The 115,343-nt window shown below is 31.3% G+C and carries 116 protein-coding genes and 1 other RNA gene (2 of these 117 cut by a window edge); 46 read left to right on the top strand and 71 right to left on the bottom strand.

Annotated elements, in window-relative coordinates; translation table 11 throughout:
* The 11 genes from Q1B05_RS11855 to Q1B05_RS11905 form a co-directional block, all read right to left on the bottom strand.
* A protein-coding gene (locus tag Q1B05_RS11855) for a DUF1566 domain-containing protein (protein WP_299780918.1) crosses the window boundary here: on the bottom strand, positions 1-66 show its start. It extends 1,239 nt beyond the left edge of the window; only the first 66 of its 1,305 coding nucleotides appear in the window; it begins with the start codon at positions 64-66; its stop codon lies beyond the left edge, outside the window.
* Between the two features lie 29 nt (positions 67-95).
* Positions 96-1,292, bottom strand: a complete 1,197-nt coding sequence (locus Q1B05_RS11860; protein ID WP_299780920.1) for a DUF1566 domain-containing protein — start codon at positions 1,290-1,292, stop codon at positions 96-98.
* A gap of 36 nt (positions 1,293-1,328) precedes the next feature.
* Positions 1,329-2,549: an ABC transporter permease gene (locus Q1B05_RS11865; protein ID WP_299780921.1), complete on the bottom strand. Its 1,221-nt coding sequence runs from the start codon at positions 2,547-2,549 to the stop codon at positions 1,329-1,331.
* Positions 2,550-2,551: 2 nt separating this feature from the next.
* Positions 2,552-3,298 carry an ABC transporter ATP-binding protein gene (locus tag Q1B05_RS11870; protein ID WP_299780923.1) on the bottom strand — a complete coding sequence of 249 codons (747 nt, stop codon included), beginning with the start codon at positions 3,296-3,298 and terminating at the stop codon, positions 2,552-2,554.
* Between the two features lie 2 nt (positions 3,299-3,300).
* Positions 3,301-4,545, bottom strand: coding sequence for an efflux RND transporter periplasmic adaptor subunit (locus Q1B05_RS11875; protein ID WP_299780925.1), 1,245 nt, complete (start codon positions 4,543-4,545; stop codon positions 3,301-3,303).
* Positions 4,546-4,551: 6 nt separating this feature from the next.
* A complete protein-coding gene (locus Q1B05_RS11880) occupies positions 4,552-5,883 on the bottom strand; it encodes a TolC family protein (protein WP_299780927.1) in 1,332 nt (443 codons plus the stop codon).
* A 227-nt stretch (positions 5,884-6,110) separates the two neighbouring features.
* Complete coding sequence (locus Q1B05_RS11885) at positions 6,111-6,404, bottom strand: putative quinol monooxygenase (protein ID WP_299780929.1); 294 nt, start codon at positions 6,402-6,404, stop codon at positions 6,111-6,113.
* Positions 6,405-6,619: 215 nt separating this feature from the next.
* Positions 6,620-8,116 carry a BCCT family transporter gene (locus Q1B05_RS11890; RefSeq protein WP_299780931.1) on the bottom strand — a complete coding sequence of 499 codons (1,497 nt, stop codon included), beginning with the start codon at positions 8,114-8,116 and terminating at the stop codon, positions 6,620-6,622.
* Between the two features lie 176 nt (positions 8,117-8,292).
* Positions 8,293-8,739 carry a KTSC domain-containing protein gene (locus Q1B05_RS11895; protein WP_299780933.1) on the bottom strand — a complete coding sequence of 149 codons (447 nt, stop codon included), beginning with the start codon at positions 8,737-8,739 and terminating at the stop codon, positions 8,293-8,295.
* A gap of 119 nt (positions 8,740-8,858) precedes the next feature.
* Positions 8,859-10,172, bottom strand: a complete 1,314-nt coding sequence (locus Q1B05_RS11900; protein WP_299780935.1) for a DEAD/DEAH box helicase — start codon at positions 10,170-10,172, stop codon at positions 8,859-8,861.
* Positions 10,173-10,177: 5 nt separating this feature from the next.
* On the bottom strand, positions 10,178-11,518 hold the full coding sequence (locus Q1B05_RS11905) for a DEAD/DEAH box helicase (RefSeq protein ID WP_299780937.1): 1,341 nt from the start codon (positions 11,516-11,518) through the stop codon (positions 10,178-10,180).
* 489 nt (positions 11,519-12,007) lie between these two features.
* Between Q1B05_RS11905 and Q1B05_RS11910 the strand changes: the two genes are divergently transcribed.
* The gene (locus Q1B05_RS11910) at positions 12,008-13,060 is read left to right on the top strand and encodes a histidine kinase (protein ID WP_299780940.1); all 1,053 of its coding nucleotides are present in this window, start codon (positions 12,008-12,010) and stop codon (positions 13,058-13,060) included.
* A complete protein-coding gene (locus Q1B05_RS11915) occupies positions 13,053-13,730 on the top strand; it encodes a LytTR family DNA-binding domain-containing protein (protein WP_299780942.1) in 678 nt (225 codons plus the stop codon). Before Q1B05_RS11910 ends, Q1B05_RS11915 begins: the two co-directional genes overlap by 8 nt.
* A 19-nt stretch (positions 13,731-13,749) precedes the next feature.
* Here the strand turns inward: Q1B05_RS11915 and Q1B05_RS11920 are convergent, their stop codons facing one another.
* Positions 13,750-14,679 (bottom strand): EamA family transporter, encoded by a 930-nt coding sequence (locus Q1B05_RS11920; protein ID WP_299780944.1) that lies wholly within the window; start codon positions 14,677-14,679, stop codon positions 13,750-13,752.
* 236 nt (positions 14,680-14,915) lie between these two features.
* Between Q1B05_RS11920 and Q1B05_RS11925 the strand changes: the two genes are divergently transcribed.
* From Q1B05_RS11925 to Q1B05_RS11955, 7 genes are all read left to right on the top strand, one after another.
* Positions 14,916-16,007: a HAMP domain-containing sensor histidine kinase gene (locus tag Q1B05_RS11925; protein WP_299780946.1), complete on the top strand. Its 1,092-nt coding sequence runs from the start codon at positions 14,916-14,918 to the stop codon at positions 16,005-16,007.
* 2 nt (positions 16,008-16,009) lie between these two features.
* Positions 16,010-17,338: a sigma-54 dependent transcriptional regulator gene (locus Q1B05_RS11930; RefSeq protein ID WP_299780947.1), complete on the top strand. Its 1,329-nt coding sequence runs from the start codon at positions 16,010-16,012 to the stop codon at positions 17,336-17,338.
* Between the two features lie 193 nt (positions 17,339-17,531).
* The gene (locus tag Q1B05_RS11935; protein WP_299780948.1) at positions 17,532-17,702 is read left to right on the top strand and encodes a hypothetical protein; all 171 of its coding nucleotides are present in this window, start codon (positions 17,532-17,534) and stop codon (positions 17,700-17,702) included.
* A 22-nt stretch (positions 17,703-17,724) separates the two neighbouring features.
* Positions 17,725-19,020, top strand: a complete 1,296-nt coding sequence (locus Q1B05_RS11940) for a Glu/Leu/Phe/Val dehydrogenase (protein ID WP_299780950.1) — start codon at positions 17,725-17,727, stop codon at positions 19,018-19,020.
* Between the two features lie 13 nt (positions 19,021-19,033).
* Complete coding sequence (locus tag Q1B05_RS11945; RefSeq protein WP_299780952.1) at positions 19,034-19,450, top strand: GreA/GreB family elongation factor; 417 nt, start codon at positions 19,034-19,036, stop codon at positions 19,448-19,450.
* A 5-nt stretch (positions 19,451-19,455) separates the two neighbouring features.
* The gene (locus tag Q1B05_RS11950; protein ID WP_299780954.1) at positions 19,456-19,806 is read left to right on the top strand and encodes a hypothetical protein; all 351 of its coding nucleotides are present in this window, start codon (positions 19,456-19,458) and stop codon (positions 19,804-19,806) included.
* 11 nt (positions 19,807-19,817) lie between these two features.
* On the top strand, positions 19,818-20,225 hold the full coding sequence (locus Q1B05_RS11955) for a hypothetical protein (protein ID WP_299780955.1): 408 nt from the start codon (positions 19,818-19,820) through the stop codon (positions 20,223-20,225).
* Positions 20,226-20,241: 16 nt separating this feature from the next.
* On the opposite strand, the gene Q1B05_RS11960 is transcribed toward Q1B05_RS11955, so the two are convergent.
* From Q1B05_RS11960 to Q1B05_RS11990, 7 genes are all read right to left on the bottom strand, one after another.
* Positions 20,242-21,144 carry a DMT family transporter gene (locus tag Q1B05_RS11960; RefSeq protein ID WP_299780957.1) on the bottom strand — a complete coding sequence of 301 codons (903 nt, stop codon included), beginning with the start codon at positions 21,142-21,144 and terminating at the stop codon, positions 20,242-20,244.
* 96 nt (positions 21,145-21,240) lie between these two features.
* Entirely contained in the window at positions 21,241-22,341 is a 1,101-nt protein-coding gene (locus tag Q1B05_RS11965) for an MBL fold metallo-hydrolase (protein WP_299780959.1), read from the bottom strand.
* 80 nt (positions 22,342-22,421) lie between these two features.
* Positions 22,422-22,994: a TetR/AcrR family transcriptional regulator gene (locus Q1B05_RS11970; RefSeq protein ID WP_299780961.1), complete on the bottom strand. Its 573-nt coding sequence runs from the start codon at positions 22,992-22,994 to the stop codon at positions 22,422-22,424.
* A 97-nt stretch (positions 22,995-23,091) separates the two neighbouring features.
* Positions 23,092-23,709 carry a fumarylacetoacetate hydrolase family protein gene (locus Q1B05_RS11975; RefSeq protein ID WP_299780963.1) on the bottom strand — a complete coding sequence of 206 codons (618 nt, stop codon included), beginning with the start codon at positions 23,707-23,709 and terminating at the stop codon, positions 23,092-23,094.
* A gap of 33 nt (positions 23,710-23,742) precedes the next feature.
* The gene (locus Q1B05_RS11980; RefSeq protein ID WP_299780965.1) at positions 23,743-25,008 is read right to left on the bottom strand and encodes a DUF2130 domain-containing protein; all 1,266 of its coding nucleotides are present in this window, start codon (positions 25,006-25,008) and stop codon (positions 23,743-23,745) included.
* A gap of 220 nt (positions 25,009-25,228) precedes the next feature.
* Positions 25,229-26,080, bottom strand: a complete 852-nt coding sequence (locus Q1B05_RS11985; protein ID WP_299780967.1) for a universal stress protein — start codon at positions 26,078-26,080, stop codon at positions 25,229-25,231.
* A 173-nt stretch (positions 26,081-26,253) separates the two neighbouring features.
* Positions 26,254-27,105 (bottom strand): universal stress protein, encoded by an 852-nt coding sequence (locus Q1B05_RS11990; RefSeq protein ID WP_299780969.1) that lies wholly within the window; start codon positions 27,103-27,105, stop codon positions 26,254-26,256.
* 164 nt (positions 27,106-27,269) lie between these two features.
* Between Q1B05_RS11990 and Q1B05_RS11995 the strand changes: the two genes are divergently transcribed.
* From Q1B05_RS11995 to nhaA, 5 genes are all read left to right on the top strand, one after another.
* Entirely contained in the window at positions 27,270-27,968 is a 699-nt protein-coding gene (locus Q1B05_RS11995; protein ID WP_299780971.1) for a response regulator transcription factor, read from the top strand.
* A complete protein-coding gene (locus Q1B05_RS12000; RefSeq protein WP_299780973.1) occupies positions 27,958-29,346 on the top strand; it encodes a HAMP domain-containing sensor histidine kinase in 1,389 nt (462 codons plus the stop codon). The genes Q1B05_RS11995 and Q1B05_RS12000 overlap by 11 nt, the downstream gene beginning before the upstream one ends.
* Positions 29,347-29,502: 156 nt before the next feature.
* On the top strand, positions 29,503-30,003 hold the full coding sequence (locus Q1B05_RS12005) for a hypothetical protein (RefSeq protein WP_299780975.1): 501 nt from the start codon (positions 29,503-29,505) through the stop codon (positions 30,001-30,003).
* 30 nt (positions 30,004-30,033) lie between these two features.
* Entirely contained in the window at positions 30,034-31,713 is a 1,680-nt protein-coding gene (locus tag Q1B05_RS12010; RefSeq protein WP_299780977.1) for a SulP family inorganic anion transporter, read from the top strand.
* 92 nt (positions 31,714-31,805) lie between these two features.
* A complete protein-coding gene (nhaA, locus tag Q1B05_RS12015) occupies positions 31,806-33,143 on the top strand; it encodes a Na+/H+ antiporter NhaA (protein ID WP_299780979.1) in 1,338 nt (445 codons plus the stop codon).
* 84 nt (positions 33,144-33,227) lie between these two features.
* On the opposite strand, the gene Q1B05_RS12020 is transcribed toward nhaA, so the two are convergent.
* The 8 genes from Q1B05_RS12020 to Q1B05_RS12055 all read right to left on the bottom strand — a co-directional run bounded on the left by Q1B05_RS12020 (position 33,228) and on the right by Q1B05_RS12055 (position 40,287).
* Positions 33,228-34,268: an agmatine/peptidylarginine deiminase gene (locus tag Q1B05_RS12020; RefSeq protein WP_299780981.1), complete on the bottom strand. Its 1,041-nt coding sequence runs from the start codon at positions 34,266-34,268 to the stop codon at positions 33,228-33,230.
* Between the two features lie 2 nt (positions 34,269-34,270).
* Positions 34,271-35,158: a carbon-nitrogen hydrolase gene (locus Q1B05_RS12025; protein WP_299780983.1), complete on the bottom strand. Its 888-nt coding sequence runs from the start codon at positions 35,156-35,158 to the stop codon at positions 34,271-34,273.
* Between the two features lie 58 nt (positions 35,159-35,216).
* Positions 35,217-36,281, bottom strand: a complete 1,065-nt coding sequence (gene arsB, locus Q1B05_RS12030; protein WP_299780985.1) for an ACR3 family arsenite efflux transporter — start codon at positions 36,279-36,281, stop codon at positions 35,217-35,219.
* 2 nt (positions 36,282-36,283) lie between these two features.
* Positions 36,284-36,892 carry a protein-tyrosine-phosphatase gene (locus tag Q1B05_RS12035; RefSeq protein WP_299780987.1) on the bottom strand — a complete coding sequence of 203 codons (609 nt, stop codon included), beginning with the start codon at positions 36,890-36,892 and terminating at the stop codon, positions 36,284-36,286.
* A 10-nt stretch (positions 36,893-36,902) separates the two neighbouring features.
* Positions 36,903-37,376 (bottom strand): DUF6428 family protein, encoded by a 474-nt coding sequence (locus tag Q1B05_RS12040; RefSeq protein ID WP_299780989.1) that lies wholly within the window; start codon positions 37,374-37,376, stop codon positions 36,903-36,905.
* A 49-nt stretch (positions 37,377-37,425) separates the two neighbouring features.
* Entirely contained in the window at positions 37,426-37,761 is a 336-nt protein-coding gene (locus Q1B05_RS12045; RefSeq protein ID WP_299780990.1) for a metalloregulator ArsR/SmtB family transcription factor, read from the bottom strand.
* A 104-nt stretch (positions 37,762-37,865) separates the two neighbouring features.
* A complete protein-coding gene (locus tag Q1B05_RS12050; RefSeq protein ID WP_299780992.1) occupies positions 37,866-39,413 on the bottom strand; it encodes an SDR family oxidoreductase in 1,548 nt (515 codons plus the stop codon).
* Positions 39,414-39,570: 157 nt separating this feature from the next.
* Positions 39,571-40,287 carry a 3-ketoacyl-ACP reductase gene (locus tag Q1B05_RS12055; RefSeq protein ID WP_299780994.1) on the bottom strand — a complete coding sequence of 239 codons (717 nt, stop codon included), beginning with the start codon at positions 40,285-40,287 and terminating at the stop codon, positions 39,571-39,573.
* Positions 40,288-40,591: 304 nt separating this feature from the next.
* Here Q1B05_RS12055 and Q1B05_RS12060 point away from each other — a divergent pair, with 304 nt between their 5' ends.
* The 3 genes from Q1B05_RS12060 to Q1B05_RS12070 all read left to right on the top strand — a co-directional run bounded on the left by Q1B05_RS12060 (position 40,592) and on the right by Q1B05_RS12070 (position 43,104).
* Positions 40,592-41,425, top strand: coding sequence for a flagellar motor protein MotB (locus tag Q1B05_RS12060; protein ID WP_299780996.1), 834 nt, complete (start codon positions 40,592-40,594; stop codon positions 41,423-41,425).
* A 146-nt stretch (positions 41,426-41,571) separates the two neighbouring features.
* Positions 41,572-41,862, top strand: coding sequence for a DUF3817 domain-containing protein (locus Q1B05_RS12065; RefSeq protein WP_299780997.1), 291 nt, complete (start codon positions 41,572-41,574; stop codon positions 41,860-41,862).
* The gene (locus tag Q1B05_RS12070) at positions 41,863-43,104 is read left to right on the top strand and encodes a mechanosensitive ion channel domain-containing protein (RefSeq protein WP_299780999.1); all 1,242 of its coding nucleotides are present in this window, start codon (positions 41,863-41,865) and stop codon (positions 43,102-43,104) included.
* A 71-nt stretch (positions 43,105-43,175) separates the two neighbouring features.
* On the opposite strand, the gene Q1B05_RS12075 is transcribed toward Q1B05_RS12070, so the two are convergent.
* The 3 genes from Q1B05_RS12075 to Q1B05_RS12085 all read right to left on the bottom strand — a co-directional run bounded on the left by Q1B05_RS12075 (position 43,176) and on the right by Q1B05_RS12085 (position 44,854).
* Positions 43,176-43,850 (bottom strand): OmpA family protein, encoded by a 675-nt coding sequence (locus Q1B05_RS12075; RefSeq protein WP_299781001.1) that lies wholly within the window; start codon positions 43,848-43,850, stop codon positions 43,176-43,178.
* A gap of 12 nt (positions 43,851-43,862) precedes the next feature.
* Positions 43,863-44,366 (bottom strand): lipocalin family protein, encoded by a 504-nt coding sequence (locus Q1B05_RS12080; protein WP_299781002.1) that lies wholly within the window; start codon positions 44,364-44,366, stop codon positions 43,863-43,865.
* Between the two features lie 95 nt (positions 44,367-44,461).
* On the bottom strand, positions 44,462-44,854 hold the full coding sequence (locus Q1B05_RS12085; RefSeq protein WP_299781003.1) for a hotdog domain-containing protein: 393 nt from the start codon (positions 44,852-44,854) through the stop codon (positions 44,462-44,464).
* 119 nt (positions 44,855-44,973) lie between these two features.
* Between Q1B05_RS12085 and Q1B05_RS12090 the strand changes: the two genes are divergently transcribed.
* The gene (locus tag Q1B05_RS12090; RefSeq protein WP_299781004.1) at positions 44,974-45,387 is read left to right on the top strand and encodes a glyoxalase; all 414 of its coding nucleotides are present in this window, start codon (positions 44,974-44,976) and stop codon (positions 45,385-45,387) included.
* A 19-nt stretch (positions 45,388-45,406) separates the two neighbouring features.
* Here Q1B05_RS12090 and Q1B05_RS12095 read toward each other — a convergent pair whose 3' ends face one another.
* The 4 genes from Q1B05_RS12095 to Q1B05_RS12110 all read right to left on the bottom strand — a co-directional run bounded on the left by Q1B05_RS12095 (position 45,407) and on the right by Q1B05_RS12110 (position 48,246).
* A complete protein-coding gene (locus Q1B05_RS12095) occupies positions 45,407-46,075 on the bottom strand; it encodes a DUF2461 domain-containing protein (RefSeq protein ID WP_299781005.1) in 669 nt (222 codons plus the stop codon).
* A 78-nt stretch (positions 46,076-46,153) separates the two neighbouring features.
* Positions 46,154-46,693 carry a hypothetical protein gene (locus Q1B05_RS12100; protein WP_299781007.1) on the bottom strand — a complete coding sequence of 180 codons (540 nt, stop codon included), beginning with the start codon at positions 46,691-46,693 and terminating at the stop codon, positions 46,154-46,156.
* A gap of 55 nt (positions 46,694-46,748) precedes the next feature.
* Positions 46,749-47,249, bottom strand: a complete 501-nt coding sequence (locus Q1B05_RS12105) for a DNA starvation/stationary phase protection protein (protein ID WP_299781009.1) — start codon at positions 47,247-47,249, stop codon at positions 46,749-46,751.
* 208 nt (positions 47,250-47,457) lie between these two features.
* Positions 47,458-48,246: a tRNA pseudouridine(38-40) synthase TruA gene (locus Q1B05_RS12110; RefSeq protein ID WP_299781011.1), complete on the bottom strand. Its 789-nt coding sequence runs from the start codon at positions 48,244-48,246 to the stop codon at positions 47,458-47,460.
* Positions 48,247-48,350: 104 nt separating this feature from the next.
* Between Q1B05_RS12110 and Q1B05_RS12115 the strand changes: the two genes are divergently transcribed.
* Entirely contained in the window at positions 48,351-48,764 is a 414-nt protein-coding gene (locus Q1B05_RS12115; RefSeq protein ID WP_299781013.1) for a hypothetical protein, read from the top strand.
* Between the two features lie 67 nt (positions 48,765-48,831).
* On the opposite strand, the gene hisIE is transcribed toward Q1B05_RS12115, so the two are convergent.
* The 19 genes from hisIE to Q1B05_RS12210 form a co-directional block, all read right to left on the bottom strand.
* A complete protein-coding gene (gene hisIE, locus Q1B05_RS12120; protein ID WP_299781015.1) occupies positions 48,832-49,431 on the bottom strand; it encodes a bifunctional phosphoribosyl-AMP cyclohydrolase/phosphoribosyl-ATP diphosphatase HisIE in 600 nt (199 codons plus the stop codon).
* Positions 49,432-49,456: 25 nt separating this feature from the next.
* Positions 49,457-50,212: an imidazole glycerol phosphate synthase subunit HisF gene (hisF, locus tag Q1B05_RS12125; protein ID WP_299781017.1), complete on the bottom strand. Its 756-nt coding sequence runs from the start codon at positions 50,210-50,212 to the stop codon at positions 49,457-49,459.
* 6 nt (positions 50,213-50,218) lie between these two features.
* Positions 50,219-50,947 (bottom strand): 1-(5-phosphoribosyl)-5-[(5-phosphoribosylamino)methylideneamino]imidazole-4-carboxamide isomerase, encoded by a 729-nt coding sequence (gene hisA / locus Q1B05_RS12130; protein ID WP_299781019.1) that lies wholly within the window; start codon positions 50,945-50,947, stop codon positions 50,219-50,221.
* 17 nt (positions 50,948-50,964) lie between these two features.
* On the bottom strand, positions 50,965-51,552 hold the full coding sequence (gene hisH / locus Q1B05_RS12135; RefSeq protein ID WP_299781020.1) for an imidazole glycerol phosphate synthase subunit HisH: 588 nt from the start codon (positions 51,550-51,552) through the stop codon (positions 50,965-50,967).
* Positions 51,553-51,578: 26 nt separating this feature from the next.
* The gene (hisB, locus tag Q1B05_RS12140) at positions 51,579-52,715 is read right to left on the bottom strand and encodes a bifunctional histidinol-phosphatase/imidazoleglycerol-phosphate dehydratase HisB (RefSeq protein ID WP_299781022.1); all 1,137 of its coding nucleotides are present in this window, start codon (positions 52,713-52,715) and stop codon (positions 51,579-51,581) included.
* On the bottom strand, positions 52,712-53,752 hold the full coding sequence (gene hisC / locus Q1B05_RS12145; RefSeq protein WP_299781024.1) for a histidinol-phosphate transaminase: 1,041 nt from the start codon (positions 53,750-53,752) through the stop codon (positions 52,712-52,714). The genes hisB and hisC overlap by 4 nt, the downstream gene beginning before the upstream one ends.
* The gene (hisD, locus tag Q1B05_RS12150; RefSeq protein WP_299781026.1) at positions 53,752-55,041 is read right to left on the bottom strand and encodes a histidinol dehydrogenase; all 1,290 of its coding nucleotides are present in this window, start codon (positions 55,039-55,041) and stop codon (positions 53,752-53,754) included. The genes hisC and hisD overlap by 1 nt, the downstream gene beginning before the upstream one ends.
* 16 nt (positions 55,042-55,057) lie before the next feature.
* Positions 55,058-55,915: an ATP phosphoribosyltransferase gene (hisG, locus tag Q1B05_RS12155; RefSeq protein ID WP_299781028.1), complete on the bottom strand. Its 858-nt coding sequence runs from the start codon at positions 55,913-55,915 to the stop codon at positions 55,058-55,060.
* A 249-nt stretch (positions 55,916-56,164) separates the two neighbouring features.
* On the bottom strand, positions 56,165-56,980 hold the full coding sequence (locus tag Q1B05_RS12160) for a prohibitin family protein (protein ID WP_299781030.1): 816 nt from the start codon (positions 56,978-56,980) through the stop codon (positions 56,165-56,167).
* Positions 56,981-56,990: 10 nt separating this feature from the next.
* Complete coding sequence (locus Q1B05_RS12165; RefSeq protein WP_299781032.1) at positions 56,991-59,018, bottom strand: VWA domain-containing protein; 2,028 nt, start codon at positions 59,016-59,018, stop codon at positions 56,991-56,993.
* Positions 59,019-59,021: 3 nt separating this feature from the next.
* Positions 59,022-59,768, bottom strand: a complete 747-nt coding sequence (fabG, locus tag Q1B05_RS12170) for a 3-oxoacyl-[acyl-carrier-protein] reductase (RefSeq protein ID WP_299781034.1) — start codon at positions 59,766-59,768, stop codon at positions 59,022-59,024.
* A gap of 115 nt (positions 59,769-59,883) precedes the next feature.
* Complete coding sequence (locus Q1B05_RS12175; RefSeq protein ID WP_299781036.1) at positions 59,884-62,868, bottom strand: pitrilysin family protein; 2,985 nt, start codon at positions 62,866-62,868, stop codon at positions 59,884-59,886.
* A 108-nt stretch (positions 62,869-62,976) separates the two neighbouring features.
* Entirely contained in the window at positions 62,977-63,858 is an 882-nt protein-coding gene (gene sucD / locus Q1B05_RS12180) for a succinate--CoA ligase subunit alpha (RefSeq protein ID WP_299781038.1), read from the bottom strand.
* Between the two features lie 115 nt (positions 63,859-63,973).
* Positions 63,974-64,912 (bottom strand): UDP-3-O-(3-hydroxymyristoyl)glucosamine N-acyltransferase, encoded by a 939-nt coding sequence (locus tag Q1B05_RS12185; RefSeq protein ID WP_299781040.1) that lies wholly within the window; start codon positions 64,910-64,912, stop codon positions 63,974-63,976.
* Between the two features lie 4 nt (positions 64,913-64,916).
* Positions 64,917-65,483, bottom strand: coding sequence for an elongation factor P (gene efp / locus Q1B05_RS12190; protein ID WP_299781041.1), 567 nt, complete (start codon positions 65,481-65,483; stop codon positions 64,917-64,919).
* A gap of 9 nt (positions 65,484-65,492) precedes the next feature.
* Entirely contained in the window at positions 65,493-66,278 is a 786-nt protein-coding gene (gene lpxA, locus Q1B05_RS12195) for an acyl-ACP--UDP-N-acetylglucosamine O-acyltransferase (RefSeq protein WP_299781042.1), read from the bottom strand.
* A 9-nt stretch (positions 66,279-66,287) separates the two neighbouring features.
* Positions 66,288-67,694 (bottom strand): bifunctional UDP-3-O-[3-hydroxymyristoyl] N-acetylglucosamine deacetylase/3-hydroxyacyl-ACP dehydratase, encoded by a 1,407-nt coding sequence (locus tag Q1B05_RS12200; RefSeq protein ID WP_299781044.1) that lies wholly within the window; start codon positions 67,692-67,694, stop codon positions 66,288-66,290.
* On the bottom strand, positions 67,694-68,707 hold the full coding sequence (gene lpxD, locus Q1B05_RS12205) for a UDP-3-O-(3-hydroxymyristoyl)glucosamine N-acyltransferase (RefSeq protein ID WP_299781046.1): 1,014 nt from the start codon (positions 68,705-68,707) through the stop codon (positions 67,694-67,696). Before lpxD ends, Q1B05_RS12200 begins: the two co-directional genes overlap by 1 nt.
* Positions 68,708-68,731: 24 nt before the next feature.
* Complete coding sequence (locus Q1B05_RS12210) at positions 68,732-69,952, bottom strand: HD domain-containing protein (protein ID WP_299781047.1); 1,221 nt, start codon at positions 69,950-69,952, stop codon at positions 68,732-68,734.
* A 76-nt stretch (positions 69,953-70,028) separates the two neighbouring features.
* Here Q1B05_RS12210 and Q1B05_RS12215 point away from each other — a divergent pair, with 76 nt between their 5' ends.
* From Q1B05_RS12215 to Q1B05_RS12240, 6 genes are all read left to right on the top strand, one after another.
* Positions 70,029-71,585 (top strand): bifunctional response regulator/alkaline phosphatase family protein, encoded by a 1,557-nt coding sequence (locus tag Q1B05_RS12215; RefSeq protein WP_299781048.1) that lies wholly within the window; start codon positions 70,029-70,031, stop codon positions 71,583-71,585.
* A gap of 68 nt (positions 71,586-71,653) precedes the next feature.
* Positions 71,654-72,073 (top strand): tRNA (adenosine(37)-N6)-threonylcarbamoyltransferase complex ATPase subunit type 1 TsaE, encoded by a 420-nt coding sequence (tsaE, locus tag Q1B05_RS12220; RefSeq protein ID WP_299781050.1) that lies wholly within the window; start codon positions 71,654-71,656, stop codon positions 72,071-72,073.
* Positions 72,074-72,254: 181 nt separating this feature from the next.
* Positions 72,255-72,398, top strand: coding sequence for a hypothetical protein (locus Q1B05_RS12225; protein ID WP_299781052.1), 144 nt, complete (start codon positions 72,255-72,257; stop codon positions 72,396-72,398).
* On the top strand, positions 72,391-72,882 hold the full coding sequence (locus Q1B05_RS12230; protein WP_299781054.1) for a hypothetical protein: 492 nt from the start codon (positions 72,391-72,393) through the stop codon (positions 72,880-72,882). Before Q1B05_RS12225 ends, Q1B05_RS12230 begins: the two co-directional genes overlap by 8 nt.
* A 63-nt stretch (positions 72,883-72,945) precedes the next feature.
* Entirely contained in the window at positions 72,946-74,145 is a 1,200-nt protein-coding gene (locus tag Q1B05_RS12235) for an alanine dehydrogenase (protein WP_299781056.1), read from the top strand.
* Entirely contained in the window at positions 74,146-74,520 is a 375-nt protein-coding gene (locus Q1B05_RS12240) for a hypothetical protein (RefSeq protein ID WP_299781058.1), read from the top strand.
* 58 nt (positions 74,521-74,578) lie between these two features.
* Here Q1B05_RS12240 and Q1B05_RS12245 read toward each other — a convergent pair whose 3' ends face one another.
* Positions 74,579-75,754: a proline dehydrogenase family protein gene (locus Q1B05_RS12245; RefSeq protein WP_299781059.1), complete on the bottom strand. Its 1,176-nt coding sequence runs from the start codon at positions 75,752-75,754 to the stop codon at positions 74,579-74,581.
* 95 nt (positions 75,755-75,849) lie between these two features.
* Here Q1B05_RS12245 and aroB point away from each other — a divergent pair, with 95 nt between their 5' ends.
* A complete protein-coding gene (gene aroB, locus Q1B05_RS12250; protein ID WP_299781061.1) occupies positions 75,850-76,923 on the top strand; it encodes a 3-dehydroquinate synthase in 1,074 nt (357 codons plus the stop codon).
* 79 nt (positions 76,924-77,002) lie between these two features.
* Positions 77,003-77,326 carry a hypothetical protein gene (locus tag Q1B05_RS12255; protein WP_299781063.1) on the top strand — a complete coding sequence of 108 codons (324 nt, stop codon included), beginning with the start codon at positions 77,003-77,005 and terminating at the stop codon, positions 77,324-77,326.
* 60 nt (positions 77,327-77,386) lie between these two features.
* Here Q1B05_RS12255 and Q1B05_RS12260 read toward each other — a convergent pair whose 3' ends face one another.
* Both Q1B05_RS12260 and Q1B05_RS12265 read right to left on the bottom strand, forming a co-directional pair.
* Complete coding sequence (locus Q1B05_RS12260; protein ID WP_103191616.1) at positions 77,387-77,866, bottom strand: winged helix-turn-helix transcriptional regulator; 480 nt, start codon at positions 77,864-77,866, stop codon at positions 77,387-77,389.
* 73 nt (positions 77,867-77,939) lie between these two features.
* Complete coding sequence (locus tag Q1B05_RS12265) at positions 77,940-79,094, bottom strand: M14 family zinc carboxypeptidase (RefSeq protein WP_299781067.1); 1,155 nt, start codon at positions 79,092-79,094, stop codon at positions 77,940-77,942.
* A 303-nt stretch (positions 79,095-79,397) separates the two neighbouring features.
* On the opposite strand from Q1B05_RS12265, the gene Q1B05_RS12270 reads away from it, so the two are divergent.
* Together Q1B05_RS12270 and Q1B05_RS12275 are read left to right on the top strand one after the other, a co-directional pair.
* Positions 79,398-79,817 carry a helix-turn-helix transcriptional regulator gene (locus Q1B05_RS12270; protein ID WP_299781069.1) on the top strand — a complete coding sequence of 140 codons (420 nt, stop codon included), beginning with the start codon at positions 79,398-79,400 and terminating at the stop codon, positions 79,815-79,817.
* Between the two features lie 31 nt (positions 79,818-79,848).
* A complete protein-coding gene (locus Q1B05_RS12275) occupies positions 79,849-80,220 on the top strand; it encodes a DNA topoisomerase IV (protein WP_299781071.1) in 372 nt (123 codons plus the stop codon).
* Positions 80,221-80,372: 152 nt separating this feature from the next.
* Here Q1B05_RS12275 and Q1B05_RS12280 read toward each other — a convergent pair whose 3' ends face one another.
* The 5 genes from Q1B05_RS12280 to Q1B05_RS12300 form a co-directional block, all read right to left on the bottom strand.
* Positions 80,373-82,961 (bottom strand): DNA gyrase/topoisomerase IV subunit A, encoded by a 2,589-nt coding sequence (locus tag Q1B05_RS12280; RefSeq protein ID WP_299781073.1) that lies wholly within the window; start codon positions 82,959-82,961, stop codon positions 80,373-80,375.
* Positions 82,954-83,439 (bottom strand): hypothetical protein, encoded by a 486-nt coding sequence (locus Q1B05_RS12285; RefSeq protein WP_299781075.1) that lies wholly within the window; start codon positions 83,437-83,439, stop codon positions 82,954-82,956. The genes Q1B05_RS12280 and Q1B05_RS12285 overlap by 8 nt, the downstream gene beginning before the upstream one ends.
* Complete coding sequence (locus Q1B05_RS12290) at positions 83,426-85,294, bottom strand: DNA topoisomerase IV subunit B (protein ID WP_299781077.1); 1,869 nt, start codon at positions 85,292-85,294, stop codon at positions 83,426-83,428. The genes Q1B05_RS12285 and Q1B05_RS12290 overlap by 14 nt, the downstream gene beginning before the upstream one ends.
* Before the next feature lie 127 nt (positions 85,295-85,421).
* Complete coding sequence (gene ychF / locus Q1B05_RS12295) at positions 85,422-86,516, bottom strand: redox-regulated ATPase YchF (protein ID WP_299781079.1); 1,095 nt, start codon at positions 86,514-86,516, stop codon at positions 85,422-85,424.
* Between the two features lie 315 nt (positions 86,517-86,831).
* On the bottom strand, positions 86,832-87,185 hold the full coding sequence (locus Q1B05_RS12300; RefSeq protein ID WP_299781081.1) for a 4Fe-4S dicluster domain-containing protein: 354 nt from the start codon (positions 87,183-87,185) through the stop codon (positions 86,832-86,834).
* Between the two features lie 68 nt (positions 87,186-87,253).
* Here Q1B05_RS12300 and Q1B05_RS12305 point away from each other — a divergent pair, with 68 nt between their 5' ends.
* The 3 genes from Q1B05_RS12305 to Q1B05_RS12315 all read left to right on the top strand — a co-directional run bounded on the left by Q1B05_RS12305 (position 87,254) and on the right by Q1B05_RS12315 (position 90,456).
* Entirely contained in the window at positions 87,254-88,312 is a 1,059-nt protein-coding gene (locus Q1B05_RS12305; RefSeq protein WP_299781082.1) for an acyl-CoA reductase, read from the top strand.
* 78 nt (positions 88,313-88,390) lie between these two features.
* Entirely contained in the window at positions 88,391-89,455 is a 1,065-nt protein-coding gene (gene serC / locus Q1B05_RS12310; protein WP_299781084.1) for a 3-phosphoserine/phosphohydroxythreonine transaminase, read from the top strand.
* Positions 89,456-89,505: 50 nt separating this feature from the next.
* Complete coding sequence (locus tag Q1B05_RS12315) at positions 89,506-90,456, top strand: D-2-hydroxyacid dehydrogenase (protein ID WP_299781086.1); 951 nt, start codon at positions 89,506-89,508, stop codon at positions 90,454-90,456.
* Positions 90,457-90,619: 163 nt separating this feature from the next.
* Here the strand turns inward: Q1B05_RS12315 and Q1B05_RS12320 are convergent, their stop codons facing one another.
* Positions 90,620-92,050 carry an ATP-binding domain-containing protein gene (locus tag Q1B05_RS12320; RefSeq protein ID WP_299781088.1) on the bottom strand — a complete coding sequence of 477 codons (1,431 nt, stop codon included), beginning with the start codon at positions 92,048-92,050 and terminating at the stop codon, positions 90,620-90,622.
* Positions 92,051-92,178: 128 nt separating this feature from the next.
* Between Q1B05_RS12320 and Q1B05_RS12325 the strand changes: the two genes are divergently transcribed.
* The 4 genes from Q1B05_RS12325 (at position 92,179) to Q1B05_RS12340 (ending at position 95,030) form a co-directional block, all read left to right on the top strand.
* Positions 92,179-92,925, top strand: coding sequence for a hypothetical protein (locus tag Q1B05_RS12325; RefSeq protein WP_299781089.1), 747 nt, complete (start codon positions 92,179-92,181; stop codon positions 92,923-92,925).
* Positions 92,909-93,730 carry a DUF3822 family protein gene (locus Q1B05_RS12330; protein WP_299781090.1) on the top strand — a complete coding sequence of 274 codons (822 nt, stop codon included), beginning with the start codon at positions 92,909-92,911 and terminating at the stop codon, positions 93,728-93,730. Before Q1B05_RS12325 ends, Q1B05_RS12330 begins: the two co-directional genes overlap by 17 nt.
* Positions 93,730-94,287 carry an RsmD family RNA methyltransferase gene (locus tag Q1B05_RS12335; RefSeq protein WP_299781092.1) on the top strand — a complete coding sequence of 186 codons (558 nt, stop codon included), beginning with the start codon at positions 93,730-93,732 and terminating at the stop codon, positions 94,285-94,287. Before Q1B05_RS12330 ends, Q1B05_RS12335 begins: the two co-directional genes overlap by 1 nt.
* 221 nt (positions 94,288-94,508) lie before the next feature.
* Positions 94,509-95,030, top strand: coding sequence for a hypothetical protein (locus Q1B05_RS12340; protein WP_299781094.1), 522 nt, complete (start codon positions 94,509-94,511; stop codon positions 95,028-95,030).
* A gap of 86 nt (positions 95,031-95,116) precedes the next feature.
* On the opposite strand, the gene rnpB is transcribed toward Q1B05_RS12340, so the two are convergent.
* Positions 95,117-95,433: RNase P RNA component class A (gene rnpB, locus Q1B05_RS12345), an RNA gene on the bottom strand.
* A gap of 147 nt (positions 95,434-95,580) precedes the next feature.
* Here rnpB and Q1B05_RS12350 point away from each other — a divergent pair.
* From Q1B05_RS12350 to Q1B05_RS12360, 3 genes are read left to right on the top strand one after another with little or no spacing between them, the layout of a single operon-like run.
* Entirely contained in the window at positions 95,581-97,326 is a 1,746-nt protein-coding gene (locus tag Q1B05_RS12350; protein WP_299781096.1) for a DNA polymerase III subunit gamma/tau, read from the top strand.
* Positions 97,319-97,906, top strand: coding sequence for a hypothetical protein (locus tag Q1B05_RS12355; RefSeq protein WP_299781098.1), 588 nt, complete (start codon positions 97,319-97,321; stop codon positions 97,904-97,906). Before Q1B05_RS12350 ends, Q1B05_RS12355 begins: the two co-directional genes overlap by 8 nt.
* 5 nt (positions 97,907-97,911) lie before the next feature.
* Positions 97,912-98,493 carry a tRNA-(ms[2]io[6]A)-hydroxylase gene (locus tag Q1B05_RS12360; RefSeq protein ID WP_299781100.1) on the top strand — a complete coding sequence of 194 codons (582 nt, stop codon included), beginning with the start codon at positions 97,912-97,914 and terminating at the stop codon, positions 98,491-98,493.
* Positions 98,494-98,546: 53 nt separating this feature from the next.
* Here the strand turns inward: Q1B05_RS12360 and Q1B05_RS12365 are convergent, their stop codons facing one another.
* Positions 98,547-99,695 carry a cysteine desulfurase family protein gene (locus Q1B05_RS12365; RefSeq protein WP_299781102.1) on the bottom strand — a complete coding sequence of 383 codons (1,149 nt, stop codon included), beginning with the start codon at positions 99,693-99,695 and terminating at the stop codon, positions 98,547-98,549.
* 87 nt (positions 99,696-99,782) lie between these two features.
* Here Q1B05_RS12365 and Q1B05_RS12370 point away from each other — a divergent pair, with 87 nt between their 5' ends.
* Complete coding sequence (locus Q1B05_RS12370; RefSeq protein ID WP_299781104.1) at positions 99,783-100,703, top strand: hypothetical protein; 921 nt, start codon at positions 99,783-99,785, stop codon at positions 100,701-100,703.
* Here the strand turns inward: Q1B05_RS12370 and bcp are convergent.
* The gene (bcp, locus tag Q1B05_RS12375; RefSeq protein ID WP_299781106.1) at positions 100,700-101,152 is read right to left on the bottom strand and encodes a thioredoxin-dependent thiol peroxidase; all 453 of its coding nucleotides are present in this window, start codon (positions 101,150-101,152) and stop codon (positions 100,700-100,702) included. The two genes, Q1B05_RS12370 and bcp, sit on opposite strands and share 4 nt — an antisense overlap.
* A 29-nt stretch (positions 101,153-101,181) precedes the next feature.
* On the opposite strand from bcp, the gene nth reads away from it, so the two are divergent.
* A complete protein-coding gene (nth, locus tag Q1B05_RS12380) occupies positions 101,182-101,841 on the top strand; it encodes an endonuclease III (protein WP_299781108.1) in 660 nt (219 codons plus the stop codon).
* A gap of 214 nt (positions 101,842-102,055) precedes the next feature.
* On the opposite strand, the gene Q1B05_RS12385 is transcribed toward nth, so the two are convergent.
* On the bottom strand, positions 102,056-102,640 hold the full coding sequence (locus Q1B05_RS12385) for a sigma-70 family RNA polymerase sigma factor (RefSeq protein WP_299781110.1): 585 nt from the start codon (positions 102,638-102,640) through the stop codon (positions 102,056-102,058).
* A 237-nt stretch (positions 102,641-102,877) separates the two neighbouring features.
* Here Q1B05_RS12385 and uvrA point away from each other — a divergent pair, with 237 nt between their 5' ends.
* A complete protein-coding gene (gene uvrA / locus Q1B05_RS12390) occupies positions 102,878-105,661 on the top strand; it encodes an excinuclease ABC subunit UvrA (protein WP_299781112.1) in 2,784 nt (927 codons plus the stop codon).
* Positions 105,662-105,669: 8 nt separating this feature from the next.
* Here uvrA and Q1B05_RS12395 read toward each other — a convergent pair whose 3' ends face one another.
* On the bottom strand, positions 105,670-106,641 hold the full coding sequence (locus Q1B05_RS12395; RefSeq protein WP_299781114.1) for a DUF3667 domain-containing protein: 972 nt from the start codon (positions 106,639-106,641) through the stop codon (positions 105,670-105,672).
* A gap of 89 nt (positions 106,642-106,730) precedes the next feature.
* On the opposite strand from Q1B05_RS12395, the gene Q1B05_RS12400 reads away from it, so the two are divergent.
* Together Q1B05_RS12400 and Q1B05_RS12405 are read left to right on the top strand one after the other, a co-directional pair.
* The gene (locus Q1B05_RS12400) at positions 106,731-107,303 is read left to right on the top strand and encodes an NUDIX domain-containing protein (protein WP_299781116.1); all 573 of its coding nucleotides are present in this window, start codon (positions 106,731-106,733) and stop codon (positions 107,301-107,303) included.
* 162 nt (positions 107,304-107,465) lie between these two features.
* Entirely contained in the window at positions 107,466-108,524 is a 1,059-nt protein-coding gene (locus Q1B05_RS12405) for a hypothetical protein (RefSeq protein ID WP_299781118.1), read from the top strand.
* A gap of 52 nt (positions 108,525-108,576) precedes the next feature.
* On the opposite strand, the gene Q1B05_RS12410 is transcribed toward Q1B05_RS12405, so the two are convergent.
* The 4 genes from Q1B05_RS12410 to Q1B05_RS12425 are packed head-to-tail and all read right to left on the bottom strand — an operon-like array spanning position 108,577 to position 114,065.
* Complete coding sequence (locus Q1B05_RS12410) at positions 108,577-110,034, bottom strand: polysaccharide biosynthesis C-terminal domain-containing protein (RefSeq protein WP_299781120.1); 1,458 nt, start codon at positions 110,032-110,034, stop codon at positions 108,577-108,579.
* The gene (locus Q1B05_RS12415; protein WP_299781122.1) at positions 110,034-111,311 is read right to left on the bottom strand and encodes a glycosyltransferase; all 1,278 of its coding nucleotides are present in this window, start codon (positions 111,309-111,311) and stop codon (positions 110,034-110,036) included. The genes Q1B05_RS12410 and Q1B05_RS12415 overlap by 1 nt, the downstream gene beginning before the upstream one ends.
* A gap of 25 nt (positions 111,312-111,336) precedes the next feature.
* Positions 111,337-113,757: a YfhO family protein gene (locus Q1B05_RS12420; protein WP_299781123.1), complete on the bottom strand. Its 2,421-nt coding sequence runs from the start codon at positions 113,755-113,757 to the stop codon at positions 111,337-111,339.
* A 29-nt stretch (positions 113,758-113,786) separates the two neighbouring features.
* Positions 113,787-114,065, bottom strand: a complete 279-nt coding sequence (locus Q1B05_RS12425) for a DUF4834 family protein (RefSeq protein WP_299781125.1) — start codon at positions 114,063-114,065, stop codon at positions 113,787-113,789.
* A gap of 113 nt (positions 114,066-114,178) precedes the next feature.
* Here Q1B05_RS12425 and Q1B05_RS12430 point away from each other — a divergent pair, with 113 nt between their 5' ends.
* A complete protein-coding gene (locus Q1B05_RS12430; RefSeq protein WP_299781127.1) occupies positions 114,179-115,189 on the top strand; it encodes a transporter in 1,011 nt (336 codons plus the stop codon).
* Positions 115,190-115,248: 59 nt separating this feature from the next.
* Positions 115,249-115,343, top strand: partial view of a GTP cyclohydrolase gene (locus Q1B05_RS12435; protein ID WP_299781129.1) — the beginning only. The gene runs 1,024 nt beyond the window's last position; only the first 95 of its 1,119 coding nucleotides appear in the window; its start codon is at positions 115,249-115,251; the stop codon falls past the right edge of the window.

Consider the following 115,343-nt stretch of genomic DNA (forward strand, 5'->3'; position numbering starts at 1 on the left):
TACTAAGCTACACAGTAACACGATAAAAAACACCTTTGAAATTGTATTGTATTTAAATGTTTTCATAATTTAAAATTTATGTATTAACGTTAATTCTATTCAACATTTCTAACTAATCTTACATAATTATTAATTCTAATAGCATCTGCAGCATTTACAGATTCTAATAAATAATCTTCACTCTTTCCTGATTTTGGATCTGAACGCTGTGCTCCTGCACCATGCCAATCATAATAGGTTGTGGCAGTACTATTATCTTTGCTATAGGCTTTTCCAAACGCAATATAACAAGCAGTGTATTTAAAATCTCCTTGGGTAGTACTGGTCCAAAACCAACTGTCTTTATTTGTGCATATAAACACACTTTCATCTATAGCAGGAATTGTTTTTTTATTGTAATCTACTATACTTTGCAACTCTTTGGTATTTGGTAATCTCCAATCTGAATATCCTGCTAGCGTACTATTTTTAGCATAGTTTAGTGCCTCTTTCCAATTATACGTTTGTCCATCATCAGCTTGTTGCCACATTAACCCTGTAGCTTTATCGGTTACTGTTCCATCATTATTTGCTTCAAAATCATTACCACCATATACCTTTTCTTTTCCGCGTACAGCCCTAATATAATTTCCAGGATTTCTTACACCGCTTTCTCCATTATAATACAAACCCGTTTCGTATGCTTTTATATGTCCGTCTGCAAAATTAAATCCGAAAGCCCCTTCTATTCCTATATTTTGAATTGGACCTTTCACATATTTAGTACTTGACCAATATTGTCCGGCATAAGGCATTCTTTCATCATATTCAAAATCGAAATAATTGGTATCTATATATGGTTTAGACAGTGATAAATCTTTCGGATTAAGTTCGCCATTTGAATTAAGAAGTGAATACAATTCTTTGATAGTAGGCAACCTCCAGTCTGTATAACCTCCTATTTCCAATTCGTCTACATATGTAAATGCATCGTAAAAATTATGACGCTTATTATCTGGTGTTTTCTGCCACATTAACCCTGTATTTAAATCGGTAACCGTACCATCTTTATTATCTTTATAAGCAGAAGCGATACCTGTATATTGTGCATCTTGACCATAATAATCCTGATACTTTTCAGGTTTAGAAATGACTTTACCATCGTTATCATAAAACACATCTTGCCCTGTATCTGTTAGCACAAAATGAATATCATCATTTACTATGGTATTATTTTGCTTTTTTGAAGTTTCACACCCCATAAAGACTAATAAAACACCGAAAATCCAGATTATAATTATGCTTGTTTTCATAAGATTATAATTTTCAATAAAAATTCACATAAAACTTTACTCGTAACGTAGGGCTGTAATCGGATCTAGAGCTGCTGCTTTTCTTGCTGGATACCAACCGAAAAATATACCTGTTACCGCACAAACTGCAAACGAAATAATGATGGAATACAGTGCTACACTAGTAGGCCAATGCAAAAACTTTTCTATAAATACCGTAGCACTAAGTCCTAAAAGAACTCCTAATACACCTCCTGTAATACTTATTAAAATAGCTTCAATTAAAAACTGCATTAATATGTCTGAGCCTTTACCACCAACGGCCATTCGTAATCCAATTTCTTTAGTACGTTCTTTTACCGATACATACATAATATTCATAATTCCAATACCTCCAATTAACAACGAGATACTCGCGACTGCCACTAAAAGTATAGTTAGCATTTCGCTAGTTGAACTAAAGGTTGAAATAAGTTCTTCCATAGAACGTACTGTAAAATCATCATCTTCATCATCTGCTAATTTGTGTTGTTCTCTCATAATAGCAGTAATTTGTGTTACTGCCTCTGGAGCATCTTCTTCACTTATAGCAGATGCCATGATTTGATGTAAAAAAGTTATGGCTAAAATACGCTTCTGTACGGTTGTATACGGTGCTATAACGACATCATCCTGATCTTGACCAAAAGTATTTTCCCCCTTTTCTTCTAACACACCAATAACTTTAAACGGAATATTATTAAAACGTATCATTTGTCCTACAGGTTCTTCTCCGTCAGGAAACACATTATCTACAACAGTTTGACCAATTAATACGACTTTAGAAGCCGATTTAACTTCGGCTTCGGTAAACATACTTCCGCTTTGTAAGCCTAAAACCTTAATATCTAAATATTCTGGATTTACACCATAAATGGTGGATGGCCAGTTGTTTGCTCCACTAATAACTTGACCACTACCATTTACCACAGGTGTTATATAACTTAACATGGTTGTTTGTTCTTTAATTGCTAAGTAATCGTCAAACTTTAAGCTTTCCATTGTACTTGCATCTTGTCTTACCCCACCACGCACATCTGCTCCAGGTCTAATAGTAACCATATTAGATCCCATACTAGATATAGTTTCTCTTATGCTCTCTTTAGACCCCTCACCAATAGCTAACATGGCAATAACCGAAGCTACACCAATAATTATCCCTAACATAGTTAATAAGGTTCGTACTTTATTAAGTACAATAGCCTTATAAGCGATTTTTAATAAGTTTAATAATCTCATAATTAATGATCTTCTTTAGGTAATTTTGCTAATTCTGCTGCTGCAGATAAAATGGTATCATTCATCTCGTCTTTTATAACATGACCATCTTTTAAAACAATGGTTCTGCTACTAAACATAGCGATATCGGGTTCGTGAGTCACGAAGGTTATTGTAATACCTTGCGTTTTATTTAGTTCCTGAAATAATGACATAATCTCGTAAGATGTACGTGTATCTAAATTTCCGGTAGCTTCATCGGCAAGAATCATCACCGGGTTATTTACAAGTGCTCTTGCAATAGCTACACGTTGTTGCTGACCTCCTGAGAGCTGAGATGGTGTATGATGTATTCTATCTGCCAAACCAACCATTTCTAAAGCATTTAGAGCCCGTTTTCTACGTTCTTCTGTAGAGACCTTACTGTTATATAATAATGGAAGTTCTACATTTTCTATTGCTGATGTTCGTGCCAATAAATTATACGATTGAAAAATAAATCCTATTTTTTCATTTCTAATTGTAGCCAACTCATTTTTACTTAAGTCTTTTACAGATACTCCATCTATTTCATACACACCTGATGTGGGTTGATCTAAACATCCTAAGATATTTAACATGGTACTTTTACCAGACCCACTAGATCCCATTATAGTCACAAACTGACCTTCTTCTATGGTAAACGAAATGCCTTTTAAAGCATGAACAGTTTCAGTTCCCATAGTGAACTCACGCTTTAAATCTTGAATTTTTATAATTTTTTTAGACATGATTATTTCTTTTTAGATCCTGGTGGTTTTGGCATAAACGGACTCTCTGAGGAACTACCTGCTTCAGGTAATTCTGCATTATTTTCAGCTTTTAAACTGTAAACTAATTGATCGCCTTCGTTAATTCCTTCTAAAATTTGAACATTTACACCATCGCTGGCACCTAACTTAATTGCTTTTGGAGATATCATTCCATTATCTTGTAATACCCAAACCTCTGCGGTACTATCATCTTCATCGTCTACAGACCTTGGCTTTGCTCCTTCTTCTTCATCTTCTGGATGCACCATTACAATTTGATGTTGTGAATCGTAAGCTTCCATAATTGGAGGAGATGGTTTAAAGTTTATTGCTTTTGCTTCTAGAGTTAACACATCTTTTAATTCCAAAGTATATATAGAAATTGTTGTTGTAAGTCCTGGTTTTAACTTAAGATCTGGATTATCGGCTTTAATAATTACAGTGTAAGTAATCACATTAGACGATTCTGTATAATCTAAACGGACTTGAGTTATGGTACCTTCAAATATTTTTCCAACATACGCATCTACTGTAAACGTTACACGTTGTCCTTCTGTAACATTTCCTATATCAGCCTCATCAACATCTGCTTCAACTTGCATTTCTTTTAAATCCTGTGCAATAGTGAATAAGGTTGGCGTACTATAACTTGAAGCTACAGTTTGACCTTCGTCTATTTCTCTAGATAATACAACACCATCTATAGGTGAATAAATATTAGCATAACCTAAATTAGTTTTTGCAGATTGTAAGTCTGATAAACGCTGAATTACTGTTCCTTTTGCTGTTTCGTAATTATAAGTGGCATCATCAAAATCTGATTTACTAATCACTTTATTATCAAACAATGTTTTTTGTCTGTTATAAATGGTTTGCATATAATTTCTCTGACTAACCGCATTATCGTAAGACGCCTGTGCTTGCGTTAAAGCTGCTTTCAAGTTTGTTTTATCTAACTCGGCAATAAGCTGACCTTCTTTTACAACACTATTATAATCTACATATATTTTTTCTACAACTCCAGAAACTTGCGTTCCTACATCTACCTGATTAATAGGCTCTATTGTTCCGGTGGCAGTAACCAAAGTGGTTACATCTCCTTTTTTAGCTGTAACTGTTTTAGCTTCTATTAGTACCGTTTTATCACTACTAATAAAACTATAAGCGACTATGGCAACTACCACAGCAACAATGCTAATTATTATGATTTTCTTTTTCGTTTTCATGTTGTTTTATAGTTTAATGTCGTTTCCTTGATAAAATTGAAGTAATTGGTGATATAAAATGTTTAAGTATTTAGCTTGAATATAATTTTGCTGTGCTGCCGTAAATGTGTTTTGATTGATAATTAAATCTGTTGTACTTAGCGCTCCCAACTCATATTTAATTTTTGCTAAATTATAAGACTGTAATGCAGCTTCTTGAGAGGCTTTGGCTGCAATAATTTGTTCTTGAGCCGATAGTGCGTTTTGGTAAGCTGTTTCTACTTTTTTATAAATGTCTTTCTCTGTAGATTGCTTCTCTATTTCGGACTTTTCAATATTAATTTCGGCAGTTTTTACAGCTGCTTTAGTTTCATTTCTATTGAAAATTGGTATAGATAAACTTAACCCAATGCTTTGATTAAAGTTAACATCTAACTGTCTAGAAAAATTAATATCAGAAATACTAGTATATCCAGACCCTAAGGTTCCTACTAACGATAACGTTGGTAAATATGCCCCTTTTGCAACATCTAAATCTTTTTCTTTAATAGCAATATCTAAATCGCTTGCACTTACCTCTGGTAATACTTTTAACGCTTTATAATAGATACTCATTTTATCCATTTCTAGATTAACCAATTCCATATTATCGTCTATAACCTCAACTTCCAAAGTGTCTTCTGGTCTTAATTCTAATAATTGTTTAAGCGTAATAATGTATTGTTGATAATTATTTTTTGCTGTAATTACATTGTATTTATTTGTAGCTGCCTGCGATTGTGCTTCTGTATAATCGTTTAAAGCAATTGATCCCGCATCTAAACGTGCTTTAGACCGTGCAACTTCTGTTAGTGATGCTTTTAAATTACTTTCTGCAATAGCAATACCTTCTTTAGAATACAACAGTTGCAAGTAATTTTCTAGTATGCTAATAATTATATTATTTTTGGCTTCTTCTACCAAAAACGAACTCTGATCTATAAGTAATTTGTTCTGTTTAATTTGATTAGATATCTGACCTCCTTGATATAAAGTCATCGAACTGGTCACCCCTATATTTGATGAATAAATCTGATCGGTTACATAATCGCTTGTAATAGGATCGATTGAATTACCGTTAGAAAAATTTTGAGATGCACTACCAAATAGGTTTGGTAATCTAGAAGATTTAGCCTTGTCGTAAGCAACTTCAGAAATATTTTTATTTAAATCTGCATCTTTAACAGTGATGTTATTTTCTATAGCATAATCGATACAATCTTCCAAAGACCATATTTTAGGTTTGCTAATAGTATCGTTTGTTTGTGCAGATGCTATTACCACACTAAAAAAGCATAATAAGTGTAAAACTATTTTCATTATTTTGAATGTGTTATTAATTTACACTCCAAAATTGATGTTTATCTCTTATGATATAGAATATAATAGAAGTTTGCCGTTTTTCACTATACGAAAACGGCTATTTTAATGATGATTTTTTTTAGAAATGAATGAAATCAAAAAAAGCTCTAGATAAACTAGAGCTTTGATATATAAAATTATAAAGATGATTTTTTTCTTATTTTTTATAAATTCACTTTTATAATTTAAGAAAGCATCGTCATTTTATTCACTGTAAACACATCAAGTTTACCGTCTGTGGCTTCTGTAAACGCTTTAAAATGAACGGTGTTTAAATGAGAATTAAGCGCCTCTTCATCGTCCCAATTCTCATAGACCACAAAACTATTTAAATCTGTATTATCTTGGAGTAAATTGTAATTAATACACCCTTTATCGTGTATTGAAGCATCTACTAGTTTTAAAAGTTCTGTTTTTACACATTCAGTATGTTCAGTTTTCGCGACTATTTTAGCGACTATTGTTAATTGATTTTTCATGATATATGTTTTATGATTTCAAAGATATTGTCGAAAATTCTTTCAAATTATTGAATAAATAAAGCTAAACGTGTATAAACAAATATGTTATACATGTAGCTTAATTAGAGTAGTCGACAATCTTAATATTTAGGAATAAATTTACGAGTAATTTCAGTAAAACGGTTCATTTCTCTAGTAATTTAGATACAAATCACGCTTTGTTTTCTATAAGATTAAACCGATTTCTTCAGTCTTATTACCTCCTTTAAGAAGATTACAATCATGATAAGAATAAAAAATGCAAATGGTAAAGATGTGATAATAAGTAATTTTGATACCGTTCCTAATACATCAATATCGGGTTTTACATTCCCTAAAAGCACTAATGCAATGGTGGCTAATACTATAAAAACAGACCAGATTACTCGATGTTTTTTATTGGGATCTTTAGACCCATTATCGGTAAACATACTCAGTACAAAAACCGCTGAATCTACAGAGGTAACTAAAAAACTAATTAGTAATAAGATGGTTGTAAGATTCAGAACAGATGCAAATGGGTAATGCTGAAAGAACACAAAAATGGATGAGAATACATTGCCAAATTCATTAGAATAGGCATCCATACCTTCAATAATCTGAAAGGCCGATGTGCCAAATACCGAAAACCAAAAGAAAGTCCCTAGAGACGGAATAATTAAGACACCCAATAATAATTGGCGCAAGGTACGTCCTTTAGATATTCGAGCAATAAAAATGCCTGTAAAAGGTGCCCAGGCCAACCAAAATGCCCAATAGTAAAAGGTCCAATCTGTTAAAAAAGCAATTCCAGGATTATAATCGCCTAAAGCCAAACTCATAGGAATAAAATCTATAATATAGTGAAACGTACTTTCTACAAATGCATTAAGAATGGCGAACATATCGCTTGTTATAAATACAAAAAGTAGAATACATAACGTGATTATAATGTTTAATTTAGAAAATAATTTGATGCCTTTATTTACACCTTGCCATGCAGAATAGCAAGCAATGCACGAAATTGCAATGCATAGAAATATTATTGTTTTTAACCCTAATTCTGTATTAAATACATGATTTAATCCGCCTTTAATCTGAGTGGTACCTAAACCAATTGCAGCTACGAGTCCGAAAACGGTTGTGATAATAGTAATCACATCCACAGATTTCCTAACGATCTTACTTTCTATTTCATCTTCTACTGTGGCGCTAATACGCACATGTTTACGTTTTACATATAGTGCATATCCAACAACCATAGCAAAGAGTGCATAAAAAGCCCAAGCTGTTAAGCCCCATTGGTAAAAGGTATACTCTAGCGCTAAATTTTCTGCTGACAAATCTGATGAATATGGCGGATGCTGTTGCATAAACACAGGCTCTTGAACGGCACGCAATAAAATACCAGATCCCATTCCTGCACTATACAACATGGCTATCCATGCCCAAAGAGAATGTTCGGGTTTTGCCTCCATCGCTCCTAATTTTATAGTTCCTAGAGGAGAAACGGCCACTGCTAATAATAAAAGCACACATCCGAAACCTAGATATAAATAAAAATATCCGAAATAATTTCTAACCCATAAAGAAGCCTCCTCTATAGCGTTATAACTCGATTCTGTTGCAAAAAACACAATTAACGTACAGATAAATATTATACTAATCGACAGTGTTAAAATGGCATGTTTTTGTAAAGACTTAAATATCAAACTTGATTATTTTTTAATTAAAAGTAGGCAATTGTTTTAATATCCAAAATTTAAATCAATTTACTCTAAATTATAGTACAAGGTGTTTGCGTATGTAAATACCATAAAAAAAACACGAACCCCAGTTAAGATTCGTGTTTTTTTATTTAATTTATTATGTGCTTAAAACAGACTTATTATGCCGTTTCAACAATACGTTTAGATTTTCTATAAATATATTTAGGAAAAATGTTACGTTTTGCAAAACGACTCACTTTATCACTATTAATCATTTTAATATAAACTGGCTTTGTAACACCAAAGTATTCGTAAGTAGAACCATCTTGAAACGTAATTTCTAACACTAAATTATTCCACTGAAAATCTGTAACTCCAGAATTAATAGTTTCAGTATACACTTCTAAGTTAGCTGCTTTTGTTTCAGGAGCAATACTTACAAGAAAATGATAACCATCTGTAATTTTACGAGTCTTTGCTTCTGCTTCTTCCACTAACGGATCTCCAGATTGAAATTTGTCTGGATGCCATTCCTTTGCAAGGTTACGATACTGCTTCTTTAAAGTCTTTAAATCTGCGTTCTTATCAACTTCAAAAAGTTTTCTGTATTCCGTTATGCGTTTCATATTCAATTATTTTTTGAAGCGGCAAAAGTACATCTTAATATTTTAGTATACATCATCTTTTTAAAATAAAAAATAACTATAAATCAGTGTGTTACTAAATCATTACTTCTAAATTAAATCTACAATATATAAATACGTACTTTTTTCTTTTTAAGGCGTGAATTATTTAAGGTTGAAACCAAGTGGTCTGCCATACTTTTAGGTACAGCAACAAAGGCACAGTCTTGTTTAAGTTCTATAGCTCCTAACTGGTCTTTTTTTAATCCCCCTTGTTTAAAAAATAATCCTGCTATATCGCCTTTCGAAATTTTATCTTTTCGTCCGCCAGAAATAAATAATGTTTCCCAAAACTGAGGTTGAAATGGTACTTTTTTAGAAATATCTATAGGCTTATCTTTCGCTATAAATTCAGGTAATTGCTCGTTGTTCCATTTTAACACATAAGCTGTACCTTTTGCGTTTACGCGCGCAGTTCTTCCGTTTCTATGAGTAAACTCTTCAACAGCGTGTGGTAATTCGTAATGGATAATAAAATCTAATTCCGGGATATCTATACCACGAGCAGCTAAATCGGTTGCTAATAACACCTGACTTGTTCCGTTTCTAAACGTAATTAAAGCACGTTCTCTATCTTTTTGTTCCATACCACCAGAAAAACAAGAATGACTAATTCTTTTTTTCCGGAGTGCTTCACTTACATTTTCAATACTATCTCTTAAATTACAGAACACAATTCCCTGTTTAGGCCCGATATGCAACAGTAAATCGATAAGTGTTTGTTCTTTATCTTGTGTAGGAGACACTACGGTTTTAATAGATAATTTTGAAGCTACTTTTGCTTTTAAAAAGTCAAGAATCACAGGCTGATGTAACTTTACAAAATTAGGAATATTAACGCCCTGAGTTGCAGAAGTTAATACACGTTTGTTAATATTTGGCAACTGATTTAAAATACCACGCATTTCTTCTTCAAAACCTTGTTCTAAAGATTTATCGAATTCGTCTAAAATAAGATTCAAAATAGATTCTCTAGAAAAACGATTCGCACTAAAATGGTCTAAAATACGTCCTGGAGTTCCTATTAAAATAGCAGGTGTATGTTTAATTTCAATTTTATCTTTAGACATTGGGCGTCCTCCATATACGGCATTCACCTTAAATCCTGTTCCCATTTCGCGAATTACTTGTTCTATTTGTATAGCTAATTCTCGTGTTGGGACTACTATTAATGCCTGTATTTCATTTACTTCAGGATCTAACATTTTTATTATAGGTAATAAAAACGCTAAGGTTTTTCCTGTACCTGTTGGCGAAAGGATAACCGTATTTGTTGCATTTTCAATAGCTAAAAGCGCTTGTTCCTGCATAGGATTTAGCGCTTTGATATTTAGTTTATTTAAAATATCTTGTTGTTCTTTTAAAAAATTTGCCATTGAAATTATTTGTTTTTTTTCTTTTTAGAAGGTTCTTCTTTTGAAACAACTCCTGTATGTTCTGTGATATATTGTGCTAAAATTTTATCGATTAACTCGTCTTTAGTCAAGTGATGAAATGTGGTATGTATTTTATTTCTAAACGTTTCAGACACATTACGATTAGGCTTTGTTTTAAATATTTTGTTAGCCCAAATTAAAGCATTACTTTCCTCGATAGTCTGCGCATCTGCTTTCTTTAATTCAGAAAAAGATATGCCTAATTCATTCTCAAAATCTGCAATATCTTGTACTTCTTCTTCTTGTAAGATGGTTAATGATAATCCCTTTGCTCCTGCTCTAGCAGTTCTTCCGCTACGGTGTACATAAGTATCGTAAACATCTGGTAAATGGTAATTAATTACAAAGGCTACATCTTTAACATCAATTCCACGAGCAGCCAAATCTGTGGCTACTAAAAGATCGATATACCCTTCTCTAAATTGTCCCATTACACGGTCACGAATGCCTTGAGTTAAACTCCCATGAATAGCTCCTGAAGAGAATTTATTAATCGCTAAATTTTTAGCTAACTTGTTAACTGCTGCTTTAGTTTTACAGAAAATAATTCCGCGTTGTCCTTCTTTAGACTTTAAAAAATGAAGTAAAACTTCTAATTTTTCAATGGGTTCTACAACTATATATTGATGATCGATACCTTGATGACCAACCGTTTCCATATCTGCTTCTACTTGAACCACATGTTTAGACATATAATTCTGAATAAGCTGCTTTATGGTTCCTGGCATAGTCGCTGTAAATAATAATGTACGGCGTGTTTTGGGAATTTCCTTAATAATAAGATCTAAATCTTCTTTAAGCGCGCTCACCATTTCATCTGCTTCATCTAAAATAAAATAAGAAATGTGTTTAATATCAATCGCATTACGTTTCACTAAATCGACCAAACGTCCTGGCGTAGCAATAACAATTTGTGTAGCTGTTTTTAAACGTTCTATTTGAGGTTTTATAGGAATTCCTCCACACACTGAAGTAATTGAAATTTCTGGACTATGCACTGCCAAGGCAGTTAAATTAGCAAATATTTGTTGTCCTAATTCCCGTGTTGGCGCTAAGATTAATCCTTGAATATTAGAATTTTCTGTATTTATTAATTGTAATAAAGGCAGTCCGAAAGCAGCCGTTTTACCAGTTCCTGTTTTTGCTAAAGCAACAACATCTTTAGTGTCGTTTAAAATTAAAGGAATGGTTTTGGTTTGAATATCTGTAGGTACAGTAATATTTAAATCGGTTAAACTTTGAAGCAAAGCATCTTGGATTCCTAATTTAGAAAAGGATTTTGACATATTGTAATTTTCTGCAAAGATAACTACACTTTTCTCGGGAATGGTTGCAATTTTAATTTATTCGGTATTTCTACATTTTAATATTAATTATTAAAAGTTTTTAGAAGAATTAGATTTAAGTCATTATAGTATATAATACTAAAGGGCTCGTTTTATAATAAAACAAACCCTTTATAGCTAATAGTTGAATTATATATTTATGGGAGAACAAATACATATTTCAGTTTTGTTAATATTTTATACTAGAATTAACTACATCTGTAATCAATATTACATTACGAAGATCATTATATATTGTGTAGTATATGGTAGTATTCAACGATCACCCTTATCTTTTAAGTGAATTCTAGTATACTTTAAGTAAAGAGCTAATTTCATGTGTATAATCGTACCATTATTAGCCATCCATTCATTTTAAAATACTTTAATTTGTATTCAAAACCTGATTAACAAGTTACAATTGAAGTAAATAAAAGAGATTACACACTAATGAATAAATTAAAACGCTTTAGTTTTCAGATTGTATTATTACTTACCATATGGCTTATTTTATGGTCTGGGCAATTTTGGGCAACTCATTTTTTATTAGAAAATGCCTCAGCTTTTGTAGCGCAAATTATAGCGATGCTATTACTTATTTTTTTTGCTGCACCTAAATATTTATTCACTAAAAAATACATGATTTTTATAGGAGTTTCTATATTAATATTGGTACTGGTAACTTTAGCAGCATCTTATTTTACGCCTCAAAATGTACTACCAAGTCCACACCCAAGAGGTTTAGGTTTTGGCCCTGGACTATTAGAAGGCCCAGAAGGACCAGATCCTCGCAGACCAAATGCTCAATTTCTTACTCAAAATTTACTTATTGTTTTATCTTATATTTTATCAACTGTTATAGAGGTTGTGTATTACAATCAGAAAAATGAAGAAGCCTTAATAAAAAGTAAAGCACAAACCTTAAACACTGAGCTTAAATTATTAAAATCTCAAATTAATCCGCATTTCCTATTCAATGCTTTGAATAACATTTATGCCCTTTCGGGTATAGATACAGAAAAGACACAAAAGAGCATTAGTTACCTCTCGGATATGTTGCGTTATGTATTATACGAGTGTGAACAGCCAGAAGTTTCGCTTCAAAAGGAAATGGATTATATAGATAACTATATTAAATTATTTAGATTAAAAAGCAGTAAAATATACCCGATTACTACATATTTTAATGTGTCTTCTTCAAATATCATGTTATCTCCTATGCTTTTAATACCGTTTGTAGAAAATGCCTTTAAACATTCTAATATTGAAAAAATTAAAGATACATTTATAACCATTTATATTGAAACTGGTGCGCATTGCATTCTCTTTAAAATAGAAAATAGCATACCAGAAGCGCCTATTAATAAAGATGCTTTAGGCGGAATTGGTTTAGAAAATGTAAAAAAACGTTTGGCTATCTTATATCCTAATAGTCATGATTTAAAAATAACAACTGTAAATAATACATTTAGTGTGTCTTTAAAATTAGAAAAAAATGTATAAATGTTTAATTATTGATGACGAAGAATTGGCCAGAACTTTATTGGATGGCTATGTAAAAAAACTTGATTTTTTAGAATTATGTGGCAGTTTTGAAAGTCCTTTAGACGCCATGGTTACCCTAAAAAAAGAAACAATTGATGTAATCTTTCTGGACATACAAATGCCTGATTTAAAAGGAACCGATTTTGCAAAATTGATACCTGCACATACTAAAATTATTTTTACAACAGCATATTCAGATTATGCCATTCAAGGTTTTGAACTAGACGCACTAGATTATTTATTAAAACCAATCACTTTCGAGCGTTTTTTAAAAGCCGTGAATAAACTAAAGTCAGGTACAATACAATTACCAAAACCCAAGTCTGAATACATTACCGTTAAATCGGGTTACGATTTACATAAAATTAAATTAGAAGATATTATTTATATAGAAAGTGACAGCGAATATGTAGTGTTTCATCTTAATGGTAGAAAAATTATGAGCTACCAATCTTTAAAATCTCTTGAAAAAACCTTACCTACATCCCTATTCTTAAGAGTACATAGATCTTATATTGTTAACACACATAAAGTTACAGGGTTAAAAAGTCGTGATTTATTATTAAATGACATTATGATTCCTGTAAGTGATTCGTATTACGATACTGTAAAATCACAATTGTTTTAAATGATACGTTATATTAATATTAGTGTTTAATACTTTTTTTAAATCTTGAAAAGAGAACCATTTTCTTCTTTGAATTAATAAAATATACACCAGTTAATAAAACACCACCAGCAATTATAGATTGTAAACTCACATTTTCATCTAAAACATACCATCCTAATACTAAAGCTATCACCGGATTTACATAAGCAGAAGTTGCTACTTTTTCTGTAGATACTTCTTTTAAAAGAAAATTAAAAGCTGTAAAAGCGACTATACTTCCAAATAATACAAGCAAAACCATAGCCGTTTGTGCTCTTGTACTCCATTCTAACGGACTCGTCCAAGTTTCTCCTAAAGCTAAACTTCCTAACAATAAAATGGCGCCAGCAGTTAGCATTTGATACCCCGTTGTAACAAAAAAATGAGATGGCAAATTAGATTTAGACACAAAAATGCTTGCAAAACTTATCCCAATAACACAAGTAAATATAACGACTATTCCTATAGTACTTTCTCTTGTTAAACTTAAAGTGTCCTGACTAATTAGTAAATACATACCTACCATTCCGAAACCAACACCTAACAACGATTTAGGTTGTATTTTCTTACCTTGTAATATGCGCATTAAAAAAATAACGAATAGTGGTTGCGTGGCTACTATTAATGCTGCAAAACCGCTATCTACATATTTTAGTGCCCACACAAAAACACCATTTCCGTAAACTAGGAATAAAAAACCAGCAATAACACAATTTATAAATTGAGCTCTAGTAACTTGCATTGGAAGTTTTAAAGCTCTAGAAATAATCATAATTAAAGTTCCTGCACTTAAAAAACGAATAGCAGCTAATAAAAAAGGAGCAACTTCTGTAACTACTATTTTATTCATTAAATATGTAGATCCCCAAATAACATAAATGGCGAAAAAAGAAAGTATAATTAGTATGCCTTTTCGAGGTTTACTCATAAAATAAGACTTGGGTTAATGTGAAAATTAAGTAAACAATATTATGAATATAAAACTAAAAAGCAGTCTATTGTATCGTGAAAAAAATATTAAAAATATGAACACAAATTAACCTTTAAAAGAGCTATCTAGATAGCTTAAAAACAATTAAATTCACTAATAACAGACTATAAAAATTTCAAATACTTAAAATATAGGCGTGATTTTTGATTAATTTTATAGATTAATTAAATTTCATGAATACAACTGAACACGCCCTACAAGAACGCATTAAAGAATTAACTTGTTTATACGAGGTTTCTTCCATAATTGCAAATGCCAATTACGAACAAATTGATGATATTTTTTATGCCATTTCTTTTAGTTTAAAAAAAGCATTTCAGTATCCAGAACATACCGAAATTTGTATTCAGTATGATACAATATGTGTAGAAACAGGACAGACAAATTCTAATTCTCCAAAAATTACAGGACTTATAAAACTGTTTAATATTAAAAACGGGTGCATTATAGCAAGGTATTCGTCTGAAACTTTAATAGAAAATTCTTTTCTAGACGAAGAACAGCAGTTACTTAATAACGTAGCCTTAAAATTAGGAAACTTATTAGAGCGTTTTCAAATTATAAAAAATGAAGCCTCTTTAAAACGCCAAATGGAACGTAACGATCGTTTAAATATTTTAGGGGAAATTACCGCTGGAATTGCTCACGAATTAAACACGCCACTTGCCAATATTCTTGGTTTTGCAGAATTATTACAACCAAAAATAACAAATGCAGAAGAATCCAAAGATTTAAATAAAATTATTAATAGTGCAATGTATGCACGAGAAGTTGTAAAAAAACTCATGTTTTTTGCTTGTGAAATGCCTCAAGAAATGGTCACGGTAAACATTGTGCCTGTCATTAAAGATGCTTTAGGTTTATTGGAACCTAGTTTCAGAAAAAATCAAGTAAAATATATAGTAAAAATAGACAGTCAGGAAATTAATATTAAAGTCGATACAATTCAACTAACTCAGATTATTTTCAATTTAATAATAAATGCCATTTACTATTCTAAACCAAGCGATTTAGTCACGATTGAAGTGATTGAAACCAAACAAAACATGTGTTTAAAAATAACCGATCAAGGAGAAGGTGTTTCTAATGAAAACTTAGATAAAATTTTTCAACCCTTCTTTACAACTAAACCTGTTGGATGCGGTACTGGCTTAGGTTTAAGCGTAGTTCATGGTATAGTAGCAAGCCACAAAGGCACTATTTTTGTTGAAAACAATACACCTAAAGGAGCGTCATTTATTGTTAATTTACCAAAACATCATTAATCATGGGCCTATTAAAAGAAAACATATTACTTGTAGATGATGATATTCATATCTTAGAATTACTTCAGCGTCACTTACAAGCTTTACAATACCATACTTTTAAAGCTTTATCGGTAAAAGAGGCTGTTACCATTTTAAAAGACACTAAAATTGATGTGTTAATTACAGACTTAAATATGCCTGAAATTGATGGTTTCGAACTCTTAAAATTTACATCAGAGCATTACCCAAAAACAGGAAAACTAGTCATAACAGGCTTCCCTTCTATTCAAGATTCATTAACCGTAATAAAATCTGGAGTGGTTGAATATTTGACTAAACCATTTACTAAAAATGAATTAATTAATGCTTTAAATAAAACCTTAGCACAAAATAAATATCAGTCTTCAAACAATAAAAAAATCAACATTTTAACTGATGGAACCTATGGTGAAATTATAGGAAAATCTACCGGTATAAAACATGTTATTCAACTTATAGAACGAGTAAAAAACAATAAAGCAACTGTGTTTATTTCTGGCGAAAGTGGTACAGGAAAAGAACTTGTAGCGCGTTCTATTCATTACCAAGGTCAGTTTTCTAAAGGCCCTTTTATAGCTGTAAATTGTGGTGGTATACCAGAAAACCTTCTAGAAGCAGAACTCTTTGGTTATGTAAAAGGTGCCTTCACGGGAGCAGATACTAATAGAAACGGATTTTTTCAAGCGGCCAATGGTGGTACTATTTTTTTAGATGAAATAGGCAATGCTTCATTAGCTGTACAATCGCGATTACTTCGTGTGCTTCAGGAAAAAGAAGTAATAAAAGTAGGGGCTCAAAAGGCTGAAAAAATAGATTTAAGAATTATTACAGCAACTAATAGTAATCTTAAAGAGATGATAAAAAACAAATCATTCAGAGAAGATTTATATTATCGTTTAACCGTTGTTGAGATTGATGTGCCACCGCTAAGAAATAGACCGGAAGATATATCGCTTCTAGCAGATAAATTTTTATATAAATACGGACTAGAATATAAAGACAGAATTGCAAAAATGGATCCTGATGTTATTCCTATTTTAGAACGTTATAATTGGCCTGGTAATATTAGAGAGTTAGAAAACATATTGCAACGTGCAATTATATTAAGTGATAAAACGGTAACCGTAGAAGTGTTACCTGAATCTTTAAAATATAATATCTCTTTTTCTGAATCCCATTTTATTCCGCTTAAAGACATGGAAAAACAATATATTTTAAAAGTACTTCGTGCTTGTAATAACAATAAAACAAGAGCAGCAGAATTACTTCAAATTAATAGAAAAACGTTAAGAGAAAAGCTAAAAGATTAATAGTCTTGTTTTGGTTAAAAATTACTCGTACGGGTAATTTTGTACCAGTCACATAAAATTGTAGTCTTATTATTTTTACACAAAACCCCTTTAAAAACAAGTGTTTTAAAGGGGTTTCTTCTTTTTGTTCTAGCCTTAAAATGGTAATGGCATAACACTTGCCTTTACCTTATTACAAATAGAATTATACACTATGAAAAAAACAATATATAGTATCTGTACAGAATGTGTGCATTGTAATGCTTGTGTTTTAACCACACAAAAAGAAAAAGTGTCGTCGTGTAGTGAGTTCGAAAGTGCACTCTTCTTAGAGATGGCAAACAGACCAAAACAAAAAACTAAAACAACTGATCCATGTTATTAATTTCAGTTTTAAATATTTTAATATGATTACAAAAGATATACAATTACCAGTAAAAAAAAACGAGTCAGGTATGGTTGCAAACGTGATTGAACAGTTTAATAAAGCAGCCGACCACATCTATTTAAACCCGAATATTCGACGCATTCTAAATGTGACTAATAATGAAATCATCATCCATTTTCCTGTAAAAATGGATAATGGTGATGTAGAAATTATTACCGGATATCGTGTGCAACACAATAATGCATTAGGTCCATACAAAGGTGGGTTACGATATCATGAAACTGTAGATATTGATGCAGCAAAAGCTTTAGCCATGTGGATGACTTGGAAAACATCTTTGGCGGGCTTACCATATGGAGGAGCTAAAGGAGGAATAAAAATTAACCCAAAACTATATTCTCAATCAGAATTGGAACGTATTACACGTCGTTTTACATATGCATTAGGAGATAACATCGGACCAGAGCACGACATTCCTGCTCCCGATGTAAATACAAATGCACAAACAATGGCCTGGATTGCAGATACATATATGTCTACTAAAAGCCCTTCCGAGCGTTCAAGATACCAGCACGTAGTTACGGGAAAACCTGTAGGTTCTGGAGGTATTGAAGGCCGTGATCGTTCTACAGGATACGGGGTGTTTTTAACCATTAAATTATGGGCTGAAAAACAACAGGTATCACTTAAAGGTAAAACTTTTATTGTTCAAGGTTTTGGAAATGTAGGGTATTGGGCATCTTATTTTATGGAACAAGAAGGAGCCGTATTAATTGGTGTTCAAGATGCATTTGCAAGTATTTACAAATCAGAAGGCTTAAACGTTAAACAACTTCAAACACATGTTACAAATAATGAAGGAAGCGTTAATAATTTTGCAGATTCAATAGCAATTGCTAAGGAAGATTTCTTCGGAATAGACTGTGACATTATAATTCCTGCTGCCTTAGGAAATCAAATTACAGCAGACAATGCACATAAAATTAAAGCTAAACTTATTGCTGAAGGAGCAAACGGCCCTACAAATGTAGAAGGAGAACGAATACTATTAGAAAACGGCGTAGAAATTATTCCAGACATACTTTGTAATTCTGGTGGTGTAATAGGAAGTTATTTTGAATGGCTACAAAACAGAAACGGTGAACTTTGGCATATGGACGAAGTGATTCTTAAACTTGAAAAAGTACTTAAAGGATCTTTTAATAGAGTATATGATTATGCTCTAACAGAAGGCGTAGACACACGTACAGCAGCATTTTGTTTAGCAATTCAGCGAATCGAAAAAGCATATATACAACGTGGAATTTTTCCATAATAAAAAAATTAAAATGAAATACGGAAAATTAATTCTAGAAAAAAAAGAGTATGTGTTTTTAAAACGCATACTTAACCTTACGGGGTATTCTAAAGATATTGAAACAAAAAAATCATTACAAAAATTAAGTCATGAACTCCTAGAAGCAGATATTGTAGATCTGGAAGCTATGCCAAATGATGTTATTCGTTTTAACAGTATTGTTACGGTAGAGCAAGGTAATTGGCAGAAAACAATACAAATTGTTATTCCGCAAAATAAAGACTTTAAACAAAATAAAATTTCAATTCTTACACCAATGGGTTCTGCCCTATTTGGGTATGCCGAAGGTGATTATATTACTTGGGAATTTCCTAATGGGACTAAAGAATTAAAAATTGTAACCGTAGAACAAGAATACAACTATAGTGGTTTAGACATTGTAATTTAATGCTTATGAATGTATATTATTTAGACATCAACAGGAGTTATACGCAGCAACAAAGTGCTCGAGAGTTAGAATTTTGGATTATACATTTAAAAAATATTAAGAAAGAATTAGACCTTTTTTATTCTGAAATAAATCAGACTAAACATCTTTTAATAGAGAAGGCTATTTTATTACAAACTTCTAAAATCAATTCCATTTTAAAAGCAATTCAAAATTATAAAGAATTCAGAGATTGGATGCATAATGATAATTTACAAAATAGCATGGCTTTTATGTATGAACATAACAAACACAAAAACAAGTATTTACAACTAACAAAAGAATATAAAATATTTAGATCTAAACTTACACAATAATAACAAATTCAATGTTCCAATCTAATCCTATAAATACGCAAATGCATTATAAAGTAGATGAAAATAGACGCCTGTTTATAAAAAAAGACATTCAAGAAATTTCGCAATGGACAGACGACTTAGAATACAAAAACATAGAAATTAATGCGTTTAGTATGCTAAACAGACAACTTATAATGAGTGAAAAAATTCAACAATCAATTCAACAGTTTAGACGTCGTAATACACTTACTATGGGAGAATTGTGTAAATACGAACAACATTTACGTCAAGAATTAGAATTTGGAAAAAATGAATATGATATAAATCGCGCTAAGCTTCACGAAAAGAGACGCGTTGAATATATCTTACTCACAAAAGAATATCGTGCACTTAAAACAGATATTTATAATCAATTAACACAGTACAAACGTAAATAATTAAAATAACCTTAGACTAAGATTTAGCTTTTTCAAGTGCTAATTTCTTAGTCTTTTTTCCTTTATAAATAATATTTGCAATTAGTGAAGCAATGATTAATAAAATACCAAATAGCGACCAAAACGGATAAGATTCATTAAAGATTGTAATTCCTAAAATCATTGTAAAAATAACTTCAACATATTTAATAGGTGCAACTTGATTGGTTTGTGCATTCTGGAATGCTTTGGTCATTAATAACTGTCCAAAATACCCAAACACACCAAGTAATCCTAAAAATAACCATTGTAAACCTACTGGGGTTACCCAGTTATTAATAGTTAGTAATCCTCCAACTATTGTCGAAATAATCATAAAATAATTCACAACAACAACAGGATGTTCCGACTTACCTATTTTACTAATTATAATATATACTAATCCGCTAAATACAGCTGCAATAAGGATTAAAGTTAGTCCAAAGGTATCTAAATCAGAATCAAACCCTTTCAAAATAACAACACCTAAAAAAGCTAGAACAAAGAATATCCATTGTAACGGGAATATCTTTTCTTTTAAAATTAATACTGCAAAAATAGCAGCGAAAATAGGTGCTAAATATCTTAATGAAACGGCTGTACCAATAGGTAAATACTTAGTAGACATGAAAAATAAAGACATGGATGTTACACCAACAATACCTCTTAAAATCAGTAATTTATTATTTTTACCAACTAATGGAATCTTATTTTTTAATAAATATCCAAAAGTAAAAAACAACGATCCTAACGATCTAAAAAACACAATTTGAAAAGCCCCAATATTATCTAAATATTTTACAGCGCCGTTCATACATGCAAAAGCTAAAGTACTTAGCAGCATTAATTTTATGGAATCTTTTAATTGCATATTGCTAGATCGTTTAATTTCAGAATTCATTCAATTCTAAAAATTTGAAGTCGCAAAAATATACATTTATCAGAAGAATTATATCTTAAAGCTATACGATTTCGTTATACTAAATATTTATACAATTTATTTCCACCACTGCATAGATGTTTTACTTGTATTTTCAATAATTATAGGAGCTCCAATACGAGGAGTAACTAATTCTAAATGTTGTTTTTTAGCAGCTTGCACTAAACGTTCTACGGGTTCTGTCCATTCGTGCATGGCTAATTTAAAAGCACCCCAATGTATAGGCATCATCTGTTTTGCTTTAATATCTATTGCCGCTTGAACTGTTTCTTCTGGATACATATGTATTTCGTGCCATAAAGTATTGTACTGCCCACACTCAATCATAGCAAAATCAAATGGGCCATATTTTTCACCGATCTCTTTAAAATGAGATCCATAACCACTATCGCCACTAAAGAAAATATGGTCTTTTTCAGAATTTATAATCCAAGAACTCCACAATGTTTTTCCTTTATCACTTAAACCTCTACCTGAAAAATGTTGAGCCGGTGTGCACACAAATTTTAAATCCTGAAAAGCAATAGCTTCCCACCAATCTAATTCATGAATTATATCTTTAGAAACACCCCAAGATTCTAAATGTGCTCCCACACCTAAAGGCGTATAAAAAGCATTAACTTTTTCTTTAAGTTTTGTTATACTTCCATAATCTAAATGATCGTAATGATCATGAGAAATTATTACAGCATCTATAGTTGGTAAATCTTCAATAGTAATTGGTAAACGATCACTAAATCGTTTTGTTCCTAACATGGGATGCGGTGCAGGAACATCTCCAAACATGGGATCAATCAATATATTTTTTGAATTGATTTGAAGTAAAAAAGCAGAATGTCCAAACCAAAATAAGCGTGTTTTTCCCGTATAATTTTGTAAATCTGAAGGTATAATGATTTCTACCTGAATTGGATGACTTGGAGCAGTCCCTTTCGGAGCATTGAAATATTGCACAAGACTTTTACCAAAATCTTTCACTCCCATTTTCAGGTCTATATTTCCATTATTTATAAACTTACCATCTACATAATGCTTGGTTAGTGCAAACTTTTTTTCGCGTTCTGCGGTTTGTTTCCCACCAAATTCAGGACTCATATTTAAAAATAAAAAAGTTCCTAATACTAATATTAGTAAACCTAAACCTATTATAACAACCATTCTTTTAATTATTTTTTTAAACATATTTATTGCAACGTCAATTTTTAACCGAATTTTTATTCGATTATTTTTCAAATTTTTTAATTCTTTACAGCATCCCAAGCTAATAAGAACATGGTGTTTATATCTTCTTCTTGTAATTGTAACAGTTTAGAATCTATTAATTTTATGGTTTCTGTTAAGAATGCACCTAACAAAGCTGATAAAATAGTGTTATCTACATCTTTAATTAGCCCTTGTTGTTTTCCTTCATCTAATAAATCTAAAATAAAAGATGATTTTAAATGTCTTATATGTTCTGGAATCATATCAAAATAAGGCGATTGCTTTACTTGAGTAATAAAGCTCATTTCTTTTCGATTATTTATACCGAAATTGATATAAAACACCCAAATAGCTTTAAACTTTAACTTATACGGCAAATCTTGTTTTAATTGATTCTGACTAATATTGGTAATGTTTTTAAGCAAGTCTGTGGCAATCGAACTAATTAAATCGTCTTTACTTTTAAAATAGACATATAATGTTGAGGGAGAAATATCTACCTTTTTGGCAATATGTGCCATTTTTACACCAGCAAAACCTTTAGCATACACTATCGCTATAGTTTCATTAATGATGGCTTCTCGTTTTAATTCGTCTTTTAATTTCACATTACAAATGTATATAATTAATCGAATAAATATTCGTTTAACATAAAATAAAAAACTCGAGACGTGAATCCCGAGTTTAAATATAATGGTTAATGTATTATACCATTTTAAAATCTAATAACAATTCACCTTCTATAGAAGCTTGTAACTGATCGCCTTTATGTATCTGACCTGTACCGTAAGCTGGTGTTCCTGTAAAGATTAAGTCTCCTGGTTCTAAAGTAAAATACTTGGAAACGAATGCGATAATTTCTTCAAAAGTGTAAATAATTAAACTCGTATTTCCTTCTTGAACTGTTTCTCCATTAATTTTTAAATCGAAATTAATGTTTTTAAGATCAGAAAAATTAGAAACCGCTTTAACTGGAGATATTGGAGCTGCTCCATCAAAACCTTTAGCTAAATCCCAAGGACCTTTACCTTCTCTTACATCGTTTAAAACATCTTTAGCTGTATAGTCTATACCAACTGCAATTCCAGAAATATAAGATGCAGCATCTGCTTCTGCTATATTTTTACCCGTTTTTCCTATTTCTAAAACTAATTCTACTTCGTAAGCTAAATTTTCTGTAAACGAAGGATATTCTACGTCTTTATTATCTTTAGATAAACTTGATTCTGGTTTAGAGAAAATAAGTTGTTTACCGCTTTTTGCTGTGGTTTTTAAATCTTCAGCATTAAGAACATAATTTTTACCAATTGCTAGTATTTTCATGTGTTTGTATATTTAATATATATTTATTTTTTATTAATCTAATAAGTTATCCTGTTCATCGCCAGGAAGTTCTAATGCTTTAACCGATTGAATAGCGTTTCCAGCAATGCCTTTAATAGAGCCATACATATCGATGGTATTTGTTACTACTTTTTCTATTTGCTTTTCGCGTTGTTTCCAAATGCGTTGCATAGAACGTTTTTCACTATCTAAATCGGATTTCATTTGTGTAAAACCTTCAACAATGGCTTCTATTTGCATTCTAAAAGTAGTGCTAGTCAGGTAATCGTAAAGCAAATCCATTTTATCTCCCTTATTATCTTGAGCAACTATAGCACGGTTTAACTGAATAATAGATTCTCGGAGTACAGCACAAAGTCCTTTAAACTCTTCGTAATTACAAATCCATATTCCATCTCGTAATCCTAAACGGTCCATATCAGACGGCATTACTTCGGTAACTAACACACCTATATTTGCACCACGATCGCGAATATCTGCTTTAAATTTTTCTATCCAACTGGGTTGAAAATCTTTGGTTCGTTTACTTTCATAATATATAGAGCCACAATTCTGATCGGTTCTAGTGTGTACAATTTGAATGCAATCTCCGCCACGAGCACCTTTTTTTATTTCTTCAATAGTATCTAGTGGAAACTTAGCTGCCAACCACTCTTCTATTGCTAATTCTTGAGCCTCACCTTGCAATTGCATAGACCCTTGCTCCTGCTTACGCTTCATTTCTTCGGTCAGTTTCTTTTGGGCTTCAAGTTGCATTTGCATTTCTTTAAAACGCAATTCGTTTTTATCTTCTTCAGCTTTTCTTATTTTTTCCTTTTCGGTTAATAAGGTTTCACTTAGTTGTTTTTGAGCATCAGCTTCAGCTTGAGCTTTTAATTCACCTTTTTCACGTTTTAATTTTTCAATTTCAGCTTTAGAACGATTTAATTCTTTGACTTGTTCAGACTTTTCATTTAACTCGGTTTGTAAGGCTTTAAATTGTTCAGACTGTTCTTCGGTGATTTTATGTTTAACTCTTATTTCTATCTGACGTTTTTCCTCTTTTAAAGCAGATTCTAAACGATTTTGGAATAATTCGTTTTCTTTTTTCTTCTTCTCTTCAAAAGCAGCACGCTCTTTAGTTAATTGCTCTTGACTGGCATCGTATCGTTTTTTTTCTTGAGCTAATTGGGCTTGATACTTTTGTTTGATTTCATCTTCTAATTGATGCGATAATATATCTTGTACATCGATAGTCGTACCACAATTGGGACATTTAATTTGTGATTCTTGTTTCATATATACATTTATATTATGGAGTAGATTTGATTTATTTTATTCTAAAAATTGATATTTTATTGACTTAAAAAAACGTTTCAAATATAAATAAATTATAACGTTTTAATTGTAGAGACTCAATCTGTTTTTTTCAATTATCAGTATTTATTTCATCATTCGTATAAAAAAATCCCGACTCTATTGAAACCGGGATTATTAATCGATAACATAACAATATGACTTAAAAATTTTTAATACTCAAAATTAATAAAGGTACATTAGAATGGTTACTAATAGACTTACTGTACGATTTATTTAAAATACGCTTTAAAAAGTCTTGTTCCTTCGCAATAATACATAACATATCTAATTTTCGACTTTCTACAAAAGCATGAACTCCAGAAGATACACCAATATCTGTAAGCGTATAAAAATTTGATTTTATATCTTGTAAAACCTTTTTTAAACCATCTAAAACTTCGTTTTGTTCTGGTGTTAATTTATAGTTACGATCCATAATATGCAATACAGAAAGTGTAGAATTGTTATAATTAACTAAACGTAAGAGTGGTTTTAAACCTTCTTCTGTAAAATTAATATCGTAATCTGTAGACAACCCAATTTCTTTAATTTTTTTGAATGTTTTATTTTTAGGAACTGCAATTATTGGGCATTTTACAATACCTATTAATGAGGCTGTATTACTACCCAAAGTCATTTCTTTAAACATACTTGCTCCTTTGGTTCCCATGACAATACAATCTATATTGAGTTCTTTTTCGACATTAAGTACAGCCGTAGTAAACATTTCGTATTTAGAGACACATTGGTAAGTGTGATTCGGATTATGATAACTCTCGTTTAATTTATTCAAAACATCTTTTAACCCCGCATTACTATTTTCGACTTGTGCATGATAAATCGCCTCTCTTGCCTTAGCAGAAGTTATTCCTGTATATGGCCCAGAAGCAGGCTGATTATACACATTTAATATATAGAATGTACACGTCTCTTCCTTAAACAAATTCAAGGCGTATTCTATTGCATTCCAAGCATTTTTAGAGAAATCTGTTGGTAAAAGTATGTATTTCATAATAATGAATTTCTTAATTAAAGTTAGTCTATTTAGCTTATTTAAACAATGATTTTACTCACATTTTAATCGAACGAAATGTATAACTAAAAAAAGGTAGCAATTTTTATATTGCTACCTTTTGTATATTAATTCAGATCCGTTTTAAACGATACAACAAAACAACTTTGTTTTTAAAAATTTTTAATGTTTAAAATTAATAATGGTACGTTAGACTTATTACTAATAGACTTACTATACGATTGATTTAATACACGTTTTAAAAAGTCTTGCTCTCTAGCAATAACACACAATAAATCTAATTTTCGGCTTTGTACAAAGGCACGTACACCTGTAATTACTCCTATATCTGTAAGCGTAAAGTAATTTGCAGAATAGTCTTCTAAAACAGCTTTTAAAGCTTCAGATTTTTCTTCTTGAGTTTTAGTTAGTGTTTTAATACGATCCATAATATGAAATACGGAAATTAAAGAATCATTCATTTTAGCAATATCTAAAAGCGGACTTAATCCTTTTTCTGTGAAAGTAATATCATAATCTGTAGACATCCCTATTTCTTTAATCGACTTAAAATGAGCATGTCTAGGAATTGCTATAATTGGACAATTTACTACACCTATTAAACCAGAGGTATTACTACCTACAGTAATTTCCTTTATTTTTCCAGCACCTTTTGTACCCATAACAATACAATCGATACTAAAATCTGCTACCACTTTTTTTATGGCTGCAGGAAATGTTTTATAAATAGACAAACATTTATATTTATGATTTGCATTAGAATATGTACTCTTTATTTTATCTAAAACTTCTCGTAAACCTTGTTTACTATTCTCTACATGAGCATTATAAATAGATTCTTTAGCCATAGCTGAAGTAACCCCCATGTAAGAACCTGAATCGGGTTGATCAAAAGAATGTAGAATATAAAAATTACATGTTTCATCCTTAAAAAGCTGTAACGCATATTCTATCGCATTCCAAGCATTTTCAGAAAAATCTGTTGGTAAAAGTATATTTTTCATGATATAAAATTTCTTAATTAAAATTACGAATATTCGCACATATACACAATGATTTTACACATATATTAACGAACTATTTAAAAAAATAAATAGCAGAATATTGAATCTAATTTATTTTAAACATTTTTTAATATAACTTGCAATTCAAGCAGAATTTTTAATACATGATACAAAATATACTTATTGTTGAGGACGAATACAATGTTGCTACTTTTGTAAAAAAAGGACTAGAAGAAGCGGGCTATAATGCTTTTATAGCTTACGATAGCGAAACATGTATAGAACTTATATTACAAGAAGATATTGATCTCGTTTTGCTAGATGTTATTTTACCTGGAATGAATGGTTTCGAGATTGCTGCTAAAATAAAAAGTTTAGGCTATACCGCTACTCCAATTATATTTTTATCTGCTTTAGGAAGTACAGACAATATTGTAAAAGGTCTAGATACTGGTGCAGACGATTATTTAACAAAACCTTTTAAATTTAAAGAACTTTTAGCAAGAATTCGAGCTGTTGCACGCCGTAAAAACATGGATACCCCCAATACAAACTTACTTAAAATAGCCAATTTAGAGCTAAATAACGATACCAAAATCGTGAAACGTAATGGTATCGAAATTAAGTTAACATCCACGGAATTCCGATTATTAGAATACTTTTTGAAAAATAAAAACAAAGTCTTATCTCGCATCGATATTTTAGAACATGTTTGGGATATTAATTTTAACATGGGCACTAATGTTGTAGATGTATATGTTAATTATTTACGAAATAAAATTGATAAAAAATTTACACCTAAATTAATTCAAACCATTGTGGGAATGGGGTATATTTTGAAAGATTCTACTCATGAAAATTAAAAATAAAATCACCTTTATTTTCGTAATACTAGTTGCAAGTATGCAATTGGTTATTTTTTCTATCATTTACTTTTTTGCTGTAGAGTATAGGACTGATGAGTTTTTTGAAAAATTAAAAAAACGAACCTTAATCGCAGAGCAGTCTAATTTTGAAAAAGATGCTTTAAGTGTTGAAATTTATGAAGAACTAAGACGAAAGCATTTACAAATACTGCCTGACGAAAAGGAATTTATTTTCAATATTAGCACCCCTTTAAAAGACATCCGTTTAAAAACACAAATAAATATTCCTCAAAAATTTTATTCAGATTTAATTAATAAAAGTTATGCTGAAGCAAAAGCTGGAAAATCGTTTTTTTCTGGGCTCAAATACAAAGATCAGAATTCTAACTACTTAATTATTTTAACAGCCAACGACGACGACGGCATAAACGAGTTGTCTAACTTAAGAACACTCTTAATCTTTTTATTTCTACTTAATATAATTGTATTGCTTCTTCTAGGCCGATTTTTTGCCAAACGTGCTTTAGATCCGCTTACTAAAATTATTGAAAAAGTAAATAATATTCGAGTTACCAACCTACACGAACGCTTACAAACCACACAAAACAAAGACGAGCTTAGCCAATTAGCAAGTACATTTAATGGCATGCTAGACCGTTTAGAAACATCTTTCGATATACAAAGTAATTTTATAAACAATGCCTCTCACGAATTAAAAAACCCGTTAACAGCCATTTTAGGACAGACAGAAATCGCACTATTAAAAGAACGATCTCCACAAGAATATACTAAAGTCTTAGAAGGCGTAGAAACAGAAGCTTTACGGTTAGATGCATTAATTAATAGTCTTCTAAAATTTGCACAGACAGAGAACGATGAAAAAGGATTACTCATTACTCCTATTCGTTTAGATGAATTAATACTAGAAGTTAAAGGAAATATAGATTTAATAAATCCGGACAATAATATTGAAATCGATTTTAATGATTTCCCTGAAAATCCAGACTTATTGGTTATTGAAGGTAATTATGGATTAATAAATATAGCCTTGAATAACGTGCTAGATAATGCTTCTAAATTTTCAGACAACAAAAAAGTTATTGTAAAAATTGTTACCAATACATCAGCTATAAAAATAGTGGTTACAGACCAAGGTGTTGGTATTCCTACAGATGAAATTAAAAATATTTATCAACCATTTTATCGTGCAGCGAATGTTAGAAACGTAAAAGGTTACGGATTTGGCTTACCACTAACCTATAAAATAATGAAACTACATAGTGGTACCATAGAGGTGTTTTCTGAACATAAAGTAGGAACTATTGTAACTTTAATTTTTCCTAATAAGCATCAAAATTTTTCTATTTCAAGATAACAAAACACCCCAATTTAAACCTTTTCAAAAAAACCCCACTTAAAACACTTGTTTTCAATAAAATACATTCTATTAAAATTCTAATCTCATTCTAATCTCTTTCTTATACTGCTCTAATACTGTGGTGGTATGTTTGTTTTCAGAAATTTAGAATACATGAAAACAATCCTTATTCCAACTGATTTTAGCGAGAAATCATTACAGCTCATTAAAAATGCTGTATTACATTTTCCTGAAGAATCTATTCAAATTGTTCTAGCAACTGGATACCAAACGTCTATCCTTAATTGGAGTACAAAATCTAAATTAGTTTCAATCATAGCAGATAAAAAATTTTATAAACTATTATCAGATATAAAATTAGAACATGGAAGTAAAATTTCTAACGTCAACATCGATTTATATACAGGAAAAACCAATGAAGCATTTAAAGCTTTTTTAGAATCGAATAATATTGAAGACGCTATAATTCCGAAAAATAAATTAATACAGTTTCCTAATAATAAATGTTTCGATATCTGCGACTTAATTCATTCATTTTCTCCAAATGTATCAAGTGTAGATTATGAAAGTGATGAAAACTCTCCACCAAAACGATCTAAACTTTTCAGTTTAAAAAATCAATTCAGTTTAAAAAAATTAATAATCATAAATTAAAAATTAATAATCAAAAAGAAGAAATAGCATATGAAAAATTTAAGTACTAAATATTTAAAATCCGATTTAAAGGCCGGTTTAGTGGTCTTTTTAGTCGCTCTACCTTTGTGTTTAGGAATCGCTCTTGCTAGTGGCGCTCCTCTATTCGCTGGTATTATTTCTGGTATTATTGGAGGTATTGTAGTCGGAATCTTTAGCGGATCGAATTTAAGTGTCTCTGGACCTGCTGCAGGATTAACTGCTATTGTTTTAACAGCAATTGCTACTCTAGGATCTTGGGAAGCCTTTTTATTAGCCGGTTTAATTGCAGGTATTATCCAATTAATTTTAGGGTTCTTAAAAGCAGGTATTATCTCTAATTATTTACCTTCTAATGTTATTGAAGGAATGCTAGCTGCCATTGGTATTATAATTATCTTAACACAATTGCCTCATGCTGTTGGATTTGATGCTATTAACGAAGGGGATTACTTTCACATTAACAAAGAAGGGAAACACGACATGTTTTCAACATTAATAGATAGTATTAATTACATGCATTTAGGGGCCATAATTGTTGTTTTAGTGTCTTTAGGTATTATTGTAGCCTTTAATAAAGTTCCTGCATTAAAAAAAATAAAATCTATACCAAGCTCTTTAGTTGCTGTAATTGCTGGTGTTGCTATAAATGAAGCATTTATTGCTACAGGGTCTCCTTTAGCGATTACACCTGCGCATTTAGTAAGCTTGCCTGTTCCTGAATCTTTCGATGCTTTTAAATCTCAGTTTAGTCTTCCTGATTTTTCTCAAATTGGAAATATAGATGTGTGGATTGTTGCGTTAACTATTGCCGCGGTAGCAAGTATTGAAACATTATTATGTATTGAAGCTTCGGATAAATTAGATCCTTTAAAACGATACTCTAATACTAATACAGAATTAAAAGCTCAAGGTATTGGTAATATTATTAGTAGTATGATTGGAGGTTTACCAATGACATCTGTAATTGTAAGATCTTCTGCCAATGTAAACTCTGGTGGTCGCACTAAACTATCTGCAATTTCTCACGGTGTATTTTTACTTTTAGCCGTTGTAGCAATTCCAACTGTTTTAAACAAAATTCCATTAGCATCTTTAGCCGCTGTGCTTATTGCTGTAGGATTTAAATTAGCAAGTCCTAAAGTATTTATCCACATGTGGAATAACAGTAAAAAATTCCAATTTATTCCTTTCGTTGTAACGGTAATTGCAGTTGTATCTACAGACTTATTAAAAGGTGTAGGAATTGGTATGGCAGTTAGTATTTTCTTTATTTTAAGAGGAAATTTAAAACTAGCTTATTTCTTTAAAAGAGAAAATCATACTGAAGGAAAAACCATACAAATGGAGCTTGCTCAAGAGGTCTCTTTCTTAAATAAAGCCGCAATTAAGCAAACGTTTGCACACTTACCTAGCAATAGCCGCATCGTTGTAGATGCCTCAAACACAGTATATATAGATCACGACGTGCTACAACTGATAAAAGACTTTGTGAATTTTGGTTGTAAGGATAAAAATATTAATGTATATTTGATAGGATTTCGAAAAGAATATAAAATAGAAAATTCCACTAACCATGTCACTACAATTTTGTCAGATAATGATGATAAAGTAGCTTTACATGAAATTGAAGAAGGGTTTAAAATTCCTTCAAATATTTTAAAAGTTAAGGAGTTGACAAAAGCAGGATAATGTTTTAAAAACACGTAATATAAAAGTCTATAGCCATCAAGTTTTTGATAGCTGTAGACTTTTTTTATTTATACATATTTCAATAAGAACCTATGAGACAAAAGTTAAATCATTTATTAGTCAAACCAATTGCAAAATTCGTCCAAGTTGAAAGCTTTGGAGGAATACTTCTTTTTTCGGCTGCAGTTATAGCTCTTATATGGGCCAACTCACCGTTATCAAATTCTTATGCTGCACTCTGGCATTATGAAATTGGTTTCAGTTTTGGTGATTTCCACTTATCTCATCACCTTTTGCATTGGGTAAACGATGGTTTAATGGTAATTTTCTTTTTTGTAATAGGTTTAGAAATAAAACGAGAAATCTTATTAGGAGAGTTAAATAGTTTAAAAAAAGCCTCACTTCCTATTTTTGCAGCTTTAGGAGGTGTTTTTGTACCTATCGGAATTTTCTTAGCATTAAATGCTAATCCTGAGACTCATGCAGGCTGGGGAATACCAATGGCTACAGATATTGCATTCTCTTTAGCGATACTTCAATTACTAGGAAAGCGTGTGCCAATTGCCTTAAAAATATTCTTAACTGCATTTGCAATTGTAGACGATTTAGTTGCTGTATTAGCTATTGCATTATTTTATAGCAGTAATATTGATTGGAATGCTATTCTTTATTCTTTAATCCCTCTAGCGATTTTAGCATATCTAGGTTGGAAAGGTTATTATTACAAGTATGTTTATTTAGCATTAGGAATTGCAATTTGGTTCTTATTTTTAACATCTGGAATACACCCAACAATTGCAGGTATTTTAATAGCATTAACAGTGCCTATTAAACAAAAATCAGAAATGAACTTTAGCATGTCTAAAATAGAATCTATTGCAACATCTCTAATTAACAGACCTAAGAGTAATAGCCCAATACTTTCGCATGAAGAAATTAACTTAATTGGAAGCATTCAATCTTTATCTGGACGCGTACAGTCTCCATTACAACATTTAGAACATAAGTTCCATGGTTGGGTTGCTTATTTTATTATGCCCGTTTTTGCTCTATCAAACGCAGGTATTGTATTTAATGATGTAGCACATTTAGATTTTGCTTTATCTTCACATATTGCTGTAGCTTTAATTTTCGGTAAATGTATTGGTGTGGTATCATTTTCTTATTTAGCTGTTAAATTAGGAATAGCAGCCTTCCCTTCTAGCGCTAAATTTAAGCACATATTAGGTATTGGATTTTTAGCCGGTGTCGGATTTACAATGTCCATCTTTGTATCTAACTTAGCATTTAAGAATAGTTTGATGTACCAAGATGCTGCTAAAGTTGGTATTTTTATAGGATCGACAATAGCAGGTCTAGTTGGTTATTTTATATTAAAATCCATGAAACCTTCTGCTGAAGATGCCGAACAAGTTGAAGATGCACATTAAACGATTTGCATATTCATACATTCATAAAAAAAGCGACCTAATTTAATTAGGTCGCTTTTTTTATGAAAACTCATTTTAATAGATTTAAGACGGTATTTGCTGACTAAGACAATGCAAAGTACCAAATCCCCAAATAAGATCAATAGCACTCATGCCAATCACTTCTCTGTTAGGAAAACAGTCAGCTATAACATTTAAAGCAACATAATCGTTACTATCATTAAAAGTTGGTACTAATACGGTTTTGTTTAAAATTAAAAAGTTAGCATAACTTGCCGGTATTTGAAGTCCATCAAAAAATAAGGGTTTAGGCATAGGCAACGTCACTATTTTTGGCGACTTACCTGTTTCTAACTTAGATTCCTGTAAACGTTTTAAATTATCTTGTAAAGCCTTATAATTACTATCTTCAGGATTATCTTCTAAAACAGTGATTATTGTATCTTCATTCACAAAACGACATAAATCATCAATATGCCCATGTGTATCATCGCCTACAATACCATCTCCTAACCAGATCACATTAGTAACTCCTAAGTATTCTTTAAATACAGCCTCATAATCAGCTTTCGTGAAATTTTCATTTCGAACCTGAGTTGTGGGATGCAATAAACATTCTTCAGAAGTTAACAACGTTCCCTTTCCATTTGTATCTATAGCGCCACCTTCTAAAACAACGGGTTTCCCATTATGCATTACTTGCATTAAATCTGCTTTAATTGTTTCTGAAACAATCTTAGGCACACCACGATCTAACTTATAATTCGCATATTTAGCCCAACCATTAAAGTTAAAATTTAAGGCAACCCGCTTACCTTTATTTTTAACAATAATTGGTCCAGAATCACGCATCCAACTTCTATTTGTTCTATGAAGTATATAATTGATATGATTTAGATTAACATGGGCTAACTCAAGTTTTTCATTAACACTAATTTTTTGAGCTTCAGTCTTAACAACTAAGAACACCTTTTCTACTTGAGCTATCTTTTTTATAAACTCGACAAACGCCCATTGTATGGCTTGAAATTTTCCTGGCCAGTCCTTTCCATTATACGGAAAACATAATAACACCCCTTCTTGGTCTTCCCATTCTGCTGGAATTCTATATCCTAAAGATGCCATAATTAATCTATCGCACGTTTAGTAATATCTCCAAAAGCATCAATACGGCGATCTCTAAAAAATGGCCAATTTTGACGCACATTTTCCTGTAAATCTAAATCAACTTCAGCAATTAAAATTTCTTCTTTATCATGAGAAGCTTGTGCTAAAATTTCACCTTGAGGTCCTGCAATAAAAGATGATCCCCAAAACTGAATCCCGTCTGTATTTGGCAAATATTGTTCTAATCCTATACGGTTTGCTGCAGCAACAAACACACCATTAGCAACGGCATGACCTTTCATAACATTCATCCAAGCTCCATGTTGATTTTCTCCATATTTTTCCTGCTCTTGAGGATGCCAACCAATGGCTGTTGGGTAAAACAAAACTTCGGCGCCTTTTAAAGCTGTAAGACGCGCTGCTTCAGGATACCATTGATCCCAACAAATTAAAGTACCTACCTTTCCTTTTTTGGTTTGAATGGCTTGAAATCCTAAATCTCCAGGAGTAAAATAGAATTTTTCGTAAAAATGAGGATCGTCTGGAATATGCATTTTTCTATACAAACCTGCTTCTGTTCCATCAGTATCGATTATATAGGCACTATTATGATAAATACCTGCCATACGTTTCTCGAAAAATGGTACTATAATTACAACTCCTAATTCCTTTGCTAACTCACTAAACGCTATAAACGATGTACTGTATAAAGGTTCTGCTAAAGCGAAATTATCGACATCTTCACTTTGGCAAAAATAATGACTACTATATAGTTCTGGTAAAAGAATAACTTCGGCACCTTGATTGGCAGCATCTCTTACCCAACTTAAACACTTCTTTAAGTTGTTTTCAGCAACGTCGTTCAAGTTTAACTGAACGACGGCTATTTTATATTTTCTTAATGACATAACTCTTATAATTATGGGATAAATGTAACCTTTTTATAAAAGTGAAATTAAAAAAATATTATGACTTTAAATTAACTTTATTTGCTGTGCTGAAATATTTCTTTTTGAACCAAAAAGAGACTCTAACCAATAAAATTAAAGCAGGTACTTCTACCAGAGGCCCGATAACACCTGTAAACGCCTGACCAGAATTTAAACCGAATACCGCAATCGCAACGGCTATGGCTAATTCAAAATTATTCCCAGCTGCGGTAAATGCTATGGCTGCTGTTTTATCGTAAGTCGCTCCAGCTGCTTTACTTACAAAAAATCCGATAATAAACATGAGTGCAAAATAGATTAATAAAGGCACTGCAATAGTTACAACGTCCATAGGAATTTCAACAATAAGTTCTCCTTTTAATGAAAACATCACCACAATAGTGAATAATAATGCCACTAATGTAAGCGGAGAAATGGCTGGAATAAACTTAGTATTATACCACGTTTCTCCTTTTGCTTTCACTAAAATAAAACGGCTTAAAAATCCTAATACAAAAGGAATCCCTAAATAAATAGCAACACTTTCTGCTATGGTCGCAATAGATATATCGACTATCGCGCCTTCGAAACCAAAAAACGGTGGCAATACTGTTATAAAAATCCAAGCATAAAAACTATATCCAAACACTTGAAAAATGCTATTTAAAGCCACTAAACCTGCACCATACTCACTACTTCCTTCGGCTAAATCGTTCCAAACTAAAACCATAGCAATACATCTAGCCAACCCTATTAATATAAGTCCAACCATATATTCTGGATAATCTCTTAAAAATGTAATGGCTAAAAAAAACATTAAAAACGGACCAACAATCCAGTTTAAAACTAAAGAAATAGATAATACTTTTACATCTTTAAACACTTTTGGTAATAACGCATAATTAACCTTGGCTAAAGGCGGATACATCATTAAAATTAACCCGATAGCGATTGGAATATTTGTAGTTCCTTGACTATACGAATTTATAACATTTGGGATTTGTGGAAAGAAGTTCCCTAAACCTACTCCTATTAACATGGCAAGGAAAATCCACAATGTCAAATAATTATCTAATACACTTAATTTTTTCATAGCGCTCATAACTAATCTATTTTAGAAAACACATAAAACATTTCTTGTGCAATTTGTAAACTTCTTTCGTTGTATTTTTCTGCTTGTTGTGGTGTATTATCGAATGCTTTTGGATCGTCAAACGTAATTGGAATACGTTTTTCTGCTCCTGCAATAAACGGACAACCTTGATCTGCTTGAGAACATGTCATGATTGCTGCAAATTCAGATTCCGGATTAAATGCATCATCAAAACGCTTAGAAAACCCGATAATAGGTGCCTGATTACCATCAAACTTAACAGCATATACAGGATTATTTTCTTTAGATAATTTCTGAATATCGAACCCATTATGCACTAAGGTTTCTGCAACCATAGGAAACATAGCTGTGGCTTCTGTTCCGCCAGAATAACAATACACCTGTTTTATATTAAAATGATGTGCTGCTACTTGCGACCAAATTTGAGATAAATGACTACGTCTAGAGTTATGCGTACAAATAAAATTTAATCTAATTTCAGATTGTATTGTATACTTCTCTTGAATAAAATCTATTAATGGTTGTAAGGTTTCCTTACGCGCTTCGCTTATTTGTAAAAAATCGAAGCTTTGAATGTGGTTAGAAATTTTTGCGTTCATAATTTATAATTTAGCAACATCCAGAACCTGGAGTACATGTATTAACAGGTGTAGTGAGTTCTTTTAAGTTTTGTTTTGGTTTTTCTTGAGGAATTCCACAATTATCTTTGGCTAAACAATCTGTGAATTTTGATATTAATTGAAATGTACCATCAATAATATCTAGGTTATATTTCTGAATGGTTTCGCCTTGATATTCAACTTCTATTTCTAAATTATTATCTAAACCTAAAACACGTTCAGACAATTCTATAATCGATATTAATTTTTCTGGATGCAAACGGTGATCATAATCATTAGCTTCCCATAATTGAAAATTTGCTACAGATTCTTCTCTAACCGTTCCGCCACAGTCAATAAATTTTTTATCTACTTTACCAACCTCTGTGACATGAAAATGGCTTGGCACTAAACCACCGTTTGGTAATTGAAATGCGATTTGATTTAGTTTCCCTAAATGACTTTTAATTTCTAATAAGGTCATAATTAAAATATATTAATAGTAATATTACGATGAATGATTATAATTTTTTTTAACAACAATCTGAATTTGTACAAGGTAAACCCTGGTCGAAAAACAAATTAAACATAGATTGAATAGATTTCCATTTTTCTATATCTATACAATAGCATACACTTGTACCTTCTATAGTACCTTTAATAAAACCTGCATTTTTTAATTCTTTTAAATGCTGAGAGATTGTAGGTTGGGCTAATCCTATCTCATCAACTAAATCACCACAAATACAAGTATTAGACTTTATTAAATATTCTAAAATACTTATTCTAGCTGGATGCCCTAAAACTTTTGCAATCTTAGCCATCTCGTTTTGTTTATCTGAAAATATTTCTGATTTAGTAATTCCCATACTCTAATTATTTGTTCATTGCAATATTACGATTAAATATATATTGTACAAAAAAAAGATAGCTATTTAACTATCTTTTAATATTAGAATTTTATAATTTACGGCTACCAATCGATAGGCATATAATCTTTTAAAAACTTACCACACCAGTGTTTACCTGTATTTATACCATCTATTAAAGGATCCATAACACGAGCAGCTCCATCTACAATATCTAAAGGCGGCTGAAAATCGTGTTCTTCAACTTTACGTTTAGATAACTCTGCAGGGTCTTCATCTGTAACCCAACCTGTGTCTACTGCATTCATAAAAATACCATCTTTGGCTAAAGTTGCTGCAGCTGTATGCGTCATCATATTTAAAGCCGCTTTTGCCATATTGGTATGCGGATGACGATCTTCTTTATGAAAACGATGAAATTTACCCTCCATAGCCGAAACATTTATAATATGTTTCTGACCAGTATTTTCTTTCTGCATAATTGGAGACAAACGGTTACATAACACAAAAGGAGCAACGGCATTTACCAACTGCACTTCTACCATTTCTGTAGTTTCAATCTCACCCAATTTTAATCGCCAACTGTTAGTTTTACGTAAATCTACTTGTTGTAAATCTACATCTAATTCCCCTTCCGGAAATACTTCACTAGCTTGTAATGAATTATCGAAACTATAAGGAATCTGAGATAATTTAGCAGAAGCTCTTAATCCAATCCCCGGTTCTGGACCGTGCCAAGTGACAGGCATATTTTTATTATCTGAAGCCGTTTGTGTTAACGATTTCAATTCTGTAATACAATCTAAATGATCCTTTAATACACTTTGAGCAAATTTTGGCAATTGGTCTACTGGCAATTCCTCAGCCGCCATTAAGTGCTTATAAAAACCTGCAGGACGCCTTACGGTTTGCGCTGCATTATTAATTAGAATGTCTAATCTATCATATTTCTGTTCAATATAATTACAAAAAATCTCGACACTTGGTATGTGTCTTAAATCTAAACCATGTACATGCAGTCTGTGTCCCCATTCTGTAAAATCGCTTTCTTTAGAAAAGCGTAATGCTGAATCTGCAGGAAAACGTGTTGTTGCCACAACGGTTGCTCCTGCTCGCAATAACATTAATGTAATATGATATCCGATTTTTAAACGAGACCCAGTAACCACTGCCACTTGATTTTTTAAATCTGCGGTTTGAAAACGCTTGGCATAATTAAAATCACCACATTCCGTACACATAGTGTCGTAAAAGTGATGCAGTTTTGTATATACTTTTTTACAGACATAACAGTTTCTTGGCGATTCAAGTTCTAAATCTGTATCCTCTTTTTTAGTAAGGTCTATTAATTTAGGGGCCACAAAAACAGGGTTTTCACGTGCAGAACGTATTCCTGTTTCTTTTCGTGCATGTTTATCGCGCTCAATCATTTTACGCTTGGCTGCTTTTTTTGCATCCTTACGCCTTTTTTGAAATTCGTCTCTATTCGGACGTGTAATTTGTCCGGCCGCTTTCATTAAAGCAATACGTTTTTCTTCAGGAAGTTCGAACAATTGATTGGTATTGTCTACTAATTTTTCCAACATAGCAATACATACATCAAGTTGGTCTTGATTTAAATCTGTGTATTTATCTTCGGTATTTTCGTTCATGGTATTACACTTTGAGCGCGCAAATATAGTTTTAATTTTAGTTGAATACTGAATTTAAGAGGTACTAAATCTACTTTATTAACATAAAAAAGCACAGTTAATACAACTGTGCTCTTCCCTATTTATTTTTAATAATGAAATGTGTTTTTAAGAAATCTTATGGATTTGTAGACCAAATACTAGATTCTTTAATAAATACACGTCTGTTTAATTTAAGTTGAGAGACAACTAATTCTGCAAAATCTTCTGCTTGCATAACGCGTTCTGGATTCCCATCTGTTAATTTTAAATCGACTGCCATATCTGTTGCAATTGTACTTGGAGTAATTGCTGTAACACGAATATTGTGTTTTCTAACCTCTTTCATTAAAGATTCTGAGAGTCCTAATACTGCAAATTTAGATGTACTGTAAGCACTTGTCATGGCATTACCATTTAAACCAGCTGTAGATGATACATTAATAATGTCTCCAAATTTATTATCAATCATTTGTGGTAAAAATGCTCTAGTTACGTAATACATACCCATAACGTTTACCTTAATAATTTGTTCCCATTCATCTGCTTCTAATTCCATGAACGAACCAAATTTAGCGATACCAGCGTTATTAATTAAAATATCGATTTTTTCAAATTGACCAAAAATAGTTTTTGCTGCTGCGTTAACTTCATCTATAGAAGACACATCTGCGGTAACTGTTATCGCTTCAACCCCAAATTTTCTTACGTCTTCAGCAACCGCTTCAATACCTTTTGCTGTACGTGCTAATAAGGCAATGTTTACACCTTCTGCTGCTAACGCTAAAGCCATAGCCTTACCAAGACCTTTGCCAGCCCCTGTAATTAACGCATGTTGTCCTTTTAATGATTCCATATATGTATTTTAAATTCTTATTATTATTTAAGTCAAAAATAAACATAAAATCACTTTTTAAAAAGTATTTAACGTTGTGTTTGCGTTAAAAACTATAGTGAATACAGCCAAAAAGCCTCCAGATCTTTTATAGTTTTGAATATGCTAATTAAATAATACGGTGTTTTGTATAAATAATCATTTTTTTTTAAGTCTTATCCTACAAGAAATCAAATATTTAGACTTTAAATGTTAAAAAAGTGATTTTTAATATGAACTATAAGCCTATTTTTAGCGTAGATATAATAAATCAAAATAAACAATTATGAAAAGAATTTCAATCGGAGTATTCGCTTTATGTTTAATGGCCTCTTGTGTTTCTAAGAAAAAATATGTTGCATTAGAACAAGAAAATGGTGAAATTAAAAGTGAATTAACAAAAACTACAGTAGAAAAAGAAGAGTTAGAAGCTAAGTTCAGTGAAATTCAATCGCGAGTAGACACTTACAATTCAAAAATAAGCTCATTAACAGAAGAAAATGATGCAAAATTAGTTGCTGTTGGAGATGTTGCTGTGATTTCTAACGATACTAAAAAGAAAATGTTGTCTACATTAGAGCATGTAGATCCTGCTAAATTAAGTGAAGCAAAAACACTTAAAGATTCTATGAATCTTGCAGTATCTTACAACTTACAAAAATCTTTAGACACAAGCACTTTTAACGAAGATGACGATATTGCTATAGATATTAACGAAACTGTTGTTATGATTTCAATTTCAGACAAAATGCTTTTCAACACAGCTAGTTATAAAGTAAGTAACAAAGCAAATGATATTTTACAAAAATTAGCAGATGTTATTAATTCTGAACCAAGTATTGAAGTTATGGTTGAAGGTCATACAGATGCAAGAAGTATTAACACAGGTGCCATTAAAGACAACTGGGATTTAAGTGTTTTAAGAGCGACTTCTGTGGTTCGTAAATTACAAAATGATTATGCAGTTGCTCCTGAAAAAATGATTGCGGCAGGACGTAGTAGCTACCACCCAATTGCAGAAAACGATACTAAAGAAAATCGTTCTAAAAATAGAAGAACACGTATTGTTATTCTTCCAAATATTAATAAATTCTTTGCCTTAATGGATTCTAACGAATAATTAAGTAAACCTACATTTTATATAAAAAAGACTGCTCTAGGGCAGTCTTTTTTATTTTTAATTCTAACCTTCTATTACACCCGATTTGATTAAAAATATATAACTACCTATTTTTGCTTTAGTATATTTGTCGAAAATATTTTTTTATGAATTCATTATTAAAAACACTCCGTATTGTTGGCTTCTTAGAAGGAATCTCTTATATTCTTTTGTTAGGTATAGCAGTTCCTGTTAAATACTTATTGCACGACCCTCAATATGTAAAACTTTTAGGTATGCCACATGGAATATTATTTGTTACTTACGTTGTTTTAGCAATATTAGTTGGTACAGAATTAAAATGGAATAAAAAAACAATAGGATTTGTTTTACTTGCTTCTATAGTCCCTTTTGGAACATTTATTGCAGATAAGAAGTACTTTAAATTAGCATTATAAATGAAAAACTTTACTCATTATTTTTACGACTACTTTATACTATTAGACTTTACAGAAGCTTCTGCAAAGTATCTAAATATGCTCTCCCTTTTAGTGATTTTATTAGTCGTTATTTTTGTGTCTGATTTTATTGCTAGAAAAATATTATTACAAGCTTTTTCAACTTTTGCAGCCAAGTCTAAAACAAAATTTGATGATTTACTCGTTAACCATAACGTCCCTAGAAACGTTGCTCATGTTGTTCCTTTAGTTATAGCTTTAAAATGTATACCAATTGTATTTGCAGACTTTTCTGCTTTTGAAAGTGCTGTTGAATTACTTTTAAAATTATACTGCGTTGTTTTGGTACTTTGGATTATTAGAAGCATACTAAACACCTTAGAATCTTTTTTTAAAACACTTCCAAGACTTAGAGATAAACCCATAGATAGTTATATACAAGTACTTATGCTGTTTTTATGGTTAATTGGTATTGGTTTAATTTTTGTAATGCTTACAGGAATTGAAATCAAAACCTTTTTCACCACCTTAGGAGCTGCATCGGCTGTATTTTTATTAATCTTTAAAGACACCATTCTGGGTTTTGTTGCCAGTATACAAGTAGCCATTAACGATACTGTTAGAATTGGAGATTGGATTACCATGGAAAAATTTGGTGCCGATGGAGATGTTATTGAAATTAACTTAAACACACTTCAGGTACAGAATTTTGATATGACTATTACCAACATTCCAACCTATGCTTTAATTTCTGAATCTTTCAAAAACTGGAGAGGTATGAGTAATTCTGGCGGACGAAGAATAAAACGTGCTATTATTATAAAAGCAAAAAGTATTCATTATTTAACAGATGAAAAAATTGAAGAGCTAAAAAAAATTCAATTACTTTCAGAATATTTAACACAAAGACAAGAAGATATTACAGCCTACAATACTAATAATAACGTAGATAAATCTGTTTTAATTAATGGTCGAAACATGACTAATTTAGGAGTATTTAGAAAATATATTCAAAACTATATTGAAAATCACTCGGCTATAAATAAAGACATGACCATCATGACTAGACAACTTGCACCCACTCCACAGGGGCTTCCTTTAGAAATATATGCCTTTAGTAGCGATAAACGTTGGCAAAACTACGAATATATTATGTCTGATATATTTGACCATAGTATTGCTGCTGTTCCATATTTTGATTTAGAAATTTATGAGTTATCAAATTATATTCCCGAATCTTAATTTTAAGATATAGTATAAAAAAAGTCGAGCTTAATGCTCGACTTTTTTTATATCAAAATTTTAAGAATGTACTAATTTGCTTGCGCTTTAGCATCTTCAATCATATCTTCATTTGCAGATACTCCTATTTCTACACGACGATTTTTAGACCGTCCATCTTCAGTCGTATTATCAAATCTAGGTCTTGTTTCTCCATAAGCTGTAACTTCAAAACGATTTGCAGCTACACCTTTGTTTTGTAAATAAGTTACAACGGATTGTGCTCTTTTCTCTGACAATGTCATGTTATACGCATCGTTACCAGTGCTATCTGTATGTCCTTCAACTAACAAATTTGTATCTGGAAATTCTAAAAACACATCAGCAATAGCATCTAAATTTTCTTTTGCTTTTGTAGTTAAATCAGCTTTATTTGTTGCAAAAGTGACTCCACTCCTTTCGTCAAAGACAACTTGAATACCTTCACCTACACGCTTTACTTCTGCTCCTGGTAAAGCTTCTTCAATTTTATCTGCTTGCTTATCCATACTGTTACCAATAACTCCACCTGCGGCTCCACCTACAGCAGCACCTATAAGTGCTCCAGTAATATTTCCTCCGATAAGGCCACCAATTAACGCACCTCCAGCGACACCAACTCCTGCTCCTTTTTGAGTGTTATTTGCATTTTTAATAGCATCACAACTTACAAACGATAATGAAAATACTAATGCAATAGCGAGTAATATACTTGTTGATTTTTTCATATGTTATGTTTTTTATAATTCTATACTATCTGATGTTTTATTAAACGTCATGATTACATCAAAAGGATTACCCTGATATTCAGAAGGTACTTTAATAATCATCATGTTATCACTAATTTCTTGAATAGAAGCACGGTAACCTGATTTTACATTTTTAGCCTTAATATTGTCTCCAATATATTTAAACTGAAATTGCGTATATCCATCTGTAGATTCTAAAAATGACCAATGAATAGCCTGGGTATATGCTTCACAAACAGAGCTATTTACACTTGTAGAAAACTTACCCGATCCATTATTTGGTATAAATACCCATTCACCACCTTTAAAGCAAGAAGAATCTGCTAAATCAAATAAAAAGGCCTTGTATAAACCTTTATCTCCAATAAATTTAATGTTGGTAACTTCCCAAGTCCCTTTCAATAATTTTTTATTTGGTTGACTCGCTGTTGTCGACTTAGATCCTGAGCAAGAAAATGCTAGAATAACTAAAGTCATGTAAATTAATTTTTTCATTTGGTTATTTTGTTCGATTAATACAACTCTAAGTTAATAAGATTACTTCAATTTCCCTCTATTAATTAACATGTAACCTGTCGATTTTTAACATTCTACAATTCAGCTAAACGATCTTTAACAAATTCTATTTCTGTTTTACCATGAGGTTTAGATTTACCATCTTCTCCTAAATTTACCATGATAATATTGTCTACTCGGATAATGGTTTCCCTAGTCATTTTATTTCGTACTTCACATTTTAATGTTAGTGATGATTTTCCGAATTTCTCAACCGCAATACCAATTTCAACAATATCTCCTTGCTTAGCTGAACTCATAAAATTAATTTCAGACATGTACTTAGTTACCACTTTACTGTTTTCTAATTGAATAATAGAATACAAAGCTGCTTCCTCATCAATCCATGCTAAAAGTTTACCACCAAAGAGCGTACCATTGGCATTCAAATCTTCTGGTTTTACCCATTTTCTAGTGTGAAATCTCATAATTATTATTTTTGGTCAAAGATAAATCAATAATTGTTTATAACAAGGTTAACAAGTAATAGCGTTCACAAAAATATTGATGCAGATAATTAATAATTTTAGTGAAACTGTTTAATATTATGACAACAAGACACAACAATCTTAAAGCCATTCGTACATCTTCCTCCTTTGGAAAACTTAACGAAAACATGAGTAGAGACGAACGTTTTCAAAACGAAACATTACGCCCAATTATTAAACTTCAAAAAGATTTATTTGTAGAAGTGCTTAAAAATTACTTTAAAAAGCACAAAAATATGTTCTACGATTTAAGTATAGCTAAAAAAATAATCTACATTGAGAACAGCATTCAAAAAGACATTAAATTTAGAAATTCAATTAAAGGCATGGTCATTGGTCTATTTACTGTTGAAGAATATTTACAATACATTGAAAACTCTTCGGCTTTAAATAAACGTATGATGAATATTGTGAAAATTCAACTTATAGACAATATACAAGTTTTTGATATTCAATTAAATGAAGTAGTCTGATTAAAAATAAAAGTTTTTTTTATATGAGCGATTCGCCGTTAATATTTGTAGTTAACACATCGCTCATATAATTAAAATAAGGTCTAATAACCTTAAATGAATTATTAACTTCCTCTAAAAAATTTGGAGCAAGCACTTCTTTATCTGTGTATTTTTTAGTGAAAATAAATTGCTTTTTTCTAATAAGATCGATATCTGGATGACTTTTATCGAAGCCCTTAGGAGCCGTTTTAAGTTCTTCTCCCTCTATATCTCCCCAAGTAGATTTAAATTTAGTATCTGCTAAAATCTCCCTCATTTCATGTGCATCAACTTCAAATTCTTTTCTAATACGTAATAAATCTTCTTTATTCGGATCCCAAAACCCTGTCGCAATAAACGATTGATTGTTGGGTTGGATGTGCAAATAATATCCACCTCTTAATTGCGGTTTTACACGATGTATAGTTCCTCCAAAATGTGTTTTGTAAGGCACTTTATTTTTAGAAAACCTGACGTCTCTATAAATTCTAAACACTTTAACTGTATCTACTTCATCGTGCGTTTTTAATAGCGTAAAAAGCTCATTATATACCGCCTTCATTTCTGCTTCTACAGTTCTAAATTCAGTTTTATGATCTTGAAACCATACTCTATCATTATTTTTTTCTAGTGCATTTAAGAAGTCAAGTATGTTTTTAGAAATCATATAGATGTGTTTATTTGGGTATAAAGATATAAAAAGCCTCAGTAAACTGAGGCTTAAATGTGTTAAAACAACATGCTATTATTCTTCTAAAACATAGATTTTTGAAATTATCTCGTTCGTTTTTTTATCAAATTTTTGTACTACAAAATTTCCTTTTTCATCAAAAAAACCAATTTCTGTTCGTCCATTATCAGTCATCACAAATTGTGAATTATCGGCATCAGATTGTTTAACTATCATCGTTTTAGAATCCATCGGATCGGAAATTAAAAACCCTTCATCACTCATTTTAAATTGTTTAGATTCACCATCCAATTTATAAGTCATAGTGGTCTTATCTGAAGTAAATGGACTATTATTAGTAATTTTCACCTTTTCTGTAACCTTTGCGTCCGTAGTTAATCGACTCTGATTTAATTTATCTTTATCTGCTTCTACTAATTTAACGTCTTGTTCTACTCGCCTATTAATTTCGACTTTGCTTTCTTTAATTTCTTTCCCATTATTAATTTGGGTCGTTACTGTTTTAGTTTCATCTAGGACTTCCTTTGGTACAGTTTGAGCCTGTACCGAAGTAAATCCTAAAAGAAAAACTAATCCAAAATATATAAGTTTCATATTTTTTAATTTTTAATTATATTTTTAATATAAAGTCTGTAATTAACGTTTTAGATTATTCAATAATTGCACTATTTAAGTGTTCAGATGCTTTTTTAGACCAAGAGTCTAACATCCAACTCGCTTTTTCTAATTCTCGAATATAAGCACCTATTAAATCTATGGTACCTTCATCTGTTGCATTTTCTGCTTTATTAATTACAATCTTCATTTGATTTAAAAGCAATTTATGATCATTTAAAATCTCAGACACCATTTCTCTATCAGACAATAACGGAGATACTTCTTTTAATGCAGAAATATCTAAATAATCTGAAAATTTACTCATAGGGTGATAACGAAGGGTTAAAACTCGTTCTGCAATTTCATCAATCTTAGTTCTGGCATCTGTATATAACTCTTCAAATTTATTGTGTAAATCGAAAAAGTTTTCTCCTAGAATATTCCAGTGAAAATTTCTAAGTTTTTGATAATATATATGGTAATCTGCTAAAAGTGTATTTAATTCCACAACTACAGGAAGTAGTTTTTCGTCTTGTATATTTAAGTAATTCATAATTTTCGGTTTGTGGTTAAACATGGTATCTAAAGTACAAAAGACAACCTACACCTACTTATTTATTAACTGACTTTAACCCTATTAGCTCTATGTTAACTTAAATTATGTTAAGAATAAACTACAAATCTTAAAGAAATTAACAGTAAAATTAAATATGAAATTTCAGCTTTAAATATGTAGAGAAATTAAAAAATTATGAAGTTTTTTATGAGGTCGTATCAAACTCGACGGCGTTTAAAACTAAACCTGAAGCTGGGGCAATATAATCCATAACTTCTGTACTTTCTGGCTTTAAACTGTCTTGAATATACTCTAATGTGATTTCATGTTTGCCTAATTTAATTAGAGCCCCCATCATTAAACGGATCTGGTTTCGCATAAAACCTTTACCTTTTACACGTAGCATATAAGATTGATCTGGAAAGAAATTTGCAGTAAACAACGTATTATCTACAAGCTCGCAAGTATCTATAATACGATTAAAAATACCCGTTTCTGAAGGTTTATAGCAATAGGTTTTAAAATTATGAGCTCCTTCAAATAATTTTGCTCCTAACTTCATTTTTTCAATATCTAAGGGATCTAAAATAGTAGTCATAAATGGAGCACAAAATGGATGATATTTTTCGCCATAAGCAAAGACATACATATATTCCTTCATTTTAGATGCATTTATAACATTAAAATTTTTATCGACTTCTGTGATCGATAAGGCTCTTAAATCTTGAGGTAAATTGTAATTAAACAATTCTAAAAATGCTACTTCATCTTCGATTTTATCTTCTAAAAACAATTCAAAAGCACCTTTTTGGGCAGAAACCATGGCATCTGTTCTTCCAGACCCCAAGGTTTTAAACGGTTTACCATCCATGATATAGCGCATGGTTTTATCAATCATAAGATGTACCGTTTTTAACTTTGGTTGTTTTTGCCAACCGTGAAAACGATAACCTAAATACTGAATTTCGATAAGATAAAAATAACGTTTATTCAACTGAAAATGTTTTTATATAAAGGGACGCAAGTAACCGATTTTAATAGACTTCTCAAAAAAATCACTACTTTTAACCTAATTAAATTTACAAATTATATTGATTTATGAGTGATACAACTAAACTCCCTATTTGGTATTGGATTGTAACCGGGTTTTATTTACTCTGGAATGCTTTGGGAGTGCAACAGTATTTTATACAGGCTAATAACACAGAAGCTTTTAAATCGCAATACACCGAAGCCCAGTTACAAGAAATTGCACAAATGCCAACTTGGGTTATGCGTGCATATGCAGTGGCGGTAATATGTGGTTTTCTTGCCAGTATTTTATTAATGGTTCGTAAACGCTTTGCATACCCTATGGCACTTACTTCTTTAATTGCAGTAATTGCACAGATGAGCTACCTCTTTTATGTGGTAAAGCCCCCTAGTTTAATTATGCCAATTTTAGTCTTAGTCTTTGCCGTAGGATTATTGTTCTTTTCTAAGTATTCTAAAACGAAAAATTGGTTAATTTAAACCTAAACAAACTATAATTAAAAAGGAGAATTTAGTACGTTATATTCTCCTTTTTAATGTATGATTCCTATTTTTCTCTTCCTTTTAAAATTTCTACCACATCTTTAATTTCGAAACCTTTGGCTTCTAATAAAATTAGATAATGAAATAATAAATCGGCACTTTCATTTAAAAACAAATTATCGTCGTTATCTTTCGCTTCAATAACAACTTCTACAGCTTCCTCTCCAACTTTTTGTGCAATTTTATTGATTCCTTTAGCAAACAATGAAGAGACATAAGATTCTGTTGGAGCAAAATTTAAGCGTCTATCTTTAATTACATCTTGTAAATGGGAAATAAACCCATAAGATTCATCATTAGTTTCTCCCCAACAGGTATCTGTACCTTTATGGCATGTTGGTCCTTTTGGAAGCACAGAGACTAACAAGGTATCGTTATCACAATCCAATTTTATATCAACTAAATTTAAAACATTTCCGCTTTCTTCTCCTTTAGTCCATAAACGTTTTTTAGTTCTGCTATAAAAAGTAACTAACTTTGTTTCTTTCGTTTTTTCTAAAGCCTCAGCGTTCATATACCCTAGCATTAACACTTTTTTTGTTGAAGCGTCTTGAATAATTGCTGGAACTAATCCGTCGTTATTTTTATTGAAATCTATATTCATTACTATTATTTTGAAACGTAAAACTTTACAATCTTACGGCTATATTATTATTATTTAATTCTCCTTTTAATTCTGAAATTGGTATTTCTCCAAAATGAAAAACACTTGCTGCTAATGCCGCATCTGCTTTTCCTTCTTTAAAGGTGTCTACAAAATGTTGAATTGTTCCTGCTCCTCCTGAAGCTATTATTGGAATATTCAACATCTCTGACAATTTCGCTAATGCTTCATTTGCAAAACCATTTTTGGTTCCGTCGTGATTCATAGAGGTGAACAAAATTTCACCAGCTCCTAAATCTTCAACATGCTTTGCCCACTCAAATAAGTCTATTTCGGTTGGAATACTTCCTCCTGCCAAATGTACTTTCCATTGCCCATCTACTTCTTTAGCATCAATTGCTACTACAACACACTGGCTTCCGAATTTTTCTGATAATTCCTTAACCAATTCTGGACGTTTAACAGCTGAAGAGTTAATTGAAATTTTATCTGCCCCACATTGTAATAAAGCATCTACATGTTCTATTGAAGAAATTCCGCCACCCACAGTAAATGGTATATTAACTTGTTCTGCAACATGTAATACCATGTCTAGCGTTGTTCCTCTGCCTTCTAAAGTTGCAGAGATATCTAAAAACACTAACTCGTCTGCACCTTCTATAGCGTATTGTTTTGCTAATTCCACAGGATCTCCAGCGTCAATAAGGTCGACAAAATTGACACCTTTTACAGTTCTTCCGTTTTTAATATCCAAACAAGGGATAATTCGTTTTGTAAGCATATTAATTTATTGTGAGTTTACGACTAGTTTTTCTAAATCCTTTAAACTAATCTTGTTTTCGTAAATAGCTTTACCTATAATTACACCTTCGCAACCTAATTCCATTAATTTTGGTAACTCTTCTTTACAAGAAATCCCACCAGAAGCTATCAATTTTATATTTGGATTTTCAGAAATTATCTTTTTATATAAATCGAAAGAAGGACCTTCAAGCATACCATCTTTAGATATATCTGTACAAATAACGTACTGAATACCTTTACTCATGTAGCCTTTTATAAATGGAGTAACCTCTAAACTACTTTCTTCTAACCAACCGCTAATGGCAACTTTTTCGTTTTTAGCATCGGCACCCAAAATAATTTTCTGACTCCCGTATTTTTGAATCCAGCTCTCGAACATTGCACTATTTTTAACTGCAATACTTCCACCTGTAACTTGTTTGGCTCCAGAACTAAACGCGATATATAAATCTTCATTTGTCTTTAAACCACCTCCAAAATCAATCTTTAGATTAGTTTTAGATGTAATCTGTTCTAAGACTTTATAATTAACAATCTTACTTGCTTTAGCACCATCTAAATCTACAAGATGTAAATACTCTACACCTACATCTTCAAAACTCTTAGCAACCTCTAACGGATTCTCGTTATAAATTTTCTTGGTATCATAATCACCTTTAGTTAAACGTACACATTTTCCGTCTATAATATCTATGGCTGGTATAATTCTCATAATATATATTGATCAATTTATGATTCTAGATTTAAAAAATTTTCAAGTAATTTGGCACCTGCAATACTACTTTTTTCTGGGTGAAATTGTACACCGTAAAAGTTTTTATGTTGTAAAGCCGAAGCATATTTTCCATTATAATCGGTTTGCGCAATAGCTTCATTACAATTCTCTGCATAATAACTGTGCACTAAATACATGTATGAGTTCTCTGGAATATTTTTAAATAAATCTGACTTTAAATCTGTAATTGTATTCCATCCCATTTGTGGTACTTTTACCGTATTAGGAAAACGTTTCACATGGACTTGAAAAATGCCTAATCCTTCTGTATCTCCTTCTTCAGTAGTTTTACACAACAATTGCATGCCCAAACAAATCCCTAAAACAGGTTGAGTTAAGGTAGGAATTAATTTATCTAATTTACTATTTTTTAGCATTTTTAAAGCAGAACTTGCCTCTCCAACACCTGGAAAAATAATACGATCTGCTTTTTTAATTTCATCTGGATTATTAGACAAAATAGCATCGACTCCTAAACGTTTAAAAGCAAATTGAATACTCTTTATATTTCCTGCTCCGTAATCTATTATAACTACTCTCAATGGTTTTGTTTTTCTTAATTAATAGCTTACAACATGCCTTTCGTTGATGGCAAAATCATTTTTTCTACATCGCGTTTTACAGCCATTTTAATAGCCTTTGCAAATGCTTTAAATATCGCTTCTATTTTATGATGCTCATTAACGCCTTCTGCCTTAATGTTTAAATTACATTTTGCACCATCTGTAAACGATTTAAAAAAGTGATAAAACATTTCTGTTGGCATTTTACCTACCATTTCACGTTTAAAATCGGCTTTCCAGACTAACCAGTTTCTTCCTCCAAAATCGATTCCAGCCGACGCTAAACAATCGTCCATTGGTAAATAAAAACCGTAACGTTCTATTCCTAATTTATTTCCTAAAACAGTATTGAATAATTCACCTAAAGCAATCGCGGTATCTTCAATAGTGTGGTGTTCGTCTACTTCTAAATCGCCTGTTACTTTTAAGTTTAAATCTAACTGTCCGTGACGCGCAATTTGATCTAACATATGGTCGAAAAAAGCAATCCCAGTATCAATGTTACTTTTACCTGTACCGTCTAAATTTAGATTAATCTTAATTTTAGTTTCATTGGTATTACGCTCAATACTTCCTGTACGATCTTCTACTTTTAGATGTTTATAAATGGCTTCCCAATCATTCGTTTCTAAAGTAATAAAATCGTTCAGGGCTTCACGTTTTACCGTAATTTCATCAGTACCAAGATTTGTATTATCATTTATAAAAATACCTTTAGATCCTAAATTTTTAGCTAATTCAATATCTGTTAAACGGTCTCCTATCACATAAGAATTTTCTAAATCGTAAGCTTCAGAAAAATATTGAGTTAATAAACCTGTATTGGGTTTACGTGTTGGTGCATTGTCTTTTGCAAAGGTTCTATCAATAAATTGTTCCTTAAATTCTACACCTTCATTTTTAAAGGCTTCAAGAATAAAATTATGAACTGGCCAAAACGAATCTTCTGGATAAATAGCTGTTCCTAAACCATCTTGATTTGTAATCATAACGATTTCAAAATCTAATTCTTTGGCAATTTTACTTAAATATTGAAAGACTTTAGGATAAAATTCTAACTTCTCAAAGCTATCAATTTGTTCGTCGGCAGGTTCTCTAATTATCGTTCCATCACGATCTATAAATAATACTTTTTGTTTCATTGTAACTTGGTAAGTGCGGTGATTAGCGTTTTATTTTCTGAAGGAGTTCCCACGGTTAAGCGTAAACAATTTTCGCACAACGGTTGTGTTGTTCGATTACGAATTACAACACCTTCTTTAATTAATTGATTATAACGTGCTGTGGCGTCGTCTACTTTTACGAGAACGAAATTTGTATCTGACGGATAGATTTTTTTAATGTAAAGAATAGATTTCAAATCTGAAATTAATTTACTTCGTTCTATTAAAATTGAATCTATTTCGTCATTAACAATATCTGTTTGTTTTAATAATTCTACAGCTTTATTTTGTGTTAGTACATTAATGTTATATGGTGGTTTTATAGTGTTTAAAACTGAAATAATAGTTTCTGAAGCATAACAAATTCCCAATCTTAACCCTGCCATACCATAAGCTTTAGAGAGGGTTTGTGTAATAACTAAATTAGGAAATTCTTCTAAGCGTTCCAACCAACTATCTTGTTCAGAAAAATCAATATAAGCTTCATCTATAACAACAATACCTTCAAATTTCTTTAATAAGGTTTCAACTTCATGATTCTTAAAACTGTTTCCTGAAGGGTTATTTGGCGAACATAAAAACAAAATCTTACTATTAGCGTCTGCAACGTTTAAAATCTGATCGACTTCAGGCTGAAAAGACTCCGAAAGCATTACTTTTTTAATGGCTACAGCATTTAAATTCGCTAATACTTCATACATACCATATGTTGGTGGTAAGATTATAATGTTGTCTTGATTTGGTTCGCAAAAAGCACGAACTAATAAATCTAGCACTTCATCACTACCATTTCCTAATAAAATTTGAGATTTTGAAACGGCTTTAATTTCCGCCAAAATATCTTTTACAGCATTCTGATGTGGATCTGGATAACGATTTATTCCATTTTCAAAAGGATTCTCGTTAGCATCTAAAAATACCATATTACTAGTTTCTTCCTGAAATTCGTCTCGTGCAGACGAATACGCTTTTAATGCTTTTATGGAAGGTCTTAAAAGATCTTGTACCGTTGCCATTACTTTTTAGATAAGGTGTTTAAACGTAAAGTTACAGCGTTTTTGTGCGCTTGTAAACCTTCGGCTTGAGCCATTTTTTCGATCATCGGACCTAAATCTAACAAGCCTTTCTCTGATATTTTTTGAAACGTAATACTCTTTAAAAAACTATCTAAATTCACACCCGAATAGGCGCGACTAAATCCGTTTGTTGGTAAAGTATGATTGGTTCCTGAAGCATAATCTCCAGCACTTTCAGGCGTATAATTCCCTATAAACACAGAACCTGCATTTCTAATACCGTTTACATAAAGATCTTCATTTTTAGAACAGATAATAAAGTGTTCGGGAGCATATTCATTAATTAATTCTAAAGCAATTTTATCACTTTCAACATAAATTAATTTTGAATTTACAATAGCTTTTTTAGCAATATCTTGTCTTGGTAATTGCTCTATTTGAACATCGATAGCTTTTAAAACATCATTAATCATAGTTCTTGAAGTCGATACTAAAATTACCTGACTGTCTGCACCATGTTCTGCCTGACTTAATAAATCTGAAGCCACAAAAGCTGGATTTGCAGAATCGTCTGCCACCACTAGCAATTCGCTTGGACCGGCAGGCATATCTATAGCTACACCATATTTTGTAGCGAGTTGTTTGGCTACGGTTACAAACTGATTTCCTGGACCAAATATTTTATATACTTGTGGTATATTTTCTGTTCCGAAAGTCAATCCTGCAATGGCTTGAATCCCTCCTACTTTTATAATTTTTGAAACGCCACATAAATCAGCAGCGAATAAAATTTCGTTTGCTATTTTTCCGGTTTTACTTGGTGGAGTACATAACACAATTTCTTTACATCCTGCTATTTTTGCAGGAATGGCTAACATTAAAACTGTAGAAAACAAAGGTGCTGTTCCGCCAGGAATATATAATCCTATTTTTTCAATAGCACGTTTTTCTTGCCAACAGTTTACACCAGGCATGGTTTCTACTTGAACTTTATCTGTTTTTTGAGCAGCATGAAAACATTCTATATTTTTATAAGCAGCTGTAATGGCTAATTTTAAGTCGTCTGAAACTTGAGTTTTAGCACATTCAATTTCTTGAGTGCTTACTAAATTTTCGTCTAAAGTAACGCCATCAAAACGTGATGTATATTTAGATATTGCTTGATCTCCATTGGCTTTAACATCTTCAAAAATTTGAATAACTGTTTTTTCGATGTCGTTTACAGTTTGTGTAGGACGTTTTAATATCTCTGACCAATTTGATGTATTGGGATTTTCAATGATTTTCATTTTACTTTTAATTTTATTATAAAATCATATTATCGATTGGACAGACCAAAATACCTTCTGCACCATGTTCTTTAAGTTCATCTATAATTTCCCAAAATTTATTTTTATCGATAACCGTATGTACAGAGCTCCATCCTTCTTGCGCTAAAGGTAAGACTGTTGGACTTTTCATACCTGGTAAAATGGCAATAATTTCTTCTAATTTATCATTTGGCGCATTTAACAAAACATATTTAGATCGTCTTCCTTTTAATACAGAATCTATTCTAAACTTAATGGTATTTAAAATTGCCGAATTCGCTTCAGAAATTAATGGAGAGGCGGCTAAAACTGCTTCCGATTTCAATAACACTTCAACTTCTTTTAATCCGTTTTTAAATAATGTACTTCCACTAGATACAATATCTACAATGGCATCTGCAAGTCCAATATTTGGTGCAATCTCTACAGATCCATTAATAATGTGTAATTGTGCATTTACATTATTCTTGTCTAGAAACTGTTGTACTGTATTTGGGTAAGATGTTGCAATACGCTTTCCTTCCAAGTCTTGCATATTTGTATATTTAGCCGACTTAGGTACAGCTATAGACACTTTACAAGATGAAAAACCTAATTTTTGAATAGTTTGAATCTCTCCGCCTTTTTCAATTAAAACATTTTCTCCAATAATTGCAGCATCTACGACACCATCTTTTAAATATTGAGGAATATCTCCATTACGTAAATAAAATACTTCTAAAGGAAAGTTTTTAGCTGAAGCTTTTAATTGATCTCTACCATTGTCTATAGAAATCCCTATGTCTTTAAGGATTTGCATAGATTCTTCGTAAAGTCTTCCTGATTTTTGAACTGCAATTTTTAATTTACTCATTATCTTATTTAATATGGTTTGAGTATAATCTTAAGGAGAAAAATAAAAACCCCATCTGATTAACTCAAACGGGGTTTAAAAATATATTTTTTTTGAAATTATTCAATACACTTTCTGCTCGTCTAAGTACAAGTATGAAAATGATGATGATGTAATTGAATAAAATTCATGTTTATAATTTTGTTATATTACAAATATTCAGAAATTTAAAACACTTATGCAAGTTTTAAACTAAAAAATATTAATTTATTATTGATTTCCAAGTATAATAGGTAATCCGCTCTTACCTGAACCAATTACAATCACTTTTGAATTTGGAGATTCAGACAATTTAACCGTCGCTTCAATTCCTTTATCCTGTAAAATCTTTTCATTTAAAGATTCACTTAAAATTCTGTTAGCATCTGCTTTACCTTGTGCTTCAATTATTTGTTTTTGTGCTTCTTTTTGCGCTGTAACTAATCTAAATTCGTACTCTAAAGATTCTTGTTCTTGCTTTAATTTACGCTCAATAGCTGCTTTAATAGTCTCTGGCAAAGTCACATCACGTACTAAAATTTCGTTTAACTGAATGTACTGGTCATCAACTATATTTTTTGTTTCTTCAAAAATTTCATGTTGAATTGCATCACGTTTACTTGAATATAATTGTTCTGGTGTATATCTACCAACAACACTTCTAGCAGCAGAACGAATGGCTGGAAGCAAAATTCGCTCTTTATACATTTCACTTTTCTCTTGGTGTAATTTTCCTAAATTTTCGAACTGTGGCTGAAACCATGCAGAAGCTTCTAATTTAATATCTAATCCGTTAGAAGATAATACACTCATACGTTCGTAAAGTTCTTGTTGTCTTACTTCGTAAATAAATACTCTATTCCAAGGCGCAACAACATGGAAACCTTCTCCTAAAGGTGGCTCATCTGTTACAACACCATTATCAAATGTTCTATATAATACACCAGCTTCACCTGAGTTAATGGTTATAGCCGATTTTGAAATTAAAATGATTATTGCTACGATAGCAATAACAATGGGTAATGCAATTTTAGGTAATTTATCCATTATTCTTTTATTAAGTTAATCCGTTATATTTTCTTATAAACCATTCCAAAGATAGGCAGAAAACTATGATTCCTAGCACATATGTCCAGTCTATTAATCCTCGGGCTGTCTTTGAACTTTTTTGAATAGTCGTATACTTTTTATTTGAAATTAAATCTTCAAAAAGTGATTGATAATTCGCTATTAAATAAGATGTTCCTTCTGTTTTTCTCGCTAATAGATTTAACTTTGAAACATTAGCATTTAAAAACTGTTGCTCTACATTATATTCCAAAACTGTAAAACTTCCAGATTGCGATATATTTTCAGTTATTGCACTAACCGTAAACTCATATTCTGCAGCTTCTAGATGATTTAAATCAACTTGGTAATTATTGTTTTTTAACACAAAAGGCACTTCTGAAATTTTGTTGGTATTCTTATTTTTAAGCTTGATTTGAAGAGATTCCTTCCCATCAAACTCATAATTTTTATTAAAAAATTGTGCTTTAATAATCACATTATTGACGCCTTCATAAAATGATTCAAAATCGACAACCAAACGTGATTTACGCTTTGTAGATGACAAATACTGTACCAATTTGCCTATAAAATTATCGAATGTGTTAAAAGATTTTTCATTTATAAAACTTTCTGCGCGCCATTGCCAAATGTTCTCTCCTAAGAGTATAGCTTCTCTCCTACCATTACTCTCTAAAGTGGCTAAAAGAGGGGCTTTAGTAACTATATTTCCAACCTTTTTAAACAGTAAGGTTTCATATGGTGCGAAAAAAGTAAGGTCACCAAATGCAGATTGTAATGGCGGAAAGGATTCGAAATCCAAATCGTCTACAATAAAATTTGAAAAACTAGTATTGAATGCTCCTTGATACATTTCTGTTTGCGACGTAATATCGTGCTCGTAATAATTGGTCTGTTCATTTAGAAAAAACCAATCAGTTTGAGAACCAGAAATGATAAATACATTCTTGTTTTCTGCTTTAATAGCATCAAAAATAAATTTAAACTGATTATCTGGTTGGTATAGTATAACTAAATTAAAATCATTTAATTTAGATTTAATTTCGTTTGGTTTTAATATCGAAACCGAACGTTGTTCATTACTTTCAATACTCTTTTTAAGCATTCCCAAATCTGGGTGATAAAAATTTGAAACGATGGCAACATTCATCTTTTCATCAATCACTTCTATAGCAAAATTCTTGATATTATTTACCTTGTTTTTTTCAAATTTTAAAGGTTTTAATTGTGCTTTATAAGCAGACAATCCTACTTTATGCGCTGGTAACGTAAATTGTAATACTTCAGAAGTATGAGTTGCATTAAACGTTATATTTTTAGAATACACTGTTTGTTTTCCTGAAGTTACAAAAAACGTTGTGTTTACCGTTTCTTTTCCGTTATAAGCAAGAATTGTTTCAATTGGAAATTTATTTTTTAAATATGCATATTTATTCACATTAAGCTGCCTAATACTTAAATCTATATAAGTTGTTGTATCGCCTAGAATTATGGGATATACCGGTTGATTATAATTGGAAAATTCATAATAGCTACCAAAGGTTTGGTTTCCATCGGTAATTAAAATGGTTGGAGCGACTTCGTCTTGATAAATATCTTGAAGTGCATTTAATGCCGAAGAAATATCTGTTTGTTTTTCAGTAAACGTTAATGCTTGAGAAGTATTTAGTGTTTTTCCGAAGTTATAATATTCAATATTAAATTTTTTATTTAATTCTGAATTAGATCGTATGGCTTGAACGGCCTGTTTTGCTTGTTCTGTTTGTTCTAATTGAACTATTGAATTAGAGTTATCTACGGCAACTAATAATTTTGGTTTTACCGTTGTTAATTCTAATTGCTCAAACTTAGGATTTATTAAAAGTAAGAGTATAGAAAAAATAGTGATAAATCGTAAAAAAGCAAAAAGCATGTATAATTTAGACATGCTTTTTACTTTATACTTATACTGAAATAAAGCTAACAAAAGCGCTACTATTCCAGCTAGAATAATATATAATACTGTTTGTGTAGGCATAAATTATGTTAACATTCCTCCGTCTACATTTAACGTCTGTCCGGTAACATACGCACTTAAATCACTAGCTAAAAACACACATACATTAGCAACATCGTCCGGAGTTCCTCCTCTTTTTAAAGGAATACCAGCTCTCCATCCTTTAACAGTGTCTTCGTCTAACTTAGCAGTCATTTCAGTTTCTATAAAACCTGGAGCAACAACGTTACTTCTAATGTTTCTAGATCCTAGCTCTAAAGCCACAGATTTTGAAAATCCAATAATTCCAGCTTTAGACGCTGCATAATTGGTCTGCCCAGCGTTTCCTTTAAGACCGACTACAGAACTCATATTAATTATAGAGCCCTTACGTTGTTTAAGCATAGTACGTTGTACCGCTTTAGTCATGTTGAACACAGATTTTAAATTCACTTCAATAACCTGATCAAAATCTTCTTCACTAATACGCATTAACAAATTATCTTTTGTTATTCCTGCGTTATTTACTAATATATCTATGCTTCCAAACTCTTTTACTACATCTTCTGCTAAGGTTTGAGCTTCTGCAAAATTGGCAGCATTACTTTGGTAACCTTTAGCTTTTATGCCTAAGCCATTTAACTCTATTTCTAAAGCGTTAGCTGCTTCTACAGAAGAACTGTAAGTGAATGCAACGTTTGCACCATGTTGTGCAAATACTTGAGCAATTCCTTTACCTATTCCTCGGCTTGCACCTGTAATAATTGCTGTTTTTCCTTGTAATAACTTCATGTATAATTAAATAAATATTTATGAAACTCAAAGATACTAATTCAAATTTTGACTGTATAAAAAAACCTCACAAATATTTGCGAGGTTTTAATGTACATATCAGTTAATAAAGTCTCTATAATTTAACCTTATCGTCAATATTGTCATAATTAAATAAATAATCGACATCCATTTCCTTAATCTCTCCTAATTTCTTTAAAGCTTTAAAATCGATATCTTTTTTATTCCCTACAACCATAATATTATAGTTTTCTCCTTTTATATTTTCATTGAAAAAGTCTCTTAGATCACTTATTTCCATGTTTTTTATAGTGTTGTACATGGCTTCTCGATTGTCGTTTTCTATTCCTAATTTTTTCAAGCTTTCATACTCCCAAAAAATATTGGCTTTAGTTATACGTTCTGCAGCAATTTTCTTTAAAGCTGCATCTTTAGCTGCTTCAAATTGTTTTTCTGCTTCTGGCATATCGCTCATTAAAGTCATCATAGCATCTACAGCTTGTTCCATCTTATTGGCTTGTGTACCAATGTAAGCCAACACATAATTAGAATCTTCTTTTTTATTTGCTGTATTGTAACGTGAAAATGCTGAATATGCTAAAGATTTAGATTCTCTAATTTCCTGAAAAACAATAGATGATAAACCGCTACCAAAATAAGCATTAAACAAACTTGTAGCTGCAAGATTTTTAGCATCGAAAGATTTTCCTTTTGCTAAAAACACCATCTCAGATTGCACCATATCATAATCTACAAAATACACTTGTCCACCAGTTTCTTTTTCAATATAGCTTGTAGCTTCTGGATAATTTTTAAGCGGCGTATTTAATTTATGTTCTTTATTTAAAGCAGCTATAGCTTGGTCTATATCTTTACCGTAATAGAAAATACGTTGTTTATAATCTTTAATTCCTTTTACAATATCTACTAATTCTTGAGGATCTTGAGTTTTTAATTCTGAGGCCTTTAAGATGTTTCTCAAACGAGAGTTTTCTCCGTACTGACCGTAATTAACTAAGCCATTCCATAAAATGTTACTTTTTTGAGTTTTCCCATCTTGTCTTCCCTTTAATATTTTATCTACATATTTTGTATATGCTTCAGGATCTGATTTAGGGTTGTTTATTAAATCTTCTAATAATGCTAATCCTTTTGGTAAATTTTCTTTCAGACCACTTAAACCAATATAACTCACATCATCTCTGCTCACTACGTAATAATTGATACCTAGCTTATAAAATTCTTTTTTTATGTCTTCTGCAGACATTGTTTCTGTACCAAGATATTCTAAAAACCCAACGGCTAAACTTAATTTTTTATCGTTATCTGTACCCATATCAAAAATGATATTCAGGTTAAATAAATCGTTAGATTCATTATTAATATACGATACTTTTACACCGCTATCTAAATCTTTTTCTTTAATAGCTGTTTTATAATCCACAAATTTAGGCTCAAGTGTTTCTGACTTTAATGCCTGAAAATCTGTTAAATACTGAGAACTTTTATCTCTATTTAAATTTACTGGTGTAATCCCTGGATTTTCTACTTTTACGATGGAACTATCTTCGCCTTTTCTTTTATAAACAACAACGTAATTTTCTTTATAAAAACGATTAGCAAAAGCTACTAAATCTGCTTTAGAAATAGCCTTTAATTCATCTAAAAACTTTACTTTATCCTCCCATTTTTGATGATGAATAAACGCATTATAATATGCAGATGCTAAAGCTGTACTATTTTCGTACTGTCTAGTCTGACTCAATTTTAAATCGTTAACAACTGCATCTATCAACCAATCGTCGAACTCTCCTTTTTTAAGTTTATCAATTTGAGTAAATATTAGGTCTTTAACTTCATCTAAAGATTGTCCTTCTTTCGGGCTACCCGATAATTGTTGTAATCCATAGTCGTTTAAAAACATAGTAGAACTTCCAGCTCTTTGTACTAATTGTTGCTGATTTAAATTTAAATCCATTAAACCTGCTTCTCCATTTGCAAGAATCATATCTGCAAGTGTAACATATTTTTCGTCTTCAGAATTTATACCGTTACTTCTATAAGCAATACTAATACTCTCTGAAGTTGGCCCAAATACTTCTTTAATAATTGGTGCTGTAATAGGTTCTTCCTTAGAAAGTGTTGGGTGTGTTACTTCTTTATTTTTTAGCTTACCAAACGTATTATTAACCGCTTTAATTGTTTTATCGAAATCGATGTCTCCAACTAAAACCATAGCCATATTGTTTGGTACATAATATTTATCGAAATAATTATTAATATCTACTAACGAAGGATTTTTTAAATGTTCGGCAGTACCAATAGTTTGTTGTTGTCCGTATGGATGATTTGGAAACAAACCGTCTAACATAGCAGTATACATTTTTCTGCCATCGTTGTCTTGAGATCTGTTGAATTCTTCAAAAACGGCTTCTAATTCTGTATGAAATAAACGCAATACTAATTTACTAAAACGTTCGCTTTCTAGAGATAACCATTTGTTTAACTCGTTAGTCGGAATTTTATTTTTATATACCGTTTCCTCAAACCAAGTATGCGCATTTGTACCTGTGGCTCCCATACCACTAACCATTTTATCGTATTCGTTAGCTACTGAATAGTTAGACGCTTCTAGAGATACTTCGTCTATCTTTTTATAAATTTCTAACTTTTTAGCTTCGTCTGTTTCTGCGCGATGAGCTTCATATAAATCTGAAATTTGTTTAATGTATTCTTGCTCTTTATTCCAATCTATAGTTCCAATTTTATCGGTTCCTTTAAAAAGCATATGCTCTAGATAATGAGCTAATCCTGTAGAATTACTTGGATCGTAATTAGATCCTGCACGGACTGCAATATAAGTTTGAATTTTGGGTTCGTCTGTGTTTTTACTTAAATATACTTGTAAACCATTTTCTAAAGTATATAACCGTAGTCCTGTAGGATCGTTATTTACAACTTCGTAAGAAAGACCATTAGGATCATTCTTTATTTCAGACTTAATCACTGTATCTGCGTTATTAGTTTCTGTGTTCTGTTTACAAGCAATATTAAAACCTGCTAATAAACAAAGCATTACAATCATGTTGATTTGTTTCATATAAATGTGTTTAGAATTAAAAAATCCGTTAACAACTAAATGTTAACGGATTTAAATTTACGATATTATATAAATTTAGCAGTATAAAACTGTTAAATGAATGATTTTTTAAGCTAATTGAGCTAAAACTTCAGCGATTTTTTTACCAATTTCGGCAGGAGAATCTACAACATAAATTCCACAGTCTCTCATAATTGCTTTTTTAGCTTGTGCAGTATCATCACTACCACCTACAATAGCACCAGCATGTCCCATTGTACGTCCTGCAGGAGCAGTTTCACCAGCGATAAAACCAACAACTGGTTTTTTACTTCCGCTAGCTTTGTACCAGTTTGCAGCATCTGCTTCTAACTGACCACCAATTTCACCAATCATAACAACGGCTTCTGTTTCTGGGTCGTTAATTAAAAGCTCTACAGCTTCTTTAGTAGTTGTTCCAATAATTGGATCTCCACCAATACCAATAGCAGTAGTAATACCTAAGCCTTGTTTTACAACTTGGTCTGCAGCTTCATAAGTTAAAGTACCAGATTTAGACACAATACCAACAGTTCCTTTTTTAAATACGAAACCTGGCATAATACCAACTTTAGCTTCACCTGGGGTAATAACACCTGGACAGTTAGGACCAATTAAACGACAATCTTTACCTTTAATGTAGTCTGCAGCTTTAATCATATCTGCTACAGGAATACCTTCTGTAATTGTAATAATTACTTTAATACCTGCATCGGCAGCTTCCATAATAGCATCGGCAGCAAATGCTGGCGGAACAAAAATGATAGTTGTATCTGCTTCTGCTTCAACAACAGCATCTTTTACTGTATTAAAAACTGGGCGATCTAAATGCGTTTGACCACCTTTTCCAGGAGTAACACCTCCAACTACATTTGTACCATATTCAATCATTTGGCTAGCGTGAAAAGTACCTTCACTACCAGTAAAACCTTGAACTATTATTTTTGAATTTTTATTTACTAAAACGCTCATTTTTGTTTGTTTTATTTATTATAAAGCTTTACAAATGTAAAGTTTTAACATTTATCATTAAAGATTTTTTTTGACTTTATTTAAAAACATCCGTCTTTTCTATTCCAATGAAAAATTATTGATTCTCTTTTAATTTTTCGATTAATTTAGGAAGTTGTCTAAGTAAAGCAAATTCTTTTAACTTATTCCTAGATTCTTCAATAGGTGTTCCGAAATATGTTTTGCCTCCAGCTACAGATTTTGTAACTCCAGTTTGCCCCATAATTACGGCTTTTGTTCCTATTCTAATACCACTAGTTGTTCCTACTTGTCCCCAAATAGTGACTTCATCTTCAATAACTACACAACCTGCAATACCTACTTGAGATGCAATTAAACATTTCTTACCTATTACAGTATCGTGACCAACTTGTATTTGGTTGTCTAATTTAGAACCTTCTCCAATTATAGTATCTCCAGTTACACCTTTATCTATAGTACATAATGCACCAATATGCACATTATCTTTTATAACCACACGCCCTCCAGATTTTAACTGATCAAATCCTTCTGGTCTGTTTTTATAATAAAATGCTGAAGCTCCTAAAACCGTTCCGGCATGTATAATAACATTATCACCAATAACAGCATCATCATAAATACTTACATTTGAATGAATGATACAATTTTCACCAATGGTAACATTATGACCAATAAAACAATTGGGCTGAATAATACTGTTCTTTCCTACTTTAGCTGACTCTGACATGCTTTTATTAGCACTTTGAAATGGCTTAAAAAACTGTGTTAAAGTATTAAAATCTCTAAAAGGATCGTCTGAAATTAATAAGGCTTTACCTTCTGGACATTCAACTTCTTTGTTAATTAAAACAATAGTTGCAGCAGATTGTAATGCTTTATCGTAATATTTAGGGTGGTCTACAAATACAATATCTCCCGTTTCAACCACATGTATTTCATTCATGCCTAAAACAGGAAATTCGTCTTGTCCAACAAATTTACAACCAATAATAGTTGCTATTTGTTTTAATGTATAAGGTTGCGGAAACTTCAAAGTCTTATTCTTTAACGCGTTCTTTATATGTTCCTTTTTCTGTTTCTACTTTAATTTTATCTCCTTCATTAATAAATAAAGGGACATTAATTATAGCACCAGTTTCTACAGTAGCTGGTTTTGTTGCATTAGTCGCTGTATTTCCTTTAATACCCGGTTCTGTTGCAGTTATTTCTAGAATAACACTTGCAGGCATATCTACAGAAAGTGGCATCCCATCTTCAGAATTAATTAAAATAGTAACAACTTCACCTTCTTTTAATAAATCTGGATTATCTAAAACATTCACGTTTAACATGATTTGATTATAATCCTCAATATTCATAAAGTGATATAAATCGCCTTCTGGGTATAAATATTGAAATTTATGAGTTTCTACACGTACATCTTCTAACTTATGTCCTGCAGAAAATGTATTGTCTATAACCTTACCTGTTGTTACACTTTTTAACTTTGTTCTTACAAATGCTGGCCCTTTTCCTGGTTTTACGTGTAAGAATTCAATCACTTTAAAAATATCATGATTATATCTTATACATAATCCATTTCTAATATCTGATGTTGTTGCCATTCTATTTTTTTAATTTGATTTAAAATATCCTTTCATAATTCCGCGTTGAGAATCTCTTATAAATTGAAGAATTTCGTCGCGCTCTGGAGTAGCTTCCCACTCTGCTTCTATAATTTCTACTGCTTGAGTATTGTTATAATTTTTTTGATATAATACACGATAAATATCCTGTACTTCTCTTATTTTTTCTGTACTAAAGCCTCTTCGTCTTAATCCAACAGAATTAATACCGACATAAGATAACGGCTCGCGAGCTGCTTTTACAAATGGTGGTACATCTTTTCTAACTAAAGATCCTCCTGTTACAAAAGCATGATTTCCAATAGAACAAAACTGGTGTACAGCTGTCATTCCTGCTAAAACCACATAATCTCCTACTAAGATATGCCCTGCTAAGGTACTATTGTTTGAAAATATACAATTGTTACCCACAATACAGTCGTGAGCAATATGGCAATACGCCATAATTAAACAATTATCACCAATTACGGTTTTCATTCGGTCTGTTGTACCTCTATTAATGGTAACACATTCTCGAATAGTTACATTATTTCCAATAATGGTTAATGTATCTTCGTCGTTATATTTCAGGTCTTGTGGGACTCCAGATATTACTGATCCAGGAAAAATATTACAATTTTTTCCGATACGTGCACCTTCCATAATGGTAACATTACTTCCAATCCAAGTACCTTCACCAATGACCACATTGTTATGAATTGTTGTAAAAGGATCTATAACTACATTCTTTGCAATTTTCGCACCAGGGTGTACGTAGGCTAAGGGTTGATTCATGTAATAATTTTATTTAACTTTTGAAATTTGAGCCATTAATTCAGCTTCTGCACATAATTTTCCATTAGCATAGGCATAACCTTGCATGTGGCATATTCCTCTTCGGATTGGTGTTATTAAATCACATTTAAAAATCAATGTATCTCCAGGAACAACCTTTTGTTTAAATTTTACATTATCAATTTTCATAAAAAATGTAAGGTAATTTTCTGGATCAGGAACAGTACTTAAAACCATTATACCTCCTGTTTGCGCCATAGCTTCGACAATTAAAACTCCTGGCATTACTGGTGATCCTGGAAAGTGACCTACAAAGAACGGTTCGTTCATTGTTACGTTTTTCATACCTATAACTCCAGTATCAGATAACTCAAAAATTTTGTCAATCAATAAAAATGGTGGTCTGTGAGGTAACATATTCATAATCTGATTCACATCCATTAAAGGCTCTTGATTCAAATCTACGTAAGGTACGTTGTTACGTCTTTCGTTTTTTATTATTTTAGACATTTTTTTTGCAAACTGAGTATTTACAAAATGTCCTGGTTTATTTGCAATTACTTTACCTCTAATACGTGTACCTATTAAAGCTAAATCTCCTACAACATCTAGTAGTTTATGTCTAGCTGCTTCGTTTGGATAGTGTAATGTTAAATTATCTAGAATTCCGTTTGGTTTTACTGTAATGGAATCTTTTTTGAAAGCTTCTTTTAATTTTTCCATAGTTGCTGGCGATAATTCTTTATCGACATATACAATGGCATTATTTAAATCTCCACCTTTTATTAATCCATGCTCTAAAAGCATTTCTATTTCATGTAAAAAACTAAAGGTTCTAGAATCTGCAATTGTTTCTTTAAAATCTTTCATTTGATTTAAAGTCGCATTTTGAGTTCCTAAAACTTTAGTACCAAAATCGACCATAGTCGTGATTTGATACTCTTTAGAAGGCATTAAAAGAATTTCACTTCCATTTTCTTCATTTATAAACGAAATAACTTCAGTTACTACATATTCTTCTCTTACTTGTTTTTGTTCTATAATTTTAGCTTCTTCCAGAGCTTCAACAAAAAACTTTGAAGAACCATCCATAATTGGAGGCTCTGCAGCACTTAATTCTATTAAAACATTATCTAAATCTAACCCCACTAAGGCTGCTAGTACATGCTCGCAAGTTTGAATAATGACACCATTTTTCTCTAAACACGTACCGCGTTCTGTATTTGTTACATAGGTAGCATCTGCTTCAATAACAGGTGTTCCCTCTAAATCCATACGTTTAAATGCAAAACCAAAATTTTCTGGTGCAGACTTAAAGGTTAAGGATACATTATTACCTGTATGTAGTCCAACACCATTTAATGACACACTATTTTTAATGGTTTTTTGTTTGATATCTGTATTAACTATAGCCATTACTTCTTTTCTAATTCGTTTATTTCTTTTACTATTTTTGGTAAATTTTTAAAATGGACGTAAGATTTATTATAATCGGCATAAGAAAATGCAGGAGAACCTTGTAACATTTCATTATCCTTTACATTTCTTCCAATACCAGACTGTGCTTGTACCTTAACATTATTTCCTATTGAAATATGTCCTACAATACCTACTTGTCCACCTATTTGGCAATTTTCTCCAATTTTTGTAGATCCAGCAATACCTGTTTGAGCTGCGATTACAGTGTTTCTACCTATTTCGACGTTATGTGCAATCTGAATCTGATTATCCAATTTTACACCACGCCTAATTATTGTAGACCCTAATGTCGCTCTATCTATAGTTGTACCTGCACCAACATCGACATAATCTTCTAAAATTACATTTCCGATTTGTGGCACTTTATCATATTCTCCAGATTCGTTTGGTGCGAAACCAAAACCATCTGCTCCAATAATACATCCCGAATTAATAACACAGTTATTACCAATATTACATTCTGAATATATTCTTGCCCCAGAGAAAACAATAGTATTGTCTCCAATACTAACATTATCTCCTATATATGAATTAGGATAAATCTTAACATTATTTCCTATTTTCACATGTTCACCTATATATGCAAAAGCACCAACGTAAACGGTTTTACCAAGTTTAGAAGACTTAGAAATAAACGAAGGTTGTTCAATACCTTCTTTATTTTGCTTCACAGAATTGTAATATTCTAATAATTTTGAAAATGCCTTATAAGCATCGCTCACCTTTATTAATGTTGTATCAATATCCTGCTCTGGTACAAACGTATTATTTACGATAGTAATAGACGCTTTAGTAGTATATATATAATGAGTATATTTAGGATTTGCTAAAAATGTAAGCGCACCTTCTATACCCTCTTCAATTTTAGATAAGGTTGAAACTTCAATGTCGGGATTACCAACAACTTCCCCTTCTAAAATTCCTGCTATTTGTTCTGCTGTAAATTTCATCGACGCAAAAATAGGAAAAATGTCCTAAAGTTTAGCTTTAGGATAACATATATAATATTTCGTTACTGGTTTTGAAAGTGCTTTTAGGTTTAATTGGTCTGATGCTTTCACAATGTTTTCAATCTTTCCTGTCTTATGTAAAATTTTAATCTGCGGCCCATCTTGTTGGTACGCTTGATTGGTAATCTCTCCCGTAAACACAAAATAATCAGCTTCTTCCTCAGTAATATCAAAGGTTTTCATTAGTGCTTTCTCTTGTGCTTTTAACGACTCTTTTTTTATTTTTTTATCCTTTACTTTAATTTTTAACAGATCTCTGTTTAATATCATTTCACAAAGGTTACGAAGTACAAAATCATCATGATATTGCCATTCTTTCATAGCCGAAATGATATCATAATCGTCTAATTTGGCAAAAGTCTCTAAAGTATGTGTATCAAAACCAGATGCATCAATCTCTGTTTTCAAGAAATAAGACAATGCACGACTTGCTACTAAATCTACATTATTATGAGACAATTCTTTGGCTCGTTTTAATACGCGAATTAATAATTGCTCTGCAACAACGCTTGTTTTGTGTAAGTACACTTGCCAATACATTAAACGTCTGGCTACAAGGAATTTTTCGACACTATAAATCCCCTTAATTTCGACAACTAATTCATCGTTTATAACACTTAACATTGTTATTAAACGCTCGCTATTTATATTTCCTTCTGCAACACCTGTATAAAAACTATCACGCTTTAAATAATCGGCGCGATCCATGTCTAATTGCGAAGAAATTAACTGACACATAAAGTTTCTATGGTATTCTCCTTTAAACATAGAGATTGCTAGAGTTAAACTTCCGTTAAATTCGTCGTTCAATTCCTCCATAAAAAGCAACGAAATTTGCTCGTGAGAGATCCCATTTACAATACTATGTTCCATGGCATGAGAAAACGGACCATGGCCAATATCGTGTAAAAGAATGGCTATATTTAAGGCTAACTCTTCATCATCAGATATCTCAACTCCTTTAAAACGAAGTACATTGATTGTTTTTTGCATTAAATGCATACATCCTATTGCATGCTGAAATCTAGTATGGTGTGCGCCCGGATATACTAAATACGACATTCCCATTTGGGTAATTCGTCTTAAACGCTGAAAATATTTATGCTCGATTAAATCAAAAATTAACGAATTTGGTATGGTAATAAATCCGTAAATTGGATCGTTTAATATTTTAAGTTTATTCATCTATATAGTTTAGAAATGCTTAAGATGATCTTCTAAAATGTTTAAAAAACCACAAAAACATTACAAATATAACGATATGAACAATATAAATATACTCTGGATAGATGATGAAATTGATTTACTTAAACCACACATTCTTTTTCTAGAGAAAAAAAATTATACAGTCACTAAATGCAATAGTGGTACAGAAGCCCTAGAAATATTAGAAAGCAATAAATTTGATATCGTTTTTTTAGATGAAAACATGCCTGGTTTAACAGGACTTGAAACTTTAAATGAAATTAAAGAAAAAGACCATACACTTCCTGTAGTAATGATTACAAAAAGTGAAGAAGAATATATTATGGAAGAAGCAATTGGTAATAAAATTGCCGATTACTTGATTAAACCTGTAAATCCGAATCAGATTTTATTAAGTCTGAAAAAGAATTTAGATCATTCGCGACTAATTTCTGAAAAAACCACTTCTAATTATCAACAAGAATTCAGAAAAATAGCCATGGATTTAATGTCGGTAAATAGTTATGAAGATTGGGCAAATCTTTACCAAAAACTAGTGTATTGGGAAATTCAATTAGAAAATATTGAAGACGCTGGTATGTTCGAGATCTTAGAATCTCAGAAAACTGAAGCCAATGCGTTATTTGGAAAATTTATAGCTAAAAATTATACCGATTGGTTCGATCATGAAAATGATGCTCCAACCATGTCTCACACCCTATTTAGAAATAAAGTGGTTCCTGAATTAAGTAAAGACCAACCTACTTTATTTGTGGTTATAGACAATTTAAGATACGACCAATGGAAATCTTTCGAGCCCTTTTTAACACCTTATTATAAAAAAGAAAAAGAGTTGCCATTTTACAGTATTTTACCAACAGCAACCCAGTATGCTAGAAATGCTATTTTCTCTGGTTTAATGCCAAGTGAAATGGAAAAACTTCATCCGGAATATTGGAAAAACGATACTGATGATGGAGGAAAAAACTTATTTGAAGCCGAGTTTCTACAAGCACAAATGAAACGCTTAGGACTTCAAGACTATAGTTGTGAGTATCATAAAATCACCAATCTAAAAAATGGTAAAAAATTAGTAGACAACTTTAAAAGCATGAAAAACAACGACCTTACTGTTGTTGTATATAACTTTGTTGACATGCTTTCTCATGCAAAAACAGAAATGGATGTTGTAAAAGAATTAGCATCTAATGATAAAGCATATCGTTCACTAACACAAAGCTGGTTTAAAAATTCGCCTTTATTCGAAATTATCCAGCAAGCTCAACAATTAGGCTTTAAACTAATACTTACTACAGACCACGGTACTATAAATGTAAAAAACCCTTCCCGAGTGGTAGGAGACAGAGACACATCTTTAAATTTAAGATATAAAACTGGAAGAAGTTTAACATTTGAATCTAAGGATGTTTTAGAAATTAAAAACCCTAAATCTGCTCATTTACCAACTATAACCATGAGTAGTTCGTTTATTTTTGCTAAAAACGATTTCTTTTTTGCTTACCCAAATAACTACAATCATTATGTGAGTTATTTTAGAAACACCTATCAACACGGTGGAGTTTCTTTAGAAGAAATGATTATCCCTTTTATAGTTTTAAACCCTAAAAAATAAACACTATTTGACCTCTAAAAATCATTAGTAATTATAATTAATATTACTTATAATTGCAGTTTTATGCCATGCTAGACACAAGAGAATTTAATATAAAAGACCTAGATAATGTTGCTAAGCAAATACTTGATAATGCAACATCCAAAACCCTACTTTTTTATGGAGATATGGGTACAGGAAAAACAACCTTAATAAAAGCCTTAGTAAAGGCTTTAGGTTGTAATGACGATGTTAGCAGCCCTACTTTTTCTATAGTAAATGAATATGCTGCAAACGATGGTTTAGTTTATCATTTCGATTTTTACAGATTAAATGATGAGGAGGAAGCCTATAATTTCGGAATTGAAGATTATTTAGAATCTGGTGCTTGGTTATTTATAGAATGGCCTGATAAAGTAAAACACATTTTAGCTAATGAGCCTTGCAATCGTTTAACGCTTGAGAGTTTAGATTCTAAAACAAGAAAATTAGTATTTGTAAAGAGTTGAAAAACAAACAAAATTGCTGTATTAACAAAACAAACTAACATTAAATTGTAATAATTACGGTTTTCCCGTAACACATATTCCTAAAAAACACCTACTTTAACATAACATTAACATTTGGGCTAATATTCAATTACTGCATTCAATATATTTGATTCATTAATTAATTAAATCCCTTAGAATTATGAAAACCAAAAAGTACGTAATCGCCTTAGCGATTTTTGGAGGAGTGTTTTTTACAGCCCAAGCAACAAACCTAATCAACTTAAATGATCAGCAAACAACAAAAATCGAAAAATGGAAAATTAAGATTCCAACGCATGGGTAATAGAAACTTAATTGTAGGGAGCATAATAGCCACATTTATAGCTGCGACTCCTTATTTTTTCTATTTATACGAAAGTGTTCCTGAACAAAAAGTATGGAACACTTTTTTATTTACATATGACAGCAAGTTCTATGGAGGAATAGATATTGTTGCATGGACAATTACTGGAAAACTAACGCCATTATTTCTATTATTTATTTGGTTTTTCACTTGTCGCCATTGGTGGTACCATGTACTTATTGTTCCTATAATTATGTATATTTTTCAAATACTTACTGTCATTAATGATGACATACAATATATAGATAGTAACCAAATTTTTTATTTAATTCCAATAATGATTTTTATAATACCATCTATATATTTAATACGCGCTAGACTTTTTAACAGATTAAACACCGTAGACAAGTCACTTCAAGACCTAGAAGATGAGTTTAAAATATCGCCTAAAGGAATTAAAGACAAGATGAAAGATTATTTTTAAAATTACATTTAACATATCTAAATATTATTTGTATTTTGACTTCATATTATAGTGCAAAAAAATATGTCTAAATCATTTTCTCCGTTCACACATCAAGAGTTAATTCCTCAAGAAGAAACACTAGAACTTTATAAAAACAAAGGCAATTTGTTTATAGGAATTCCTAAAGAATCTGCCTATCAAGAAAAACGTGTTTGTTTAACTCCTGATGCAGTTTCTGCATTAATTTGTAACGGACACCGTGTTTTAATGGAAGCTGGGGCTGGTTTAGGTGCTAATTTTACAGATAAAGATTACAGTGAGGCAGGTACGGAAATTACAAACGATACTTCCAAGGTTTTTTCTTGCCCAATGATTTTAAAGGTCGAACCGCCTACTCTAGACGAAATCGATCTTATAAATCCGCAAACTATTTTAATCTCTGCACTCCAATTAAAAACTCAAGAAAAAAAATATTTTGAAGCTTTAGCTGTTAAACGCATAACAGCACTTGCCTTTGAATTTATTCGTGACGACGATGGGCATTATCCTGCCGTACGCTCACTAAGCGAAATAGCAGGTACAGGTTCTGTAATAATAGCTTCAGAATTATTATCGAACATCAATCAAGGAAACGGATTGTTATTTGGAAACATTTGTGGTGTTCCCCCTGTAGAAGTTGTTATTATTGGAGCAGGAACTGTTGGTGAATTTGCAGCAAGAAGTGCTATTGGCTTAGGCGCAAATGTAAAAATATTCGATAATTCTATTTCAAAACTAAGGCGCATACAAACTAATTTAGGGCGACCTATTTTTACATCTACATTACAACCAAAAAACCTAATCAAAGCATTAAAACGTTGCGATGTTGCCATTGGAGCCGTTCGAGGTAAATCTCGTTCGCCTATTATTGTGTCAGAATCTATGGTACAAGTAATGAAAAAAGGCTCTGTTATTATGGATGTTAGCATTGACATGGGGGGATGTTTTGAAACAAGCGAAGTAACCTCTCATAAAGTCCCCACATTTAATAAGCATGGCGTTATACATTATTGTGTTCCCAATATCCCCGCTAGATTTTCCAGAACAGCCTCTATTTCAATAAGTAATATATTCACACCTTATCTATTAAAGATTGCTGAAGAAGGTGGATTAGAAAATTCTTTAAGATTTGAGAAAGGTTTAAAAAATGGGTTGTACTTTTATCACGGTATTTTAACAAACCGTTCCGTAGGAGAATGGTTTAACTTAAAATATAGCGATATTAATCTCTTAATTTTTTAAATGACACTTATACAACGTATTGGATATTATCTTGGCGGATTTTCTTTAGGCCTCATTCTTTTAGCTTTTTTTTTAAGCGGAAAAAAAACATCATGTAGCTACGGACTTGATGCACGTGTAATCAAGAATATTAACACAAAACATATAGAATATAGCGAAAACGCTAAGGCTATAATTAAAGAACAGCATTTAGATACTATTATTTTAAATCACGTTCTACGAAAAGGAGATGTGAATTTTTCTAAAAGCGACACCTCTACAGAACCTTGTAAAACATATTATTTAGATGGTACTTTAGATAAAAAATCTATTGCTTTAATCATAAAAAATTGTAAAGAAACTGCAACAGTAGAGGATATAGAATTACTTGATTAATAATAAAAAAGACTGCCTTTAGTTAGGCAGTCTTTTTTATGTTAAAAATAGAAATTAGTTATAATTTCTTTCTTCTCTTTTTTTCAATACTTAGTAAATTCAACTCTCTACCGGTTTGTCCTGCTACAGACGTATTTTCTTCTGCACGTCTAATTAAATACGGCATAACATCTTTAACAGGCCCAAAGGGTACATACTTAGCAACATTATATCCTAAATGAGATAAATTAAAACTAATATGATCGCTCATTCCATATAACTGACCAAACCAAACACGTTTATCCGAATTAGCAATTCCTTTTTCCTTCATAAGTTCCATAAGTAAATACGAACTATTTTCGTTGTGCGTACCATTAAAAAGAGACATTTCGTCTAAATGGTCTAACATATAGGTAACGGCTGCATTAAAATTTTGGTCTGTAGCTTGTTTACTTTCACAAATAGGTGTTGGATAGCCTAATTTTTCTGCACGTTCATTTTCCTTCTCCATATATGCACCACGTACCAACTTATATCCTAAATAAAAACCTTCTGCTTTCGCAATTGCATGTTGTTCTTTTAAAAAATTTAAACGATCGTGACGATACATTTGCAAGGTATTAAATACAACTGGTTTCTCTGTATTGTATTTACGCATTAAATCTGTTATCAGATTATCTGCTGCATTTTGCATCCAACTTTCTTCAGCATCAATCAATAAAGAAACATCTCTATTTTTTGCCGCTTTACAAACAGTTTCAAAACGATTTTTAACCCGACCCCATTCTTCAGCCTCTTTAGCATTCAGTGTTGTACCATTTCCCATTTTCTCAAATAAAGAAATACGTCCAAAACCTGAAGGTTTGAATACAGCTATTGGAATTGACTTACGTTCTTCGGCAAAATTTATAATTTTTAATGTAATTCTTAAAGCAGCATCAAACTCAGTTTCATTTTCTTTCCCTTCTACAGAATAATCTAAAACAGAGCTTACTCCCTTTTCATACATTTTATCTATAACAGGTAAACAATTTTCTTCGTTAACACCACCACAAAAATGATCGAAAACTGTTGCCCTAATAAGCCCCTCTACAGGTAATTTTGCTTTAATCGCAAAATTTGTGGCAGCAGTTCCAATACGAACCAATGGTTCTATTGAAATCATTTTGAAAAGAAAATATGCCCTTTCCAATTCGGAATCACTTTTTAACGCAAAAGCAATTTCAGTATTATTGAAAATTGTATTCTGAATCATTAATTAAAAATCTTTTTTGTAAATATAATGAAGCCAGACTTACTTTTTTGCAAAAAACTCCTTATTTTCACAGCTATTTTTTTACTCCTATTCTTATGAAAACAATAGATACAGACACTTACAGAATTCACTTTAATTTAAGTGCTTACAACCAAATAAACAAACACATTGAAGATACAAACCCTTCAAACATATTTGTTTTAGTTGATCAAAACACTCATGAACTTTGCTTACCGCATTTATTAGCAGAAATTAGCACAACAAAAACCATTGAAATTATTGAAATTGAAGCTGGTGAAATTAATAAAACTATAGAAACCTGTGTGGGTGTTTGGAATGTACTTTCTGAACTTGGCGCAGATAGAAAAAGTCTCGTTATTAATCTTGGTGGTGGTGTTATCACAGATTTAGGAGGATTTGTTGCCTCAACATTTAAGCGTGGTATCTCGTTTATTAACATACCTACTACCCTATTATCTATGGTAGACGCCTCTGTTGGAGGAAAAACAGGTGTAGACTTAGGATCTTTAAAAAATCAAATAGGTGTTATAAATACACCTGAAATGGTGATTATTGATACCACATACTTAAAAACGTTACCACAAAACGAAATGCGTTCTGGTTTAGCCGAAATGCTTAAACATGGTTTAATACAAGATAAAACGTATTGGAATAAATTTAAAGATTTGTCTGTATTGAATTTAGATCATTTAGATGAATTAATATACGAGTCTGTTTTAATAAAAAAACACGTTGTAGACATAGATCCTAGAGAAAACGGACTAAGAAAGACCCTTAATTACGGACACACTATTGGACACGCAATAGAATCGTATTTTTTAAGCCATAACAACAGAACGAGCTTATTACACGGTGAAGCCGTTGCTATTGGAATGATTTTAGCATCTTACATCTCAACAAAACTTACTGGATTGAGCGAGACCGAAAACACAGAAATAAAAAATATTATTCTTGGTATTTATGACTTTGTAGCCATAGATAAAGATGATTACGAACCTATAATAGAACTCTTAAAGTACGATAAGAAAAACTCTCATGGTAACATTAATTTTGTACTATTAAACGCCATAGGAGAAACAGAAATAGATTGTTTAGTCCCTAATGATCTTATTATTGAAGCGTTAAATTTTTACAACGATTCGTATTAAATCAAAATAATTTGTAAATTTAGTTTCCCTATAAAAGCGATATTTAACAATACTATTAAACATCTAAACCATTTTTAAGATGAAAAAAGTTATTGTTGATTACAAAAAACTCACCCCTGAGATTCTAACAGAATTAACAGAGAAGTTTCCTGATGGATATGCTGATCGAGATATCATAAAATTTGATAATCACCAGAATGAAACTATTGAAGCTGTAGAAATTAAAACGAATAACATCACTTATCTGGTAAAAGTGAGCTGTAAATTACATTATACAATGTCTAATTTTGACGATATTGATGATTTAGAGATAAATAGTTTAGGACATATCGTGATGGATTTTCCAGACAAACTTACCCCAACCTTTGATGAAGATTCGATACTTACAAACGAAGAAGAATAAAAAAAGAGCCGAATAAAATATTATTCGGCTCTTTTAATTACACTTATTAAATACTTAATACTATAGTTCTTTAAAGATGTAATGCATTAAACGTTTTTTGTCGTTTATGCTCTCTTCTAAAGAAATCATTGTTTCAGTTCTATATACACCTTCTATATCATCTATCATAAAGATAACATCTTTTGCATGAGCTGTATTTCTAGCTCTAATTTTACAGAAAATATTAAATTTGCCAGTTGTAATATGGGCAACTGTAACAAAAGGTAATTCGTTTATACGCTCTAAAACAAATTTAGTTTGAGATGTATTGTTTAAATACACACCTATATATGCAATAAAAGAATATCCTAATTTTTTATAATCTAAAGTTAAAGAAGAACCTTTAATTATCCCAGCATCTTCCATTTTCTTAACTCTAACATGTACAGTACCAGCAGAAATTAATAATTTCTTTGCGATATCTGTAAATGGGACTCTTGTATTGTCTATTAACATATCAAGAATTTGGTGGTCTATTTCATCTAATTTAAATTTTGCCATATCTGTACTTTTTGTTCTTTACAGCAAAAATAATACATTTTTATGTATTAATCTTACCAAATTATTAAGGTTTTCACAATTTTAATAAATTTTTGTCACCACCTATAGTCACGAAATCGTTTTCGACTCCCTCTTTCACTACTGTTCCATCAACACCTAACACCCTCATTTTATTAGCGTTAATCTCTCTATGACCATAAAAACCAGATAGAATTGCGACACTCTCAATCTTTGAGAAAAATTCAATTTTTTTGTTAATTAATTTTTCAACAAATAGTATTCCTATGTCAGAAATCTTAGGATTATTAGATGTACCTACATTAGCATCCCTAATAATTATATCGTAAAAACACTTATCGTTTTCCGGAATCTTAAAATAATCTTCATATAGATCGCCTGTAACCTCTTGTTTAACTATATAATTAAAAGCAGAGATGTATGCACAAAAAATATAAAAACGCGTTACATCTCTATCATAATCATCCTTAAAATGACCTGCTTCAAATAGTATAGTAGGTATATTTAATGACTGAAAGCAATCTCCAACGCAATTAATATTAAAAGAATCATCGTAACGCCCTACATGTCCTGGAATTAACTCTTGAAGTGTAGCGTTCATTTGAGCTATAATATCCATTCCTATCTTTCTTGAGTCTGTAACTACCCTATCCTTGTCTTGTGCAGGAGATAAGAAAGATACTGTTGCTGTTTTATCTGTAGTTCCTGCACTAAAAATTGTACGTTGTCCATGTAAATTAAAACAATAATGAGGTTTAAAGGTATTACAAGCTTCTCTTAATACCTTACTTTCTGGCTGTGATAAGGTTTGTGCATCTCTATTTAAATCGACATCTACAGCATTTAGCCTTGTATAAGCTTCAGCACCATCTGGATTTAATATTGGAATAATATATAAAGTACACGCTTCCTTAATAAACCCTAGCGCATTATTTGGATGCTTAAGAGCATTAATAAAGTCGAAAAGAGCTTTTGTTGTTGTCGATTCGTTTCCGTGCATTTGAGACCATAACAATAACCGCTTTTTACCCGTACCAACTTTAATTCCAGAAATGGGTTTTCCTAAAACAGACGTTCCTATTTCAGAAACTTCGAAACTAGAATCTAGCTTTTCTAAAAGTGGTTTAATATGAGAATTGGTAATATAACGGCTGTTTAAATGTTGCTCTTTATTAGTCTCGTAAAGACTTGTAATATCTGTAATATTCATAAGGTTTTTATCAGTACACAAATGTAAACAAATATATATTTACAAATGTAAACAAGTTTTCAAGTCAAAGTTGTATACAATTATATACATTCTAGATAGGTCTTTTATACAAAAAAGAAGTCGGGTTTAAGTTTTATTTCAATTAACCAAAAACAATGTTTAATTATATCAATATCAGTATAATAAACCGTATTATATAAAGCGACAATATACTATTAATTAACAAAATAACACACCTAATGTTGACGATGTTATTCTTTTTGTTACATTTGTAATCAGTTAACAACAACTAACGAGTTTACAATGATAAACAGCGACGAGTTTACAAAACGATTACAAAAAGTGATTGATTATTACGGAGAATCAGCTTCGTCTTTCTCTGAAAAAATTGGCGTACAACGCTCTTCTATCTCTCACATATTATCGGGCAGAAACAAACCCAGTTTAGATTTTGTGATGAAGATTCTAACAACCTACCCTGAGGTAGAATTATATTGGCTATTAAATGGCAAAGGTTCTTTTCCTACAGAATCAAAAACAGTAAACACCCCCGATTTATTTACCAATGAAGCACCTCCAAAAACCGAAACAAAAAAAACAACCACACCCCCAATCCATGACATTCCGAATGAGGTGTTTAAAACAGATGCTTCAAAACAAATTGAACGTATTGTTATTTTTTATACCGATGGAAGTTTTAAAAACTTTGAGAACTCCATTTAACTTCACTATTTTTGCTAAAAAACAAAACCCCATGAAACCATTTCTCTTGTTCGTTTTTACTTTATGCATGGTTAGCTGCTACAATGCTGAAAGAAATTGTAGCGATTTTAAAACTGGACATTTTTATAGTGAAATTATTATAGACGGAAAACCTTTTAAATCGGAGTTTAACAGAACAGATCATCTGCAAATAGAAACATACCAAGGTAAAGTAGACTCTTCTGAAGTAAGATGGATTAACGACTGTGAAGTAGTGTTTAAAACTATAAACCCTAAAAATAGAATTGAAAGAAAAGATATTCATTTAAAAATCTTAACAACTACAGATTCTTCATATACATTTGAATATTCTTATGTTGGCGAAGACTTAAAGCAAAAAGGTATCGCTAAACGCGCTAAATAAGCACACTTAACACACTATTATTAAAATCATGTGTATTTTACCATAACCATGTTCCAAAAGACGGGAAATCGACTTAAAACAGTTTAAATAAAAAAAAACACCCTACAAACAAATGTCTGTAGGGTGTTTTTTTTGATCTTATACTCTAAATACTAGAACAATGTTGGTTCAGAATCATCGCTTAAATCTTCACTCATATCTGTATCATTCTCCTCTTCATTATTTTCCTCTTCAACCTCATAAGGTAACGATTCTAATAAATTAATCTGTTTTACTTTATCCGTAGTTAACTGATTTCCTAATGCCTTAATACCTTTTACTGAAATAAACTCTTCAAGATTAAGTGACTGATTTTCTTTCTGATCTTTGCCTCGTTCTTTACCAAAAACAATCTCTGCTATAGGCAACCAATCTGTAGACACAATCTCTAAACGAGATTTCTCATGCTCAGAAATAAACACCTCTTCTTTATTTTCATTTTCAATTACAAAACGTTTTACATAATACCGTTCTTTTTCTCCTTCATAATAAATTACCGAAATTGGCTTATTGGGGATCCATTTTTCAAGCACTATCATATCATTATCAAAATGCGACGTTAACTCTGGTAGAATTGTTTTAACTAAACCAGACTGCGTAATAATTAATAAACGATCTTCCCCTCTAAATTCACCTAACAAATCACCGCGCCCATCAACATTTAAACGCTGAACCGTATCGTCGAACCAAATTTTACGTGGTTTTAATGTCGACACCCCTTTTTCTTTAAGCTCTATTTTCTTTATCGGGAATTTACTTACTAAATTCCCTTTAGAAGCTCTTCCTTTTATTAAGATATCTGAAAAATCTAAATCCCATTTCAATTTTTTAATACTACCAACCTGGCGCAATAAAATAGTTACAACTTCGGCTTCTCCATTTGGATTTGCCGTAAAATACAAACCAGTAGAACCTTTAGTTCCCATAGTTAAATCGTATTCCTTATCCCTAGTAATTGCAGTAACAGCAAAACGCTTAACATAAGTAGGCCCTTTACTTCCGTCTCGATAAATCATGTTATAAATAGTTCGCTTATCTTTTTTCTTAAAAACAGCAACGTGAATGATATCTTTACCCACAAAGGTTTTCGTATCGACTTTTGTAACCATCATTTTACCTTCCTTGGTAAACACAATAATATCATCAATATCACTACAATCCCCTACATACTCATCTCGTTTTAAAGCTGTACCAACAAACCCTTCTACACGATTTACATATAATTTTGTATTTCTTATAATTACCTTAGTCGCGTCTACATCGTCAAAAATTCTGATTTCAGTTTTACGCTCACGACCTTCACCATATTCTTTTTTCAATCTAACAAAAAACGCTATAGCATAATCTATTAGGTTCGCTAAGTGATGTTTTACTTCAGCTATTTGATCTTCTAAAGCATCAATTTTTTGTTGTGCTTTATCGATATCAAATTTAGAAATACGTTTTATTCGAATCTCTGTTAACCTTACTATATCATCTTCAACAACAGGTCTTTTTAAATGCTTTGTAAAAGGTTCTAAACCTTTATCGATTGCTTCAATTACACCTTGCCAAGTTTCTTCTTCTTCAATATCGCGATAAATTCTATTTTCAATAAAAATACGCTCAAGAGACGCAAAGTGCCACAACTCTTCAAATTCACCTAATTTAATCTCTAATTCACTTTTTAAAAGCTGAACCGTATTATCTGTAGAGCGACGAAGCATTTCTGAAACCCCTACAAATAAAGGCTTGTTATCTTCAATAACACACCCTAAGGGCGAAATAGAACTTTCACAACTTGTAAAAGCATATAATGCATCAATAGTTTTATCTGGAGAAATACCTGCTGGCAGATGCACTAAAATCTCGACATGCGCAGCTGTATTGTCTTCTATTTTTTTAATCTTTATTTTTCCTTTATCATTGGCTTTAAGAATGGAATCTATAAGCGTAGATGTGTTTGTACCGAAAGGAATTTCGGTAATCACCAACGTATTCTTGTCTAGTTGTGAAATTTTTGCACGTACACGTACACGACCACCACGTAACCCGTCATTATAATTTGTAAAATCTGCTATTCCTGCTGTTGGAAAATCTGGTAAAATTGTAAAACGTTTTCCGTTTAAATGCTTTACAGATGCATCTATTAACTCTATAAAGTTGTGTGGTAAAATTTTAGTCGATAATCCTACAGCAATTCCTTCTCCACCTTGAGCTAACAATAACGGAAACATTACAGGTAAATTTACCGGCTCTTTTCTTCTGCCATCATAAGATGCTTGCCATTCTGTAATTTTTGGATTATAAACAACATCTAAAGCAAATTTAGACAAACGCGCTTCGATATAACGCGATGCGGCAGCACTATCACCGGTTAAGATATTCCCCCAGTTTCCCTGCGTATCGATTAACAAATCTTTCTGCCCGATTTGCACCATTGCATCTGCAATACTAGCATCTCCGTGTGGGTGATACTGCATGGTATGCCCAACTATATTTGCAACTTTATTGTAACGACCATCATCCAAGTCTTTCATAGAATGCATGATCCTACGCTGGACTGGCTTAAAACCATCTTCTATTGCAGGTACTGCACGTTCTAAAATAACATAAGATGCATAATCTAAAAACCAATCTTTATACATTCCGGTTACCTTAGTAATCGTTTCTTGTTCTTCCGGAAGATTAGTATTTAATTCGTCGTTATCACTTTCAATCATTAATACTTACTCTTTTATTTGAAATATTATTTTTTACCATTTTACTTAAAGACTGTCCTATATATTTTCGCTTTCTACGCGTCACTAAAGTAACATTAAATCGTTCTTTAACAAAACCTCTATTATTACTTTTAATATGCAAGACTAAACATCTGTATATGAAGTAGTTTTTAAATTTAAAATTTACTAAATCTTCTTTATAAAACTCAACTTCATGAGCTCTATAATTAAACTTATCTGACAATAACAAACCTTTATTAGTTACCACAACCTTAACTCCGTCGCTATCATATTCAAAATACTTAACTACTAGAAATACACTAATAAACATTATGAAAACAACTATAAACGATAGCCAAATATAATCTGTTAAATGACTAAATGCACTAAAAACTGTAGCCATAATTACAGCCAAAACAATTAACACAAAGTAAACTGAAATTATAATGTTTTTTACTTTTCCGTTATCCGTTCTCATTTTTTTCTGCTACTAAATCTATTTCTACTTTTAAATTATTTATAATGAATTGCTGACGTGTTGGAGTATTCTTACCCATATAAAACCCTAGCAACTCTTCTATAGACATATCTTTATCTAACATTACAGGTTCTAATCGGATACTTCCGCCAATAAAATGCTTAAACTCATCTGGGGAAATCTCACCCAAACCTTTAAATCGGGTAATTTCTGGTTTTGGTTTTAATAAATCTATTGCATTTACACGTTCTTGTTCTGAGTAACAATAAATAGTTTTCTTTTTATTACGCACCCTAAATAATGGAGTTTGCAAAATATACAAATGCCCTTCTTTGATTACCTCTGGAAAAAATTGCAAGAAGAATGTTATTAATAACAACCTAATATGCATACCATCGACATCGGCATCTGTAGCGATTACAATATTATTGTATCGCAAATCTTCCATAGACTCTTCAATATTTAAAGCCGCCTGTAGTAAATTAAATTCTTCATTTTCGTATACAATCTTCTTACTTAAGCCATAACAATTTAAAGGCTTCCCTTTTAAACTAAAAACAGCCTGTGTATTTACGTCACGAGATTTTGTTATACTTCCCGAAGCCGAATCTCCCTCGGTAATAAACAACGTTGACTCTAAATTTCGTTCATTTTTAATATCTCCAAAATGAACACGACAATCTCTTAATTTTTTATTATGAAGACTCGATTTTTTAGCACGATCTTTTGCCAATTTTCTGATTCCAGATAATTCTTTACGCTCACGTTCTGCTTGAAGAATTTTACGTTGAATTTTATCTGCAGTATCTGGGTTTTTATGAAGAAAGTTATCTAAATAAGTTTTAATAAAATCGTTTACATACGTTCTTACCGTAGGCAAATCGCCTCCCATATCTGTAGATCCCAATTTTGTTTTTGTCTGACTTTCAAAAACAGGCTCCATTACCTTTATAGCAATTGCTGTTACAATAGATTTTCGAACATCTGAAGCATCATAATTTTTACCATAAAACTCACGAATTGTTTTTACAATCGCTTCTCGGTAGGCTGCTAGATGTGTCCCTCCTTGTGTTGTATTTTGACCATTTACAAAGGAATGATATTCTTCAGAATACTGTGTTTTACTATGTGTTAAGGCAACTTCAATATCGTCTCCTTTTAAGTGAATAATAGGGTAAACCATATCACTTTCTTTAATATTTTCACTTAGTAAATCTTGTAATCCATTCTCGCTATAATATTTTTCGCCATTAAAAACTATGGTTAAACCTGGATTTAAATACACATAATTTTTAAGCATTTTAGAAACGTACTCGTTTCTATATTTGTAATTCTTAAAAATAACTTCGTCTGGAACAAAAGAAACCTTTGTTCCTTTTCGCCGTGTAGTTTCATCTAAAAATTCTTCGTCTTTAAGATTTCCTTGTTCGAATTCTGCTGAAGCTGATTTTCCATCTCTAGACGACTCTACTCTAAAATAAGAAGACAGTGCGTTTACAGCTTTTGTACCCACACCATTTAATCCTACAGATTTTTTAAACGCACGAGAATCATACTTTCCTCCGGTATTCATTTTAGACACCACGTCTACAACTTTTCCAAGTGGAATTCCTCTTCCGTAATCACGAACAATTACTTTACTTCCCTGAATAGAAATTTCAATTGTTTTTCCAGCCCCCATGACATATTCGTCAATAGAGTTATCTAACACTTCTTTTAGTAAAATATAGATACCATCGTCTGCAGAAGACCCATCTCCAAGTTTACCAATATACATACCCGGTCGCATACGAATATGTTCTTTCCAGTCTAATGAACGTATATTATCTTCGGTATAATTTGTTTGGTCTAGCATAGATTTTTAAAGATGAGATGCTAATATAACATTTCGCCTTTAAAAATGAAACAAGAACACTGGTATTTATTAACAAAAAAGCCAATGTTTTCACATTGGCTTTTTTTTATTTATTCAAAATAAAATGTTAAACGTTGAATAAGAAATGCATAACATCTCCATCCTTGACAACATAATTTTTTCCTTCAACACGCATTTTTCCTGCTTCTTTTACTTTTGCCTCACTTCCGTAGGTTACAAAGTCCTCATAAGCGATAACTTCTGCACGAATAAAACCTTTTTCAAAATCAGTATGAATTACACCTGCTGCTTGCGGCCCCGTTGCTCCGATATCTATTGTCCAAGCGCGAACTTCTTTTACACCTGCAGTAAAATATGTTTGTTGATTTAATAATTTATAAGCCGAACGAATTAATTTTGACGCTCCCGGTTCTTCCAAACCTATATCTTGCAAAAACATTTTACGTTCTTCAAAATCGTCTAATTCATTAATATCTGCTTCTGTTCCGACTGCTAAAACTAAAACTTCAGCATTTTCATCTTTCACTGCTTCTTTAACCAGATCGACATATGCATTTCCTGTATTTGCAGATGCCTCATCTACATTACAAACATACATTACAGGTTTCGCTGTAATAAATTGTGAAGGCGCTACAAATTCATTGTAATCATCTTCTTCAAATTCAAGTGCACGTACAGACACACCTGCTTCTAAATTATTTTTAATTTTTAATAAAACAGTTTCTTCTTTCTGAGCCTCTTTATTTCCTGTTTTTGCAGCACGTTTAACTTTTTCAAGTTTTTTATCAACCGTTTCTAAATCTTTCAACTGCAATTCCATATCGATAGTCTCTTTATCTCGAATTGGATTTACATTTCCATCAACATGTACAATATTATCGTTATCAAAACAACGTAATACATGAAGAATAGCATCGGTTTCACGAATATTAGCTAAAAACTGATTTCCTAAACCCTCACCTTTACTCGCACCTTTTACCAAGCCTGCAATATCAACAATTTCAACAGTTGCTGGTTGTACACGTATTGGATTAATTAATTCTTCTAATTTTTCTAAACGCGGATCCGGTACATTAACCACTCCAATATTGGGTTCAATAGTACAAAAAGGAAAGTTCGCACTTTGCGCCTTTGCATTAGATAAACAATTAAATAAGGTCGATTTTCCTACGTTTGGTAATCCTACAATTCCAGCTTTCATTTTTCTTTAGATAATTTGATTAAAGACACAAGAACCAAGCCTTTGGTTTTTGCGAGTGCAAATGTAATTAATTATATGAATTTATTTTTATAAAATAAGCGACAAACCTAAAGCAACAATATTAACAGCAACATCTCCATTTAAATAGCACAACCTAGACAATTACAAAATTAGATATTCCAATTTTGTTACTCTTAAAAAACTAAAGCAAATGGCTGTTCGCTTTAGTTAAAATGAAGTTTCCAAACCCAAACATCCTAAAACTAAAAAAGCCGAGCAAATGCTCGGCTTTAAACTTATAATTGTAGTGAAGAATTAATCTTGAGGATGCATAAAGCGTTGTTTTCCTAATAATTCTTCTTCTGTTTCTTCATGATCTTCATCAGGAACACAACAATCTACAGGACATACTGCCGCACATTGTGGTTCTTCATGAAACCCTTTACATTCAGTACATTTATCTGGAACGATATAATAAATCTCATCACTTACAGGCTCCTGAGCTTCATCAGCATCAACTTGTTTCCCATTAGGAAGTACAACAGAACCATCTAAACTAGTTCCATCTTTATATCTCCAATCATCTGCACCTTCATAAATAGCTGTATTTGGGCATTCTGGTTCACAAGCACCACAATTTATACATTCGTCTGTTATTATAATTGCCATAGCGTATTTCTTTTTCTAACTTTGTACGACAAAAATATAGCCAAAACATTTCATAACCAAATTAGACCATGAATTTAGAGCAAAGAATTAAAGCATTTGCAAAATTAGGTGACTTTATAAGTCAGTTTTCAGACGAAAAAACTCAAAAAAAAGAAGGCATTCCTTTTAATGATTTATTTTTTGACGGCTTTAAACATCAACTAAAACTAGCTCAAGAAAACAACAGATGGTTTAATACCAATAACCTAAATTTCTCATTAAATGGATGGAGTAATTCACTGAAAGAAAGCAACATTAACATCTGGTTAAAAAAGTATAACTTTAACATTTCTTCTCCTAAGAAAGTAGCCATTATTATGGCTGGAAACATCCCCTTAGTAGGTTTTCATGATTTTTTATCTGTACTTATTTCAGGACACGATGTTATTGTAAAACAATCGTCTAACGATAAACACTTACTTCCTTTTCTTGCTAAATATTTAGAACACATAGAACCTGAATTTAAGTCGAAAATCACTTTTATTGACGGAAAATTAGAAGATTTTGATGCCGTAATTGCCACAGGAAGCGACAATACAGCACGTTATTTTGAATATTATTTTAAAAACAAACCTTCTATAATTAGAAAAAACAGAAATTCTGTTGCTGTACTTACAGAAAATGAAAGAATTGAAGAATTAGAAGGTCTTGCAGACGATATTTTTAGATATTATGGTTTAGGTTGCAGAAATGTATCTAAACTATATGTTCCTAAAAATTATGATTTTCAGAACTTCTTTCAAGCCATGTACAAATGGAAAGATGTGATTAACGACCACAAATACGCCAATAATTACGATTACAACAAAGCGGTTTACTTAATGAGTGAATTCGATATATTAGAAAACGGCTTCTTAATGATTAAAGAAGATAGTAATTTCTCCTCTCCAATAGCGACCATTTTCTACGAGTACTATAACGATGTAAATGAACTAAAAAACGAGTTAAATTCAAAAAAAACAGACATACAATGTATTGTTTCTAAGAACTTTACAGATCACGAAATTGTTTTCGGAAACACGCAAACCCCAAACCTATGGGATTATGCCGATAACGTTGATACCGTGGCGTTTTTATTAAAAATTTAGCATAAAAAATATTAATTTTATTATATAAATTCATCAATTATTTAGCACCTTTGTGCTTATCACAAAATAATCGAAATAATGAAAAAACACAATTTTAGTGCTGGCCCTTGTATCCTTCCGCAGGAAGTTTTACTAAAAGCTTCAGAAGCCGTAATTGACTTTAATAACAGCGGCTTATCTTTAATAGAAATATCGCACAGAAGTAAACCTTTCATAGAAGTTATGGATACAGCAAGTGCTTTAGCTTTAGAATTACTAGGCTTAGAAGGTAAAGGCTACAAAGCATTATTTTTACAAGGTGGAGCAAGCACTCAATTTTTAATGGCTGCTTACAATTTACTAGAAAACAAAGCAGGTTACTTAAACACAGGAACCTGGGCTGCAAAATCTATAAAAGAAGCTAAACTTTTTGGTGACGTTACCGAAATCGCTTCGTCTAAAGACGCTAACTACAACTATATTCCAAAAGGATATACTATACCATCTGATTTAGATTATTTCCACTGTACATCTAATAACACTATTTTTGGAACACAAATAAAAGATTTCCCTACTAGCCCTGTACCAATGGTATGCGACATGAGTAGTGATATTTTTTCTAGAACATTAGATTTTTCTAAATTTGATCTTATTTATGCTGGTGCTCAAAAAAATATGGGACCTGCAGGAACAACTTTAGTCGTAATTAAAGAAGATATGCTAGGAAAAGTTACTAGAACTATACCTTCTATGTTAGACTATAAAAACTTTATCGATAAAGACAGTATGTTTAATACCCCTCCTGTTTTTGCTGTTTACACCTCTATGCTAACATTACAATGGTTAAAAGATTTAGGTGGAATCGCTGCAATTGAAAAAGAAAACGAAAAGAAAGCACAATTAATGTATTCTGAAATAGACTTAAACCCTTTATTTAAAGGATTTGCAGCTAAAGAAGATCGTTCTAATATGAATGCTACTTTTAACTTAGTAGATGATAAATTAACTCCAACTTTTGATGCTATGGCGAAAGAAGCAGGAATGAACGGTATTAACGGACACAGAAGTGTTGGAGGGTACAGAGCTTCTATGTACAATGCATTACCATTAAGTAGTGTGGCTGCTTTAGTTGAAGTAATGAGCGAACTAGAAAGAAAAGCATAATAAATATTAATTAATAAAATCTCAGTCATTTAAAAATGACGACAAATCTTATGAAAGTATTAGCAAACGACGGTATTTCTCAAAGCGGAATTGATGCCTTAGAGAAAGATGGATTTGAAGTTATCACAACAACGGTAGCACAAGAACAATTAATCAATTATATAAACGAGAATCAAATCGTTGTATTATTAGTTAGAAGTGCTACAACAGTACGTAAAGACTTAATAGACGCCTGCCCTAGCCTAAAAATTATTGGTCGTGGTGGTGTTGGTATGGATAACATTGATGTTGAATATGCTCGCGAAAAAGGATTAAAAGTAATTAATACACCAGCTGCTTCTTCTCACTCTGTTGCAGAATTAGTATTTGGTCACTTATACGGTTTATCTCGTTTCTTACATAACTCTAACAGAGACATGCCTTTAGAAGGAGATAAAAACTTTAAAGGCTTAAAGAAAGCTTATGCAAAAGGAACGGAGTTAAAAGGAAAAACATTAGGTGTATTAGGTTTTGGTCGTATTGGTCAAGCTACAGCTAAAGTAGCCTTAGGAGCAGGAATGAAGGTTGTTGCTTTCGATCCGTTTTTAGAAAAAGCTAATTTAGAATTAGAATTCTTTGATGGACAAACAGTAAGTTTTGAAATTAAAACTATATCTAAAGAAGAGGTTTTAAAACAAGCAGATTTCTTAACACTACACGTACCGGCACAAGATGGTTATGTTATTGGTGAAGCTGAATTAAACAGCATGAAAGATGGTGCAATTTTAGTTAATGCTGCTCGTGGTGGTGTTGTAGACGAACTTGCGCTTGTAAAAGCATTAGAAAGTGGTAAAATTTCTAGAGCTGCTCTAGATGTTTTTGAAAAAGAACCACAACCCGAAATGGGATTATTAATGAACCCTGCTTTATCGTTAACACCACACACTGGTGCAGCAACCAATGAAGCTCAAGATAGAATTGGAACAGAATTAGCACAACAAATAGCTAGCATTCTTTTATAGTTCTATTAAAATATAAATGATAAAAAAACCGTCTGAAGTTATTTAGACGGTTTTTTTTATGTTTAAATCTTATTAATTATATATTTTCAATGTATAAGATATGTAACCACAAAACAGAAGCTTATTTTTAGTGCTTTTAACAGTATTAACCCTATTAAACACATCAATACTCCTCTTCAAAAAATTCGTCTTTAAAACCTATTAAATAAAGCTTCTCTTTAGCACGTGTAACCGCCGTATACAACCATCGCAAATAATCTTTATCTATACCATTTGGTAAATAGGGTTGCTCGACAAATACAGTATTCCATTGCCCACCTTGCGATTTATGGCAAGTTATAGCGTAAGAGAATTTAACTTGTAATGCATTAAAAAATTTGTTTGCTTTTACTTTAGTGAATTTTTTATAACTACTTGTCTCATCTTCATAATCTTTCATCACTTCTTGATACAATCTGTTAGACTCTTCATAAGGTAAAGAAGGTGTTTCTGCAGAAATAGTATCTAAAAGCAATACAGTTTCAAAAGGAATCATACGCGGATAATCTACCATTCTCACCTTAACTTCAGCAAAACGAAAGCCATATAATTCTTTAATTGAAAAAATTTCTAAAACTTCAATTATATCTCCGTTGGCAATAAACCCAGCTTCAGTTGTAGGTTTCAACCAATAATAATTATTCTTCACAACCATTAAATAATCACCGGCTGTTAGCTCGTTTTCATTAAATAAAATTCGACTTCTAATTTGCTGATTATAAAGATTTGCACGCTTATTACTTCTAACAATGATTGCAGTTTCTTCGTTTCCTAAATCGCTATAACAATCGTTAATTGCATCCATTATCTCCTGACCGTCAACTAACCTAATAATGTCTTTAAACGGGCTTACATCAAACTTAAAACTATCAAAAAAAACACCAGATAATGTTTCTCTTAGTATGGTTGCATTAAATAAAATTCCAGAATTTTGTTCTTGTCTTACAACTTCATCTAGCTCGATACTAACAACATCTTTGTCGTAATTTAAACTAATAGTTTCAGGCTCTAAAGCGGGACTAATATCTAATTTTACAGGAGGCAACTGCGCGGTATCACCTATTAATAATAATTTACATTGATGTCCGCTATAAACATATTGCATCAAATCATCTAACAACGAACCATTTTCAAATAATTTAGATTCTCCTGGAGTATCTGGTATCATTGAAGCTTCATCGACAATAAAGATAGTATTCTTATGTTTGTTTGGTTGCAATACAAATTTTACACCTCCACCTTTATCTTTACGAGGAAAATATATCTTTTTATGAATTGTAAAAGCTTCTTTTTTAGAATAATTTGAAATAACTTTTGCCGCACGACCAGTTGGTGCCATAAGTACGGCACTCTTCTTGATTTTCCACAAATTACTCACTATAGTGCTGACAATCGTGGTTTTACCCGTTCCAGCATACCCTTTTAACACATAAAGTGCTTTTGGATTAGTATTAAAAATAAATTCAGATAATTGAATTAATACAATATTTTGTTTTGCGGTAGGATCAAACGGAAACTCCTGTTTTATAAGGGAATAAAATTGAGATGTATTCATTTATGGGGCTTCAAAAAAAAATTTATTCAAAGATAGTAATGATTTTTACTCTCTTTGGTTTTTACGAATAAAAAAAAATTGTAGATTTGCGTTAGACCTTTAATAAAATTTAATTAACAAAAAACACTATGCTTACAATAATTCTTATTGCAGTTGCTTCTATCCTGCTAACGATTGGTTTAGTTTGGCTGATTGACAAATTTTTACCAACTAGTTTAAAACCTGTTATAATTATTGCACTATGGGCACTTATAGCCTTCTTAGGATACCAAACGTACATGTCGGTTTACACGCCAATTCAATTTAACCAAGTTAAAAAGAAACGTTATGCTAAAGTAATTGAAAAACTTATTGACATTAGAGATGCTCAATTAGCTCACAGACAAGTTACAGGTAAATTCGCAGCAGATTTTGACCACTTAATTAAATTTATTGATACAGCAAAATATACAATTACACAACGTCGTGATTCTACAGTTATTGATGAAGAGATGACAAAAAGATACGGTGGTGTAGAAACAACAAAAGATATTATAATTATTGATACATTAGGATTTGTTCCTGTAAAAGATTCTTTATTTAAAACGTCTCCGCGTTACAAAACCATGATGAACCTTCCTGCAGGTATTGGACCAGAAGGTGCTAAATTTAAAATGGAAGCTGGTACTATAGATCAAAACGATGTTAAGATTCCTGTTTTCGAAGCTTCTGTTAAGAAAAACGTTATCTTTTTCGATCAAGATACTGATTTAGTAATTCAAGAAAACCAAGTAATTGCAGTAGACGATGTAAATGGAGATGCTTTAATGGTAGGATCTATGTCTGAAGTTAAAACAAACGGAAACTGGCCTAAAACTTATGGCGACGACGAATAATAACACACATATTACAACACATATAGAATTGTCCATTCAAATTAGTTTGAGTGGACTTTCTTTTTGTATATTAAATTCAATAACACAACAGGTTGAAGTTTTAAAACATATTGATTTAAATAAACATGAAACCCCGTACCGGTTATTAGAACATGTACAGTCTTTATTTGAAAACGAACCAAGCCTACAACAAGAATTTAATAACATACAAATAATTCATAGTAACGAATTATCAACTTTAGTACCTAAGGCTCTCTTTAGCAAAGATCATCTAGCTGATTATTTAAAATATAATTCTAAAATTTTAAAATCAGATTTTATTACTTTTGATGAAATAGACATAAACGATAGTGTAAATGTTTATGTGCCCTATGTAAACGTGAATAATTTTATTTACGAACAGTTTGGAGAATTTACATTTAAACATTTTTCAACAGTATTAATAGAAAGTATTTTACAAATAGAGAAGAATACAGACCAACAAAAGCTTTACATACATTTTGGTTCTCGTAGTTTCGAAATAGTAAGCATTGTATCTGGCACTTTACAATTTTATAATTCTTTTGAGTACAGTAGTAAAGAAGATTTTATTTATTATTTGCTTTTTACTTTAGAACAATTAAAACTGAACCCAGAAACTATTCCTCTAGTTTTTATAGGAGACATAAAAGAAAATAGCGATTTATACAACATAGCTTATAAATATGTGCGCCATATTTCATTTGGAAAACATAAAAATAATTTCATTTTTAATCAACAACCAGAAACTCAACATTCCGAGTTTATCATCTTAAATAGTTTTTAATGCGAATAATATCTGGATTATACAAAGGAAGAAGAATTACAGCTCCTAAAAAGCTACCAGTTCGCCCAACAACCGATATGGCTAAAGAAGCCTTATTTAATATCTTAAATAATACTTATTATTTTGATGATATTTCTGTACTTGATTTATTTGCAGGAATAGGAAGTATAAGCTACGAATTTGCTTCTCGAGGAACCACACAAATTACGTGTGTAGATCAAGAATTAGGCTGTACTAATTTTATAACTGAAACTGCAAAAGGTTTTGAAATGCCTATTGAAGTTATAAAAAGTGATGTTTTTAAATTTTTAGAACAAACTAAAATAAAAGCTACAATTATTTTTGCCGATCCACCTTACGCCTTCCCTGTAGAAGAATTTGCTAAAATTCCTGAATTGGTTTTTCAAAATAACTTATTGGAAGATGACGGTATTTTAATTGTAGAACACTCTAAACATACAGATATTTCTAACCTACCCAATTATACCTATTCAAAAAGTTACGGAGGAAATATGTTTAGTTTTTTTAAAAAACCAAAAACCACATCTGAGGATTAAATATAATTTTAATAAAAAAACTCAAAACCCACATACCAACCTAAACATCAATTAATTAACACTAAACACGCGTAAAAAAAGCGAATACAATTCAAACGTTTTCAAATTAGTTTTAAAAATTATGTTATTTTTTTTGTTAAAATTAATATAAAATACGTAATTTAGATTAAGCTAATCATATTGATTATTAACGTTTAATTATTCTAATTATATTTTTAATTATGAAAAAACTTTTTTTGTTCGCTTTTTCTCTAGCTTTAATGTTTTCATGTAAAGAACCTGTAAAACAGTATACAAAATCATCTCCTGAAATTGAAACTATTAAAACGTTACATCAATATTTTCAAGAAGGTAATTATGAAGCTTTAAAGGACTTATATGTTGAAGGTGCTGAGATTTTCGAAAATTCTTTTGAATCTAAATCTATTGAAGATGTTGTTAAAGAAGGAAAAGAAGGTCGTGTATATTTAGCAGACTATACATTTAAAGAAGGCATTAAATGTGAAATGATTATAAATGATGAAGGCGAAAAATGGGTTAATAGTTGGGCACACTGGCAAGGCACTTTAAAAGGAAGTGATAAAGAAATTCATGTGCCAATTATTTCTAGATTTTTATTTAAAGACGGAAAAATTGTAAAAGAATACAGCTTTTGGGATAATTTACCTAGCTATAGTGCTTTTGAAGAATTAGCCTCAGAAAAATTAGACAACTTAGAAGAAGCGTTAGAAGAAGACAAATAATAAAACACCAACCGTTATTTTTTTATAACCAAACCAACCATAATGAAAACAAAGCCCTTTTTTATAAACTAAAAAAGGGCTTGTTTATTTTAAGTAAATCTATAAGCCGAATCCTGTACTTTTTCTAAAAAGAAAAAGCCCTTATCATTTATCTTAATGTATTATTACTAATACACTTTAGCTGCCCACCCTCCAACAATTGGACGTGCCGCCCTCAAACGTTGGTATACATGGCATTGCACCACATAGAGTTTACCTGGTTTCACTACAGCATTACCTGTACATACTTTCTGTTGCACTTTTCCTAATCTCACGACTGGTGGCCATTAACCACTATGTTGCACTACGGTGTCCGGACTTTCCTCCACTCTATAAATAGAATAGCGATAAGGCGAATTACTTGTGTACAAAAATACAATAAATACCATTGTATACTATAAAACTTACTCTTATTAAATTTCAGAAAATTGTTAATAACTCATGTTAATTTTAACAGCCATGCCTTTAAAATATAGCTCGAATTTTTAACTTTGTTGTTCTAAGTATTTCTATGGAACATTTTATAGTATCGGCTCGTAAATATAGACCTCAAACATTTAAAGATGTAGTTGGGCAACAAGCCATTACTAATACTTTATTGAATGCTATAGAAAATAATCACTTAGCACAAGCACTTCTATTTACAGGTCCTCGTGGTGTTGGTAAAACAAGTTGCGCACGTATACTTGCTAAAATGATTAATAGTAAGGAAAGTGATAATCTAGATGAAGATTTTGCTTTTAATGTGTTTGAACTTGATGCTGCTTCTAATAACTCTGTAGACGATATTAGAAATTTAACCGATCAAGTTAGAATTCCACCACAAATAGGTCAATATAAAGTTTATATTATTGACGAGGTCCACATGTTATCTCAAGCAGCTTTTAATGCTTTTTTAAAAACTTTAGAAGAGCCACCAAAGCACTGTATATTTATTTTAGCAACTACAGAGAAACATAAAATCATTCCTACCATCTTATCTAGATGTCAGATTTTCGATTTTAAACGTATTACAGTAAAAGACGCTAAAAATTATTTAAAATATATTGCTGAAGAACAAGGAATCACCGCAGAAGATGATGCATTACATATTATCGCTCAAAAAGCAGATGGAGCTATGCGTGATGCACTTTCAATTTTTGATCGTGTAGTTAGTTTTTCTGGAAAAAATTTAACAAGACAAGCCGTAACCGAAAATTTAAATGTTCTTGATTACGAAACCTTCTTTACGAGTACTGATTTTATTTTAGATAATAATATTCCACAATTATTATTACAACTTAATACAACTTTATCTAAAGGATTTGATGGTCAGCACTATATTGCTGGCTTAGCATCTCATTTTAGAGATTTACTTGTTTGTAAAACACCACAAACCGTAGAACTCTTAGAAGTAGGAGAAGAAACGAAACAAAAATATCTGGAACAGGCTAACAAATCGCCTCAAGCTTTTTTACTAAAAGGTATAGAACTTGCCAACGACTGCGATCTCAAGTATAAGACCAGTAAAAACCAACGACTCTTAGTCGAACTTTGCCTCATGCAGCTTGCCTCTATCACTTTTGATGGAGAAAAAAAAAATAGCAAACGGTTCATAATTCCGCCATCTTATTTCAGAGCCAAAGGCATAACCCCTATTCCTGTAAATAAACCAGTTGCTGTTAACACTAATAATCAAGCTGTTAATGAAACACCTATAAAAGTTGCTTCAAAACCAACTCCTGTCGCAAAAAAAACAGTGACATCTGAATTTTCAGATCCAACGATTCCAAAAATTGTATTATCCAAGGACAACAAACGTACTTCTGGATTATCCTTAAGAAGTATTCGTGCTAAAAAAGAGCATGAAATTAAACAAAACGAAGTTGTTTATGATGAAGTCAATTTGCCTACAGATAACTTTACAGAGGAAGACATGCAAACCGCATGGAAAGATTTTGTAAGTGTTCTTGAGGTAGAGGGTAAACACAATTTAGCTTCAATTTTATCTATAGACACACCTAAACTAAAAGAAAAAACAACTATAAGTGTAGTATTTCCTAATGAAACGAATAAAGTTGAAGTTGAAAGAAGTCAGTTTCATTTAATGAGTTTTATACGGAAACGTTTAAATAATTTTGATGTGACTTTAGACATTAAAATTAATGAAGAAAAAGAAAAGCAGTACGCTTATACACCTCGCGAAAAATTTGAAAAAATGTGCGATAAAAATCCTAGCTTAGAACTTTTAAGAAAAACTTTCGATCTAGATGTTTAAAATACGTATTGAAAACAGTATTTACTTTTTAAGTTTACTAATAATTATCACATTTTCAAGTTGTGATGGTCGTGACAAATCACGCCAGGATCCAAAGCAAATATTAACAGAAAAAGATATGCTTACATCTTTTTCTGAACGCATAAATTACGTTCCTGAAAGCTTTTCTGAAACGGTAACAGATACTATTTTACATACTGGATATAAAGTTCACATAAAGACGTATTCGGATATGAAATCTAATATTCTTAAATCTAAAATTAAGGATAGTTTAAATATTAAAACATTCTATAGAAATGCTATTTCTGATGTTTCAATAGCATTTGAAAACAAAAATATTTTCGATCATACCATCTCTAAAGCTTTTATAATTAATAATATAAAAGGAACACCTGAAACACTTCAGCCATATATATTAAAAAGCATTTGGATAGACGACGATCATGTTGCTTCTAAAGATACTGTATTATTAAATATTTTATACAGAAAACCAGAAGACGCTAAGGAAAACAAATCTTTTTTACTTACAATTTCTAAAACTGGAGATTATAAAATTACTGAAACAACAACTAAAATTTAAAGAGTATGTTAGGCTTAAAATTACCAACAGACCCTAGATGGGTAAATATTGTAGAAAAAAACGTTGAAGACATTTTAACCGATCATGCTTATTGCGAACAAAAAGCAACAAGCACAGCGATCTCATTAATTGTTAGTTTTCCAGAATATACCGAGTTAGTTCAAGAAATGGTAGCTTTAGTGAAAGAAGAAATTAGTCATTTTAAAATGGTTCACGACAAAATACTAGAAAATGGTTGGGTTTTAGGTCGTGATAGAAAAGATGAATATGTACTTAAACTTATTACATTTTTCCCTAAAGGCGGAAGTAGAACAACTCAATTAGTACACCGTTTATTGTATGCCGCTTTAATCGAAGCTAGAAGCTGTGAACGTTTTAGATTATTATCTGAAGAATTAAAAGATAAAGAATTAGCCGAGTTTTATAGAAACTTAATGGTTAGTGAAGCCAACCATTACACCATGTTTCTAGGTTTTGCACGACAATACGGAAATAAAGATGAAGTGAATGAAAAATGGCAAAACCTTTTAGAATTTGAAGCTAAAATTATGGCCGATTTAAGTAAAAGAGAAACAATTCATGGATAATTAAAAACATTTAAAAGTCCCCCTAAAAACTAGTTTTTAGGGGGACTTTTTATTTATTTCTTAGCAAATTCCTTTAAAACTTCAATGACATAATCGACTTCTTCTTTTGTATTATAATGAGAAAACGAAAATCTGATAGATGGTTTTTTAAAATCGTCTGTATTCAAAATTTCTGCCAAAACATGCGAGCCTTTCTGGCTTCCACTTTGGCAAGCACTTCCTCGAGAACATGCTATTCCTTTTAAATCTAATTGAAACAAAAGCAATTGTGTTTTATTGGCTTCAAAAGGAAAACACACATTTAATATCGTGTATGCGCTATCTTCTATATTTGACGAATCTGCATTAAAAGTCACTTCAGGAAAAGCTTTTTTAAGCTCTGAACTAAAATATGTTTTTAAAACTATAATTTCTCTGCGCTCAGATTCTAGATTTTGATATGCTAATTTAAAAGCCGTTTCGAGTCCAACAATATTGTGCACAGATTCTGTCCCAGCTCTTAAACCACGCTCCTGCTCGCCTCCATGGATGGTTGCATGAATTCCAGAATGTTTTCTAATAAAAGCAAATCCAACACCTTTTGGCCCATGAAATTTATGAGCACTACATGCTATAAAATCTATAGGAATATCTTGTAAATCTAATTTATAATGTCCAATAGATTGTACGGTATCACTATGAAAAAGTGTATCGTTAGATTTACAGAGTTTGGCTACACGTTTAAGATCTAAAATGGATCCTATTTCGTTATTTACATGCATTAAACTTACAAGCGTTTTTTCTTCAGATTGACTTAGTAAAGTCTCTAAATCTTCAAAATTAACATTTCCTTTAACATTTAAAGGGACATAATTCACTTCAATTTTATAGTTTTTAACTAAAAAATCTATTGTATGTAATACAGCATGATGCTCTATTTTAGACGTAATAATCCGTGTGATTCCTAAATCTCTTACAGCACTTAAAAGAACTAAGTTATCGGCTTCAGTGCCGCCAGAAGTAAAGAAAATTTCGGCAGCAGTTACATTTAATTCCTTGGCTATAGTCTTTCTAGCTGTTTCAACAACGGTTTTAGATGCTCGTCCAAAACTGTGCGAAGAAGACGGGTTTCCATAAATTTCAGTCATTACATCTGTCATTTTCACAATAACATCTTCTCTAATTTTAGAAGTTGCAGCACTATCAAAATATACCTTTTTCATATCGCAAATTTACTTCAATTAAAATTATTTTCAATAAGTCTATTTATAATTTATCAAATCATTATTTTTGTCTCTAAACTAATTTCTATGCGTAAGTTATCGTTTATTCTCTGCTTAAGTTTATTCTCTGTATTGTCTTGTGACGATGGTGATGTTATTACTGCCGAATTTGATTTTGACAGTACATATGAAACCTGTGGTGAATTAGTATTTTTTAATACTAAAGATGATCCATATGAATCTTTATCCTTACAGATTACAGATCCAGAACTTACCTTAGCAGATCTTTTAGAAGTAGAAGACGACAATACCCTTATAACGACTATAGATATTAGTTCTTCAAATCCGTTTAACTATCGTGCATATGATGCAGATGCTTCAGATTATTTCTGTAACGATGTGCCATCTTCCGATGTTACAATAATAACCGATTTAGAGAGTACTTCTGGAGAGGCTACGATTACAACTATTTTAACTGAAGACGATAACGATGGTATTCCTGCTGATGTTGAAGATGAAAATTTAGATGGTGATGATGATCCGAGTACAAACCCTACAGACACCGATGGAGACGGTATTCCAGATTATTTAGATGATGATGATGATGGTGATAATATTAAAACCAGTAGTGAATCTCCTAACTATGATGAAGATGATGGTGATTTTGTAGACTCTTTAGATACTGACGGCGATGGAATTCCTGATTATTTAGATCCGGACGATGATGGCGATGGCGTTTTAACACGAGATGAAGAAAACAAAACACAAGACCAAAACCCTGCTAACGATATAACATTTAGCAGTGTAGGTGCAGATTATTTAAATCCAGATGTTGCAACCACTGTTTCTGCAACAGCCTATAGACAACACACCATACAGCAATCTTATGAGGTAACAACGGTACTTACCAATATTCAATTACCTGGTGTGAGTCAGGATGTGTTTTATTTAGGGACTTTAGATGATGATGATACAGAAACTGAACGTTACGTAACACCAGATTTTTAATCTAAAATTTGGTCTGCATGTGCTTTTGTTTTTACTTTTAAGATAATATCGTCAATAATTCCGTCTTCATTAATTACAAAAGTTGTTCTGTGTATACCATCGTATTCACGTCCCATAAATTTTTTAGGTCCCCAAACACCAAAAGCATTAATAACAGTTTTATCTTCATCGGCTAATAAAGGATACTGAAATTTGTGTTTTATTTTAAAATTAGTTTGGCGTTTTTCACTATCGGCACTAACACCAAGAATTTCATAATTTAAGGCTTGAAAACGCTCAAAATTATCTCTTAAATTACAAGCTTCAACCGTACAACCTGGTGTACTTGCTTTTGGATAGAAAAAAATTACTAATTTTTTACCTTTATAATCGTTTAAAGAAATTATATTGCCATCTTGATCCTTTGCAGAAAAATCTGGAGCTTTGTCTCCTATTTTTAAAGTTGTCATATTTTTTAAATTTATTCAAAAATACAATAATGACTAAACAAGAAAAAGTAGAGTTCGTTATAAATACATTAAAAAATTTATATCCTGAAATTCCTATTCCTTTAGATCACAAAGATCCATATACTTTACTTATTGCTGTATTAATGTCTGCACAAAGTACAGATGTTCGTGTAAACCAAATTACTCCGCTTTTATTTGCTAAAGCAGATAACCCGTACGATATGGTAAAACTTACTGTTGAAGAAATACGAGATATTATTAGACCTGTTGGTTTATCGCCTATGAAAAGTAAAGGTATTCATGGACTATCACAGATTTTAATAGATAAACATAATGGTGAAGTTCCTAAAACATATGAAGCATTAGAAGAGTTACCTGCCGTAGGGCATAAAACAGCAGCTGTAGTTTTATCTCAGGCTTTTGGTATCCCTGCTTTTCCCGTAGACACACATATACAAAGGTTAATGTATAGATGGAATTTAAGTAATGGAAAAAATGTAGTTCAAACCGAGAAAGATGCAAAACGTTTATTTCCTGAAGCCTTATGGAACGATTTACATTTACAAATTATTTGGTATGGTCGCCAATATTCTCCAGCGCGTGGTTGGGATTTAGACAAAGACATTATTACAAAAGCTATTGGTCGGAAATCTGAAATCGATAAATACTATAAATCAAAAAAGTCCTGATAAATTCAGGACTTTTTTGATTTAATTTATGCTAATTTTAAACTTTTGCTTATTACAATCTACAACGTGTAATGATTTAGAGTAATCAAAAAGAAATTTTAAAGTTTCTTTCTTGGGATTTAAATTAATTTGACATGAAGTCTTTGAGTAAAGTTTAGCCATCTATAATATTTTTAAATTTATATTATAACGGACTTTTATTTACTTTATTGTATTAATTAACCAAAACTATATTATGTTTTTCTATAATTTTACGCATATTTATTAGTGCATAACGCATTCTTCCTAAGGCTGTATTTATGCTAACTCCAGTTTTGTTCGAAATTTCTTTAAAACTCATATCATTATACATACGCATTAAAATCACTTCTTTCTGATCTGCTGGTAATTCATCAATTAACCGTCTAACATCAGATTCTACTTGATCTTTTATAATTTGTTTTTCGGCATTTAAAGACGAATCGCTTAAAACAGAAAAAATACTAAACTCACCAGAATTATCAAATTTAGGCATACGGTTATTTTTTCTGAAATGATCTATAACAAGATTATGAGCAATACGCATTACCCAAGGAATAAATTTCCCTTCTTCATTATAATTACCCATTTTAAGGGTATTTATAACTTTAATAAAAGTGTCTTGAAAAATATCTTCAGCCACATCTCTATCAAAAACTTTAGAATAAATAAAACTGTAAATTTTCTGTTTATGCCTTATGATAAGAGTTTCTAAAGCATATTCGTTTCCTTGTATGTAATTGTTTACTAATACAGCATCAGTAATAAGTTCTTTTTGCATAATCAATTCCTTTTAAAACAAAAGAAGGTAGATCTTCTTAATGTAGGTTAAAATGTTTAAAAGTAATTGTGCAGTATAGGCTGTATATATTAAGAATTATTAATTTCAAATATATAAATATTCTTAAACAAATCACAAAGTTTTTTTTATAATTTATTTAACATTTTAAAGGACAACAATCTATTTTCTAAGCTGACATACTTATGTTATCTTTGTACACTATACTTAAAAACAGCTATGAGCAAGATCCTTTCTGAAGTAAATCCTAAAGAAAACATCATTATAAAAGGTGCAAAATTGCACAATCTCAAAAATATTGATGTCGTGATTCCTAGAAATAAACTTGTAGTTATTACAGGGCTCTCGGGGTCTGGAAAATCAAGTTTGGCTTTCGATACACTATATGCTGAAGGACAACGCCGTTATGTAGAAAGTTTGTCTAGTTATGCCAGACAATTTTTAGGTCGATTAAATAAACCTAAAGTAGATTATATAAAAGGTATAGCACCTGCTATTGCTATTGAACAAAAAGTAAATTCTACCAACCCAAGATCAACAGTTGGTACTACAACAGAAATTTACGATTACTTAAAATTGTTATTTGCTAGAATTGGTCGTACATATTCACCTGTTTCCGGACACGAAGTTAAAAAAGACACTGTTACAAATGTTATTTCATATTTAAAAACATTTCAAGACGGAGACAAACTCCTACTCCTTGCTCCTATTATTCTTGAAGAAGGTCGTGAACTAAAAGATAAACTTAATGCTTTAAAACAACAAGGTTACGCCAGAATCAAAATTAATGAAGACGTTATTAGAATTGAAGATGCCCCTGAAGGTGTTAAAGTTGAAACTATTGAATTGGTTGTAGACCGAATTATTTTTAGAGATAATGAAGATTTCTTTAACCGTTTGGCAGATGCTATTCAGACTGCATTTTACGAAGGAAAAGGGACCTGTTCTATTCAGGCATTAAGCAATAATAATACACGTACATTTAGTAATAACTTTGAATTAGATGGTATTACATTCTTAGAACCTAATGTACATTTATTCAGTTTTAATAATCCATATGGTGCTTGTCCTACTTGCGAAGGTTACGGAGATATTGTTGGCATAGACGACGATTTAGTCATTCCGAATACAGCACTCTCAATATTCGAAAATGCTATTTTTCCTTGGAGAGGCGAAAGCATGAGTTGGTTTAGAGACCAATTAGTAAATAATTCTCATAAATTTAATTTCCCCATACATAAGCCGTATTTTGAATTAACTGATGCCCAAAAACAACTCGTTTGGAATGGTAATCAATACTTTGAAGGCTTATCTAGTTTCTTTGCAGAGCTAGAATCTAAAGCATATAAAATTCAAAATCGTGTGATGCTTTCACGTTATCGCGGAAAAACCAAATGTAAAACCTGTCAGGGTAAACGTTTACGTATTGAAGCTAATTACGTTAAAATTGGAGGTAAAACCATCACTGATTTAGTAGAATTACCTTTCGATAAACTAGCTGCTTTTTTTAATCAGTTAGAATTGAATGAAAATGATACAAAAATTTCAAATCGATTATTAAAAGAGATTAATAGTCGATTAGAATTTTTATCTAATGTGGGGCTTAATTATTTAACATTAAACAGACGCTCAAACACGTTGTCTGGAGGAGAAAGTCAGCGTATAAATTTAGCGACCTCTTTAGGAAGTAGTTTAGTCGGATCTATGTATATATTAGATGAACCTAGCATTGGATTACACCCAAAAGATACGGAGCGTTTAATTGATGTTTTAAAAGCCTTACGTGATTTAGGAAACACTGTAATTGTAGTAGAACACGACGAAGACATTATGCAAGCTGCAGACGAGATTATAGATATAGGGCCAGAAGCAGGAACTTTTGGAGGTGAAGTTGTAGCTACAGGGACATATGAAGATATTCTTAAATCAGAATCTTTAACCGCCAAGTATTTAAATGGCGATATGGAAATAAAAGTACCCGAAAAACGTATTACGTCTAAATATCAAATAGAAATTCTAGGAGCTCGCGAAAACAACCTAAAGAACGTAAACGTTACATTTCCTTTAAACATGTTAACCGTAGTTACAGGTGTTTCTGGTAGTGGAAAAAGTACATTAGTTAAAAAGATATTATATCCTGCCATCCAAAAAGAACTGACAGGATTTGGAGATAAACCAGGACAATTTTCAGAATTAAAAGGAAATTACAGTACCATTAAAAATATAGAGTTTATAGATCAGAATCCTATCGGTAGGTCGTCGCGTTCTAATCCGGTAACTTATGTAAAGGCATACGACGATATTAGAAATCTATACGCCAACCAGAAATTAAGTAAAATACGTGATTACAAAGCCAAACATTTCTCTTTTAATGTAGATGGCGGACGCTGCGAAACCTGTAAAGGTGAAGGTGAAGTGACTATAGAAATGCAGTTTATGGCCGATGTACATTTACAGTGTGAAACCTGCCATGGAAAGCGTTTTAAAAAGGAAGTTTTAGAAGTAACTTTTCAAGATAAATCTATAGACGATGTTTTAAACATGACTATAGATGACGCTATCACATTTTTTGATTTATATAAAGAAACCAAAATAAAAAATAAATTACAGCCACTTCAAGATGTTGGTTTAGGTTATGTTACTTTAGGACAAAGCTCTTCTACCCTATCTGGTGGTGAAGCGCAACGTATTAAACTGGCAACATTTTTAGGCAAAGGAAATACAAAAGAAAAAGCATTATTCATTTTCGATGAACCTACAACAGGGTTGCATTTTCATGATATTCAAAAATTACTAAAATCTTTTAGAGCTTTAATAGAAAAAGGACATTCTATAATTGTTGTCGAACACAATTTAGAACTCATAAAATGTGCAGATCACATTATAGATCTTGGTCCAGGTGGTGGTGAATACGGTGGTGAAATTGTTGCTTTTGGAACACCAGAAGAACTCGTTAAAAACAAAAATAGCGTAACCGCAAAATACCTAAAAGATAAAATTTAAAACATTATTTAATAAAATAGAAAAGCTGCTGTACCTATAATAACAAAAGCTACAGGAATAACTAGAGATATAAATACTATCGAAATTACCGCAGCTTTTATAAAACTTGTTCGTTTTCTAGACTTATAAAATTTACGGATTGCAAAATACAAATACACAAAACTTAACACTAATATAAGTTGGTTAGAGAAAGAAGGTAATTCAACCAAAAAGTGAGCGACTGTAAAGAAGCTAAACATTATAAATAGAAATGAGAAATAGAACAAACTAAATACCAAATGCTCTGCATAATGTCTTTTTTTATAATGCATCAAGTATAAAAAGAAAGCAAATATAGGTAGTAACACAAATAATGAAATAGGAACATAATTATAAAATGTGTCTATTAATGAAGCACTACTTTTATTTTTATAAAATTTAAATACTTGCAAATAAAACTTTTTCTCAAAAGTACTAGCATTAGAATTTACTCCTAAACCTTTTAAGACCTTATTTCCTGAAGCCCCTGCTTGTACTAACGAATCTAAAGTAAACTTATTAAATCTTGTTTTTTTACCATTATTAAATTGCCTTTCAAGAATCTCAATGCCATCTTTATTAACTTGCAAAGAATCTCTTTCTATAAGCGCATCCATTGTATTAAAATTTTGCTGCACTTCTGCATCTATACGTTGCTCTTGTTTACTAACTTGAAAAGAAAATAAAAAGAAGAATACCACACTGGCAAACAAATAAAACTGAGCTGGGTTTAAATATTTTAATCGTTTTCCCTCAACAAATTGTAAGGCTAAAAATCCAGGTTTTAATAGTAACGGAAAAAAGCTTTTAAAAAAACGAGCGTCTACTGAAAAATAATTGTTAATCGTATTTTTAAAAATATCGTTAACCGTTAATTCTTCATGATAATTCTGCCCACAATTTGGGCAATACTTAAATGCATCATCAAAACTAAAATCGCAATTTTTACAGGTTTTACTCATAAATGGAATTAAAAATATAAAAAGTGAAGATAAGTAACTTTTTAAAATATCTTATAATTAATTACCTTAGTACCTTATAAAAACCACTCATGAAATATACTATAGTTAAAGAAGATATTGTTTATCAAGATTTTTTCAAAATAAAAAAAGCAACAATTTTACACGATTCCTTTAAAAGTGATGAACAAATTAAAGTGGTTAGAGAGTGTTTAGATCGCGGCAGTGCTATTGCTATTCTCTTGGTTGAAAAAGATACAAATTCAATATTATTAACTAATCAGTTTAGATATCCAACAATTACGCATCCCGATTACGATGGTTGGCTTCTAGAAATTGTTGCAGGTTGTATGGAAATTGAAGAAGACCCTATGGAATGTGCTAGACGTGAAGTTGAAGAAGAAATTGGATACGAAGTTAAAAACATGGAATCTATAGGAGAATATTTTTCTTCGCCAGGAGGAAGTTCTGAAAAAGTTCATGCTTTTTATGCTGAAGTAAATTCGACAGATAAAAAATTTAAAGGTGGCGGATTAGATACTGAACAAGAAGATATACAATTAATCAAATTTCCTATATCTGAAATAAAAAGTAAGTTAAAAGCAAATGCTTTTAAAGATGCAAAAACCATAGTTGCTTTACAATGGATGCTTCTAAATAAATAATATTAAACCTTATACAACATTATTAAATTCAGAAAAAACAAACTAATATTCATATATTATTATTAATAAAAACTCGGTTTCATCAATTTTAATTCAATAATATTTCATTTTTTGGCACGCTGTTTGTATTAAACTCAGTACGAACCAAAAAATTGATGAACTATGAAATCATTTTTTACATTATTATTATTAATCTTTTTCGTTATTCCAACGACAAAAGCAACGACATATACTACTGTTGAAACACAGTCGAATAATTACAAAAAACTAAAGTCTTTTATATTTACAGAACAAGGTGTAGAATTTTCAATCTTTCAAGATGGCCAATTCGACTTCTATATGTTAGGTGTAAACGAAAATATAAATATTGCTTTTAATTCGCCTAATGTTCAGTTTAGTTTTAATACGGGGTATAATTATAATCCTTATGTGCAATACGACGAATATGGAGCAATTATACAAATTCAAAATGTACCCATTTATTACGATTATTACGGCCGTATTGTAGGGGCAGGAAATATAGCTATTAATTATAATAGCTATGGTTTAGTATCGCATATTGGGAATATGAATATTTATTATAACAATTATGCATATACACATTACTCTGGTTATATAAATGCATATAATATAGGGTACATATACAGACCATGGCATAATTACTACCGTGCTCCGCGTCAAAATTATCGTGTTGTATATAACACGCCTTATAGACAACATTATAGTCCTGTACGTAGAACATATGTAAAACCTTATAAAAATAACAGAAGACCTGTTGCTAGCAGATATAAAAAACCTAAAAACAGCAACTATAATAACAGTTCAAGGACTTCTACAACCCGAAATTATAGTACTAGAACAAGTTCTAATAATAATAGTCCTCGTTATAATACAACTAATTCGACTAGAACCCGATCTGCAAATACATCTAGTAGAACGAATAATGTAGATTCAAATAAAAATTATAGAGTTAGCAGTAGTAATTCAACTAGACAAAATACATCAAGGTCGAATACTAAAACATCAAAAAATAAGAGTAATAGTACAAAAAGAAGTACAACAAATAACAATAGATACAGTGAAAATACAAGCAAAGCTAAGACTAGTACCAGCACACGTTCTAAAGAAGTAAAACCAACGACTACAAAACGAGGATCTGATTCTAAAAACAGCTCTACAACTATTGAAAGATCTTCTACTAATACTAGACAAAGAAGTTAAAATAAATATCCTGCAAAATAGTTTACTTAAAGCATTTTGCAGGATTTTTATATTATGTTCTTTTTAAAATCTTATTTAGGAGTTTTGTAATCTCTTCAGATAAATTAAAATAATAGCAAATTCCTCCGTATACTAATCCTATTATTAGTGATTTTAAACCGATATTCATAATCGGATAAAATGAAAAATCCCAGAAATAAAAAGCCATTGTGCTTATAAAAATAAGTATTGAAACTTTTAGTGTGTTTTCTGAAAACGGAAGTATTCCAAATTTTCGATACACAAAAGAAACCTTAATAATATTATATAAGAATACTGAAATAAATGTTGCATAAGCCGCACCATTTAATCCATAATGAGGAATAAAATAGATGTTTAATAACACCGATATAATGGCTAAAAATATGCCCTGAATTAAGACTATTCTATAATAATCGCTATTAAATAAAATAGAATTATTATTCCCTAGAAGATTATCGAATAATTTAGCTAAACCAATTAAAAATACAACCAGAATACCACTACCAAACTGTTCTGGAATTAATTTATATAATTCATTGATATTTAATACAATTAATAAGTAAATAAAGCCACTAATTATAAATAAATTCAAAGACGATTTCTGATATAATTCTTTAAGGCTCACCTTATCCCTCTCATTCAAATACTTAGCTGTGAGCGGATTTGTAATTTGGTGCATAGCGCGAGAAGGTACTCCAACTACAGAAGCAATATAAATAGCAACACTATAGTATGCTACGTTTTCTAGAATATTATAAAACCCAATCATAAACTTATCAATCTCTAAAATAATATTTGCTACAGAACCCGCAACAATAATTAGGGTGGTATATTTTAGGATATCTGATAATTTTGCAAGCTTTGTAAATTTAAGTGTAGGTCGTTTAACACTAAAAGCATAAACCATCATAATACACGTTCTTATAACATACATTATAACAATTAAAAGGATAAGTTCATCTACTGTAATTACCTCTAAATACAATAAAAAAAGTAAAAACATAGTTGCTAGTCTATGAAATACTTCTTTCATAAAATTTCCAAAAACAGACTGCATTTGTACTTTTGCCCATGAATAAAATACCTCAAAATAAGCAAAAATAACAGCCGATATATAAATTAGCCACACATATTCTTTTACCAATGCATTGTCGTTAGCAATCCATGTACTTATGGCATCAAAGGCAAAATATCCTATAGTTCCAAAAGGAATGATTATAACTAAAGGTAAGAATAGAATTAAGGTTAAAAATGTGTTTTGAGATTGACGTGTTCTAAACGTAGAATAGAACTTTATAATGGTATTATTAACTCCAAATGCCATTAATGGCATTAGTATATTTGCTGTAGATAAAATATAAGTAATTAAACCAAAATACTCATCACTTAAAAAACGCGTAAATAAAAACAACGTATTTATAGCACCTAATCCGAACCCCAAATAAGTGATTATAGTGTTTTTTATGGATTGATTTATAACGACTCCCATTATACTATTTTTGAAAGTACTTCTGTAAGCGATCGCCTAGAATATTTTTGTAATCCTATAGGGTGAGATTGTAAATTTCCATTTTTAAAATCTTTATAATGTTTTAAAATTGTTTGTTTTAAACCACTATAATCATTGTATAAAAAGTATTGTCCTGTATTAGTTGATTTTAAGATTTCTTCTACATCAGATTCCTCTGGTCCCATAGCAAGTATTGGGCGATTAGATACCATATATTCAAATAACTTACCAGGAATAATACATTTAGTATCTTCAGAATCTATTTCAATAAGTAATAATAATTGCGATTGTTTTTGAAACTTAATAGCTTCTAAATGAGATACATACCCTAAATTATTGATATACATTCCTAAACCAATTTTATCTAGTGATTGTAAAACATCTTCGCCAATACTTCCTATTATATTAAGCTGAAAATCTTGAGCAAACTCATTACGTTCATTTACCAAATCACTTAAAACACGCCATAATACTTTAGGATTGCGTTTAGAAAGCAACGACCCGATATGTGATAAAGTAAATTTTTTATCTAATGAAAAATCTACAGTTTTCACGGTATCATAACCATTTGTTATCACATGAATGGGTTTATTAGTAATTACTTCAAATTCTTTTTTGGTCGGATTACTTGTTACAATAATAGCATCTGCTGTATTTAATACTTGAGACTCTAATTCTTTATGTTTTATTTCTGAAGCAGCTGTTAATTTTAATTCTTTATGGTAGCCAATAGTTGTCCAAGGATCACGAAAATCTGCAATCCATTTTATATTCAAATCTCCTTTTAATTTTAAACCAATTAAATGTAAACTATGCGGAGGACCTGTAGTAATTACAGTATCTATATCGTGTTTAGAAATATAATCGCTTAAAAAAGAAACAGATGGTTTTACCCATGATTTTCTAGCATCAGGAATAAAAAAATTACCACGTACATAAAGCATCAAACGCTCTACGCTACTCTGTTTTGTAGCTTCTGCAATAATTCCTTTACTTATTGTGTTTGTCTTATTTCCAGACAATAACCGTGCTAATTTATAAGGCTCCTTTATAGGTGTTTTTAAAATCGTTAAATTAGAAGGAACATCTTCTAACAAACTCTCATCTATTAATGGGTAATTTGCATGTTCTGGAACATAAACAATCGGGTTGATATTAAATTCGGGTAAATATTTTACAAATTTAAGCCATCGTTGCACACCTGGTCCACCTGCTGGAGGCCAATAATAGGTCACGATAAGCACATTTTTTTTCATTGTAAAACATTTGATTAAATAAAATTTAGTCTTTAGTTGAAGACACTTTTTTAAATCCAAAAAACAACCCAATTAGCATTAAAATCCCGAGAACTATAGAACTTGCTAAAGCTATATTACTTCCTTTTTTAATAACTTTTGGTTCGAATTTAAATTCAATAATATGTTTCCCTGCGGGGATATCTAAGCCACGTAAAATATAATTCACTCGTTCGTGTGGCACTAAATTTCCATCTATAAAAGCATCCCAACCATTGGCATAATATATTTCAGAAAATACAGCAAATCCATTTTGAGAGTTAGTAGACTTATATTTAATATAGTTTGGCTTGTACTTAATTGCCTGAATTGATGCTGTAGAATCTACAACATTCTTAATGTATTTTATAGCGTTTGAAGTCGTTACAGCAACATGGCGCGTATCTAAACTATCCAGATTTTGTATTTCTTTATTAGCAGACTCTACCGTTTTAACACGATTTACAAACCAAGCATTTCCATTTGCATCTGTATTTTCATAAGGAAAAAAAGCGCCTTTTTCGTCTTGTGCAATAATATATTTAGCATTCAACATGTTTAACACATTGATATTATTTTTAGAAATATAAAAATCGAACACCTCATTATATTTACCCAATTTAGCTGCGTGATAACCATTTAATGAATTATGGAAATATGATGCTCTTGCTGCTCCAGAAGTAATATCAAAAACTCTAAAATGCGTGGTGTCTTTTAATATTTGTAAATCGGCTGCGTTAGGTTGAAAAGGTTTATTAATCTGCATGGCCGATTTAAAATCATCGTTATTAACATATCGTTTATCTACACCAATTAAATCGAATAAAATTAAAACTGCGAAACTTACAATAACAAGTGTTTCAGAAAACTTTTTCTTTAAGAACATAAAGATAACCGCCGAGGAAAGTAATACAAAGACTAAGGTTCTTAATGCATCTTGAGTAAACATAGATTCACGATCTGCACGAATAGCATCAATAAATTCTTGTCCGTAATTTTGAGCATAATATCCATCATTTCCTCCTACAAAATCGAACAGAGTAGATTTTAATAGTAATAATATAACCGTTAAACCTGCTGTAATACCAACCGAAAATTTTAATGCTTTTAATTTTTCATCATTAGATTCTGTAACTTTAAATAATTCAACCAAACCTAAAGTTCCTAAAACAGGAATACATAATTCTAATATTACTTGTATAGAACTTACCGCTCTAAACTTATTGTACATTGGAACATAGTCTATAAAAAAATCTGTAAGTAATCCGAAATGTTTTCCAAAAGATAATAATAAAGACAATACAGTTCCTCCAACTAACCACCATTTTTTACGCCCTTTTACAAGGAATAACCCTAATACAAATAGAAAAAGAATAACTGCACCTACATATGCAGGCGCTTCAACAATAGGTTGTATTCCCCAATATGTTGGTGTTTGTTTTACTGCTTGTCTTGCTTGTAATGGTGTAGCGCCACGTTTTAAATTAAACTGATAATATTCAGAATCAGTCCCAACGTCTTCGTGGCTACCGCCTCCAAAAATTCTAGGAATAAATAAATTTAATGCTTCTAATTTTCCGTAACTATATTCGGTAATATACGATTTATCTAAACCAGTTGTAATCTCTTTTGGAGAACCATCTGCATTTATAGTTAATTCACTCTGTCCTCGTGTACTCTCTTTTACATATTCTTGAGTTGCAAGAATATTAGTTGCGTTTAATCCAATAGATAAGATTACAGCAATTAACAGCACGCCTACTGCTTTAAAAAATGAACGTAATTCATTCTTTTTATAAGCATCTACTAAATAAGATATACCTAAAATTAATACAAGAAGCATTAAATAATAGGTCATTTGGTAGTGATTAGCCACCAATTCTAGCCCCATAGCAACCGTAGTTAATAAAAACCCTGCAATATATTTTCGTTGAAAAGTTAGTAAAATTCCACTTAATACTAAAGGCATATATGCAATGGCATGCGCCTTACTATTATGACCAACACCTAGAATTATTATTAGATAAGTAGAAAACCCAAAAGCTAAAGCACCTAAAGCTGCGAGTTTAAAATCGACTTTTAAAGTTAGTAAAAGTATATAGAATCCTATAAGGTATAAAAATAAATAGTCTGCAGGTCTTGGTAAAAACCGAATCGTTAAATCTAATTCTTTTATATAATTGTGAGGATATTTTGCCCCTAATTGATACGTTGGCATACCACCAAAAGCACTGTTGGTCCAATAAGTTTCTTCACCTGTTTGGGCTTTAAAGTCCTTTTGCTGTTTAGACATACCAATATAATGCATGATATCGCTCTGAAAAATTTCTTTTCCTTTTAAAACAGGGCTAAAATAGGCAAGTGAAATAATTACAAAACCTATAAAAACTAATAAATGTGGTAGAAATCGTTTAATTGAAAATGACATGAATATGTATTAATCTATGGTTGTGAAAATTAATCAATTTCTTCGTAATCTACATATTCACCTACATTTTTATTTGAAGTTTCTTGTTTAGGCATCTTATCAATAACGACTTCTCCTTCAGGCTGAGATTGTTGACGTTTTTGTTGATTAGGATTGAATTGTGATCCAAATTTTTCTTCGGCTTTTTTCACAAAAAACTGCATAATAAAAGGAGCGAAAAGTCTTAGAAGTATCTTTCCACCAAACCAAATCAATAAAATTATTAATATCGTTCTCATTAAACCTGGCGCCGAAGCGTATTGAAGCATAATTATAGTTTTTAACAAAAATACAATTCTTATACTTTAAAATGAATTGTAAATTGATAAAAAAAATATAAAATCTCTATATTTGGAGGCTAATACCACAAAGTACTTAACCTATGAAAACCTATATCGCTTTAATTTTATGTGCCGTACCTTTTTTTTGTTTCGCACAATACACAGATGTTATCAATTCTAATCGCCCTGGTGTCTCTAAAAGTGCATATGCTGTAGGTGTTAATGTAATACAACTAGAAGCTGGTCCTTATTATGTTAAAGAAAAACATGAAACTCTAGATTACGATGTTAGCGGTGGTGGTGTAGATTTTGCAGCGCGTTATGGATTATTATGGGAACCTTTAGAAATTATTGTAGATGGAACTTTTCAAAATGATACACAAACATATTACGGTTCTGATGTAGATACTGAAATTGACCGTTCTAATATGAAGTACTTTTCTATGGGAGCAAAATATTTAGTTTACGATCCGAATAAAAAAGCAGGCGAAGACAAACCAAATCTGTACAGTTGGAAAGCAAATAGAAAATTTAAATGGAGCCGTTTAATTCCTGCGGTTTCGATATATGTTGGAGCAAATTACGATACAGAATTTAATCCGTACACACCATATGGTATTGAAGGATTTAGTCCTAAGGTATCGATAGCCACTCAACATAATTTTGCAAACGGATGGGTTTTTGTCATGAATTTAGCTAAAAACCGAATTGGAATGGAAGATAGTTATGGTACTAGTGCATCAGACTTGCAATATATTTTTACATTAACACATGGATTTAATGAAAAATGGGTAGCTTTTGGAGAATACCAAGGGATAAAAAATGATTTTTATGCCGATGATTTATTTCGTATAGGTGGTGCATATTTATGGGACAAAAATTTACAATTCGATACCGCTGTAACCTTTAATGTTAAAGATACGCCTACCGTGTTTAGTGTTAACTTTGGGGCATCTTATCGTATTGATTTACACAAAGACAAAGAAGTAACTGCAGAAGACAATGGAACATCTGCAAAAGAAGAAGCTAAGCGCAAAAAAAATGAAGAGTTGTATAAATTTGGAGAAGAAGAAAATAAAGATGCAGCACCAACAGAATATAAAATGGATTAACCATTAAGACACTCTAAATCTTTAGATTATTAATTTTTTGAATACGTAGAAATCATTAAATGATTATATTAAAAGAAGTACAAACTAAAAAAGAATTAAAAGCTTTTGTAGAATTTCCTTTCGAACTTTACAAAGGCTCCCCGTATTGGGTTCC

It is taken from the genome of uncultured Formosa sp. (assembly GCF_947500765.1).
In the GTDB taxonomy this organism is placed as follows: Bacteria; Bacteroidota; Bacteroidia; order Flavobacteriales; family Flavobacteriaceae; genus Formosa.

What these genes read in the sequence shown, in the direction of transcription:
- hisF (WP_299781017.1), bottom strand. Translation starts at nt 50,212, where the DNA reads ATGCTTACAAAACGAATTATCCCTTGTTTGGATATTAAAAACGGAAGA.
- Q1B05_RS12055 (WP_299780994.1), bottom strand. Translation starts at nt 40,287, where the DNA reads ATGGAATCATTAAAAGGACAACATGCGTTAATTACAGGGGCTGGCAAA.
- Q1B05_RS12215 (WP_299781048.1), top strand. Translation starts at nt 70,029, where the DNA reads ATGAACAATATAAATATACTCTGGATAGATGATGAAATTGATTTACTT.
- Q1B05_RS11940 (WP_299780950.1), top strand. Translation starts at nt 17,725, where the DNA reads ATGATTACAAAAGATATACAATTACCAGTAAAAAAAAACGAGTCAGGT.
- Q1B05_RS11935 (WP_299780948.1), top strand. Translation starts at nt 17,532, where the DNA reads ATGAAAAAAACAATATATAGTATCTGTACAGAATGTGTGCATTGTAAT.
- Q1B05_RS11960 (WP_299780957.1), bottom strand. Translation starts at nt 21,144, where the DNA reads ATGAATTCTGAAATTAAACGATCTAGCAATATGCAATTAAAAGATTCC.
- Q1B05_RS11870 (WP_299780923.1), bottom strand. Translation starts at nt 3,298, where the DNA reads ATGTCTAAAAAAATTATAAAAATTCAAGATTTAAAGCGTGAGTTCACT.
- Q1B05_RS12075 (WP_299781001.1), bottom strand. Translation starts at nt 43,850, where the DNA reads ATGAAAAAATCAACAAGTATATTACTCGCTATTGCATTAGTATTTTCA.
- Q1B05_RS12420 (WP_299781123.1), bottom strand. Translation starts at nt 113,757, where the DNA reads ATGTCATTTTCAATTAAACGATTTCTACCACATTTATTAGTTTTTATA.
- Q1B05_RS12405 (WP_299781118.1), top strand. Translation starts at nt 107,466, where the DNA reads ATGAAATCATTTTTTACATTATTATTATTAATCTTTTTCGTTATTCCA.
- Q1B05_RS11910 (WP_299780940.1), top strand. Translation starts at nt 12,008, where the DNA reads ATGAATAAATTAAAACGCTTTAGTTTTCAGATTGTATTATTACTTACC.
- Q1B05_RS12095 (WP_299781005.1), bottom strand. Translation starts at nt 46,075, where the DNA reads ATGATTTCTAAAAACATACTTGACTTCTTAAATGCACTAGAAAAAAAT.
- Q1B05_RS12010 (WP_299780977.1), top strand. Translation starts at nt 30,034, where the DNA reads ATGAAAAATTTAAGTACTAAATATTTAAAATCCGATTTAAAGGCCGGT.
- Q1B05_RS11990 (WP_299780969.1), bottom strand. Translation starts at nt 27,105, where the DNA reads ATGAAAAATATACTTTTACCAACAGATTTTTCTGAAAATGCTTGGAAT.
- Q1B05_RS12320 (WP_299781088.1), bottom strand. Translation starts at nt 92,050, where the DNA reads ATGAATACATCTCAATTTTATTCCCTTATAAAACAGGAGTTTCCGTTT.
- Q1B05_RS12040 (WP_299780989.1), bottom strand. Translation starts at nt 37,376, where the DNA reads ATGACCTTATTAGAAATTAAAAGTCATTTAGGGAAACTAAATCAAATC.
- efp (WP_299781041.1), bottom strand. Translation starts at nt 65,483, where the DNA reads ATGGCAACAACATCAGATATTAGAAATGGATTATGTATAAGATATAAT.
- Q1B05_RS11980 (WP_299780965.1), bottom strand. Translation starts at nt 25,008, where the DNA reads ATGAAACAAGAATCACAAATTAAATGTCCCAATTGTGGTACGACTATC.
- Q1B05_RS12300 (WP_299781081.1), bottom strand. Translation starts at nt 87,185, where the DNA reads ATGGCAATTATAATAACAGACGAATGTATAAATTGTGGTGCTTGTGAA.
- Q1B05_RS11995 (WP_299780971.1), top strand. Translation starts at nt 27,270, where the DNA reads ATGATACAAAATATACTTATTGTTGAGGACGAATACAATGTTGCTACT.
- Q1B05_RS11915 (WP_299780942.1), top strand. Translation starts at nt 13,053, where the DNA reads ATGTATAAATGTTTAATTATTGATGACGAAGAATTGGCCAGAACTTTA.
- Q1B05_RS12035 (WP_299780987.1), bottom strand. Translation starts at nt 36,892, where the DNA reads ATGAACGCAAAAATTTCTAACCACATTCAAAGCTTCGATTTTTTACAA.
- aroB (WP_299781061.1), top strand. Translation starts at nt 75,850, where the DNA reads ATGAAAACAATAGATACAGACACTTACAGAATTCACTTTAATTTAAGT.
- Q1B05_RS12160 (WP_299781030.1), bottom strand. Translation starts at nt 56,980, where the DNA reads ATGGATAAATTACCTAAAATTGCATTACCCATTGTTATTGCTATCGTA.
- ychF (WP_299781079.1), bottom strand. Translation starts at nt 86,516, where the DNA reads ATGAAAGCTGGAATTGTAGGATTACCAAACGTAGGAAAATCGACCTTA.
- Q1B05_RS12415 (WP_299781122.1), bottom strand. Translation starts at nt 111,311, where the DNA reads ATGAAAAAAAATGTGCTTATCGTGACCTATTATTGGCCTCCAGCAGGT.
- Q1B05_RS11955 (WP_299780955.1), top strand. Translation starts at nt 19,818, where the DNA reads ATGTTCCAATCTAATCCTATAAATACGCAAATGCATTATAAAGTAGAT.
- Q1B05_RS12370 (WP_299781104.1), top strand. Translation starts at nt 99,783, where the DNA reads ATGCGTAAGTTATCGTTTATTCTCTGCTTAAGTTTATTCTCTGTATTG.
- hisB (WP_299781022.1), bottom strand. Translation starts at nt 52,715, where the DNA reads ATGAAACAAAAAGTATTATTTATAGATCGTGATGGAACGATAATTAGA.
- Q1B05_RS12060 (WP_299780996.1), top strand. Translation starts at nt 40,592, where the DNA reads ATGAAAAGAATTTCAATCGGAGTATTCGCTTTATGTTTAATGGCCTCT.
- Q1B05_RS12400 (WP_299781116.1), top strand. Translation starts at nt 106,731, where the DNA reads ATGAAATATACTATAGTTAAAGAAGATATTGTTTATCAAGATTTTTTC.
- Q1B05_RS12050 (WP_299780992.1), bottom strand. Translation starts at nt 39,413, where the DNA reads ATGAACGAAAATACCGAAGATAAATACACAGATTTAAATCAAGACCAA.
- Q1B05_RS12065 (WP_299780997.1), top strand. Translation starts at nt 41,572, where the DNA reads ATGAATTCATTATTAAAAACACTCCGTATTGTTGGCTTCTTAGAAGGA.
- serC (WP_299781084.1), top strand. Translation starts at nt 88,391, where the DNA reads ATGAAAAAACACAATTTTAGTGCTGGCCCTTGTATCCTTCCGCAGGAA.
- arsB (WP_299780985.1), bottom strand. Translation starts at nt 36,281, where the DNA reads ATGAGCGCTATGAAAAAATTAAGTGTATTAGATAATTATTTGACATTG.
- Q1B05_RS11900 (WP_299780935.1), bottom strand. Translation starts at nt 10,172, where the DNA reads ATGGCAAATTTTTTAAAAGAACAACAAGATATTTTAAATAAACTAAAT.
- Q1B05_RS11880 (WP_299780927.1), bottom strand. Translation starts at nt 5,883, where the DNA reads ATGAAAATAGTTTTACACTTATTATGCTTTTTTAGTGTGGTAATAGCA.
- Q1B05_RS11875 (WP_299780925.1), bottom strand. Translation starts at nt 4,545, where the DNA reads ATGAAAACGAAAAAGAAAATCATAATAATTAGCATTGTTGCTGTGGTA.
- Q1B05_RS12430 (WP_299781127.1), top strand. Translation starts at nt 114,179, where the DNA reads ATGAAAACCTATATCGCTTTAATTTTATGTGCCGTACCTTTTTTTTGT.
- Q1B05_RS12315 (WP_299781086.1), top strand. Translation starts at nt 89,506, where the DNA reads ATGAAAGTATTAGCAAACGACGGTATTTCTCAAAGCGGAATTGATGCC.
- Q1B05_RS11950 (WP_299780954.1), top strand. Translation starts at nt 19,456, where the DNA reads ATGAATGTATATTATTTAGACATCAACAGGAGTTATACGCAGCAACAA.
- Q1B05_RS12350 (WP_299781096.1), top strand. Translation starts at nt 95,581, where the DNA reads ATGGAACATTTTATAGTATCGGCTCGTAAATATAGACCTCAAACATTT.
- Q1B05_RS12240 (WP_299781058.1), top strand. Translation starts at nt 74,146, where the DNA reads ATGACACTTATACAACGTATTGGATATTATCTTGGCGGATTTTCTTTA.
- tsaE (WP_299781050.1), top strand. Translation starts at nt 71,654, where the DNA reads ATGCTAGACACAAGAGAATTTAATATAAAAGACCTAGATAATGTTGCT.
- Q1B05_RS12230 (WP_299781054.1), top strand. Translation starts at nt 72,391, where the DNA reads ATGGGTAATAGAAACTTAATTGTAGGGAGCATAATAGCCACATTTATA.
- Q1B05_RS12000 (WP_299780973.1), top strand. Translation starts at nt 27,958, where the DNA reads ATGAAAATTAAAAATAAAATCACCTTTATTTTCGTAATACTAGTTGCA.
- Q1B05_RS12165 (WP_299781032.1), bottom strand. Translation starts at nt 59,018, where the DNA reads ATGCCTACACAAACAGTATTATATATTATTCTAGCTGGAATAGTAGCG.
- Q1B05_RS12260 (WP_103191616.1), bottom strand. Translation starts at nt 77,866, where the DNA reads ATGGCAAAATTTAAATTAGATGAAATAGACCACCAAATTCTTGATATG.
- Q1B05_RS12265 (WP_299781067.1), bottom strand. Translation starts at nt 79,094, where the DNA reads ATGAATATTACAGATATTACAAGTCTTTACGAGACTAATAAAGAGCAA.
- lpxD (WP_299781046.1), bottom strand. Translation starts at nt 68,707, where the DNA reads ATGAAATTTACAGCAGAACAAATAGCAGGAATTTTAGAAGGGGAAGTT.
- Q1B05_RS12210 (WP_299781047.1), bottom strand. Translation starts at nt 69,952, where the DNA reads ATGAATAAACTTAAAATATTAAACGATCCAATTTACGGATTTATTACC.
- Q1B05_RS11885 (WP_299780929.1), bottom strand. Translation starts at nt 6,404, where the DNA reads ATGAAAAATCAATTAACAATAGTCGCTAAAATAGTCGCGAAAACTGAA.
- Q1B05_RS12235 (WP_299781056.1), top strand. Translation starts at nt 72,946, where the DNA reads ATGTCTAAATCATTTTCTCCGTTCACACATCAAGAGTTAATTCCTCAA.
- uvrA (WP_299781112.1), top strand. Translation starts at nt 102,878, where the DNA reads ATGAGCAAGATCCTTTCTGAAGTAAATCCTAAAGAAAACATCATTATA.
- Q1B05_RS12335 (WP_299781092.1), top strand. Translation starts at nt 93,730, where the DNA reads ATGCGAATAATATCTGGATTATACAAAGGAAGAAGAATTACAGCTCCT.
- Q1B05_RS12275 (WP_299781071.1), top strand. Translation starts at nt 79,849, where the DNA reads ATGAAACCATTTCTCTTGTTCGTTTTTACTTTATGCATGGTTAGCTGC.
- sucD (WP_299781038.1), bottom strand. Translation starts at nt 63,858, where the DNA reads ATGAGCGTTTTAGTAAATAAAAATTCAAAAATAATAGTTCAAGGTTTT.
- Q1B05_RS12290 (WP_299781077.1), bottom strand. Translation starts at nt 85,294, where the DNA reads ATGCTAGACCAAACAAATTATACCGAAGATAATATACGTTCATTAGAC.
- Q1B05_RS11860 (WP_299780920.1), bottom strand. Translation starts at nt 1,292, where the DNA reads ATGAAAACAAGCATAATTATAATCTGGATTTTCGGTGTTTTATTAGTC.
- Q1B05_RS12360 (WP_299781100.1), top strand. Translation starts at nt 97,912, where the DNA reads ATGTTAGGCTTAAAATTACCAACAGACCCTAGATGGGTAAATATTGTA.
- hisG (WP_299781028.1), bottom strand. Translation starts at nt 55,915, where the DNA reads ATGAGTAAATTAAAAATTGCAGTTCAAAAATCAGGAAGACTTTACGAA.
- Q1B05_RS12285 (WP_299781075.1), bottom strand. Translation starts at nt 83,439, where the DNA reads ATGAGAACGGATAACGGAAAAGTAAAAAACATTATAATTTCAGTTTAC.
- Q1B05_RS12100 (WP_299781007.1), bottom strand. Translation starts at nt 46,693, where the DNA reads ATGAAACTTATATATTTTGGATTAGTTTTTCTTTTAGGATTTACTTCG.
- Q1B05_RS12270 (WP_299781069.1), top strand. Translation starts at nt 79,398, where the DNA reads ATGATAAACAGCGACGAGTTTACAAAACGATTACAAAAAGTGATTGAT.
- Q1B05_RS11925 (WP_299780946.1), top strand. Translation starts at nt 14,916, where the DNA reads ATGAATACAACTGAACACGCCCTACAAGAACGCATTAAAGAATTAACT.
- Q1B05_RS12045 (WP_299780990.1), bottom strand. Translation starts at nt 37,761, where the DNA reads ATGGGAATTACTAAATCAGAAATATTTTCAGATAAACAAAACGAGATG.
- nth (WP_299781108.1), top strand. Translation starts at nt 101,182, where the DNA reads ATGACTAAACAAGAAAAAGTAGAGTTCGTTATAAATACATTAAAAAAT.
- Q1B05_RS11905 (WP_299780937.1), bottom strand. Translation starts at nt 11,518, where the DNA reads ATGTCAAAATCCTTTTCTAAATTAGGAATCCAAGATGCTTTGCTTCAA.
- Q1B05_RS11895 (WP_299780933.1), bottom strand. Translation starts at nt 8,739, where the DNA reads ATGAAACGCATAACGGAATACAGAAAACTTTTTGAAGTTGATAAGAAC.
- Q1B05_RS12245 (WP_299781059.1), bottom strand. Translation starts at nt 75,754, where the DNA reads ATGATTCAGAATACAATTTTCAATAATACTGAAATTGCTTTTGCGTTA.
- fabG (WP_299781034.1), bottom strand. Translation starts at nt 59,768, where the DNA reads ATGAAGTTATTACAAGGAAAAACAGCAATTATTACAGGTGCAAGCCGA.
- Q1B05_RS12255 (WP_299781063.1), top strand. Translation starts at nt 77,003, where the DNA reads ATGAAAAAAGTTATTGTTGATTACAAAAAACTCACCCCTGAGATTCTA.
- Q1B05_RS12175 (WP_299781036.1), bottom strand. Translation starts at nt 62,868, where the DNA reads ATGAAACAAATCAACATGATTGTAATGCTTTGTTTATTAGCAGGTTTT.
- nhaA (WP_299780979.1), top strand. Translation starts at nt 31,806, where the DNA reads ATGAGACAAAAGTTAAATCATTTATTAGTCAAACCAATTGCAAAATTC.
- Q1B05_RS12105 (WP_299781009.1), bottom strand. Translation starts at nt 47,249, where the DNA reads ATGAATTACTTAAATATACAAGACGAAAAACTACTTCCTGTAGTTGTG.
- Q1B05_RS11930 (WP_299780947.1), top strand. Translation starts at nt 16,010, where the DNA reads ATGGGCCTATTAAAAGAAAACATATTACTTGTAGATGATGATATTCAT.
- hisD (WP_299781026.1), bottom strand. Translation starts at nt 55,041, where the DNA reads ATGAAAATCATTGAAAATCCCAATACATCAAATTGGTCAGAGATATTA.
- Q1B05_RS12025 (WP_299780983.1), bottom strand. Translation starts at nt 35,158, where the DNA reads ATGTCATTAAGAAAATATAAAATAGCCGTCGTTCAGTTAAACTTGAAC.
- Q1B05_RS11865 (WP_299780921.1), bottom strand. Translation starts at nt 2,549, where the DNA reads ATGAGATTATTAAACTTATTAAAAATCGCTTATAAGGCTATTGTACTT.
- lpxA (WP_299781042.1), bottom strand. Translation starts at nt 66,278, where the DNA reads ATGAATCAACCCTTAGCCTACGTACACCCTGGTGCGAAAATTGCAAAG.
- Q1B05_RS11945 (WP_299780952.1), top strand. Translation starts at nt 19,034, where the DNA reads ATGAAATACGGAAAATTAATTCTAGAAAAAAAAGAGTATGTGTTTTTA.
- Q1B05_RS11920 (WP_299780944.1), bottom strand. Translation starts at nt 14,679, where the DNA reads ATGAGTAAACCTCGAAAAGGCATACTAATTATACTTTCTTTTTTCGCC.
- Q1B05_RS12090 (WP_299781004.1), top strand. Translation starts at nt 44,974, where the DNA reads ATGACAACAAGACACAACAATCTTAAAGCCATTCGTACATCTTCCTCC.
- Q1B05_RS12395 (WP_299781114.1), bottom strand. Translation starts at nt 106,641, where the DNA reads ATGAGTAAAACCTGTAAAAATTGCGATTTTAGTTTTGATGATGCATTT.
- Q1B05_RS12280 (WP_299781073.1), bottom strand. Translation starts at nt 82,961, where the DNA reads ATGATTGAAAGTGATAACGACGAATTAAATACTAATCTTCCGGAAGAA.
- Q1B05_RS12340 (WP_299781094.1), top strand. Translation starts at nt 94,509, where the DNA reads ATGAAAAAACTTTTTTTGTTCGCTTTTTCTCTAGCTTTAATGTTTTCA.
- hisA (WP_299781019.1), bottom strand. Translation starts at nt 50,947, where the DNA reads ATGAGAATTATACCAGCCATAGATATTATAGACGGAAAATGTGTACGT.
- Q1B05_RS12080 (WP_299781002.1), bottom strand. Translation starts at nt 44,366, where the DNA reads ATGAAAAAATTAATTTACATGACTTTAGTTATTCTAGCATTTTCTTGC.
- Q1B05_RS11975 (WP_299780963.1), bottom strand. Translation starts at nt 23,709, where the DNA reads ATGAAAATACTAGCAATTGGTAAAAATTATGTTCTTAATGCTGAAGAT.
- Q1B05_RS12330 (WP_299781090.1), top strand. Translation starts at nt 92,909, where the DNA reads ATGGCGACGACGAATAATAACACACATATTACAACACATATAGAATTG.
- Q1B05_RS12365 (WP_299781102.1), bottom strand. Translation starts at nt 99,695, where the DNA reads ATGAAAAAGGTATATTTTGATAGTGCTGCAACTTCTAAAATTAGAGAA.
- Q1B05_RS11985 (WP_299780967.1), bottom strand. Translation starts at nt 26,080, where the DNA reads ATGAAATACATACTTTTACCAACAGATTTCTCTAAAAATGCTTGGAAT.
- Q1B05_RS12020 (WP_299780981.1), bottom strand. Translation starts at nt 34,268, where the DNA reads ATGGCATCTTTAGGATATAGAATTCCAGCAGAATGGGAAGACCAAGAA.
- Q1B05_RS12005 (WP_299780975.1), top strand. Translation starts at nt 29,503, where the DNA reads ATGAAAACAATCCTTATTCCAACTGATTTTAGCGAGAAATCATTACAG.
- hisC (WP_299781024.1), bottom strand. Translation starts at nt 53,752, where the DNA reads ATGGCAACGGTACAAGATCTTTTAAGACCTTCCATAAAAGCATTAAAA.
- Q1B05_RS12225 (WP_299781052.1), top strand. Translation starts at nt 72,255, where the DNA reads ATGAAAACCAAAAAGTACGTAATCGCCTTAGCGATTTTTGGAGGAGTG.
- Q1B05_RS12385 (WP_299781110.1), bottom strand. Translation starts at nt 102,640, where the DNA reads ATGCAAAAAGAACTTATTACTGATGCTGTATTAGTAAACAATTACATA.
- Q1B05_RS12070 (WP_299780999.1), top strand. Translation starts at nt 41,863, where the DNA reads ATGAAAAACTTTACTCATTATTTTTACGACTACTTTATACTATTAGAC.
- Q1B05_RS11965 (WP_299780959.1), bottom strand. Translation starts at nt 22,341, where the DNA reads ATGGTTGTTATAATAGGTTTAGGTTTACTAATATTAGTATTAGGAACT.
- Q1B05_RS12325 (WP_299781089.1), top strand. Translation starts at nt 92,179, where the DNA reads ATGCTTACAATAATTCTTATTGCAGTTGCTTCTATCCTGCTAACGATT.
- Q1B05_RS12115 (WP_299781013.1), top strand. Translation starts at nt 48,351, where the DNA reads ATGAGTGATACAACTAAACTCCCTATTTGGTATTGGATTGTAACCGGG.
- Q1B05_RS12305 (WP_299781082.1), top strand. Translation starts at nt 87,254, where the DNA reads ATGAATTTAGAGCAAAGAATTAAAGCATTTGCAAAATTAGGTGACTTT.
- Q1B05_RS12085 (WP_299781003.1), bottom strand. Translation starts at nt 44,854, where the DNA reads ATGAGATTTCACACTAGAAAATGGGTAAAACCAGAAGATTTGAATGCC.
- Q1B05_RS12200 (WP_299781044.1), bottom strand. Translation starts at nt 67,694, where the DNA reads ATGGCTATAGTTAATACAGATATCAAACAAAAAACCATTAAAAATAGT.
- Q1B05_RS12425 (WP_299781125.1), bottom strand. Translation starts at nt 114,065, where the DNA reads ATGCTTCAATACGCTTCGGCGCCAGGTTTAATGAGAACGATATTAATA.
- Q1B05_RS12410 (WP_299781120.1), bottom strand. Translation starts at nt 110,034, where the DNA reads ATGGGAGTCGTTATAAATCAATCCATAAAAAACACTATAATCACTTAT.
- hisIE (WP_299781015.1), bottom strand. Translation starts at nt 49,431, where the DNA reads ATGAATATAGATTTCAATAAAAATAACGACGGATTAGTTCCAGCAATT.
- bcp (WP_299781106.1), bottom strand. Translation starts at nt 101,152, where the DNA reads ATGACAACTTTAAAAATAGGAGACAAAGCTCCAGATTTTTCTGCAAAG.
- Q1B05_RS12355 (WP_299781098.1), top strand. Translation starts at nt 97,319, where the DNA reads ATGTTTAAAATACGTATTGAAAACAGTATTTACTTTTTAAGTTTACTA.